Origin of the sequence: Enhydrobacter aerosaccus, from assembly GCF_900167455.1 — a bacterium.
GTDB lineage: Bacteria > Pseudomonadota > Alphaproteobacteria > Reyranellales > Reyranellaceae > Reyranella > Reyranella aerosaccus.
This window is the reverse complement of the sequence record NZ_FUWJ01000001.1, coordinates 737814-851713: the sequence shown is the minus strand read 5'-3', so window position 1 is coordinate 851713 and position 113900 is coordinate 737814. Positions and strand designations below refer to the sequence as shown.

General features: G+C 64.7%; 108 protein-coding genes, 1 tRNA gene, 1 other RNA gene and 2 riboswitches (2 of these 112 cut by a window edge). Of the genes, 59 read left to right on the top strand and 51 right to left on the bottom strand.

The genetic code is table 11. The features are described 5' to 3' along the window. Positions 1–478, bottom strand: partial view of an ABC transporter substrate-binding protein gene (locus tag B5D62_RS03965; RefSeq protein WP_085932493.1) — the 5' portion only. 1124 nt of this gene lie to the left of the window's left edge; only the first 478 of its 1602 coding nucleotides appear in the window; its start codon is at positions 476–478; the stop codon falls past the left edge of the window. Between the two features lie 178 nt (positions 479–656). On the opposite strand from B5D62_RS03965, the gene B5D62_RS03960 reads away from it, so the two are divergent. From B5D62_RS03960 to B5D62_RS03945, 4 genes are all read left to right on the top strand, one after another. Further along, positions 657–2321, top strand: a complete 1665-nt coding sequence (locus B5D62_RS03960) for a thiamine pyrophosphate-binding protein (protein WP_419188778.1) — start codon at positions 657–659, stop codon at positions 2319–2321. Between the two features lie 265 nt (positions 2322–2586). Further along, the gene (locus B5D62_RS03955; RefSeq protein ID WP_085932491.1) at positions 2587–5166 is read left to right on the top strand and encodes a plasma-membrane proton-efflux P-type ATPase; all 2580 of its coding nucleotides are present in this window, start codon (positions 2587–2589) and stop codon (positions 5164–5166) included. Positions 5167–5219: 53 nt separating this feature from the next. Continuing rightward, positions 5220–6050, top strand: a complete 831-nt coding sequence (locus B5D62_RS03950) for a polyphosphate kinase 2 family protein (RefSeq protein ID WP_085932490.1) — start codon at positions 5220–5222, stop codon at positions 6048–6050. A gap of 58 nt (positions 6051–6108) precedes the next feature. Continuing rightward, positions 6109–7338, top strand: a complete 1230-nt coding sequence (locus B5D62_RS03945) for an ArsB/NhaD family transporter (RefSeq protein ID WP_085932489.1) — start codon at positions 6109–6111, stop codon at positions 7336–7338. 40 nt (positions 7339–7378) lie between these two features. Here the strand turns inward: B5D62_RS03945 and B5D62_RS03940 are convergent, their stop codons facing one another. After that, entirely contained in the window at positions 7379–8230 is an 852-nt protein-coding gene (locus B5D62_RS03940) for an enoyl-CoA hydratase (RefSeq protein ID WP_085932488.1), read from the bottom strand. 31 nt (positions 8231–8261) lie between these two features. Between B5D62_RS03940 and B5D62_RS03935 the strand changes: the two genes are divergently transcribed. Beyond that, positions 8262–9152, top strand: coding sequence for an alpha/beta fold hydrolase (locus B5D62_RS03935; protein WP_085932487.1), 891 nt, complete (start codon positions 8262–8264; stop codon positions 9150–9152). Between the two features lie 63 nt (positions 9153–9215). Here B5D62_RS03935 and B5D62_RS03930 read toward each other — a convergent pair whose 3' ends face one another. Then, complete coding sequence (locus B5D62_RS03930; RefSeq protein WP_085933515.1) at positions 9216–9860, bottom strand: HD domain-containing protein; 645 nt, start codon at positions 9858–9860, stop codon at positions 9216–9218. 116 nt (positions 9861–9976) lie between these two features. On the opposite strand from B5D62_RS03930, the gene B5D62_RS03925 reads away from it, so the two are divergent. Together B5D62_RS03925 and B5D62_RS03920 are read left to right on the top strand one after the other, a co-directional pair. After that, positions 9977–10945, top strand: coding sequence for a GlxA family transcriptional regulator (locus B5D62_RS03925; RefSeq protein ID WP_085932486.1), 969 nt, complete (start codon positions 9977–9979; stop codon positions 10943–10945). 32 nt (positions 10946–10977) lie between these two features. Continuing rightward, positions 10978–11186: riboswitch (cobalamin riboswitch) on the top strand. Between the two features lie 82 nt (positions 11187–11268). Beyond that, a complete protein-coding gene (locus B5D62_RS03920) occupies positions 11269–12333 on the top strand; it encodes a HoxN/HupN/NixA family nickel/cobalt transporter (protein WP_085932485.1) in 1065 nt (354 codons plus the stop codon). Between the two features lie 141 nt (positions 12334–12474). Here the strand turns inward: B5D62_RS03920 and rpoH are convergent, their stop codons facing one another. Both rpoH and B5D62_RS03910 read right to left on the bottom strand, forming a co-directional pair. Continuing rightward, positions 12475–13425, bottom strand: a complete 951-nt coding sequence (gene rpoH, locus B5D62_RS03915; protein WP_085932484.1) for an RNA polymerase sigma factor RpoH — start codon at positions 13423–13425, stop codon at positions 12475–12477. A gap of 123 nt (positions 13426–13548) precedes the next feature. Next, a complete protein-coding gene (locus B5D62_RS03910) occupies positions 13549–14538 on the bottom strand; it encodes an RluA family pseudouridine synthase (RefSeq protein WP_139373712.1) in 990 nt (329 codons plus the stop codon). Positions 14539–14547: 9 nt separating this feature from the next. Here B5D62_RS03910 and B5D62_RS03905 point away from each other — a divergent pair, with 9 nt between their 5' ends. Genes B5D62_RS03905 through B5D62_RS03885 form a run of 5 tightly spaced genes read left to right on the top strand, consistent with a single transcriptional unit; the run spans position 14548 to position 19134 of the window. Beyond that, complete coding sequence (locus B5D62_RS03905; protein ID WP_139373711.1) at positions 14548–14883, top strand: DUF6476 family protein; 336 nt, start codon at positions 14548–14550, stop codon at positions 14881–14883. A 1-nt stretch (position 14884) separates the two neighbouring features. Then, entirely contained in the window at positions 14885–15277 is a 393-nt protein-coding gene (locus B5D62_RS03900) for a VOC family protein (RefSeq protein ID WP_085932481.1), read from the top strand. Continuing rightward, complete coding sequence (locus B5D62_RS03895; RefSeq protein WP_085932480.1) at positions 15274–16317, top strand: threonine aldolase family protein; 1044 nt, start codon at positions 15274–15276, stop codon at positions 16315–16317. Before B5D62_RS03900 ends, B5D62_RS03895 begins: the two co-directional genes overlap by 4 nt. Before the next feature lie 23 nt (positions 16318–16340). Then, positions 16341–18662 (top strand): molybdopterin-dependent oxidoreductase, encoded by a 2322-nt coding sequence (locus B5D62_RS03890; RefSeq protein WP_085932479.1) that lies wholly within the window; start codon positions 16341–16343, stop codon positions 18660–18662. A gap of 4 nt (positions 18663–18666) precedes the next feature. Beyond that, positions 18667–19134: a DUF3828 domain-containing protein gene (locus B5D62_RS03885; protein WP_170920773.1), complete on the top strand. Its 468-nt coding sequence runs from the start codon at positions 18667–18669 to the stop codon at positions 19132–19134. Here B5D62_RS03885 and B5D62_RS03880 read toward each other — a convergent pair. Continuing rightward, positions 19131–19934, bottom strand: a complete 804-nt coding sequence (locus tag B5D62_RS03880; RefSeq protein ID WP_231714712.1) for a class II aldolase/adducin family protein — start codon at positions 19932–19934, stop codon at positions 19131–19133. The genes B5D62_RS03885 and B5D62_RS03880 overlap by 4 nt on opposite strands. Before the next feature lie 76 nt (positions 19935–20010). Here B5D62_RS03880 and B5D62_RS03875 point away from each other — a divergent pair, with 76 nt between their 5' ends. Together B5D62_RS03875 and B5D62_RS03870 are read left to right on the top strand one after the other, a co-directional pair. Continuing rightward, positions 20011–21063, top strand: a complete 1053-nt coding sequence (locus tag B5D62_RS03875; RefSeq protein WP_085932477.1) for a methyltransferase — start codon at positions 20011–20013, stop codon at positions 21061–21063. 69 nt (positions 21064–21132) lie between these two features. Beyond that, positions 21133–21208: transfer RNA gene (locus B5D62_RS03870), tRNA-Glu, on the top strand. 9 nt (positions 21209–21217) lie between these two features. Here the strand turns inward: B5D62_RS03870 and B5D62_RS03865 are convergent. Further along, complete coding sequence (locus tag B5D62_RS03865; protein WP_170920772.1) at positions 21218–22021, bottom strand: GntR family transcriptional regulator; 804 nt, start codon at positions 22019–22021, stop codon at positions 21218–21220. Between the two features lie 78 nt (positions 22022–22099). Here B5D62_RS03865 and B5D62_RS03860 point away from each other — a divergent pair, with 78 nt between their 5' ends. Genes B5D62_RS03860 through B5D62_RS03835 form a run of 6 tightly spaced genes read left to right on the top strand, consistent with a single transcriptional unit; the run spans position 22100 to position 28441 of the window. Beyond that, a complete protein-coding gene (locus tag B5D62_RS03860; RefSeq protein WP_085932475.1) occupies positions 22100–22966 on the top strand; it encodes an isocitrate lyase/PEP mutase family protein in 867 nt (288 codons plus the stop codon). Positions 22967–22970: 4 nt separating this feature from the next. Then, on the top strand, positions 22971–24368 hold the full coding sequence (gene leuC / locus B5D62_RS03855; RefSeq protein WP_085932474.1) for a 3-isopropylmalate dehydratase large subunit: 1398 nt from the start codon (positions 22971–22973) through the stop codon (positions 24366–24368). 3 nt (positions 24369–24371) lie between these two features. Then, positions 24372–24977, top strand: coding sequence for a 3-isopropylmalate dehydratase small subunit (leuD, locus tag B5D62_RS03850; protein WP_085932473.1), 606 nt, complete (start codon positions 24372–24374; stop codon positions 24975–24977). Continuing rightward, a complete protein-coding gene (locus B5D62_RS03845) occupies positions 24974–26419 on the top strand; it encodes an MmgE/PrpD family protein (RefSeq protein WP_085932472.1) in 1446 nt (481 codons plus the stop codon). Before leuD ends, B5D62_RS03845 begins: the two co-directional genes overlap by 4 nt. A 53-nt stretch (positions 26420–26472) precedes the next feature. Continuing rightward, complete coding sequence (locus tag B5D62_RS03840) at positions 26473–27687, top strand: MFS transporter (protein WP_085932471.1); 1215 nt, start codon at positions 26473–26475, stop codon at positions 27685–27687. 19 nt (positions 27688–27706) lie between these two features. Beyond that, a complete protein-coding gene (locus B5D62_RS03835; protein WP_085932470.1) occupies positions 27707–28441 on the top strand; it encodes a Sua5/YciO/YrdC/YwlC family protein in 735 nt (244 codons plus the stop codon). A 135-nt stretch (positions 28442–28576) separates the two neighbouring features. Here B5D62_RS03835 and B5D62_RS03830 read toward each other — a convergent pair whose 3' ends face one another. Then, complete coding sequence (locus tag B5D62_RS03830; RefSeq protein WP_085932469.1) at positions 28577–29338, bottom strand: glucose 1-dehydrogenase; 762 nt, start codon at positions 29336–29338, stop codon at positions 28577–28579. A gap of 431 nt (positions 29339–29769) precedes the next feature. Then, positions 29770–30579 (bottom strand): IclR family transcriptional regulator, encoded by an 810-nt coding sequence (locus tag B5D62_RS03825; protein ID WP_085932468.1) that lies wholly within the window; start codon positions 30577–30579, stop codon positions 29770–29772. Between the two features lie 153 nt (positions 30580–30732). Between B5D62_RS03825 and B5D62_RS03820 the strand changes: the two genes are divergently transcribed. The 10 genes from B5D62_RS03820 to B5D62_RS03775 are packed head-to-tail and all read left to right on the top strand — an operon-like array spanning position 30733 to position 43259. Beyond that, positions 30733–32802 (top strand): hydantoinase/oxoprolinase family protein, encoded by a 2070-nt coding sequence (locus B5D62_RS03820; protein ID WP_085932467.1) that lies wholly within the window; start codon positions 30733–30735, stop codon positions 32800–32802. Further along, positions 32799–34451 carry a hydantoinase B/oxoprolinase family protein gene (locus B5D62_RS03815; RefSeq protein ID WP_085932466.1) on the top strand — a complete coding sequence of 551 codons (1653 nt, stop codon included), beginning with the start codon at positions 32799–32801 and terminating at the stop codon, positions 34449–34451. Before B5D62_RS03820 ends, B5D62_RS03815 begins: the two co-directional genes overlap by 4 nt. 33 nt (positions 34452–34484) lie before the next feature. Further along, a complete protein-coding gene (locus B5D62_RS03810) occupies positions 34485–36008 on the top strand; it encodes an ABC transporter substrate-binding protein (protein ID WP_085932465.1) in 1524 nt (507 codons plus the stop codon). 4 nt (positions 36009–36012) lie between these two features. Beyond that, positions 36013–36966 (top strand): ABC transporter permease, encoded by a 954-nt coding sequence (locus tag B5D62_RS03805; RefSeq protein ID WP_170920771.1) that lies wholly within the window; start codon positions 36013–36015, stop codon positions 36964–36966. Further along, positions 36966–38798, top strand: a complete 1833-nt coding sequence (locus B5D62_RS03800; RefSeq protein WP_085932464.1) for a dipeptide/oligopeptide/nickel ABC transporter permease/ATP-binding protein — start codon at positions 36966–36968, stop codon at positions 38796–38798. Before B5D62_RS03805 ends, B5D62_RS03800 begins: the two co-directional genes overlap by 1 nt. Next, entirely contained in the window at positions 38795–39778 is a 984-nt protein-coding gene (locus tag B5D62_RS03795) for an ABC transporter ATP-binding protein (protein ID WP_085932463.1), read from the top strand. The genes B5D62_RS03800 and B5D62_RS03795 overlap by 4 nt, the downstream gene beginning before the upstream one ends. Positions 39779–39827: 49 nt before the next feature. Next, a complete protein-coding gene (locus B5D62_RS03790; RefSeq protein WP_231714711.1) occupies positions 39828–40496 on the top strand; it encodes an SDR family NAD(P)-dependent oxidoreductase in 669 nt (222 codons plus the stop codon). Then, positions 40493–40768 (top strand): (2Fe-2S)-binding protein, encoded by a 276-nt coding sequence (locus tag B5D62_RS03785; protein ID WP_085932461.1) that lies wholly within the window; start codon positions 40493–40495, stop codon positions 40766–40768. Before B5D62_RS03790 ends, B5D62_RS03785 begins: the two co-directional genes overlap by 4 nt. Beyond that, complete coding sequence (locus B5D62_RS03780; protein WP_085932460.1) at positions 40765–42132, top strand: FAD/NAD(P)-dependent oxidoreductase; 1368 nt, start codon at positions 40765–40767, stop codon at positions 42130–42132. Before B5D62_RS03785 ends, B5D62_RS03780 begins: the two co-directional genes overlap by 4 nt. Next, positions 42129–43259 carry an NAD(P)/FAD-dependent oxidoreductase gene (locus tag B5D62_RS03775; protein ID WP_085932459.1) on the top strand — a complete coding sequence of 377 codons (1131 nt, stop codon included), beginning with the start codon at positions 42129–42131 and terminating at the stop codon, positions 43257–43259. Before B5D62_RS03780 ends, B5D62_RS03775 begins: the two co-directional genes overlap by 4 nt. 133 nt (positions 43260–43392) lie before the next feature. On the opposite strand, the gene B5D62_RS03770 is transcribed toward B5D62_RS03775, so the two are convergent. The 4 genes from B5D62_RS03770 to B5D62_RS03755 form a co-directional block, all read right to left on the bottom strand. Then, complete coding sequence (locus tag B5D62_RS03770) at positions 43393–43953, bottom strand: YdeI/OmpD-associated family protein (RefSeq protein ID WP_085932458.1); 561 nt, start codon at positions 43951–43953, stop codon at positions 43393–43395. A 617-nt stretch (positions 43954–44570) separates the two neighbouring features. Next, positions 44571–45971 carry an efflux transporter outer membrane subunit gene (locus tag B5D62_RS03765; protein WP_170920770.1) on the bottom strand — a complete coding sequence of 467 codons (1401 nt, stop codon included), beginning with the start codon at positions 45969–45971 and terminating at the stop codon, positions 44571–44573. A 23-nt stretch (positions 45972–45994) separates the two neighbouring features. Beyond that, positions 45995–47545: a DHA2 family efflux MFS transporter permease subunit gene (locus B5D62_RS03760; protein ID WP_085932456.1), complete on the bottom strand. Its 1551-nt coding sequence runs from the start codon at positions 47543–47545 to the stop codon at positions 45995–45997. A 3-nt stretch (positions 47546–47548) separates the two neighbouring features. After that, positions 47549–48550 (bottom strand): HlyD family secretion protein, encoded by a 1002-nt coding sequence (locus tag B5D62_RS03755; protein WP_218190932.1) that lies wholly within the window; start codon positions 48548–48550, stop codon positions 47549–47551. 159 nt (positions 48551–48709) lie between these two features. Between B5D62_RS03755 and B5D62_RS03750 the strand changes: the two genes are divergently transcribed. Next, positions 48710–49615, top strand: a complete 906-nt coding sequence (locus tag B5D62_RS03750) for a LysR substrate-binding domain-containing protein (RefSeq protein WP_085932454.1) — start codon at positions 48710–48712, stop codon at positions 49613–49615. Between the two features lie 354 nt (positions 49616–49969). Here B5D62_RS03750 and B5D62_RS03740 read toward each other — a convergent pair whose 3' ends face one another. The 7 genes from B5D62_RS03740 to B5D62_RS03710 all read right to left on the bottom strand — a co-directional run bounded on the left by B5D62_RS03740 (position 49970) and on the right by B5D62_RS03710 (position 56887). After that, positions 49970–50560 carry a class I SAM-dependent methyltransferase gene (locus tag B5D62_RS03740; protein ID WP_085932452.1) on the bottom strand — a complete coding sequence of 197 codons (591 nt, stop codon included), beginning with the start codon at positions 50558–50560 and terminating at the stop codon, positions 49970–49972. 23 nt (positions 50561–50583) lie between these two features. Next, positions 50584–51678 (bottom strand): malate/lactate/ureidoglycolate dehydrogenase, encoded by a 1095-nt coding sequence (locus B5D62_RS03735; RefSeq protein WP_085932451.1) that lies wholly within the window; start codon positions 51676–51678, stop codon positions 50584–50586. Between the two features lie 43 nt (positions 51679–51721). After that, the gene (locus tag B5D62_RS03730) at positions 51722–52486 is read right to left on the bottom strand and encodes an SDR family oxidoreductase (RefSeq protein WP_085933512.1); all 765 of its coding nucleotides are present in this window, start codon (positions 52484–52486) and stop codon (positions 51722–51724) included. 42 nt (positions 52487–52528) lie between these two features. After that, on the bottom strand, positions 52529–53629 hold the full coding sequence (locus tag B5D62_RS03725; protein WP_085932450.1) for an ABC transporter ATP-binding protein: 1101 nt from the start codon (positions 53627–53629) through the stop codon (positions 52529–52531). Positions 53630–53634: 5 nt separating this feature from the next. Continuing rightward, entirely contained in the window at positions 53635–54543 is a 909-nt protein-coding gene (locus B5D62_RS03720) for a carbohydrate ABC transporter permease (RefSeq protein WP_085932449.1), read from the bottom strand. Then, positions 54543–55472 (bottom strand): carbohydrate ABC transporter permease, encoded by a 930-nt coding sequence (locus B5D62_RS03715; RefSeq protein ID WP_085932448.1) that lies wholly within the window; start codon positions 55470–55472, stop codon positions 54543–54545. The genes B5D62_RS03720 and B5D62_RS03715 overlap by 1 nt, the downstream gene beginning before the upstream one ends. A gap of 74 nt (positions 55473–55546) precedes the next feature. Next, positions 55547–56887, bottom strand: a complete 1341-nt coding sequence (locus tag B5D62_RS03710; protein WP_085932447.1) for an ABC transporter substrate-binding protein — start codon at positions 56885–56887, stop codon at positions 55547–55549. Between the two features lie 234 nt (positions 56888–57121). Here B5D62_RS03710 and B5D62_RS03705 point away from each other — a divergent pair, with 234 nt between their 5' ends. After that, the gene (locus tag B5D62_RS03705; RefSeq protein WP_085933511.1) at positions 57122–58300 is read left to right on the top strand and encodes an aminotransferase; all 1179 of its coding nucleotides are present in this window, start codon (positions 57122–57124) and stop codon (positions 58298–58300) included. A 20-nt stretch (positions 58301–58320) separates the two neighbouring features. Further along, positions 58321–59193: an alpha/beta fold hydrolase gene (locus B5D62_RS03700; RefSeq protein WP_085932446.1), complete on the top strand. Its 873-nt coding sequence runs from the start codon at positions 58321–58323 to the stop codon at positions 59191–59193. Between the two features lie 18 nt (positions 59194–59211). Here the strand turns inward: B5D62_RS03700 and thiD are convergent, their stop codons facing one another. The 21 genes from thiD to B5D62_RS03595 form a co-directional block, all read right to left on the bottom strand. Next, positions 59212–60015 carry a bifunctional hydroxymethylpyrimidine kinase/phosphomethylpyrimidine kinase gene (thiD, locus tag B5D62_RS03695; RefSeq protein WP_085932445.1) on the bottom strand — a complete coding sequence of 268 codons (804 nt, stop codon included), beginning with the start codon at positions 60013–60015 and terminating at the stop codon, positions 59212–59214. A 24-nt stretch (positions 60016–60039) separates the two neighbouring features. After that, positions 60040–61389 carry a phosphoglucosamine mutase gene (glmM, locus tag B5D62_RS03690; protein ID WP_085932444.1) on the bottom strand — a complete coding sequence of 450 codons (1350 nt, stop codon included), beginning with the start codon at positions 61387–61389 and terminating at the stop codon, positions 60040–60042. Positions 61390–61400: 11 nt separating this feature from the next. Next, positions 61401–62174, bottom strand: a complete 774-nt coding sequence (gene folP, locus B5D62_RS03685; RefSeq protein ID WP_085932443.1) for a dihydropteroate synthase — start codon at positions 62172–62174, stop codon at positions 61401–61403. Between the two features lie 41 nt (positions 62175–62215). Continuing rightward, positions 62216–64171: an ATP-dependent zinc metalloprotease FtsH gene (ftsH, locus tag B5D62_RS03680; protein ID WP_085932442.1), complete on the bottom strand. Its 1956-nt coding sequence runs from the start codon at positions 64169–64171 to the stop codon at positions 62216–62218. Between the two features lie 12 nt (positions 64172–64183). Then, on the bottom strand, positions 64184–65245 hold the full coding sequence (tilS, locus tag B5D62_RS03675; protein ID WP_085932441.1) for a tRNA lysidine(34) synthetase TilS: 1062 nt from the start codon (positions 65243–65245) through the stop codon (positions 64184–64186). Between the two features lie 47 nt (positions 65246–65292). Beyond that, entirely contained in the window at positions 65293–66006 is a 714-nt protein-coding gene (ybgF, locus tag B5D62_RS03670; protein ID WP_170920769.1) for a tol-pal system protein YbgF, read from the bottom strand. Positions 66007–66120: 114 nt separating this feature from the next. Continuing rightward, positions 66121–66543 carry a peptidoglycan-associated lipoprotein Pal gene (pal, locus tag B5D62_RS03665; RefSeq protein WP_419188777.1) on the bottom strand — a complete coding sequence of 141 codons (423 nt, stop codon included), beginning with the start codon at positions 66541–66543 and terminating at the stop codon, positions 66121–66123. Positions 66544–66702: 159 nt separating this feature from the next. Next, entirely contained in the window at positions 66703–68007 is a 1305-nt protein-coding gene (tolB, locus tag B5D62_RS03660; protein ID WP_231714710.1) for a Tol-Pal system beta propeller repeat protein TolB, read from the bottom strand. A 50-nt stretch (positions 68008–68057) separates the two neighbouring features. Then, positions 68058–68978 carry a hypothetical protein gene (locus tag B5D62_RS03655; RefSeq protein WP_085932438.1) on the bottom strand — a complete coding sequence of 307 codons (921 nt, stop codon included), beginning with the start codon at positions 68976–68978 and terminating at the stop codon, positions 68058–68060. Positions 68979–69023: 45 nt separating this feature from the next. Next, positions 69024–69515 carry a protein TolR gene (gene tolR / locus B5D62_RS03650; protein ID WP_085932437.1) on the bottom strand — a complete coding sequence of 164 codons (492 nt, stop codon included), beginning with the start codon at positions 69513–69515 and terminating at the stop codon, positions 69024–69026. Next, on the bottom strand, positions 69515–70249 hold the full coding sequence (gene tolQ, locus B5D62_RS03645) for a protein TolQ (protein WP_085932436.1): 735 nt from the start codon (positions 70247–70249) through the stop codon (positions 69515–69517). Before tolQ ends, tolR begins: the two co-directional genes overlap by 1 nt. Before the next feature lie 26 nt (positions 70250–70275). After that, positions 70276–70752, bottom strand: a complete 477-nt coding sequence (gene ybgC, locus B5D62_RS03640) for a tol-pal system-associated acyl-CoA thioesterase (RefSeq protein WP_085932435.1) — start codon at positions 70750–70752, stop codon at positions 70276–70278. Further along, positions 70749–71807 carry a Holliday junction branch migration DNA helicase RuvB gene (ruvB, locus tag B5D62_RS03635; protein ID WP_085932434.1) on the bottom strand — a complete coding sequence of 353 codons (1059 nt, stop codon included), beginning with the start codon at positions 71805–71807 and terminating at the stop codon, positions 70749–70751. Before ruvB ends, ybgC begins: the two co-directional genes overlap by 4 nt. Continuing rightward, positions 71804–72418, bottom strand: a complete 615-nt coding sequence (ruvA, locus tag B5D62_RS03630) for a Holliday junction branch migration protein RuvA (protein ID WP_085932433.1) — start codon at positions 72416–72418, stop codon at positions 71804–71806. Before ruvA ends, ruvB begins: the two co-directional genes overlap by 4 nt. Next, positions 72415–72906 carry a crossover junction endodeoxyribonuclease RuvC gene (ruvC, locus tag B5D62_RS03625; RefSeq protein WP_085932432.1) on the bottom strand — a complete coding sequence of 164 codons (492 nt, stop codon included), beginning with the start codon at positions 72904–72906 and terminating at the stop codon, positions 72415–72417. The genes ruvA and ruvC overlap by 4 nt, the downstream gene beginning before the upstream one ends. An 11-nt stretch (positions 72907–72917) precedes the next feature. Further along, positions 72918–73676: a YebC/PmpR family DNA-binding transcriptional regulator gene (locus tag B5D62_RS03620; RefSeq protein WP_085932431.1), complete on the bottom strand. Its 759-nt coding sequence runs from the start codon at positions 73674–73676 to the stop codon at positions 72918–72920. 300 nt (positions 73677–73976) lie between these two features. Next, positions 73977–74783 (bottom strand): TIGR00282 family metallophosphoesterase, encoded by an 807-nt coding sequence (locus B5D62_RS03615; protein ID WP_085932430.1) that lies wholly within the window; start codon positions 74781–74783, stop codon positions 73977–73979. Between the two features lie 3 nt (positions 74784–74786). Next, positions 74787–75362 carry a 5-formyltetrahydrofolate cyclo-ligase gene (locus B5D62_RS03610; protein ID WP_085932429.1) on the bottom strand — a complete coding sequence of 192 codons (576 nt, stop codon included), beginning with the start codon at positions 75360–75362 and terminating at the stop codon, positions 74787–74789. 19 nt (positions 75363–75381) lie between these two features. Next, positions 75382–75540, bottom strand: a non-coding RNA gene (gene ssrS, locus B5D62_RS03605) — 6S RNA. Positions 75541–75596: 56 nt separating this feature from the next. After that, on the bottom strand, positions 75597–75929 hold the full coding sequence (locus tag B5D62_RS03600) for a cell division protein ZapA (protein WP_085932428.1): 333 nt from the start codon (positions 75927–75929) through the stop codon (positions 75597–75599). Between the two features lie 108 nt (positions 75930–76037). Further along, positions 76038–76271, bottom strand: a complete 234-nt coding sequence (locus B5D62_RS03595; RefSeq protein WP_085932427.1) for a hypothetical protein — start codon at positions 76269–76271, stop codon at positions 76038–76040. A 212-nt stretch (positions 76272–76483) separates the two neighbouring features. Between B5D62_RS03595 and tkt the strand changes: the two genes are divergently transcribed. Together tkt and gap are read left to right on the top strand one after the other, a co-directional pair. Beyond that, positions 76484–78472 (top strand): transketolase, encoded by a 1989-nt coding sequence (gene tkt / locus B5D62_RS03590; protein ID WP_085932426.1) that lies wholly within the window; start codon positions 76484–76486, stop codon positions 78470–78472. 9 nt (positions 78473–78481) lie between these two features. Further along, positions 78482–79489 carry a type I glyceraldehyde-3-phosphate dehydrogenase gene (gene gap, locus B5D62_RS03585; RefSeq protein WP_085932425.1) on the top strand — a complete coding sequence of 336 codons (1008 nt, stop codon included), beginning with the start codon at positions 78482–78484 and terminating at the stop codon, positions 79487–79489. Positions 79490–79681: 192 nt separating this feature from the next. On the opposite strand, the gene B5D62_RS03580 is transcribed toward gap, so the two are convergent. Beyond that, positions 79682–80902 (bottom strand): MFS transporter, encoded by a 1221-nt coding sequence (locus B5D62_RS03580; protein WP_085932424.1) that lies wholly within the window; start codon positions 80900–80902, stop codon positions 79682–79684. 176 nt (positions 80903–81078) lie between these two features. Continuing rightward, positions 81079–81139, top strand: a riboswitch (Fluoride riboswitch). A gap of 178 nt (positions 81140–81317) precedes the next feature. Between B5D62_RS03580 and crcB (B5D62_RS03575) the strand changes: the two genes are divergently transcribed. The 3 genes from crcB (B5D62_RS03575) to B5D62_RS03565 all read left to right on the top strand — a co-directional run bounded on the left by crcB (B5D62_RS03575) (position 81318) and on the right by B5D62_RS03565 (position 82532). Next, entirely contained in the window at positions 81318–81734 is a 417-nt protein-coding gene (crcB, locus tag B5D62_RS03575; protein WP_085932423.1) for a fluoride efflux transporter CrcB, read from the top strand. 77 nt (positions 81735–81811) lie between these two features. Next, positions 81812–82177 (top strand): fluoride efflux transporter CrcB, encoded by a 366-nt coding sequence (crcB, locus tag B5D62_RS03570; protein ID WP_231714709.1) that lies wholly within the window; start codon positions 81812–81814, stop codon positions 82175–82177. A 13-nt stretch (positions 82178–82190) separates the two neighbouring features. Next, a complete protein-coding gene (locus B5D62_RS03565; protein WP_085932421.1) occupies positions 82191–82532 on the top strand; it encodes a DUF190 domain-containing protein in 342 nt (113 codons plus the stop codon). A gap of 37 nt (positions 82533–82569) precedes the next feature. Here B5D62_RS03565 and B5D62_RS03560 read toward each other — a convergent pair whose 3' ends face one another. Together B5D62_RS03560 and B5D62_RS03555 are read right to left on the bottom strand one after the other, a co-directional pair. Further along, on the bottom strand, positions 82570–83307 hold the full coding sequence (locus tag B5D62_RS03560) for a GntR family transcriptional regulator (protein WP_085932420.1): 738 nt from the start codon (positions 83305–83307) through the stop codon (positions 82570–82572). Continuing rightward, positions 83288–84577, bottom strand: coding sequence for a Zn-dependent hydrolase (locus B5D62_RS03555; protein ID WP_085932419.1), 1290 nt, complete (start codon positions 84575–84577; stop codon positions 83288–83290). The genes B5D62_RS03560 and B5D62_RS03555 overlap by 20 nt, the downstream gene beginning before the upstream one ends. A gap of 90 nt (positions 84578–84667) precedes the next feature. Here B5D62_RS03555 and B5D62_RS03550 point away from each other — a divergent pair, with 90 nt between their 5' ends. The 8 genes from B5D62_RS03550 to B5D62_RS03515 all read left to right on the top strand — a co-directional run bounded on the left by B5D62_RS03550 (position 84668) and on the right by B5D62_RS03515 (position 91372). Beyond that, positions 84668–85597, top strand: a complete 930-nt coding sequence (locus B5D62_RS03550) for a polysaccharide deacetylase family protein (RefSeq protein WP_085932418.1) — start codon at positions 84668–84670, stop codon at positions 85595–85597. A 70-nt stretch (positions 85598–85667) separates the two neighbouring features. Further along, the gene (locus B5D62_RS03545; protein ID WP_218190931.1) at positions 85668–86786 is read left to right on the top strand and encodes an ABC transporter ATP-binding protein; all 1119 of its coding nucleotides are present in this window, start codon (positions 85668–85670) and stop codon (positions 86784–86786) included. Between the two features lie 19 nt (positions 86787–86805). Continuing rightward, positions 86806–87825: an extracellular solute-binding protein gene (locus B5D62_RS03540; protein WP_085932417.1), complete on the top strand. Its 1020-nt coding sequence runs from the start codon at positions 86806–86808 to the stop codon at positions 87823–87825. A gap of 46 nt (positions 87826–87871) precedes the next feature. Next, positions 87872–88744 (top strand): ABC transporter permease, encoded by an 873-nt coding sequence (locus B5D62_RS03535; protein WP_218190930.1) that lies wholly within the window; start codon positions 87872–87874, stop codon positions 88742–88744. Next, on the top strand, positions 88737–89558 hold the full coding sequence (locus tag B5D62_RS03530) for an ABC transporter permease (RefSeq protein ID WP_085932416.1): 822 nt from the start codon (positions 88737–88739) through the stop codon (positions 89556–89558). The genes B5D62_RS03535 and B5D62_RS03530 overlap by 8 nt, the downstream gene beginning before the upstream one ends. A 9-nt stretch (positions 89559–89567) precedes the next feature. Next, entirely contained in the window at positions 89568–90041 is a 474-nt protein-coding gene (locus B5D62_RS03525; RefSeq protein ID WP_170920768.1) for an ureidoglycolate lyase, read from the top strand. 78 nt (positions 90042–90119) lie between these two features. Beyond that, entirely contained in the window at positions 90120–90452 is a 333-nt protein-coding gene (locus B5D62_RS03520) for a hypothetical protein (protein WP_085932414.1), read from the top strand. Next, positions 90449–91372: an allantoinase PuuE gene (locus tag B5D62_RS03515; protein WP_085932413.1), complete on the top strand. Its 924-nt coding sequence runs from the start codon at positions 90449–90451 to the stop codon at positions 91370–91372. The genes B5D62_RS03520 and B5D62_RS03515 overlap by 4 nt, the downstream gene beginning before the upstream one ends. A 10-nt stretch (positions 91373–91382) precedes the next feature. Here the strand turns inward: B5D62_RS03515 and B5D62_RS03510 are convergent, their stop codons facing one another. Next, positions 91383–92717: an MFS transporter gene (locus B5D62_RS03510; protein ID WP_085933507.1), complete on the bottom strand. Its 1335-nt coding sequence runs from the start codon at positions 92715–92717 to the stop codon at positions 91383–91385. A 224-nt stretch (positions 92718–92941) separates the two neighbouring features. On the opposite strand from B5D62_RS03510, the gene B5D62_RS03505 reads away from it, so the two are divergent. The 5 genes from B5D62_RS03505 to B5D62_RS03485 all read left to right on the top strand — a co-directional run bounded on the left by B5D62_RS03505 (position 92942) and on the right by B5D62_RS03485 (position 97216). Next, on the top strand, positions 92942–93862 hold the full coding sequence (locus B5D62_RS03505; RefSeq protein ID WP_085932412.1) for a class I fructose-bisphosphate aldolase: 921 nt from the start codon (positions 92942–92944) through the stop codon (positions 93860–93862). 329 nt (positions 93863–94191) lie between these two features. Next, positions 94192–94692, top strand: coding sequence for a hypothetical protein (locus B5D62_RS03500; RefSeq protein ID WP_139373708.1), 501 nt, complete (start codon positions 94192–94194; stop codon positions 94690–94692). A gap of 376 nt (positions 94693–95068) precedes the next feature. Further along, positions 95069–95722, top strand: a complete 654-nt coding sequence (locus B5D62_RS03495; RefSeq protein WP_085932410.1) for a LysE family translocator — start codon at positions 95069–95071, stop codon at positions 95720–95722. A 46-nt stretch (positions 95723–95768) separates the two neighbouring features. Continuing rightward, complete coding sequence (locus B5D62_RS03490) at positions 95769–96572, top strand: substrate-binding periplasmic protein (protein WP_085932409.1); 804 nt, start codon at positions 95769–95771, stop codon at positions 96570–96572. Positions 96573–96625: 53 nt separating this feature from the next. After that, positions 96626–97216, top strand: a complete 591-nt coding sequence (locus B5D62_RS03485; protein ID WP_085932408.1) for a thiamine phosphate synthase — start codon at positions 96626–96628, stop codon at positions 97214–97216. On the opposite strand, the gene B5D62_RS03480 is transcribed toward B5D62_RS03485, so the two are convergent. Beyond that, positions 97197–98789, bottom strand: coding sequence for an ABC-F family ATP-binding cassette domain-containing protein (locus B5D62_RS03480; RefSeq protein WP_085932407.1), 1593 nt, complete (start codon positions 98787–98789; stop codon positions 97197–97199). The genes B5D62_RS03485 and B5D62_RS03480 overlap by 20 nt on opposite strands. A 140-nt stretch (positions 98790–98929) precedes the next feature. Here B5D62_RS03480 and B5D62_RS03475 point away from each other — a divergent pair, with 140 nt between their 5' ends. Beyond that, positions 98930–99337, top strand: coding sequence for a hypothetical protein (locus B5D62_RS03475; protein WP_231714708.1), 408 nt, complete (start codon positions 98930–98932; stop codon positions 99335–99337). 72 nt (positions 99338–99409) lie between these two features. On the opposite strand, the gene B5D62_RS03470 is transcribed toward B5D62_RS03475, so the two are convergent. Genes B5D62_RS03470 through epmA form a run of 3 tightly spaced genes read right to left on the bottom strand, consistent with a single transcriptional unit; the run spans position 99410 to position 101930 of the window. Continuing rightward, positions 99410–99850, bottom strand: a complete 441-nt coding sequence (locus B5D62_RS03470; protein WP_085933506.1) for a GNAT family N-acetyltransferase — start codon at positions 99848–99850, stop codon at positions 99410–99412. A gap of 35 nt (positions 99851–99885) precedes the next feature. Continuing rightward, a complete protein-coding gene (locus B5D62_RS03465) occupies positions 99886–100899 on the bottom strand; it encodes a hypothetical protein (protein WP_085932405.1) in 1014 nt (337 codons plus the stop codon). 32 nt (positions 100900–100931) lie between these two features. After that, positions 100932–101930 carry an EF-P lysine aminoacylase EpmA gene (epmA, locus tag B5D62_RS03460; RefSeq protein ID WP_231714707.1) on the bottom strand — a complete coding sequence of 333 codons (999 nt, stop codon included), beginning with the start codon at positions 101928–101930 and terminating at the stop codon, positions 100932–100934. Positions 101931–101974: 44 nt separating this feature from the next. On the opposite strand from epmA, the gene B5D62_RS03455 reads away from it, so the two are divergent. The 5 genes from B5D62_RS03455 to B5D62_RS03435 all read left to right on the top strand — a co-directional run bounded on the left by B5D62_RS03455 (position 101975) and on the right by B5D62_RS03435 (position 106862). Beyond that, the gene (locus B5D62_RS03455; protein ID WP_085932403.1) at positions 101975–102325 is read left to right on the top strand and encodes an MmcQ/YjbR family DNA-binding protein; all 351 of its coding nucleotides are present in this window, start codon (positions 101975–101977) and stop codon (positions 102323–102325) included. A 255-nt stretch (positions 102326–102580) separates the two neighbouring features. Further along, complete coding sequence (efp, locus tag B5D62_RS03450) at positions 102581–103150, top strand: elongation factor P (protein WP_085932402.1); 570 nt, start codon at positions 102581–102583, stop codon at positions 103148–103150. 73 nt (positions 103151–103223) lie between these two features. After that, complete coding sequence (locus B5D62_RS03445) at positions 103224–104069, top strand: inositol monophosphatase family protein (RefSeq protein ID WP_085932401.1); 846 nt, start codon at positions 103224–103226, stop codon at positions 104067–104069. Positions 104070–104351: 282 nt separating this feature from the next. Then, positions 104352–105737, top strand: coding sequence for a flagellar motor protein MotA (locus B5D62_RS03440; RefSeq protein ID WP_178097476.1), 1386 nt, complete (start codon positions 104352–104354; stop codon positions 105735–105737). Between the two features lie 3 nt (positions 105738–105740). Then, positions 105741–106862 carry a peptidoglycan -binding protein gene (locus B5D62_RS03435; RefSeq protein WP_085932400.1) on the top strand — a complete coding sequence of 374 codons (1122 nt, stop codon included), beginning with the start codon at positions 105741–105743 and terminating at the stop codon, positions 106860–106862. 21 nt (positions 106863–106883) lie between these two features. Here B5D62_RS03435 and B5D62_RS03430 read toward each other — a convergent pair whose 3' ends face one another. Beyond that, a complete protein-coding gene (locus B5D62_RS03430; RefSeq protein ID WP_085933505.1) occupies positions 106884–107876 on the bottom strand; it encodes an isopenicillin N synthase family dioxygenase in 993 nt (330 codons plus the stop codon). Positions 107877–107938: 62 nt separating this feature from the next. Next, the gene (locus B5D62_RS03425; RefSeq protein ID WP_085932399.1) at positions 107939–108370 is read right to left on the bottom strand and encodes a DUF1489 family protein; all 432 of its coding nucleotides are present in this window, start codon (positions 108368–108370) and stop codon (positions 107939–107941) included. Positions 108371–108497: 127 nt separating this feature from the next. Between B5D62_RS03425 and B5D62_RS03420 the strand changes: the two genes are divergently transcribed. Both B5D62_RS03420 and pbpC read left to right on the top strand, forming a co-directional pair. Then, on the top strand, positions 108498–113462 hold the full coding sequence (locus B5D62_RS03420) for an alpha-2-macroglobulin family protein (protein WP_170920767.1): 4965 nt from the start codon (positions 108498–108500) through the stop codon (positions 113460–113462). A 16-nt stretch (positions 113463–113478) separates the two neighbouring features. Continuing rightward, on the top strand, positions 113479–113900 hold the start of the coding sequence (gene pbpC, locus B5D62_RS03415) for a penicillin-binding protein 1C (protein ID WP_218190929.1). The gene runs 1609 nt beyond the window's last position; only the first 422 of its 2031 coding nucleotides appear in the window; it begins with the start codon at positions 113479–113481; the stop codon falls past the right edge of the window.

Here is a 113900-nt window from a genome sequence, read left to right as displayed (position 1 = left end):
TGGTGCTGATGGCGACGGTGTAGTCGTCGATCTTCTTGTAGCTCGCCACGATCGGAATACGCGACCGCATGATGCCCGAGGCATTGGCCTCGAACTGCGGGCTGTCCTTGTTGAAGATGCGCTCGAGATTCCAGATCACCGCATCGGCATTGAAGTCGACGCCGTCATGGAACTTCACGCCCTTGCGCAGATGAAAGATCCAGGTCTTCTTGTCATCCGGCGATTGCTCCCAGCTCTCCGCCAGCCCCGGCACCAGCTTGACCGGTCCGGTCGTGGTGAGATCGAAGGCAATGAGGCCCTCGAAGATCGGGAAACCCAGAAAGCGCATGCCCTCGAAGCCGTTGTTGGGCATGCCTGTCGTGGTCGGAATGTCCGACGCCGTCATGGCGATGCGCAGCGTGCTGTCGGCATAGGCTGCCGGCGCAGCGAGCATCGACGCCGCCATTACGGACAAGAGGGATAGACGGAAACGGCGCATGAAGATTTCCTGTTAAGGCCTCGACGACCGCCTCCATGCAAGAGGCGGGCCGATCTCTGCGCGGCTGGTTTTCGCATCGCGGCGAACCTGTCGCATTCGGGGTGGTGGACCCATTCCGGCAGGTCGCCCCGCGCGCTACCTTCCCGCCTCCAAGGAGGAAGCAATGCCCGATGCGCGCGTGACCAATACCATTACCGGCCGCGACGCCTTTCTGCGCGTCCTGAGCGACGAAGGCGTGGTCAAGATGTTCGGTAATCCCGGCACCACCGAGCTGCCGATCATGCACGCCCTCTCCTCGGCCCCGGAGATGGGCTACGTGCTGGCGCTGCAGGAGGCCATCGTCATCGCCATGGCCGACGGCTATGCCCGTGCCTCGGGCAAGCTGGTCTCCTGCAATGTCCATGTCGCGCCGGGCCTCGGCAATGCCATCGGCTCGATCTACACGTCCTTCATGTCGGGCACGCCGATGATCGTCACCGCGGGCCAGCAGGAGCAGGGTCACGGCCTGACCGAACCGCTGCTCTATGCCCCGCTCGTTCCGATCGCCCAGCCCGTGGTGAAATGGGCAACGGAGGTGAACCGCATCGAGGACCTGCCGCGCATCCTGCGCCGCGCCGCCAAGGTGGCGACCACGGCGCCGACCGGCCCGGTCTTCATCTCCCTGCCCGGCGACATCCTCAACAACGAGGCGGCCATCGATCTCGGCGCAGCGACTCGCGTCGATACGGCGGTGCGGCCCTCCGACGATGCGCTCGAACATCTGGCCAGGCGCCTGCTGACCGCGAAGAACCTCGTGATCGTCGCCGGCCCCGAGATCGCCTCGGCCGACGCCTTCGCCGAGGCGGCGGCGCTGGCGGAGACGCTGGGCGCGCCGGTGCTTCATCAGACGGTCGGCTACGGCGCGCACTTCCCGAGCGAACATCCGGCTTACATCGGCGCGCTCAATCGCGACCAGAAGCGCGTGCGTCAGATCCTGTCCGAATACGATCTCATGTTCTGCGTCGGCTCCGACGTCCTGAAAATGTCTGTGTGGAGCGAGGTCGAGCCGCTGCCGGAAACGACCAAGGTGGCCATGTTGGGGCTGCGCGACTGGGAGATGGGCAAGAATTTCCCGGCCGAGATGGCGCTGCGCGCCGATGTGAAGGAGACGCTGAAGGCATTGGTGCCGCTCCTGAAGAAGCTGGGCGGCGACGCCCTCGCCGCCAAAGCCAAGGCCAATCTCACGGCGTTGGCATCCAGGAACTGGAGCGCCCAGCGAGCCCAGCGCCTGAAGGCGCTGCCCAAGCCGGTTACGGGCGAGCCCTTGCCGGGCGAATGGGTCATGGCCGAGCTTACCGAGCGGCTGCCGAAGAACGCCATCATCGTCGAGGAAGGACTGACGACCGCCACAACGCTTCCGAACTACTTTGCCTACCGCGACCGCAACAGCTTCTTCGGCAATGTGAGTGGCGGCATCGGCTGGGGCATCGCGGCCGCTGTCGGCGTGGCGATCGCCGAGCCCAAGCGCCGCGTGGTGGCCGTGATCGGCGACGGCAGCGCCATGTATTCCATCCAGGCGCTGTGGAGCGCCGCCAACCTCAAGCTGCCGATGACCTTCCTCATCTGCAACAACGGCGGCTACCAGATCCTCAAGAACCGGCTGAAGCTCTTCCACGGTAACGATACGCCGATCGGCATGGATTTCGTCGATCCACCGATCGATGCGACCAAGATCGCACAGGGCTTCGGCGTCGCGGCCGAGCGCGTCGATACAGCGGAAGGCTTCTCCGCTGCGTTGCACAAGTCGCTGGCGACCAGCACGGGGCCGACACTGATCGAAGTCATGGTGAAAAAGGCGGGTTAGGGCCCGATCCATAGGCTCGCGGGGTCACGTTCCCTCTCGGCCACGTGCGTCCCGCATCTGCGAATGCGAGTCGCGCCATATCTCTCTCGCTTTACGTGCAGCGCTTCTGCTGTATCGTTGCACGTGCGACCTCGGGGGAGAGAACATGCGGATCGCCGGAACAACCAGCCGCAGCCACGTCGGCAACGGGCGCGGCTGCCACTCGTGCCATTGTGGCACTGCCATAATGGCCCCTGAGTCCTGCGGCAGAGGCAGGAGCTGATCCATGGCTGCCTCCTCCATTGCCGGCGACAAGACGAAAACATCCGATGCCGATCTCGAAAAGCTGCCGCTCCGCGACGTCCTGGCGAAACTCACGGTCGATCCGACGCAAGGCTTGACCGCCGCCGAGGCGCAGAAGCGACTGGACCATTACGGCCCCAATGCGCTGGCCGAGAAAACTGAGAGCTTCGCGCTCAAGCTCATCCGGCATTTCATGGGACCGATCGCCTACATGATCGAGGCGGCGGCGCTGGTCTCGGCAGTCATCGGCCATTGGGAGGATTTCGCCATCATCCTCGGGCTGCTCCTGTTCAACGTCGCGCTGGAGCTTTGGCAGGATCGCAAGGCCTCCAATGCCTTGGCCGCCCTGAAGAAGGGATTGGCGCCCGAGGCCACGGCCTTGCGAGACGGCAAATGGCAGACGATCGATGCGGCGGTCCTCGTGCCCGGCGACATCGTCAAGATCCGACTCGGCGTCATCGTGCCCGCCGATCTGCGCATGGTGAGTGGCGACTACGCCTCGATCGACCAAGCGGCGCTCACCGGCGAGTCGCTTCCTGTGGCCAAGAAGGTGGGTGATGCCGCCTACTCTGGCAGTGTCGTCAAGCAAGGCGAGATGGAAGCCGTCGTCATCGCCACCGGCTCCAGTACCTTCTTCGGCCGCACCGCCAAGCTGGTCGCCGGGGCTGGCGCGGTCAGCCATGCCCAGCAAGCGATGTTCCAGATCGGCAACTTCCTGATCGCCATCGCAGTGGTCCTGGCGGCCATCATGGTGGCTGTTAAAGTCTACCATGACATCGTGATCGCCGACACGTGGGGCCTCAAGGATGCATTGGGCATCCTGCAGTTCGTGCTCGTCCTGCTCGTGGCCTCGATCCCGGTGGCGATGCCGACCGTGTTCTCGATCACCATGGCGCTGGGGGCGTTGGCGCTGTCGCGCGAGAAGGCGATCGTGTCCAAACTGTCGGCGATCGAGGAGATGGCCGGAGTCTCCATTCTCTGCTCGGACAAGACCGGCACACTGACCAAGAATCAGCTCAAGCTCGGTGAGCCGATCCTGCTCGCGGCCGCAGATGCTCAGGACTGTATCCTTGCCGGCGCGTTGGCCTCACGCGCCGAGGACCGGGACGCGATCGATACGGCGGTCATCGACGCCCTCGCCGACCGAGACGCGCTGCAGCCCTGGAAACAGCTCAAGTTCGTGCCGTTCGATCCGGTCACGAAGCGAACCGAGGCGACCGTTGCCGACGCGTCTGGCCACAAGATCGTCGTCGCCAAGGGCGCGCCTCAGGCCATCGTCGATCTCGCCAGGCCGTCGAAGGACATTGCCGACAGGGTCACGCAGACCGTTGCCGCCCTGGCGGCCAAGGGGTCGCGGGCGCTGGGTGTTGCGCGCTCGACCGACGAGGGGCAGAGCTGGACCGTGCTCGGCATCCTGCCAATGTTCGATCCGCCGCGCGACGACTCCAAGGCAACGATCGAGCGCGCCAATGCCAAGGGTGTCAGCGTCAAGATGGTAACAGGCGACGACACCGCCATCGCCATTGAGACCGCTCGCCAGCTCGGCATGGGAACCAACATCATCCCTGCGGCCGACGCCTTCCCAAAGGACATGGATCCGAACAACGTCCCGCCGCAGATCGTCGATGCCATCGAGCGCGCCGATGGATTTGCCCGCGTCTTCCCGGAGCACAAGTACGCCATCGTCAAGGCTCTGCAGTCGCGCGGCCACATCGTTGCGATGACGGGCGACGGCGTGAACGATGCGCCGGCGCTGAAGCAGGCCGATTGCGGTACCGCCGTCTCGGGAGCGACCGATGCTGCGCGTGGCGCGGCGGCGTTGATCCTGACGGCACCGGGCCTGTCGGTCATCAACAGCGCCATCGACGAGGCACGGCGGATCTTCGCCCGCATCACCAGCTACACGATCTACCGCGTGACGCTGACCATGGACATCATGTTCCTGGTGGTGCTGTCCTCGATCTTCCTCGGCTTCCAGCCGCTCACGGCGGTGATGATCGTCGTCATGTCGCTGCTCGACGATCTGCCGATCATGGCCATCGCCTATGACAACACGCGCGTGAGCGAAAAGCCCATCCGCTGGAAGCTGCCCCGGCTGCTGGGCGTGTCGGCAACGCTCGGCTTCTTCTCGATCGTGCAGTCATTCGGATTGCTGCTGATCGGAATGGAAATCATCGGACACCCCGCACACGGCGCCGCGCTTGGCCTCGGCACCACGCATCAGCTTCAGACGGTCATGTTCCTGCAACTGGTCGCCGGTGGCCATCTGCTGCTGTTCGTCACGCGCACCGAGCGCTGGTTCTTCCTGCCGCCCTTCCCCGCGGCCACCCTGTTCTGGGCGATCGTTGCGACCCAGATCGTAGCCGTCGTGATGTGCGCTGCCGGATGGCTGGTCGAACCGATTTCGTGGCGTCTCATTGGCGCCATCTGGGCCTACAACATCGCCTGGCTGTTCGTCATGGGCGCGGCACGCCTGGCAACGGAACGGTTCGCGGACTATCGGACCGACCGTCACCTTGCCAGTACGCAGATGGTCAATCAGCCCCTGCGCACCGCCCCGTAACCGCAGCCAGACACAGGCGCCCCCTTCGGGGCCGCCATTCGGAGAGGAAAAATATGAGCTACGCCAAGGATCTGATCGTCCCGCCCGGCAAGAAGGTCAAGCTCAAGGACATCGACCCCGGCTACCACGGCACACACGAATCGAGCGACAAGGCCCTGCCCGATCTCCAGCACTACATGGAGAAGATCAAGGCCCTGCAATATACGATGTATGCCGAGCGCGGCCATTCGCTGCTGATCGTCCTGCAGGGTATCGATGCCGCCGGCAAGGACGGCGTCTGTCGCCACGTGATCGATGCCATGAACCCGCAGGGTTGTTCGGTCGTCGGCTTCAAGCAGCCGTCGGCCGAAGAACAAGCGCACGATTTCCTGTGGCGCATCCACCCGCACACGCCGGCTCGCGGCCGCACGGCGATCTTCAACCGCTCCCATTACGAGGACGTTCTGGTCGTGCGCGTGCACAAGCTCGCGCCGGAGCCTGTATGGTCGAAGCACTACGAGCAGATCAATGCCTTCGAATCGCTCCTGACCCACAACAACACGACGATCCTGAAGTTCTTTCTTTACATCTCCAAGGACGAGCAGCTGGCGCGCTTCAAGCAGCGTCTCGACGACCCGTCCCGGCAATGGAAGATCAGCGAGAGCGACTACACGGAACGCGCATACTGGGACGACTATATCTCGGCCTATGAGGACATGCTGGAGCGCTGCTCGACCGAGAAGGCGCCGTGGTACGTGATTCCGTCCAACCACAAATGGTTCCGCAATCTCGCCGTATCGCAGATCATGAGTGAGGCGATGGAGAAGATGGACATGAAGATGCCCAAGCCCACCGTCGACCTTGCCCATATCCGCAAGGCCTATCATAAGGCCGAGAAGGAATGAGACCCGCGTCGCATCCGCGACGTCGGGAACCGATTGAAGAATTGCGGAGCGTGGCCTCGTGTATGTGACGGTCATCATCTTCCTGCTCACCTACGCCGTCATGGCGGTTGGGCGGATTCCGGGCCTGCAGGTGGACCGAACTGGCGTCGCCCTGCTGGGCGCCATCGCCCTGCTGGTGTTCCAGAAGATCACACCCGACGCGGCCTGGGCCGCCGTCAGTTTCCCGACCATCTCGCTGCTGTTCGGGCTGATGATCGTGTCGGCGGCCTTCATGGTGTCCGGCTTCTACGACTGGGTCGCCGCACGCGCGACCTCGCTGTCGATCGGTCCGCGCGGGCTGCTGGCGGTCATGATCGCCACGTCGGCGGTGCTGTCCTCGATCCTGACCAACGACGTGGTCGTGGTCGCCATGGTGCCGGTGATCATCCAGCTCTGCATGGCGCGCCGCCTCAACCCCATCCCGTTCCTGCTGGGCTTCTGCTTCGCCTCCAACGCCGGCGCGGCCGGCACCATCATCGGCAGCCCGCAGAACATGATCATCGCCCAGGGCATGAACCTGTCCTTCACCGGGTTCATGATCGCGGCCCTCCTGCCCTCGCTCCTGTCCCTCGTGCCGATCTGGGGCGTGCTGAGCTTCCTCTACCGGAACCGCTGGACCCTGGTCGCGCCGGCGAAGCCATTACAGGCCTTGCCCGGGCCGCCGCCGCTCAACCGCCTCGAGGTCGCCAAGGCCACACTGGTCACCGTTCTCGTCATCGCGGCCTTCGTTCTTACCTCCTGGCCGCGCGGCGAGATCGCGCTCGCGGGTGCCGCGATCCTCCTGGTCAACCGCACCATCACTTCCGCCGACATGCTGAAGCATGTCGACGGCAACCTGTTCATTCTCCTGGGCGGCCTGTTCGTCGTGAATGCGGCGCTCGCGACAACGGGCTTGCCGCAGCAGATCATCACCGACCTGCATGCGCACGGCTTCGACTTCCAGCATCCCCTGACGCTTTATGTCAGCATCAGCGTGCTGAGCGACATCGTCGGCAACAATCCCGCGGCGCTGCTGCTGGTACCGTACGTGAAGGCCGGCAATCCTGAGGTATCTGGCGCGGCCATGGCGCTGGGGTCGGCCTTCGCCAGCAACGTCGTCGTGTTCGGGAGCCTGGCAGGCATCATCGTCGTGGAGGCCGCCGAAAAGCATGGCATGCCAATCTCCCTTGCCGAATTCTCCAAGGCCGGCATTCCCGTCACCCTGCTGACGATGCTCATCGGCGCCGCCTGGCTGCTGTTGCTCGTCTGACGATCCTTCGCCCGTCCGTGGCACGGGCGGCACGCCTCGATCAATCGGCCGCCGTCTCGTGCTTCTTGACTGCTGGCATCAGGCCGGCCGGATCCACGAGCTTGCCGTGGACGATCATGTTGTGAGCGTGCGCCAGATGGTGGAGCGCAAAAGCGGTCTGCATGGCATTGACCCGGCCTTGTGCGTCCTGCGCCGCGTTCACCGCCTGCTTCACCAGCCGCAGCGCGAAGAGCGGCTTCTGGGCGATCTTCTCGGCGAGAGCCAGGCCGAAGCGCTCGAGTTCGCTGCGGGGCACGACATGGTTCACCATCCCCAGCCGATGCGCCTCCTGCGCCGTGATCCAGTCGGCGGTGAACAGGAACTCCTTGGCCTTGCGCACGCCCATCTCCCAGGGATGGGCGAAGAACTCCGCGCCGCCGACTCCCATCGCCACCGTATGATCGAGGAAGGCGGCATCGTCGGCGCAGACGATCAGATCGCACGGCCACATCAGCATCAGGCCGCCCGCCATCACCTTGCCGTGCACCAATGCGATCGTGGGTTTGGGGATGTTGCGCCAACGCTCGCAGAAGCCGAGATAGATCTCCTGCTCGCGCGCATACTGCGCTTCCGCACCGGGCTCTCCGAACCCGCCCCAGGTGCCGACCGTATCGTGCCTGCGCATGTTGCCGTGGCCATCGACCTCGCGCAGGTCGTGCCCGGATGAGAAATGCGGACCGTTGGCCGACAGGACGATCACCTTGACCTGGTCGTCGTGGGCCGCACGATCGAAAGCCTCGTTGAGCGCATAAAGAAACGCCGTGTCCTGTGCATTGCGCGCCTCGGGGCGATTCAGCACGATGTGGGCGATGGCCGGCACCGGCGTGTCATAGAGGATGGGCTGGCTGGTCATGTTTCCTCCCGAAATTTCCCGGAGCTTAGCCATGCCCGCCGTGAAGCACACCTTCCTCGACACGCGCGGATTCACCACGCACGTCGCACAGGTGGGCGACGGACCGCCGCTGTTCCTGCTGCATGGCTGGCCGGAATTCTGGGCGACCTGGGAACCGATGCTTGCCCGCCTGGGAGATCGCTATCGGCTGATCGCGCCCGACTTTCGTGGCTTCGGTGAGAGCGGCAATCCCGACCCGGGTCGTTCCGACAAGGCCGGCCCCGATGTACTCGCGGACGACATCGCCGCCATCATGGACACTCTCGATATCGAACGTGCGGGTTTCGTCGGTCACGATGTCGGCGCCTTCGCCATGCAGCGTCTGGCGCTCAATCATCCGGGCAAGGTGGCGGGGCTGTTCTTCTTCAACTGCGCTACGCACGGCGTCGGCGCACGATGGCGCGAACCTGAACAGATCAACGAGATCTGGTACCAGACCTTTCACCAGATGCCCTTCGCGCCGGCGCTGGTCGGCGCCAACCGGGATGCCTGCCGTGCCTACTTCGGTCACTTCCTGCGGCACTGGTCCTATCGCAAGGACACTTTCGACGCCGTGCTGGAGCGCTGGATCGACAACTTCATGCGGCCGGGCAACCTGCAAGGCGGCTTCAACTGGTACATCTCCCAGAATGCCGCTCGCCTTGCCGTGATGGCTGGCGCCGCGCCCAAGCCGCCTACGATCAAGCATCCAACCCGCATCTTCTGGGGTCGTCATGACCCGGTGCTACGCAGCGCCTGGATCGATGTCGTCGGCGAATACTTCGAGGATGTGGAAGCCAGCATCGCCGAGGAGGCCGGCCACTTCGTTCATTACGAGACGCCGGATGCCGCCGCGGCCGAGATCGACCGCTTCTTCCGCCGCATCGGCTATGTCCGACCGTAGGGCTGCAAGGCGATGGCCTGGGCGTCGCCGCAGGGGCAGGAGCGACGCCCAGGCTCGCCGGCCTCAACCACGCCAGGCCGACATGCGAATGACGCTGCAGAAATTGGTGCGATGGAAGTGCGGCTCCTTGTCGGCAAGCACGTCGGCCTTGACGTTGCCGAACGTGGTTTCGGGCTTGTGCCTTATGCCGTCATGGAAGGCCTGAATGATGTCTTCCTTGAAATGCGGCGTGCGCGGATGGGCCCGGACGACAGCCTCACGCTGTGCCTCGCCGAAATCGTCGTAGGCGAGCCCCAGGACATCCATCTCGACGCCCGCCGTGACGAGGGCGACGACCGGATGCATGTGCTGCGGGATGCCCGGCGTCGTGTGCAGGGCGATCGCTGTCCACACCGTGTCGATGTCCTGCTGCGCGATGCCGTGACTGCGCAGGAAGTCGCGAGCAGCATTGGCGCCATCGACCTCGAAGCGCTCCGTCCTGCTGCTGTGCGATGGCATGAGACCGACATCGTGGAACATCGCACCGGCATAGAGCAGTTCGGGGTCGAAACCGATCGCCTCTCGCCGGCCGGTCAGCGCTGCGAAGTAGAACACGCGGCTCGAATGATGGAATAGCAGCGGCGTCTCGGTATCGCGCACGAACGCGGTGATCTCGCACGCCAGCCTGCTGTCGGGAACGCTCACCCCGTCGATAGCCAAGGTCGTCATGTCGGTCTCCTCGGATGAATGCGATCCAGAGATGATCCCGTCGCCATATGGCTTCAATTGACTGGATACGTCCATTTCGGCCATATTCCGTCCGATCGCGACACACCGAGCAACGCATGACCAAGCCCCGGACCGTGACGATCCTTGCCCTGCCCGGCGTGCAGCTCCTCGATGTCTCGGGCCCGTTGGACGTGTTCGCCCAGGCCAATGTCGAGGCCGCTGCGGAGCTCTATCGACTGCGTATCGTCACGCACGGTCCACGGGAGATCACAAGCTCATCCGGCCTGCGCCTGCTGGCCGATACGGTCATTGGCGACAAGGATGGCACGCCATCCCACACGCTGCTCGTGGCCGGTGGACCGACCGCGGCCGACCGGGTGCCGCCGCCCGCTTTGCTCGACTGGTTGCGGCAGCAGGCCCGGGCCGCGCGTCGCTACGGCTCGGTGTGCACTGGCGCCTTCGTCCTGGCAGCTGCGGGCTTGCTCGACGGCAAGCGCATCACCACGCACTGGAGTGGCGCTCAACGCCTGGCCGAACGCTATCCAGAGGTGCAGGTCGATGCGGACGCGATCCATGTCCGCGACGGCAAACTGCGCACGGCTGCGGGGGTCACGGCCGGGCTCGACCTGGCCCTGGCGCTGGTGGAGGAGGATTTCGGTCGCGAGCTGGCGATGAAAGTGGCCGCCCAGCTGGTGATGTTCTTCAAGCGGCCCGGCGGACAGCTTCAGTTCAGCCAGCGGGGCGATATCGCTCCCGCCGGTCGATCCATTCTCCAGGAAATCCAGCGCTGGGCTGCGGCTCATCCCGCCGCCGATCTGTCGGTCGGCAACCTGGCCAAGCGCGCTGGCCTGAGCAGCCGTCACTTTGCCCGCCTCTTCCTGCACGAGGTCGGCACGACGCCGGCCGCCTGGGTCGAAGAGGTGCGCATTGGCGCCGCACGGCGTCATCTCGAGACAGGGACCAAAACGCCCAAGCAGGTGGCCGGGTTATGCGGCTTCGCCAATGCCGACACGCTGCGCCGGACCTTCGCACGCCATGTCGGTGTGACGCCCGCCGAATACCGCAAGCGCTTTGCGTCCACGTGACGCCTGCTCTTGACCGTGCTACCGGCGCCCCCTACTCCTCGCTGATCGTCGGTCCTCCCGAACGGGAGGCGAAGAGGGAACGCCGTGGTGCCCGGGGCGAAAGCCAGGGGCCAATCGGCGGCTGTACCCGCAGCTGTAAGCGGCGAGCGCGTGTCCGGAGTGCCACTGGATCTCGATCCGGGAAGGCGGACACGGGCGACGACCCGCGAGCCAGAAGACCTGCCGATGAGAGCGTCGCTCTTCCGATGGACGGGACGATCCAGCGGAACGGTCAAACCGAGAGGTGACGCGCGTAGCGTGTGACTTTGCCGGGAGACCGTCCGATGCTGAGGCTTCTTCGCATTACCTTTGACGACCGGGCCAGCGGGCTGCGCCTGCCGCTGATCGGCCTCTACAGCCTGCTGATCGCCGCCAACCTAGGCGCGTGGATCTGGGCCTGGATAGTGTTCGGCCACCGGCCGTTGCTAATGAGCACGGCTCTGCTCGCCTACACGCTCGGGGTGCGGCACGCCGTTGATGCCGACCACATCGCCGCCATCGACAACGTCACCCGCAAGCTGATGCAGGAAGGCAAGCGGCCGGTGAGCATTGGCTTCTTCTTCGCCACCGGCCACTCGGCCGTGGTGGCGCTGGCGGCAGCCGCCATCGCCGGCACGACCACCCTGCTGACCGACCGCTTCGAGGCTTTCAAGAACGTGGGCAGCATCGTCGGCACGCTGATCTCGGCGCTGTTCCTGTTCGTGATCGCCTTCGCCAACATCGTCATCCTGCGCGGCATCTGGCGGACCTTCCGGCAGCTACGTGCCGGTGGTCACTACATCGACGAGGATTTCGACCTGCTGCTGAACAATCGCGGCCTGCTGGCGCGACTGTTCCGGCCAATGTTCCGGCTGGTCCATCGCAGCTGGCACATGTTCCCGCTCGGCTTCCTGTTCGGATTGGGATTCGGCACCGCAACGGAGGTCACCCTGCTCGGCCTCTCGGCGACCGAGGTGGCCAACGGCGTGTCGATCTGGGCCATCATGGTCTTCCCGGCGCTGTTCGCCGCCGGTATGTCGCTGATCGACACGACCGACGGCGTGCTGATGCTGGGCGCTTACAACTGGGCGTTCGTGAAGCCCATGCGCAAGCTCTACTACAACCTCACCATCACCTTCGTGTCGGTGGTCATCGCGCTGCTGATCGGCGGCATCGAGACGCTGGGCCTGCTCGCCGAGCAATTCGGCCTCTCGGGCTGGTTCTGGGAGGCGATCACGGCACTGAACGACAATTTCAACAATCTCGGCTTCCTGATCATCGCCGTGTTCATCCTCGCCTGGATCGGCTCTCTGATCGTCTACCGCTACCACGGCCTCGACGAAATCGAGGTCGAACGTTCGGCTTCCTAGAGAGATGTCGCGGACCATGAAATCTCATTGCTGGAATCTGGACAACAAAAGGCCCCGAGCCGAAAGCGCGGGGCCTTTGCATTCATCTCATACGGCGTTCGCACCTGCGCCGCGCCGATCGGCACGGCCCGCAGATGGTCCCTAACGCGTCCCAGCCTGCGCCTCGGCCTTGGAATGGGCTTCGGCCTTGCGTGACGACTCGGCGGCGGCCTCGACCACCATGTTCTTCATCGCCTTCTGCAGCTTGTCGAAGGCCCGCACCTCGATCTGGCGCACACGCTCGCGGCTGATGCCGTATTTAGCGGACAGGTCCTCGAGCGTCTGCGGCTCGTCCACCAGTCGGCGCTCGATGATGATGTGCCGCTCGCGGTCCGTAAGCTGCTTCAGCGCCAGCGCCAGCATGTGCTTGCGCTGGCCCAGCTCCTGGTTGTCGGCCAGCCGCGCCTCCTGGTTAGGAGAATCGTCGACCAGCCAGTCCTGCCACTCCATGTCGCCCTCGGCTTTCACCGCGGCGTTGAGCGAACTGTCCGGAGCCGCCAGGCGGCGGTTCATGTTCACCACCTCCTCCTCGGGAACGCCGAGGCGGGTGGCGATCTTGGATACCTGCTCGGGCGACAGGTCGCCCTCCTCGATGGCCTGCATCTGGCCCTTGAGCTTGCGCAGGTTGAAGAACAGCTTCTTCTGCGCGGCGGTGGTGCCCATCTTCACGAGCGACCAGCTGTGCAGGATGTATTCCTGGATCGAGGCACGAATCCACCACATGGCGTAGGTGGCCAGGCGGAAGCCGCGGTCCGGGTCGAACCGCTTGACCGCCTGCATCATGCCGACATTGCCCTCCGAGATCAGCTCGGCCACCGGCAGCCCATAGCCCCGGTAACCCATGGCGATCTTGGCCACGAGGCGCAAATGGCTGGTCACGAGCTTGTGCGCAGCCTGGGAATCACCATGTTCCCGCCAGCGCTTGGCGAGCATGAATTCTTCCTGCGGCTCCAGCAGGGGAAACTTGCGGATCTCCTGCAGATAGCGCGAAAGGTTACCCTCCGGCGACAAGGCCGACGGCAGGGCGGGAAGGTTTGCGGATACAGTACTCATTGGGGACTCCCCCTTTCTGCCTGAACGGGCGTTTAGCACTCTCGCCCGTCGACTGCTAAACCTGAGTCTATTAGTCGGATAGCGGTTGGGTCAACCCCTATTTCCGACTAATCCCCTCAACAATCAGTCCGGTAACTTAACGCCGTTCATTTCCGCGACCAGCTTCCGCATGTCTTGCGGCAATTCTGTGGCGAAGGTCATCTCCCGCCCGGTCCTCGGATGGCGGAATTCCAGGAGGGCGGCATGCAACGCCTGCCGTCCAAAGCTTTTCAACGATGCCGGCAGTGAGGTGTTCCGAGCACCGCTGCGGCTGCGGCCATAGACCGGATCGCCGACCACCGGGCAGCCGATATGGGAGAAATGCACCCTGACCTGATGGGTCCGGCCGGTATGCAGTTTGGCCGCTACCAGGCTCGCCCACGGCGCGAGCGGCGGCCCGAAGCTCTTCTCGACCCAATAGTCCGTGAGCGCCCGCTTGCCGCTGGTCCGGCGCACGGCCATGCGCTTGCGATCGACCGGATGACGCCCGATGGCGGCCTCGATTGTCCCCTGCCGCGGGCTGGGAACGCCCCAGACAAGGGCATGGTAGACCCGGGTCAGGTCATGGGCGGCGAACAGCTTGGAAAGAGCGTGGTGAGCGGCGTCGTTCTTGGCCACCACCATGACGCCGGACGTATCCTTGTCGAGACGGTGGACGATACCGGGCCGCCGCACGCCGCCGATCCCCGACAGACTCTCGCCGCAATGAGCCAGCAGCGCATTGACCAGGGTATTGTCCGGATTGCCCGGCGCGGGATGGACGACCAAGCCTGCCGGCTTGTCGAGCACCAGCAGGTCGTCGTCCTCGTAGAGGATATCGAGATCGCGCGCCTGAGGGAGCGGCTCGGCCGGTTCGGGCTCCGGAATGTCGACAATGAAACACTCGCCCGTTTTGACCTTGCGGGACGGCTCTTCTATCGTCCCGCCGCCCGCCAGCGCCACCCGGCGGCCTTCGATCAACGCCTTCACGCGGCTGCGCGTGAGGATCGGCAAAGCAGCCGCCAGCGCGCGGTCGAGCCGTTCGCCGGCGGCGGCAGCGTCGAAGGTCACGATGTGGCGACCGGTTTCGTCCATGGAGTTGTCTTGGCCCCCTCTGCTCAGGCCCATGCACCGCGTTGGCTGAAGGTGCTCGTGATCGTGATGGGCGCGGTGATCGTCACCGGGTTCATTGTCGTAACGGCCGAAACCATCCGGCGCATGTCTACCTCCGGCAGTTCGCAATCGCCAGCAGGCGGAGCACCCTTCGCCCAGCGGATCGCCCTGCCGTCGGGCGCCCAGGTCCTGTCCATGACCGCGGTCGGCGATCGACTGGTCGTCCATGTCGAGGGGCCGGACGGGCTGCCGACCGCCTATGTCATCGACCCCCGCACCGGCGCCCTGCTCGGCACCATTGCCTTCCCGCCCGGTGCGGCGCGCTAGCATGTTCGACCACCTTTCGATCACGGTGACCGACCTCGATCGGGCACAGCGGTTCTATGACGCCGTCCTGGCGCCATTGGGGGTCCCGCGGGTCAATCGGCGCGAACGGGCCATCGGCTATGGCGAACGAGCCGGTCGAGAGGGAGCGCCTTGTTACATCTCGGTCTATCTCAGCGACCACGTTGTCCCCGATAACCGCCACTGGTGCTTCCGCGCCCCGAGCCGGGCCGCCGTGCGCACTTTCCACGCCGCGGCGCTGGAGCATGGCGGCAGCGACGATGGGCCTCCTGGCCTGCGCGAAAGATACGGCCCCGACTACTACGCCGCCTTCGTCCGCGATCCGGACGGCAACCGTCTCGAGGCGCTGACGCGCCGTCCCGAGGAGCAAGAATGAACTTCCGCAGCGACAACGAAGCCGGCGCCCATCCCCTGATCCTCGAAGCGGTGCGACGGGCCTTCACCGCCGGTACGGCTCACTCCTATGGCGACGACGAATGGACCCACAAGGTCGAACGACGCCTGCGGGAGATCTTCGATCATCCAGGTCTGGTGGCCTATCCCGTCGCCACAGGAACCGCCGCTAACGTGCTGGCCCTTTCCTGCTGCACACCGCCCTGGGGCGCCATCTTTTGCCACCCCGCCTCGCATATTGCCGTCGACGAAGCCAATGCGCCGCAATTCTATACCTCTGGCTCACAGCTCGTTCATGTCGATGGCAAGGACGGCAAGATAGATCCGCGCCGTCTCGCCGACATGCTGGCGCAACCGGTCTATGGCGTGGTCCATCATCCCCAGCCGGCGGCCGTCAGCATCACACAGGCCACCGAATGCGGTACTGCCTATTCACCGGAGGAAATCGCCGGCCTCTCGACCTCGGCCCGCCGCCACGGGCTCAAGTTGCACATGGACGGTGCGCGCTTCGCCAACGCCCTTTCCTATATCGGCTGCGCACCCTCGGAACTGACCTGGCGGGCGGGCGTCGACGTCCTCAGCCTGGGCGCGACGAAGAACGGCGCCATGGCAGCCGAAGTCGTGGTGTTCTTCGACCGCGAACTGGCGCGCGAATTCGAGTTTCGGCGCAAGCGCGGCGGCCATCTGTTCTCCAAGATGCGCCTGCTCTCGGCCCAGCTCGACGCCTACTTCGCCGATGGACTGTGGCTGGCCAATGCCCGTCACGCCAATGCCATGGCTCGCCGCCTCGTGGCCGGACTGACGGCTTTGAAGGGCACGTCGCTGCTCTACCCGGTCCATGCCAACGAGATCTTCATCGCCTTGCCCGCGCATATCCACGATGCGCTGGAGGAAGCGGGAGCGCAGTATCATCCCTGGCCGTCGGACCGCCCGGGCGAGCGTGCCTTCCGGCTGGTGACGGCCTTTGACACCGACCCGACCATGGTCGATCGTTTTCTCTCCATCGCAAAGACAGCCGAATAATACTGCCGCATCAGGGTAAGGACATGACGCATCAGCGTACGCTCACCGCCGCTCACTGGGGTGTTTACGAGGTCGAGTACGACGAGCAAGGCAAGGCCTCGCGTCTGCACCCCTTCTCGCAAGACCCTGATCCATCGCCGATCGGGCTGCACATGCTGTCGGACGAGGTCGCCCGTCTGCGCGTCGGTCGTCCGGCGGTCCGCAAGAGCTGGCTCGAAAAAGGACCCGGTGCGGCGAGCGACAAGCGTGGCCAGGAACCCTTCGTGGAAGTGCCGTGGGACGAGGCGCTGGACCTGGTTGCGGCCGAGCTCAAACGCGTGCAGACGAGCTGGGGCAACGAGGCCGTCTTCGGCGGCTCCTATGGCTGGTCGAGCGCCGGCCGGTTCCATCACGCGCAAAGCCAAGTGAAGCGGTTCCTGAACTGCTATGGCGGCTTCGTGCGCCACCAGGATTCCTACAGCCTGGGTGCGGCGCGCGTGCTGATGCCGCACATCGTTGCCAGCATGGAAGAGCTGATGGCCATGCACACCAGCTGGGACGTGCTGGCCGAGCATTGCAAGCTGTTCGTCACCTTCGGCGGCGTGCCGCGCAAGAACGCCCAGATCAATGCCGGCGGCGCGACGCTGCATCACGTCAAGCGCGGGCTCTACGGCATGGCCGCGAAGGGCGTCCGCTTCGTCAATGTCACGCCGACCGCCGAGGATCTCGACAATGGCAGCGAGGTCGAATGGCTCGCTGTGCGGCCCAACACCGACACGGCCCTGATCCTGGCGCTATGCCACGTCCTTTATACCGAGAAGCTGTACGATCGCTCCTTCCTGGATCGCTGCACCGTCGGCTTCGAGAAATTCGTGCCCTATCTCGTCGGTGAGAGCGACGGCCAGCCCAAGACGCCGGCCTGGGCGGAACGCATCTGCGGCATCTCGGCTGCGCGGATCGCATCGCTCGCCCGCGAGATGGCGGCAACCCGCACCACGGTCAGCATCGGCTGGTCGCTGCAACGCAGCCACCATGGCGAGCAGCCGTTCTGGGCGCTGGTGACGCTGGCCTGCATGCTGGGCCAGATCGGCCTGCCAGGTGGCGGCTTTGGCGTCGGCTATGGTCCCGTGAATTTGATGGGCAGCGGATATCCCAAGTATTCCGGGCCGACTTTGCCGCAGGGAACCAACCCGGTGAAGAGTTTCATTCCCGTTGCACGCTTCACCGACATGCTGCTGCATCCAGGCGCCAGCTTCGACTACAACGGCGAACGCCACACCTATCCCGACATCCATCTTGTCTATTGGGCGGGTGGCAATCCCTATCATCACCACCAGGACCTCAACCGGCTGCGGCAGGCCTGGTCCAAGCCCGACACGATCATCTTCCACGAGCAATTCTGGACGCCGGCCGCCAAGATGGCCGATATCGTACTGCCCGCCACGACCAGCCTCGAAAGGGACGATATCGGCTATGGCAGCCGTGAGCCCTTCGTCATCGCCATGAAGAAAGCGCGCGAGCCGCTGGGCGAGGCACGCGACGATTACGACATCTTCCAGGCGCTGGCGCAGCGACTTGGCGTGGCCGAGGCACATTCGCAGGGCCACGCGTCGAGCGGCGATTGGCTGGAGCATCTCTACGAGGAAGCGCGCGTGAAATCGGCCAAGGCCGGCGTCACCCTGCCGCCGTTTGCGCAGTTCTGGGAGGCCGGACTGGCGGAGGCCAAGGGCGAGAAGCGCGATCCGGTCATGCTGGCTGCCTTCCGAACCGACCCGGCCAAGCATGCGCTGAAAACCCCATCGGGAAAGATCGAGATCTATTCGGAGCGCATCGCCTCCTTCGCCCTCGACGACTGCCCGCCGCACCCGACCTGGATGGAGCCGATCGAATGGCTGGGTTCCAGGACGGCCGAGCGCTATCCGCTGCACATGCTGTCGGATCAGCCCGCCGACAAGCTGCACAGCCAGCTCGACCACAGTCCCTATGCCAAGGCGACCAAGATCAAGGGGCGCCAACCGATCACGATCCACCCCGAGGACGCTGCGGCCCGTGGCATCGCGGACGGCGATATCCTGCGTGTCTACAACGACCGTGGCGCCTGCCTGGCGGCCGCGCGCCTGAGCGACCGTATCCGTCGCGGGGTCGTGCGCCTGTCGACCGGCGCCTGGTTCGATCCTGCCGACGCCGGCTCGAACAGGCCGCTGGAGAAGCACGGAAATCCCAATGCCCTCACGCTCGATGTCGGCGCCTCCAAGCTGAGCCAGGGCTGCATCGCGCAGACTTGCCTGGTCGAGGTCGAACGGTTCGATGGCCCGGCGCCGCCGGTAACGGCACATCAGCCACCCGCCTTCGATGTCCGACGCTGAATCAATGTCGGTATCGGCTCTCGTTCTCGGGCGGCGCCTGATGGTGACGCTCCTGCTCGTCGCGCCGCTGTCGGCGAACGCGCAGGGACAAACGCCGCAGGCCTTTCTGGAGGAGCTCTACCGGCCTTATCGCCAGAAGGATTTCAAAGGTCAGCCCTATTGGGAGACGAGCCGCTACTTCGCGCCAGACCTCGCCGCCGAGATCGACAAGGACATGGCGGCGGCGAGCAAACGCAACGAGGTGCCGCTGCTCGACGGCGATCCCTTCATCGATGCACAAGACTGGGAGATCACCGATCTCACCGTGGCGAGCTCGGTCGATGGTGGCAGCGCAAAGGGCGCCATCTCCTTCAAGAACGCTGGTCAGCCGAAGACGGTGACGGTGTTCCTGGTTCAGACGCCAAAGGGCTGGCGCATCGCCGATATCGTCAGCCCGAACGGATCGCTTCGAAAGCTCTACAAGTTGCCTTAGTGGCGCCAGCTCGGATCGGTCTTGTCGAGCTTGCGCACCAGCGCCGCGAATTCGAGGTCGCCGATGCCGACATCGGACTCCATCTCTGAGAAGCGGTCCATGTCCGCCCCCGACTTGGCGGCGAGATTGTCGCCCATGACATTGAGCGTGCCCGCCGCCGCGGCATCGATCTGGATCTGGCAGGCGCGCTCCAACCGATAGAGCCGCAGGAAGGCCTCGGGCACGGAGCGGCCGGTCGTCAGCAGGCCGTGATTGCGCAGCAGCATCGCCTGATGGTCGCCGAGATTCTTCAAGAGCCGCCCGCGCTCATCGAGATCGAGGCTGGGCCCTTCGTAATCGTGATAGGCCAGCTTGCCGTGGAAGGCGGTCGACACCATCGAGATCGGCAGCAGCCCATCCTTGAGCGCGCAGACCGCCATGCCGGCACGGGTATGGGTATGCATCACCACCTTGTGCCGCGCCGCGTGCGCCATATGGATGGCCGAATGGATGATGAAGCCGGCGTAATTTACCGGATAGGGGCTGGGCTCGACGATGTTCCCGTCGAGATCGATCTTCACCAGGTTCGAGGCCGTGACCTCGTCGTAGTTCAGGCCATAGGGATTGATCAGGAAGTGCGGGGCATCTCCCGGCACGCGCGCCGTCAGATGCCCGTAGATCAGTTCGGTCCAGCCGAAGTGATCAACAAGGCGGTAGGCGGCCGCGAGCTGGCGGCGCAGCACCGCCTCGCCTTGTTCGGACGGCAGAGAATAGACATCGATACCGGTGATCGGCAGATCCTGGGCGATAGGCATGTCCATGGCGGCGTTCCTCCCGGCGGAATCGGTGAATCCTAGGCTCTCGCGCTAGGATGCGGCAATCAAAGAGGAAACGCCAATGTCCGATGCTGCCCAAGCCCCCGCCTCTCTCACGATGACGGCCAAGTCTCGTCTCGACACGACACGCCTGCAGAAAATGGCGCAGGCCTATTGGGAGAGCGCGGCGCTGATGGCAGCGGTCGAACTCGAGGTCTTTACCGCCATCGCCCGCGGCCACGATACGACCGCAGCGGTCGCGAAGACGGTCGGGATCAGCGAGCGCAATGCCGAGCGCCTGTTGACGGCGCTGGTCGCCATGGCCTTGCTGACGCGCGAAAGCGCCAGCAAGGACAGCCGCTTCGCCAACGCGCCTGACGTGCAGCGCTTTCTGGTCAAGGACAGCGATCGGTATGCCGGCCCGTGGATCCTGTTCACAAAACCGCGTTGGGCCGCCTATGGCGAATTGAGCGAACGGCTGCGCAATCCGGTTGTGAAGAAGCTCGGCGCGTACGATCAATTCACGATCGAGGATGCCCGCCGCTATCACGCCGCCACCTACTCGATCGGGATGGGCGCCGCGCGGCTTTTCAGCCGCAGCGTCGATCTTTCCGGGCGCAAGCTGATGCTGGATCTGGGCGGCGGCTCGGGCGCCTATAGCATCGTCGCCACCCAGACCTTTCCCGGCCTGAAGGCGATTGTGCTCGACCTGCCGCCCGTCACCGTGGTGGCGAAAGAATATATCGAGGCCAACAAGGCCAGCGACCGGGTTACGACGCTGGCCGGAGACTTCACCGTCACCGACTTTCCGCAAGGAGTCGATGTCGTCGTCATGGCGAGCAACCTGCCGCAATACGAGCCGGCACTGATCCGCCTCGTGGTCGGCAAGGCCTTCGCCGCCCTGGTGCCCGGTGGCGAGATGCATCTCATCGGCGAGACCTTGAATGACGACCGGCGCGGCCCCCTATCGGCGGCGCTGTGGGGCCTGAATGAAGGGGTGTTCGGAAGTACTGGTCTCGCCCACACCGAGGCTGAAGTAAAAGGCTACCTCGAGGAGGCCGGCTTCCGCGGTGTGGCGGTCCATCCGTTTGTCCCCGGCGTCCTGTCCCGCGTCGCTGGCCGAAAACCGGCCTGACGGCTCCGGTCGCCGCAGTTGGGGTTGCGCCCCGCTCCCGCTTCGACTATCAACCCGGCTCCCGGCCTCGCTCCCTTCGTCTAGAGGCCTAGGACGCGGCCCTCTCAAGGCTGAAACACGGGTTCGAATCCCGTAGGGAGCGCCAATCGCCCAACTACCGTCGAGTGATCGAGGCGCCTTCAGCTGGGGCCCCGACGTGCCCAGCTCCGGAAATCTCCACGACCCGCCCGGCTGCCGAACGTGTCGAGCGAATCCGATAGCTGAAGCTATCCCACCGAAACGTCGCTAACAGGTGCTGGATCGGCCGGTCCCGGTCATCTCGCACCAGCCGCTCGACGATGAAGACCGGGTCGCCCGCCGACAGGCCGATCAGCGGCGCAACTTCTTTCGGACACGGCGCGGCACGCATGGCTTGCTCGGCGCCGGCGATCCTCACCCCGGCCCTCGCCAGCAATTCGAGCATGGTCGTTCCCGCCAAGGCCTCGCGGTCGAGCTTGGCGCCGATCCAGGCCGGCACATGGGCACGGGTATGCATGATCGGCTTGCCGTCCTTGCTGCGCAGCCGATCCACCTGCAGCACCGGCTCCCCCTCGCCGGCTTGCAGCGTCGCGCGCATCGGCGCGTCGACCAGCCGCCAGCTGGCGCTGAGCACCTTGGCCTCCGTCCCGCGCACGAGATCGAGCATGGCCGCGAGGTCTTCCTCGATCTCAGTCCGGATCCGCGAGACTAGCGGCTCGACCACCTTCGCCTGACGACCGCGGCCGCGTGTGATCAGCCCCTCGCGCTCCAGTTCGTCCAAAGCACGGCGGACAGTAATGCGGCTTACCCCGTGTGCTGCCTCGAGTTCCTTTTCACTGGGCAGCAGCGCACCGGCAGCTAGCCGCCCCTCCCGAATGGCTTCTCGAATGGCGGCATGTACCCGCGAATAAAGAGGAGCGGGATCGTCCGAAGTCGACATTGTGCACTCTTGGTATGCTATGTATTGACAACTTGATATACTATGTTTCATGCTCTTGGCATAAGGGAGGATAACACGATGAAGGCTGCGCATCGGCTCCGCACGAAGCTGAGCGAGGGAGGCTTGCTCACTGCCCCTGGCGCCTATGACGGCATCACGGCGCGCCTGTCCGCCCAGGCCGGTTTCGACGCCGTCTACATGACCGGCGCCGGCGTCTCGGCGGCGCACGGCTTCCCCGACTATGGCCTGCTAACACTGAGCGAGATGGCCGCGGCGGCCGGCATCCTGGCGCGCTCGGTCGACGTCCCCGTCATTGCCGATGCAGACACCGGTTACGGCAACGAGCTCAACGCGACCCGCACCGTGCGCGAGTACGAGATGCGCGGCATCGCCGCGATCCAGATCGAGGATCAGGTTGCACCTAAGCGCTGCGGGCACCTCGACGGCAAGGAGATCGTGCCGCGTGAGGAATTCGCGGCAAAGATCGCGGCGGCGGCGGCCGCGCGCTGCGATCACGCCTTCGTGCTCATCGCGCGAACCGATGCCCGCGCAATGGACGGTCTCGACGAAGCGGTCGTGCGAGTGAACATGGCGCTCGACGCCGGCGCCGACATCGCCTTCATCGAAGCGCCGCGAAGCGTCGATGAGATCGCCGCCATTCCGCGTTTCGTTCATGGCCCGTGCCTGCTCAATGTCGTCTCCGGCGGCAAGACGCCCGACATGCCGCTGAAGGCGATCGCAGAGATGGGGTACCGCATCGCCATTCTGCCGGGCCTGCTGCTGACCGCCGTCCTCGATGCCTGCGATGCCGCCCTCGCCGATCTGCGAAGCAGCGGCGCCGCGCCTGCCGGCGCTGCAGGCCGGACGATCGGCGAACGATTCCGCCGGCTCGGCGCGGAGGAATGGGACGCGCTACGGCGGCAAGCGCCCCGGGCGGCGGCGTAAGCCCATGCCCAGTACACTCTTCGACCGCCTCTGGGAGGCGCATGTCGTGGCCGAGCTCGGCGGCGGCTGGGCGCTCCTACACATCGATCGCCACCTGCTGCACGACCTGTCGGGGTCGGGCGGACTCGCCACGCTCGCCGAACGCGGGCTTCCGCTCAACCGCCCCGACCTCACCTTTGCCACGGCAGATCACGCCGTCAGCAGCGCGCCCGGCAGAACCGGAGAGACTTACGACCAGGGTGCGCCGCTCTACCGGGTACTGCGCGAGCAATCGCAGAAGGTTGGCATACCTTTCTTCGATATCGGCCAGCGCGGGCAGGGCATCGTCCACGTGATGGCCCCCGAACTTGGCATCACATTGCCGGGCACGACACTCGTCTGCGGCGACAGCCACACCTGCACCCATGGTGGGCTGGGCGCGCTTGCCTTCGGCATCGGTTCGTCCGAGCTCGTGCATGTGCTCGCAACCCAGACATTGCGCCAGAAGAAGCCGCGCCAGATGAGGATCGTCTATGAAGGCGCACTCAAGCCTGGCGTAACGGCGAAAGATCTTGCCTTGCACGTCATCGGTACGCTCGGTGCCGCCGCCGGCACGGGTCATGCGATCGAGCATGCCGGGCCCGGCATTGCAGCTCTGCCGATCGAGGCGCGGCTCACGCTCTGCAACATGTCTGTGGAGCTCGGCAGCAAGATCGCCCTCTGCGCGCCCGATCAGGCCACGGTCGACTATCTGCGCGGGAAGCCCTTTGCGCCGGCCGGCGCGGACTTCGATGCAGCGATCGCCGACTGGAGCGAGTTGCGCACCGACGACGGGGCACGCTTCGACCGGGAAGCGCTTTTCAACCTCGGCTGCGTGCCCCCCACGATCACCTGGGGCACCTCGCCCGAGCATGCCATCGCCATCGACGGCACGGCTCCGGATCCCTGCGCGGCGCCGGACGCCGCGCGCCGCGAGGCCTGGCAGGCGGCACTCGACTACATGGGGCTGACGCCGGGACAGAAGCTCTGCGGTACGCCAGTCGACTGGGTCTTCATCGGCTCCTGCGCGAATGCCCGGCTCACTGACCTGCGCGATGCGGCTCGGGTTGTCCGCGGTCGGCGCGTGGCAGCGGCCGTGAAGGCGTGGGTCGTCCCCGGTTCGGTCGAGGTCAAGGACGCTGCCGAAGCGGAAGGGCTCGACGAGATCTTCCGCGCCGCCGGCTTCGAATGGCGCGAGCCCGGCTGCTCGATGTGCGTCGCCGCCAATGGCGAGGTCGTGCCGCCCGGCCGTCGCGCCGTCAGCACCTCGAACCGCAACTTCGTCGGCCGCCAGGGGCCCGGCGCCCGCACCCATCTCGCGAGCCCGGCGAGCGCTGCCGCGGCCGCAATCGCCGGCGCCATCGCCGACATCCGGGAGATCTGAGCGATGGAGCCGTTCACGATTATCACCGGGCCGGCAGCGCCGTTGTTGCGGCGGGACATCGACACCGACGTGATCATCCGCATCGAGCGGCTGACCCAGTTGCCGCGCCGTGAACTCGGCCGCTATGCGCTCGAGGCGCTGCGTGGGCTGGACTTCGTTCTCGATCGGCCGCCGTTCCGTGGCGCGCCGATCCTGCTGGCGGGCGCCAATTTCGGCTGCGGATCGTCGCGCGAAGGTGCGGTCTGGGCCCTGCAGGAAACAGGCTTGCGCTCGATCATTGCGCCGTCGTTCGGCGACATCTTCTTCGCGAACTGCTTCCATAATGGCATGCTGCCGGTCGTCCTGCCGGAGGCGGCTGTGGCTTCGCTTGCGGCGCAGGCAGCCCACGGCGCGCCCGTCACCGTCGACCTGCGGCAATGCCGCGTGATCGCGCCCGACGGCGCCGCCCATCCGTTCGCCATCGATTCGCTCCGCCGCGAGCTTCTGCTGGAAGGCGTCGACGAGCTCGGCCTGACACTGCGGCGCTTGGCGGAGATCGCCGCTTGGCAGCAAGCCGATGCCGTGCGGCGCCCTTGGTGCGCGCCGAACAAGCAAGGACATGTGCGATGAACGCGCCTGGCTTCATCCAAGGCCGTCGGGACGCTACGGACCCTTCGGGACCGACCGGCCGGCTCGCGAGCTGGCTCGCCAGCTTTCGGCTCGAAGATGTCCCTGAGGCGGTCCGGCGTCGCGCCGCTTACCTCGTTCTCGATGGCATCGGCTGTGCGCTTGTCGGTGCGCGGCTACCATGGTCACGCCGCGCCGTCGCATCCGTCTGCCGGCTCGAGGGTAGCGGGCCGGCGTCGCTGATCGGTTGGAACCGAGGCGTGCCGGCGCCTGCGGCGGCGCTACTCAACGGAACCTTCATCCAGGGCTTCGAGCTCGACGACTTCCATCCCTTCGCGCCGCTGCACAGCGCCTCGTTGGTCCTGCCGGCCCTGCTCGCCTGTGCCCAGCTCCGCGGTCCAGTGACCGGGGCCACATTCCTCAAAGGAGCGATCGCCGGTTTCGAAGTCGGACCGCGGATTGGTCTGGCATTGCACGGCATCGAAATGCTCTCGCGCGGCTGGCATTCGGGCGCGGTGTTCGGCACGCATGCTGCAGCCGCCGCGGCAGGCACGCTGATCGGCCTCGATGCCGCCGCCTTCGAGGACGCGCTCGGCCTCGCTGGGACGCAGTCCGCTGGACTGATGGCCGCGCAGTTCGAAGCCATGTCCAAGCGTATGCATCACGGCTTCTCCGCCCGCGCCGGGCTTTACGCCGCCTGGCTGGCGGCCGACGGCTATACTGGGATCAAGCGTTCCTTCGAGCGGGACTATGGCGGATATCTCGCCACCTTCGGCGAAGGACACGCGCCCGAGGCAAGCGAAGTCGCCAAGGACCTCGGTGAGCGATGGGAGACGGAACGGATCGTCGTCAAGCCCTATGCCGCCATGGGCGGACTGCATTCGGCAATCGACACGATACGGGCGATGCGCGCGGAGCGACCGTTCCGGGTGGAGGATATCGCCAACATCGACGTCTGGGTCGGCAAGGCCGTCTTCCATCACGGCGCATTCCCCGTCGAACGGCCGCTCACATCCGTGGGCGCGCAGATGAGCCTTGCCTATGCGGTCGCGGTCGCCGTCCTCGATGACGCGGCGATGATCCACCAGTACACAGCCGAACGAATCGCCGCGGACGATGTGTGGGAGATGATTCCCAAGGTGCGTATGCACGAGGAAACCCGTTTCCAGGGGGCGCCGCACTTGAAGCTGCGCAGCCGGCTGCGCATCACCTTCACCGACGGGAGCGTGCGCGAGGCAGAGCGGAGCCTGCGCATGTCGGACGAGATTTCGAACGAGGAAATCGCCTCTAAGTTCAGGACGCTATGCGAGCCGGTCATTTCGGCCGACCGGCGCGACCGAATCGAGGCAGCAGTACTCGGCCTCGAGCGGGCCGGAGACATCTCGGATCTCTTTCCGTTGCTAGCAGAAGAGACGCGGCCGGCGCTGGGCGCACAGGCCGATTAAGGCGGCATCCAAGCCAGCCGACAAGAAAAACGGGCGCAAATCGGGAGACGGAAATGGCCGGACGATATCACGTAGTCTTCGCGGTATGGCTGCTTACGGTCGTGAACTACATGGAACGCGTGGTCATTGGCTTCGCCGGCCCGTCGATCATGCACTCCCTCCACATCGAGCCCAAGACCTTCGGCATCGTCCTGTCTTCCTTCGCGCTTGGCTATTTCCTGGCGCAGATCCCGGGCGGTCTGATCGCCGATCGCTGGGGCGCGCGGCGGGTGCTCATCATAGGGCCACTGTTCTGGGCGCTTTTCACGGGCATCACCGGTCTCGTCTCGACTGTGGGGGCCATCGTCGCCGTACGGCTGTGCTTCGGTCTCGCCGAAGGCCTGTCGAACGCCGCTACCTACAAGGCGATTGGCGACAACTTCGACGTCAAGGAGCGGGCAAAAGCGGCCGCCATCTGGGTGACGGCTTTTGCCGTGGCACCCGCCTTCACGGGGCCGCTCGTGGGCCTGCTGCTGGCCTCCTTCCCCTGGCAGTCCGTGTTCATCATGCTTGCGGTCCCGGCCATCCTCGTCGCGTTCGCGAACCGCGTGCTCCTTCCGGCCGCCTCTGTCACGCCGCGTGTTTCCATGGCAAAGGATACGGCATCGTTCCGCGAGCTGCTTCGCCTGCCATCACTCTGGCTGATCGGGTCGGCCTTCTCGTTGTGGAACATCGCCTTCTGGGGCTTCCTCGGCTGGATGCCGAGCTACCTCGCGCTCGAGCGGCACATCGACATCAAGGCCACCGGAATGCTCGGCGGAATCCCTTATGTGTTCGCGCTTGTCGGCCTCGTGCTGACCGGCTGGCTCGGCAGCGGGCCGTTGCACCGCCATCGGCCGCAGTTCCTGGCAGCACTCTATCTGCTTGCCTGCGCCTCGCTCTATTGCGCCTATGCGGCCGGGACGCTCGCAGGGTCACTTGCCGGTCTCTCGGCGGCGGCCCTATTCATCTATTCGGCGCTCAGCATGTATGGTGCGATCGTGCTCGACTTGGCGCCTGAGAAAGCGCGCGCCGCCTATTCCGGTATCGTGAGCGCCATCGGCCAGATCGGCAGCGTCGTCGCTCCCAGCGTCATCGGCTACCTGGTGACTGCGAGCGGCACGTTCGCGAGCGGCTTCATCTTCATGGTCAGCGCCCTCTGCATTGCCGCCCTGTGTGCGCTGGCGCTCGTGCCGCTTTCACCTGCCAGCAAGCCGCTTGGCGTCCCGGCGCCCAACTCGAGCATATGACCCCAGCAAGGAGGAAAGCATGACAGTTTTCGACATCGCCGGCGACGCACGGCGGGTCTTCGATGTTCTCAAGGCGGGCGGTATCGCCATTTTTCCCAACGATGCCGGCTACGCGATCATGGGCGGGTCGCCGCAGGCGCTGCAGAAGATCTTCGACACCAAGCGGCGCGGCAGCCACAAGCGCCATGCCATGCTGTGCAGCCTGGAAACGCAGCGCGAGATCCATGTCCTCGATAGTCGCTCACGCGACATCATCGACGCGATCACGGTGGACTACGACCTGCCGTTCGGAGCCGTCGCGCCCTACGCGACCGACCATCCGCTACTGCAGCGCGTCGCGCCGGAGCTCCTACAGGCCAGCACGGCGAACGGCACAATCGGCATGCTGCTCAATGCGGGGCGGCTCTATGCCGAGCTCTGCCGGCTGAGCCGCGAGGCGATGCAGCCGATCTTCGGATCGTCGGCAAACCTGAGCGGCACCGGTCCGAAATTCCGGATCGAGGACATCCAGCCTGAGATCAAGGCCATCGCCGACATCATCGTCGACTATGGCTTGCGCAAGTACCATCACTACAACCGCTCTGCCACCATCATCCGTTTCCCCCAGGTCGAGGTCATCCGGATCGGCTCCTGCTACGAGCTGATTTCGGATGCCTTGAAGCGCCATTTTCAAATCGGACTTCCTGCCGATCCCGGCCGCGACACGCTACCGTCCGGGCATCTACGCGAGTTCGAGCTCATGGCGACCACGTAGTGGAAACTACGGCCTTAACGACCACAATGTGTCATTCTGCTTGGCACTGAAGCGTTATCGCACTCTCGAACGATGGTTCGGTGCTAAGTTGAACTTGGCATGCCGGAGGCGACCGACGGCCGATCCGGCCCACGCTCATTTGCCGCCGGTGACGTCAAGGAACGTGCCGGTGATGAAGGACGCCTCGGCGCTTGCCAGCCACAGTATCGCCCGCGCGACCTCCTCCGGTTGACCGCCCCTCCCCATGGGAATCGAATCCTTAACGCGGTCTACCCGTCCCGGCTCTCCGCCGCTGGCATGCATCTCGGTGTAGATGTGCCCGGGGCGAATGCAGCAGACGCGAATCCCGTCCCGCGCAACCTCTTTCGCCAACCCGGTCGTGAATGTTTCGAGAGCGCCCTTCGACGCGGCGTAGTCCACATACTCATTCGGACTGCCGAGCCGGGCCGATGCTGACGAGATATTGATCACGACGCCGCCTTGCCCGTTGTGCCGATACGACATGCGCTTCACGGCCTGCTGGGCGCAGAGGATCGGCCCGATGGCATTGATCGCGAAGATGCGCTGCATCCGCTCGAACTCGAGATTCTCTATCCGGGATTGCTTTGCGATGATCGCCGCGTTGTTCACCAGCACGTCGATCCGGCCGAACTCCCGATCGATCTCGGCGAAGAGTTGAGCGACCTGTTTTGGATCGGCGCTGTCCGCACACACGGCCAGAGCCCGGCGCCCGGTCGCTTCGACATCGTCCACCACCGCACGCGCCGCAGACTCATTAGAGGCGAAGCTGATTGCGACATCATAGCCTCTAGCCGCTGCGAGCCGAGCGGTCGCTGCGCCTACGCCACGACTTCCACCCGTTATCAGAATGAGCGGCGTTCGAGAGACAGTATCCATCGGGTGAACCTTTCATGTAATGGTGAGATTTCGATCAGGCTGGGACTGACTGTTGCATGCGGCAGCTTTGGCCGGTCCAGGTGATGGTCACGCGCCCGCCATCGAGACGCGCAGATGGGGACGGAGCGTCAGCACCTATCAATGATTTCGAGTATCGTTCGTTTCTCTCACGGGTTCACATGCGCCGCCTCCCTCCCTTGAACGCTTTGCGCATCTTCGAGGTCGCTGCCCAGATGGGCAGCTATGCCGACGCCAGCGCCGAGCGCTAGCGACAGGGGCGGCACCACGGACTGTCTGATTCGACTCGAGATTGGCCTGAACCCGCCAGCAGGTTACGGCGCCAGGAATGCTCCGACTCAACTCACTTCGAGAATGGTGGAAATCCTTCCTGCCTCCATCAAGGACCGTACAGTCGGGGCTCAGCATTTTCACTAAGCCACTTCCATTGCCGCTGCCGGCCGTCTGAGTACCGGATCGAACGGGTTGAGCCGGGCGCCGATCGTTATGGCTTCACGCTTCAACAGGGAAGCGATCACCACCGACCGTTCGGGCGTCAGCCGGTCGATCGTGCTGCCGACGCTGAGGGCTGCCACGGCCCGACCGTCATGGTCGAGGATGGGAACACCCAAGCCGCTCATGCCGGGGATCAGGCCTTTTGCCCCGTCGCAATAGCCTGCGTTGCGCACCCGCGCGAGTTCGGCGCGCAGCGAGGCTTCATCGGCCCCGCCACTCTCACGCAATCGTGCCGAATTGTGGCGAATGACCTCGTCCTGCTCATCGTCCGGCAGAAACGCCAAGATCGCCGTGGCACCCTGCCCCAGCCCCAACGGCACGCGCCCGCCTATGTCGCCGGTAAAGGAGCGTATCGGCAACGGCCCAGCACTGCGATCGATGCAGACTGCATCGTAGCCGCTGCGCACCAGGAGAAAGAGCGTCTCGCCCAGGCTTGCCGTCAGACGTAGCAATACCGGCCGACAGATCTCGCGCAGTCCCATGGGGTTGCCAGCCTTGGCCGCCAGCAGAAAGAGGTCGATGCCCAATCCGTAGCGCTTGGTCATGGGATCGAAGGAGACGAGCTTCTCCTCCGTCATTGCGCGCAGCAGTCGATGCACGCTGGGACGAGGCATCCCCGCCAATTCGGCGATCGCGGTGAGCCGCGCACCGCGCGTTCCCTGTTCTGCCAAAAGATGCAGCAGGCGCACGACACGCGGCAGCAGCCCGTCCGGGTCTCTGGTCACCATGCTTCCATTTCCTCGCGATCTGAACTCTGTTCAGCCTGCATTGTTATCGCTGAATGATAAATTTTAGCGAAAAAGTTCTAAGGCAGAGATTTTGCTTGCCTCACCAGCCAGAGCAACACTGAATTCGTCACGGACTCTTCAAGGAGCTTCTGGATGTCGAAATGGCGCGTGGGCGTGGATTCCGGTGGGACGTTCACCGATGTCTGCCTGTTCGACGAAGAGCGGGGCCAGGTTGAAGTCTGGAAGGTCCCATCGACACCCGACGATCCGTCGCGCGGCATCGCGCAGGGCGTAGAGGAAGGCATGCGCCGTGTCGCCCCGGATGCGGGCGACCGCCCCGGGGCGCCCGTCGCCTATTTCGGCCACGGCACGACGGTCGCGACCAACGCGCTGATCCAGCATCGCGGTGTGAAGACGGGACTGGTCACCACCGACGGCTTTCGCGATCTGCTGGAGATCGGCCGGCAGAAGCGGCCGGATCTCTATGACATGCAGGCCGACAAGCCGCCGACGCTGGTGTCGCGCGACTTGCGACTCGAAGTGCCCGAACGCGTACGGCACACGGGCGACATCGACATCCCGCTCGACGAGACGAAGATGCGAGCCGCCGCCAGGGCGCTCGCCTCCGCCGGGGTGAAGGCCATCGCCGTGTCGTTTCTCTATGGCTTCATCCGTCCCGAGCATGAACGGCGCGCCGTCGAAATCCTGCGCGAGGAGATGCCGGATGCCTTCGTTTCCGCGGGCCATGAGATCGCCCCGGAGTTCCGCGAATTCGAGCGCCTCTCGACAGTGGTATTGAACGCCTATCTGGGCCCCGTCATGAAAAACTACATCCAGCGGCTCAGCCCCCGGCTGGAGGCGCTCGGCATGACGGCAACGCCGCATCTGACGCAATCGAACGGCGGCGTCATCGGCTTCGCGACAGCGGCCGAGATGCCGGTGCGCACCGTATTGTCGGGCCCGTCGACGGGTGTCGTCGGCGCCCAGGCAATCGGGATGCTGGCGGGCTTCGAAGACCTGATCACGTTCGACATGGGCGGCACGTCGACCGACGTCGCTCTCCTGCGGGGTGGACGGTGCAAGCTCGCAACCGAAGCGACCGTACACGGCTATCCGATCAAGGCGCCCATGCTTGACATCCACACCGTCGGAGCAGGCGGCGGCTCGATCGCCTATATCGATGCAGGCGGGCTCCTGAAGGTCGGGCCGCGCTCCTGCGGCGCCGATCCAGGCCCGGTCTGCTACGACCGCGGCAATTCCGAGCCTGCGACCACCGATGCCAACGTCGTGCTGCAGACGCTGAATCCGGAATATCTCCTGGGTGGACGGATGAAGATCCGCCAGGATCTTGCCAAGGCCGCGATCGGCCGCCTCGCTGACCGGCTGGGCCTAGGCGTGATGGAAACAGCGCAGGGAATCCTGTCGGTGGTCACAGCCAACATGGCGCGCGCCATCCGTGTCATTTCCATCCAGCGCGGCCACGATCCCCGCGACTACACACTGATGGCGTTCGGTGGCGCGGGTCCCCTGCATGCCGCACGGCTCGCCAAGGAACTCGACATGAAGCGCGTCCTGGTACCGCGCAATCCCGGCATCCTTTGCGCAATGGGGCTCTTGCTCACCGACCTGCGGGCCGACTTTGCCGCCACCAAGCTGATGCCTGCGACAGATGCCGCGGTGCCCGACGTTGCCCGGAGCTTCGCCACGCTCGCCGAGCGTGCGGAACAGTGGTTCGATCATGAGGAGATAGCTTCCGCCGCTCGACAACTCAATCGCACGGCCGACATGCGCTACCACGGTCAGAACTATGAGCTTGCCGTGCCGCTACCCGAGGGTCCGATCACGGCCGCCACCATTGAAGCCTTGACCAAGGGCTTTGCCGAGGCGCATCGCCTGCGCTACGGCTTCGTCGCCGAAGGCGAGCCGATCCAGATCGTGACACTTCGGCTGGAAGCCACGGGGCTCGTGCGCAAAGCCGAGTTGCGGGCGCATCCCGAGGCCGGACCCGATGCATCGGGCGCGATCATCGGACAACGGCCGGTCTGGTTGCCCGAAGCACGCGATTTCGTCTCCACGCCGATCTATGCGCGCGACGCACTGAAGCCCGGCAACCGCTTTTCGGGACCGGCCATCGTCGAACAGATGGATGCTACGACCGTCGTGCCACCCGGCACATCGGCACGCGTCGATGCCTACCTCAACCTGATCCTGGAGGCCCAATGAGCCAGGCCGTCAAAGTCGCATCGGCACCCAATCTCGATCCCATCACCGTCGAGGTGATCGGCGCCGCCATGGCTTCGATCGTCGAGGAGACTGGCGAAGCGCTGATCCGTGCTTCCTACTCCACCAATATCAAGGAGCGACGCGACTGCTCGACGGCACTATTCAACGCCAAGGGCGAGACGCTGTGCCAAGCCGAGCACATCCCCATCCATCTGGGCAGCTTCATCGGCCTGGTGCCGCACATCATGAAGCGCTTCCGAATCGAGGACATGCGGCCCGGCGATGCTTTCATCGGTAACGACGCCTACGAGGGCGGTGGCACCCATCTGCCCGACATCGTGCTGGCCGAGCCGATCTTCGTCGATGGCCGCATCGTCGCCTGGACGGTAAATCTCGCCCATCATGCCGACTTCGCTGACCGTGGCCATGCGCATATCTACCAGGAAGGGCTGCGCATCCCGCCGGTACGGCTCTATCGCGGGGGCGAGCTTCAGAAGGACGTCCTCGACCTGATCCTGCTCAACTGCCAGGTGCCGCGCGAGCGGCTCTCGGACTTGCGTGCGCAGATGGCGGCCAATCGCGTCGGCGTGCAGCGTTTCCAGGCGCTATGCGCCAAATACGGCATCACCACGGTGCTCGCCGCCGGAGAGGCACTGATGGACTACGCCGAACGCAAGATGCGCGCCGGCATTGCCGCCATGCCGGATGGCACGTGGCGCTTCGAGGACGTGTTCGACAACGAGGAAGTCGCCGAGACCTTGCCCCTCTCCGTCGAAGTGACCGTCAAGGGCGACAGCATGAGTCTGGCTTTCGACGCCCCCGACCAGTTGCGCGCCGGCATCAACATGACCTACACCGCGCTGCTGGCCACAGCCTACTACATCGTCAAGTCAGTGCTGGATCCCAGCATCCCGCCGAACGCTGGCCTTGCGCGTCCTCTCGCCATTACCGCGCGCGAAGGCAGCATCCTCAACTGCACGCATCCAGCGGCGGTGAATGGCCGCGTACAGACCTGCCAGCGCGTCTCCGACCTGATCCTCGGCGCGCTGGCGCAGGCCGTGCCGGACCGCGTAACGGCCTGCTCCAACTCCGCCTGTTCCGTGGCGTCGTTCATAGGGCAGCGGCCGGAGGATGGATCGTTGTGGGTCTATTTGGAGACCATGGGTGGCGGCAACGGCGCACGCGCCCATAAGGACGGCCTCGACGGCGTGCATGTGCACACGACGAATACCTCGAACCTGCCCGTCGAGGCCCTGGAGATAGAATATCCGCTGACCGTATTGCGCTACGAGCTGGTCGCGGACTCAGGCGGGATCGGCCAGTACCGCGGCGGCATGGGGCTGCGCCGGGTTTATCGTGCCGATCGCGACTGTCGCGTTCGTGTGGACGTCTCGCGCCAGCGCTCGCGCAGTTGGGGCTTGTTCGGCGGCGGGCCCGGCGCGCATGGCGGTATCGAGCCGGGCCCCGGCGTAACGTTCAACCGGGATACCGCCGTCTTGAAGGCAGGCCAGTGGTTCGCTGTCGTCACGCCCGGTGCCGGCGGCTTCGGGATGCCCGAAAAGCGCGAGCTCGATGCGGTGGCGCGCGATCTTGCCCAGGGCGCGATCAGCGCACAGGTCGCACGCGACGTCTATGGCTACCCTAAGTGACAAAGACCCGGTGATGCCAGGAGGACAGCATCCATGACCGCAGCCGCCCTCAACCGTCGCGCCCTGCTGGCAGCTTCCGCCACCCTGCCCTTCCTGCGCATCCCTGCGGTGCGAGCCGCAACGCCTGGCCTCCTGACGTTCGGCCTTTCGAGCTATCCTCCGACACTGCAGCCGTGGGCCAACGGCGGCACGGCCTCGTCGACCATCAAGCTCATGATCCACCGTGGGCTCACATCGTTCAGCCGGGACGGCAATCCGCAACCGGAGCTGGCCGAATCATGGTCGCGCGATGACGAGAAGACCTGGGTCTTCAAACTGCGCGACGCACGCTTCCATAACGGCGAGAAGGTGACGGCGGCCGACGTACAGTGGACGTTCGACCAGATCGCCGATGAAAAGTCGACGGCCTATTTCCGCGCCGAGATGCAGCGTATCGCCAAGGTCGAGGCACCTGACGCGCGCACGGTGCGCCTCGTCACCAAGCAGCCGCTGGTCACGGTGCCCAATTGGCTGGCCAACTTCCACATGCCGATCGTTTCGCGCAGTTCGCCGAAGGGGAGCCCCATCGGTGCGGGGCCATTCGTGCCGAAAGGCCAGGAGCGCGGTGTGTCGATCGATCTCGAGCGCTTCGACGCCTACTACAAGCCCGGACTCCCGAAATTGAAGGCGATCCGGGCGATCGCCTATGCCGACGAAAACCTTCGGCTAGCGGCCCTGCGCTCGGGCGATGTGGATCTCATCGAGTACGTGCCCTGGCAGGCAATGGATGCCATCGCCGGCGATCCGGCGCTCAAGCTCGACGCCGTCGACGGGCCGTTCATGTATCTCGTCTTCAACGGCAGCCGTCCTCCCTTCAACGACGCGCGCGTGCGACGGGCGGTGGCGCATGCCATCAAGCGCGAAGAGCTGGTGAAGGCCGCCTTCTTTGGTCGCGGCTCGCCCCTGGAGCACCTTCCCATCTCCGAATCGAGCAGCTTCTACAACGCCGATTTCAAGAACGGCTGGCATTACGATCCGGACCTCTCCAAGCGGCTGCTGGCCGAGGCCGGCCACGGTGGCGGCCTTTCCTGTTCACTCCTGTCGACTGCGCAATACGGCATGCACAAGGACAGCGCCGAGATCGTGCAGCAGCATCTCGCCGCCGTCGGCATCAACGCCACGTTGAACCTGCCCGACTGGGCGACACGCGTGAACCTCGGCAACCGAGGCCAATACGAGATCGGCATCATGGGCAATACGGCCGAGAGCAACGATCCTGACGGCCTCGCTGCCGTGCTCGACGGCAGCCTGGCAGCATCCTACGTGCGAAGCTTCGGCCTGAAGATCGACTCGATCATCGAACTGATGGAGGCTGGTCGTACAAGCTTCGACGAGGCAAAGCGGCGCACGATCTACCGCAATCTCGAACAGGTTGCGATCGACCAGGCGCCGATCGTCGGCCTGACCTGGCGCAGCCAGGGCTACGCGATGCGCAAGGACGTCGCGGGCTTCAGCAACTTCCCGGGTGCCCTCACTTTCTATTCCGGCGAAACCTTCGAGACCACCACCACGGCGTGATGGAATGTTGAGCTTCGCAGCGCGTCGTCTGGCGGTCGCGGCGCTTCTGGTCTGGGCAGTCGCCTCGCTGGTCTTTCTGGTGATCCACCTGATTCCTGGCGACCCAGCGGAGCTGTTGCTGGCACAGGGTGGCGTGGCGCCGGACCCCGACTCGGTCGCAGCATTGCGCGAGAAGCTCGGTCTCGATCAGCCTCTCTGGGTGCAGTATCGCGACCATCTGGCCAGCCTGCTGCACGCCGACTTCGGCCTATCGATGGTGGACGAACATCCGATCGGGGCGGAAATCGCGCTGCGCCTGCCGCGCACTCTTGAGCTCGTGGGCCTTGCCGGGCTGCTTGCCACCTTGATCGGCCTGCCCTTGGGCATCCTCGCCGCGCTCACCATCGGCCGCCTACCCGATCGCATCCTGTCGGCCGCTGCCGGGCTGGCCCTTTCCGTGCCGGTATTTGTGGTTGGCACGCTGGCCGTGCTCGTACTGGCGCAGCAACTGCACTGGGTGCCGGCCGGTGGCTACGTCCCTCTCGCCAAGGATCCGCTGCGTCACTTCATTCTCGTGCTGATGCCTGCCGCGACGATTGCGTTGGGTCTCGCCGCAGCCGTACTGCGCGTCACGCGCTCGGCAGTGCTCGAAGTGCTCGAGCGCGACCATGTGCGCGCGGCCCAGGCGCGCGGGTTGCCGCCGGTCACAATCGTGCGCCGTCACGTCCTGCGCAATGCCCTGATGCCCGTCGTGACAGTGCTGGCGCTGCATCTCGGATCGCTGTTGGGCGGCACGGTGCTGGTCGAGTTCGTATTCAACTATCCCGGCCTTTCCGGCTACCTCGTGCGCGCCGTCGAAGCGCGCGACTATCCCGAGGTGACGGCTATCGTCCTGGTGATCTCAGCCCTCTTCGTGTTGCTCAACCTCCTGATCGATCTCTGCTACGTCCTGATCGATCCGCGTGTGAGACACGGCTGATGCAGAAGCTGCTGATGCCCGGCCTGCTCCTGACAGTGATCGTCGCGGCCGCTCTGCTGGCACCGGTCCTGCCGCTGCCCGACCCTGTGCGGCAGGACGTCGGTGCGCGCCTCGCCGGCCCGTCGCTGGCGCACTGGGCGGGCCAGGACGAATATGGCCGCGACGTCCTCGCACGCCTGGTCTGGGGGGCACGGGTATCGCTTTCCGTCGCCTTCGCCGCCTCCTTCCTTGCCGCCATCGCCGGCATGTTCCTGGGTGTGCTGGGCGGTTACTTCCGAGGCCTCGTCGAGCTTGCCACCGTACGTGCCGCGGAAGTGGTGCTCTGCTTCCCGCCGCTCCTGCTCGCCCTGCTGGTCGTCACGCTTCTCGGTCCAGGCGCCGATACGCTGATCTTCTGCCTCGCCATCCTCTTCGCGCCCGGCTTCGCACGCGTGGCCTACGCCGAGACCCTTGCCACCCGCAACCTCGACTACGTAACGGCGCAGACATCGCTCGGGACACCGACGGTTCGGATCCTGATGCGCACGCTGCTGCCCAATATCGCCGCGCCGCTGATCGTGCAGTTCTCGCTTACCATTGCCGCCGCCTTGCTGCTGGAGAGCGGACTCTCCTTCCTTGGCCTTGGTGTCGTGCCGCCGGCACCTTCGTGGGGTCTGATGATTCGCAGTGCGCGCGCCACCATGGAGCAGGCACCGTTGCTGCTGGTCTGGCCGTGCTTGGCGCTGAGCGGCACGGTCCTCATCCTGAATCTCCTGTGCGACCGGCTACGAGATGTCCTCGACCCGCGCGGCAGCCGTGCGCGCCCGGGTTTCCTGCGCACACTCGCAGCACTGCCGTCAAAGCGTGCGACGTCGATGCCGACAGCCAGCGGACTTCTTTCCGTGCGAGGACTGACGCTCGAAGCGCCGGGCCCACACGGCCCCATCCCGGTGGTTCGCGGTGTCGAATTCGATGTGGCGCCCGGCGAGACCGTGGCAATCGTTGGCGAAAGCGGCTCCGGCAAGACCCTGACCGGCCTCGCGATCATGGGGTTGCTCCCGCCTGCAATAAGCGTCGTCTCCGGCGAAATCGTCCTGAGCAGCCGCAGCGGCCAGCAGCTCGATATCCTGCGGCTCCGCGAGCGCGAAATTCGCGCCCTGCGCGGCGGCGACATCGCGATGGTTTTCCAAGACCCGTCAAGCAGCCTGAATCCCCTGCACCGTACCGGCTCCCCAATAGCCGAGAGCCTGAGGGCGCACGGCAATCCCGGTCACCGCGTCACGGAGCTGCTCCGTCGGGTCGGGCTGCCCGATCCTTCCCGCGCGGCTCGCGCTTATCCGCACGAACTGTCCGGCGGTCAGCGCCAGCGCGTCATGATCGCAACCGCCATCGCCAACCATCCGCGGCTGCTGGTGGCCGATGAGCCCACGACGGCGCTCGACGTCACGGTCCAGGCGCAGATCCTCGATCTGCTGTCTGACCTGAAGCGCTCCGACCAGGGCATGGGGATGATCTTCGTCAGCCACAATCTTGCGGTGGTGTCCGAGATCGCCGACCGCGTCGTGGTGATGTACGCGGGACAGGTCGTCGAGCAGGGACCGGCCGCCGAGGTCTTCGCACATCCCCACCATCCCTACACCGCGGCGCTGATCGCGAGCACGCCCGAAGACGATATCGACCGTCTGGCCACGATCGCCGGAGCCGTGCCTCAACCCTGGGCTCTGCCCCAGGGCTGCTCGTTCGCCCCCCGCTGCGGACATGCGACACCCGGTTGCGAGAGTCAGGCGCCCGAACTGTTCAGGCATGGCGAGCGACGAGCCGCGCGCTGCTTGCGCTGGAGGGAGTTTGCATGACCGTCGGGGCGCCCCTCGTGCGTGCGGAGGGACTGAGCCGCAGCTTCACGCGCGGCGGTCGCCTTCTGGGGCGTGGCGTGCCCCTGCTGGCCGTCCAGAACATAGACTTCGCCATCAGGCGCGGGGAGGCTGTCGGCGTTGTCGGCGAGTCAGGCTGCGGCAAGAGCACCCTGGGACGCCTGCTGTTGCGGTTGCTGCCCCCCAGCAACGGTCGCGTGCTGTTCGAGGACGCCGATCTGGCAACCCTTTCCCACGCCAAGCTGCGGCGGCTGCGACGGCGTATGCAGATGGTGTTTCAGGATCCCTATGCCAGCCTCGACCCGCGCCGCAGCGTGGGGGCCCAGATTGCCGACGGCCTGACCGTCCACCGCCTCGTGGCGCCCAAAGATGCCGCCGATCGGGTCGCGGCTCTGCTGCGCCAGGTCCAGCTCGATCCCAGCTATGCGGCTCGCCTGCCGCACCAGTTCTCGGGCGGCCAGCGCCAGCGTGTGGCGATCGCCCGCGCGCTGGCGACTCAGCCGGACTTCGTTGTCGCCGACGAACCGGTGTCGGCACTCGATGTGTCGGTGCAGGCGCAGATCGTCAACCTGCTCGCCGACCTTCGAAGCGAACTCGGCCTTGCCCTCGTCTTCATCAGCCACGACCTTCATGTCGTGCGCCATCTCTGCGACCGCATCGTCGTCATGTATCTGGGGCGCATCGTCGAGCAAGGACCGGCGAGAGCAGTGTTCGACGCCCCGGCGCATCCCTACACCCGCGCCCTGTTGGCGGCGACGCCGTCCCTGCATCGCCGCGTTCGCACAGCGCCGCTCGCGGGCGAGCTTCCCAGTGCTTCCAAGCCGCCCTCCGGCTGCGTCTTCCGCACGCGCTGTCCGGACGCACGGCCGCGCTGCGCCGATGCAGTGCCACAACTGGAGCCGGCGTCCGGCGATGGGACTCGACAAGTCGCATGCTGGCGAAACGGCGAGCCCACCGCCTGAACGGCAGACTGGAGAAGTACCGATGCTATCGCCCCCTGGCAGAGTGGTCATGATTTCCGGTGCCACGCGCGGCATCGGCCGCGCGATCCTGCAGCGTCTGCTCGATGCCGGCTGCGCCGTGAGCGCGGGCGTGCGGGATCCGTCTCGCTTGCCTCGCCACCCTAATCTCACCGGTCATCCCTATGAGGCGACCCGAATTGGCAGCGCCGAAGCGTGGGTCGAGGCGACGGCGGCCGCCCATGGACGCATCGACGCCTTGGTGAATGCCGCCGGCATCAATCCGCGCGGTACCTTGCTCGAGCCCGATGAAACACCTTTCGACTCGATGTGGGAGGTCAATGCCAAGGGCCCGATGCGCGTCATCCGCAGCGCCTGGCCCTATCTCGTAGCCAGCGGAACAGGGCGCGTCATCAATATCGCCTCGCTGTCCGGCAAACGCGTGCGTAACGATAATCTCGGCTATGCGATGAGCAAGTTCGCGGTGATGGCGCTCACCCAGGAGGTGCGCCGCCTTGGCTTCGATCACGGCATCCGGGCAACGGCACTTTGCCCCGGCTTCGTCGATACCGACATGACGGCGCACGTTACGAAATGGCCGCGCGATCGCATGTCGCGACCCGCGGATATCGCCGTCCTTGCCGAGGTCGTCCTGCACTTGCCCAACACAGCCAGCGTGGCGGAGCTGCTGATCAACTGCCGTCACGAGGATACGCTATGAAACTGCTGCGGCTGCGCGACACCGATCGCCCACGCCTCGCTCTGACGCTCGACGGCAAGCCTATCGAAGCGCTCGACGGGGATACGCTCCTGACCGCCCTGCTGGCCGCCGATGCGGTCTTTCTGCGGCGAAGCGAATTCGGCGACGGCCCGCGGGCAGGGTTCTGCCTGATGGGCGCTTGCCAGGACTGCTGGGTCGAGGTCGAGGGAACCGGTCGCGTACGTGCGTGCGTCACCCTGGCCGTCGACGGTATGAAAGTGAGGCGCGGATGAAGATCGCCGTGGTTGGCGCAGGTCCTGCAGGCGTGCGCGCCGTCGAAGTTCTGGTTGCGGCGGGCCACCGCCCGATATGGATCGATGAAGCACCGGACGGCGGCGGACGCATTTACCAGCGGCCGCCCGCTGCCCTCCGTCGCAACGCCAGGGAGCTCTACGGTTTCGAGAGTACGAAGGCTGCGGCGTTGCACGGCTGTCTCGATCGCTTGAAACCGCTCGTCGACTGGCGGCCTGAAACGCTGGTCTGGCACATCCATCCCGGCCGCAAGACTCTCTACATGCTGAATGGCGGCATGCAGGCGACGGCGGCATACGATGCCGTTCTGCTCTGTACCGGTGCGATGGATCGCGTCATTCCCCTGCAAGGATGGACGCAGCCCGGCGTCACCACGCTGGGCGCCGCGCAAATCGCGGTCAAGGCGCAGGGCTGCGCCATAGGGCATCGCGTGGCATTGGTGGGAACGGGCCCGCTTCTCTGGCTTGTTGCCCACCAATACGCCAAGGCCGGGGCGCAGGTGGCAGTAGTGATCGATACCACATCCTTGGCCAGCCTGGCCGCGGCGGCGCCCGGGCTGCTGCGCGACAGCATCACGTTCGCCAAAGGCCTCTACTACATGGGCTCAGTCAAAGCGCGCGGCATCCCTACGGTACACGGAGCCATACCGCTTGCGATCGAGCATGACGAGACGGCCGTCACCGGCGTGCGGTTTCGTGATGCCCGGGGGCGCGAGCAACGGGTAGCATGCGACGCCGTGGGCATGGGCTGGGGCCTGAAGCCCGAGTCGCAGCTTGCGGACCTCGCCGGCATCCCATTCGACTTCGATCCGTTGCAGCACAACTGGCTGCCGGAACGCGACGCCACAGGCCGTACACCCGTAGCCAGCCATTATCTGGCCGGCGACGGAGCCAGTATCGGTGGTGCAGCCGTCGCCGAACTCGCGGGCGCGCGCGCAGCCTGGGCGATTCTACAGGACGCCGGCCGGGCTATCGATACTGCTGCCGTTCGGCGCCTCGATCGTGCGCTTGCGAGGCAACGCAAGATACGAGCCGCCCTGGAGCGGGCGTTTCCGTTTCCGGTGCGACTCGCGGCCGATCTCGCGGACGACATCATCCTTTGCAGGTGCGAGGGCTTGCGGGCGGGAGAACTGCGCGCTGCGGCAGTCTCCGATCTCAATCGGACCAAGGCGCTCACACGCACCGGCATGGGCCGCTGCCAGGGGCGCATCTGCGGTGTCGCGGCGAGCGAGGTGCTGGCGGCGGCGGTCAACCAGGAAACGGCGACGCTGGGCCGCCTGCGCGGCCAGCCGCCAGTCAAGCCCATGCCGGTCACTTCTCTGCCGGCACGGGAGCATGCAGCATGACGATCGAAAGCGACGTTCTGGTGCTGGGCGGGGGCGGCGCGGGCTGTTCGGCGGCGCTCCATCTCGCACGACGCGGCAGCAAGGTGACTCTCCTGGAGCGCGGCCTGGTCGGAAGCCAGGCGTCCGGCGTGAACTACGGCGGCGTGCGTCAGCAGGGGCGCCATCCAGCGGAGCTGCCCATCGCGCGGCGGTCACGCGAGATCTGGGGACGCCTCAAGGAACTGGTGGGCTGCGATGCCGAGTTCTCCATTACCGGCCATTTGAAGCTTGCACGCAATGCGGACGAGGAAGCAGATCTCATTGCCTACCTCGATACGGCGCGCGCCTACGATCTTCCGCTCCGCATGATCGGGCGCAACGCCATCCATCGAGAATATCCATGGCTCGGCCCTGACGTCGTGGCGGGATCTCTGGCTCCTGACGATGGATCGGCCAATCCACGCCTTCTCTCGCCCGCGCTCGCCCATGCCGCCCGTGCCGCAGGCGCGGCAGTCCACGAACAGACGGAAATCACGAGCTACGATCGCCTCAATGGGCGGTTCGTTCTGAAGGCGCGGAATGGTGCGGAGTTCCGTGCGCCGATCCTCGTCAATATGGCAGGGTATTGGGGCGGCGCAGTTGCCGCGGCGTTCGGGGAAGCCGTCCCGATCGAGCCGCTCAGTCCCAACATGCTGGTGACCGAGCCGACAACCTACTTCATCAAGCCCAATCTTGGCGTTGTCGGCGGCAACATCTATCTGAGGCAAATCCCGCGTGGCAATGTCATCGTTGGCGGCGGTCACGGTGAGTCCGATCCAGCCGTGCCATGGTCGCGTCCTTTGCCGGAAGTGACGCTACAGAACTTCAATTATGCTCTCCAACTCGTGCCTGCACTGGCGGGTCTGCATGTTATTCGTTCCTGGAGCGGGATCGATGGCCAGATGCCCGATCACATTCCCGTAATTGGGCCGAGCCGCACGACACCTGGCCTTTTCCATGCGTTCGGCTTCTCGGGACACGGCTTCCAGCTTGGCCCGGCAATTGGCGCCATCATGTCTGAACTGGTCCTCGACGGGCATTCAGATGTACCGCTTGAGGCATTCCAAATTGACCGATGGAACGTTCAACCAGCGGTGAGGGAAGCTTAGCGCCAGAGCGGTCGCCAGCCGTCCCGGTCCATGGCTTCCTCGGCGACGCCAATGAAAGGCTCTTCCCAGAGTCCTTCGAGGGGACCGAACGACGGTAGGTCCGGAACCGACCACCTAGCGCGATTTCACAATCTTATCGCCGCTCCAGCAATCCTCGTCCTTCGATGATCGCTGGCATAGCCTTTTCAATCCGCGTCGTCCGGGTCTGAGACCGCTTCGCGGCGGCGAAGTGAAACAGGTATCCCCTTTTCCGACCCGGCGTCAGCGCCTCGAACGCGCGCTTGAACTGCGGATCGTTGCGGAACTTCTCCTTGAGCTCCGCGGGCACGGGAAGCTCTCGGGACTTCGTTGTGACCTTTATTCCGGCCTTTGCTGCGGCCACGGCCTCGCGCACGTAAGCCCTGATCGTAGCCGCGTTCGCCGCAACCTCCTCGACGCTGGTGAACTTCATCACCCGCCCTGCCTGGACCTGCCCAAGCTGTACCAGAAGCTTCTTCGGGTCCTTCAGCAGCGCACCCTGAAAGAAGCCCAGCGCGCAGTATTCCTTGAAGCCCTGGATGATGACGACGTTTTTGCCATCCATCGTGTAGCAGGGCTTTCCCCACTTACGCTCCTCTCGTAAGTCGAACCCAGACAGAATGCTTTGCAGCAGGGCGATCTCGGCTCGCCATCGCTCTCGATACGCCATCTCCATGCTGCACCCTGACGCAAATCGATGTGAGGCTGACGGTCGTTCAAGATTTACCACCTCGGCAGGGCAAAGTCGTGGTCGCCTAAATGACCTGGGACTTCGTTGTTTAGGGCCGACCGATCTTGGCGGGTGCCGTCATCCGCTGGATATCAGGGACGTCCTCCGAGCCTCGTGCTGCGGCGGACTAGCAGCAATGGAGTTGCTGGGGCCTGCTCCACTCTGCGGGATGTCCGCTGTAGGCGTCAGGGCGCGCCGTAAGGCGTTACCGGCAGACCACCGTGGTTCTCGCGGTTGAGCGCGCCCCGGTCATGGGTGGCATAGCGACCATCCCAACCGGGTATATCCTTGCATGAGTCGCACTGCGCGCAGCCTCCGACCAGAAGGACCGCAAGCAGGATACCCATAACGCCTATCTGCTTCACCATGCCGACCTCGAAAAGCGCAGCCAATGCATGATGGGCAGCGCGGATTGACGAGCTTGATCCCAATCACGACGCATCAGGCAGGATAGATAATCCGTCGTTTCCGGCCTGCCAGTGCGACCGAGAGATAGATAACTCCATTGTGATCGTACAGCCGACGAACGCCTTCAGCTTCGGCACCCGCCATGCAAGTCCAGCTCATAAGCGTCCCGCGGCCAGCGGCGTTCCGCCAAGAGCCAGATAAAGCCGCGCCGTATCGACAAGCCGCTGCGCCCGTGCCCTCGACAGGCCGAGTTGCGCTTGCGCATATCGGCGTTGCGCGTCGATGACGTCGATGATTCCGGTATTGCCGATGGTGAAACTCCGCCGGGCGAGATCAAGCGCAGACGCCGCCGTTCTCGCCGCCTCCTCCTGAGCATGCAACTGATCGGCGTCATTGGTGAGCGCCTGCAGCCGGTCGGCCACCTCCCCGAAGGCGGTCAGCACGATCTGTTTGTAGGTTGCAAGGGCTGCATTGTAGCGCTGGATGCTCGCCCGACGTTCAGCGCTCAATTGGCCGCCGTCGAAAACCGGCTGTAGTAGCCCAGCCGCGACACTCCAAGCTGCGATGAACGGCCCCCCCAAAGCAAGCGACTGCGCCGTCATGCCTCCGGTCAGGGTAAGCTTGGGATAGAGATTGGCTGTCGCGACTCCAATGTCAGCACAGGCCGCATGGAGCTGCGCTTCCGCGGCAAGGATATCCGGTCGGCGGTGCGCGAGTTCGGATGGCAAGGCCGCTGGAATTTCCACCGGCAGAATGAAATCGCGGAGGGTGAAATCCGGCGGCGACCACTCCGCCGGTGTCTTCCCCACGAGGACAGCCAGGGCATGCCGGGCCACGGAGACCTGCTGATGCAGATCCGGCAGCAAGGTACGGTCGGTCGCGAGTTGGCTCTGAGCCGCCACCAGTTGGGTCTGCGTTCCCGACCCAACGCCCACAGCTGTTTCCACCAGATGCACATTCTGGTTGTCGCTGTCGATAATGCCCTGCACTGCCGCGATCTGCGCTTGGGACGCGGCCAGCGCGAAAGCCTGCGCGACGACATTGCCTTCCAGCGTGAGATGCGCTGCCTCGAGTTCCTGCCGACGATACTCGAACAGCGCCGCCTTCTCCTCCACCATCCGCCGGCCACCGCCGAACAGATCCGTCGGAAAGCTGGCACTGGGCCCGGCGGTATACGCCGTGAAGCTCGGGATGTTGAAATTGACCGGACCGAACAGCGCCGGGCCGTACTTGGTATTGGTGGCGTTGGCGCCCAGCGATAGTTGCGGCAGCAATGCGCCTGTGGCCTCCTTCACCAGCTCCTGCGCCTCGGCAACGCGCGCTCTGGCAGCCGCGACATCCTGATTGTCCGCCAGCGCGCGCGCGACAACCGAGTCGAGCTGCGAGGCGCCAAACTCCGACCACCAGCCGCCAGAACCGATTCTGTCGGCCACGAGCTTCTGATCGCTCGGCAACGGCGCATCGGTGCTGGCCGCATATGACACGTCCTTGGCGGCTTCCGGGTGCTTGAAATCAGGTCCCACCATGCAGGCACCCGCGAGTAGCGGCAGCGCCATCCCGAATAGAATCGATTTGTTCATCAGTCGAGAACCGCCGCATGGGCGCCAGCCTGCGGCTTTGCTCGCTTCAGCAGCAGGAGCAGAGGGATGGTCACCAAGGTCAGCGTCATCATCAATTTGAAATCATCGATATAGGCGATCATGGTCGCCTGGTTGTTGATCATGGCGTCGAGCGCCGCCACGCCCCTCGCGCTGCTGACATCGACATGAGCCGCGCGGGCCGCTGGGTTGGAAGCGACATTGTACGGGGTGATGTGAGTGCCCAGGGCAAGATGGAGACGCTGGACGTTCTGGGTCAGCAGAAAGGTTACAACCGAGATGCCGATGGAGCTGCCGATGTTGCGCATCAGGCTGAACAGGGCCGTTCCCTCGTTGCGCAACGCAACGGGTAATGTGGAGAAGGCGACCGTGGAGAGCGGAACATAGACCAAGCCGATTCCCAGCCCCTGCAACACCCCGGAAAAGACGATCGGCCAATAGTCCATTTGCAGCGAGAAATGGGTCATCCGCCACAGCGAATAGGCAGTCAACGCCAGACCAGCGGCGATGACGTGGCGAGCGTCAAGCAGGGACAGGAGTCTGCCGACGGCAAACATGCCGATCAGTGTGCCGAGGCCACGGGGAGCCGTCACCAGCCCGGTCAGCACGACCGGATAGCCGAGCTGATTCTGTAACATCGGCGGCAAGAGCGCGAGAGTCGCGAACAGCACGATGCCGACCAGAAAGATGAAGACATTGGACGCGAGGAAATTGCGATCCTTGAACAAGGCCGGGTCCACGAACGGATGATCGGTCGTGAACATGTGCACGATGAAGAGGTAGAAGCCGAGGCCAGACGCAGCGGCCTCGATCATGATTTCGGTCGATGAAAACCAGTCGAGGAGCTGACCGCGATCAAGCATCAGCTGCAACGCCGCGACACCCAGGCTGAGCGTGGCAAAGCCAAAGAAGTCGAACCCGCTGGACCGTGTCTGCCGGCTCTCGGGCAAGGTGAGCAAAAGGCCCACGAAGGCCAACACACCGATCGGCAGGTTGATGTAGAAGACCCAGCGCCAGCTGTAATTGTCGGTCAGCCAGCCTCCCAATGCCGGTCCCAGGATCGGCCCCATCGTGACACCTACTCCCCAGATCGACATCGCGCGGCCGTAGTTCCGCGGCGGATTGATATCGAACAACACCGCCTGCGACAGCGGAACCAAGGCAGCACCGCCAATGCCTTGCAGGAGGCGGAACAGCACGATTTGCGGCAGGGTCTCGGCAAGACCGCACAGAGCCGAGGCGATGGTGAAGATGACGATCGAGATCAGGAATACACGGCGCCGACCGAACGCATTGCTCAGCCATCCGGTCAGTGGAATCGTGATGGCGGCGGCGACGATGTAGGATGTCAAGACCCATCCCATCTCGTCTTGCGTCCCGGAGACTGCTCCCTGCATGTGCGGCAACGCAACATTGGCGATCGTCGAATCGAGCGCCTGCATGATCGTCGCCAGCATCACGGAGAGTGTGATGATGCCGTGGTATGGCACGGCCGCGAACTCCTCGGGACCGGCTCCGGCGCGATTGCTCATCGCCTACTTCCAGAGTTTCAACGAGCGCTGATGATGCGTGTCGACCTCCACAGTAACGCTCATGCCCGCCGCGAGCGGCACGTCGATATGGCTGCGATCGATCGACAGCCGTACCGGCAGACGCTGGACGACCTTCACCCAGTTACCTGAAGCGTTTTCCGGCGGCAGCAACGAGAAGCTCGAGCCAGTTCCGGGGCTGACACTCTGGACCTTGCCGACGAAGCTCTCGCCCGGATAGGCGTCGAGGTCGAAAGTCGCCATCTGTCCCGGACGCATGTAGGTGAGCTCCGTCTCCTTGAAATTCGCTTCGACCCACATGTCCTGATTCGAGACCAACGCAAACAGTGGCGTTGCCGCATTCACGTAGTCTCCGACCTGCAATTGCTCGACTCGCGTCACGACGCCGGCCATGGGTGCCGCGACGACTGTGTAGGAAAGGTCGAGACGGGCACGATCGAGGGCAGCCTGTGCCTGCTGAACCGACGGATGGCTATCGGCCGGCGCCGTCGGGTCGCCGTTGAGGTCGGCCAGCGCACTTGCCGTCTGCTGGCTGGCCGCCGTCAATTTCTGGCGAGCGGTCTCAAGATCATGAGTCGCCTGGTCAAGCTGGGCATGCGAGGAGATCCCCGAAGCGGCGAGCCTGGTCTGGCGATCGAATTCGCGCTGCTGATAGGCGACGGTGTCTTCGGCGGCCCGTTCATCGGCCCGATATCGACCATAAGCCGCTTTCAGCGCGGCGATCCTTAAACGTGCGGACGCCAATTGGGCCTCCGCATTCTCGACCGCGATCCTGAAGGGGCGATCATCCAGCTTGAACAGAAGCTGGCCCTTTTCAATCAGCTGATTGTCATGCACCGCAATTTCGGTCACACGCGCCGAGATGTTGGCACTTACTTCGACGCGCGCCGCCTGCACATAGGCATCGTCGGTCGAGGCATATCGGCCCCCCATCATGTACAGGCCCAGAGCGATCACTCCGGCCAGGACTGGGCCGCCAATCAGCAAAACCCTCCTGGCGCCGCGCCTTCTCGTTTTGAGAGCGGCGGAGGAAGTTTGAGTAACAGACATACGCGGGTACCTAGGAATGAGACTGAGAATCTAGCAACCTGGGCCGTCAGTGATTATGGCGTATAATTTTCATATATTGTTCGGTGAGGACGAATAATGCACAGAACTGAATTTTCCGAACTGAACGCCTTCGTCGCTGTCGCTGAGCGCCGGAATTTTGCCCGTGCTGCGCAGCATCTCGGTATTGTGCCCTCGACCATCAGCCAGACAATCCGCACACTCGAGGAACGATTGGGCGTAAGGCTGCTGAACCGCACGACACGCAGCGTTTCGTTGACCGACGCCGGAGAGCAACTTCTGGCGCGGATCAGGCCAGCCCTCATGGAGTTGCATACGGCAGTCGACGATCTCAGCCACGTGCGCAACGTTCCGTCAGGTACACTGCGCCTCAGTGTCTCCAACGTCGCCGCACAGATCGTGTTGGCGCCGATGATCAAGGATTTCCTTGCAACCTATCCGGCCATTGCGCTGGATATAGCCGCCGACGACAATCCCGCCGACATCGTCAACGGTCGTTTCGATGCCGGAATCCGCGTCGGGCGATTCATTGCCAAGGATATGCAGGCCGTACGCCTGAGCGAGCCCAGCCGTACCATCGTTGTAGCGGCACCGTCCTATCTGCAGCAGAGCGTTCCCCTCAAAACACCCGAGGACCTGCCTGCTCACAATTGCATTCGTTTGCGCAGTTCCGGCCACCTGCATCCCTGGCAGTTTGTCCGAGGAAAGAAGAAGCTGAATCTGCAGGTCAATGGATCACTGGTCATGAACAGCATGCATTTGGTGCTACGCGCAGCATTGGAGGGAATCGGCGTTGCCTATGTCCTCGAATCCTGCGTCGCGGCAGAGATCGCTTCGGGTCGTTTGGTGCCCCTGTTGAGCGATTGGTCAGCCGAGTATCACAGCTACTACCTGTACTATGCTGGTCGACGACAGCTTCCCGTACCTCTCGCGGCCTTCATCGCGTTCGTGCGTCAAGACCGAAAGGCCAGAAGGCTGGCCTGAGGGGCATGAGAAACGGAGCATATCTGCCTTCCGGTCCCGCCCGGAACAATCCGGCGCACCGCCTGTTAAGACAGGCAACCATTGGTGGATAGGAAAGTCGGCATGACATCCATGCGCCTCCTTCTTTCCGTTGCCGTCGTCCTTGTGGCCGCGGCTTGCGACCAGAGCCGACAGGATCAAGACCAGGGCAGTGCGGTCCAGTTGCCCGGCGAGCCGCCCACGACCACGAACGCCGCCCTGACGATACCGCCGGACGTCTGGGCCGCCCCGCCTCGCCGGGCTGAGACCGCGCAGGCTGCGACGTCAGATCGGTAATGTCCTGCTTGTCGGGACGCCGCGCAGCGTCCCCCCTCATCAGCCAGTGCGGCGCGCCACGATCCTTCGGATCAATTTTCCGGACGAAAGGCTGCCGCACTGCTCATCGTGGAGAAGTTCCGCCGATGCCAGTGGAGTCAGCGCGAGCGCCGGATCGAAGGCGGCGTAGAGTCGTCCGTGCTCGTCCCGTCGGTCAGATCCCTCGGTAACCCGCCAACTCAGATAAAGTGTGCCGCCTGGAACGAGGATGGCCAATAGTCGCCGAACAGCAAGGGATACGTCGCCTGGGGCGAGATGCATAATGACGGTCTCGCACAGGACATTGGTAAAGGTCTCGTCCGCGATCTCGACGAGAGCCGGCAGCATGGCACGGGAGAAACGAAGGTGCGGATATCGCCGTCGCGCCTCGGCCAGCAATCCTTCCGACGCATCGAACCCCTGAGCCGGGAAGCCGTTCGCATCGAGCCAGGCGGTGTCCCGTCCGGCGCCGCAACCGATGTCCGCGGTAATGCCGGGTCGGAAGTATTGCTGTACCAGGGCATGCAGATCGGTCGGCGCCGGCTGTGCCTCCCAGTCGGAAGCGAAGCTGGCCGCACCTCGATCGTAAGCAGCGAGTGTCGTCTTATCCATTCGATAGTCCTTGCGGGCGCCCGCTACAACGTCGCCTGCTGAATGCGTCGCTCATCGAGCGCAACCGAGCGTGCCGTTTCGACAATGGCAGCCCAGGTATCGTCTGGCAGCGGAACGCCTTCGGCCAGACGCTTTGCCCGCATGCGCGCCTCCGGCTCGCCGGGAATCAGGATCTCGCCCCCCGCGACCGCGGGCTTCGCCCCCTTCACAAAGGCCACATACTTCGCGATGTCCTGCGGAAAGAAACCAGCCGGATCGAACACCTTGGGATCGACATAGAAGGACAACATGCCGTTGGCGAAACGCCCGCGTTTGGGGTCGGTCGCGCCGGTGCCGGATAGGGATCCGCCCAACAGTTCGCACATAAAGGCAAGACCCGATCCTTTGTGGTCGCCGAAGGCGCGAATGGCCCCCGTTCCTTTGCTGTGATCCCGCGGTCCTGTGGGCGTGTAATCGCCATAGAGGAGATGTGGATCGCTGCCGAGCCGTCCATCGGACCCGATCAACGCGTCGTCCGGAACCTTCTTGCCGCCCTGGCTGGCCACCAGCACCTTGCCCTCGGCGACGACCGAGGTGGCGAAGTCGAGCACGAGTGGATCCTGTTCCGCGCGCGGAATGCCGACGCAATAGGGAGCCGTCGAGAAGCGGCGCTCGACGCCACCGTAGGGCGCTACCAACACGCTGCCCGAGGCATTGACGAAATGAACCGACACCAGCCCTTCCGCAGCCGCCATTTCCGCCCAGTCGCCGACGCGGCCGATATGGCCGGCATTGCGCAGCGTCACCGCGGAGAGGCCGTTCTTCGCGCACTTCCCGATCCCGATACGCACCGCCTGCGGCGTCACCGTCTGACCGAAGCCGTACTTGCCGTCGACCACGGCGATGACCGGCGTATCGACCAAAAGATCGACCGTCACGTCCGCCACCACCGTGCCGTTCTTCTTCTGGCTGACATAGCGCGGTACCCGCACGACACCGTGGCTGTCGTGCCCGGAGAGATTGGCGCTCACAAGATACCGGCCGATCCGCTCCCCTTCCTCCTTGGAGCATCCCGCGAAGGCAAAGATATCCGCGACGAAAGCCTCGAGCGCCTTCGCCTTGATTGTGACTGTACCCATTACCCTTGATCCTCTTGATGCAGCCGGTGGCGCCGGCACCCGGCTACGCCTTGCCGCGCTGCAGGTTGGCGACGTAACCGCGGTTCCAGGTTGGATTGATCATCACTTCATTGATGACGATATGCGGCGGCAGGCAGGCAATGTAGCGGATCAGATCGCCGACATCCTCCGACTGCGCCATGCGGGCACGGTCGGCCTTGCTTACTGGAACGGGACGCTTGTCGAGGATCGGCGTCGCGACTTCGCCCGGCAGCACGGCACAGGAACGAATGCCGTTGACGCACTCCTCCATGTTGAGCGTATGGCTCATCGCCACGACGCCGTGCTTGGCTGCCGAGTAGGCTGCACCGCTGAGGGGACCGGGCACCCGACCGGCCACCGACGACGTATGAATAAGGACGCCGTCCTTCTGCTTGCGCATCATCGGCAATACCGCCGCTGTGCAGTAGAAGGCACTCGAGAGGTTGCCCTGGATGACCTGATCGATACCCTCAGGCGTGAGCTTCGCGAACGAGCGATCGAGGATATTGAGGCCGGCATTGTTCACGAGGATGTCGCAACGGCCGAACTTCTTCTCGATATCGGCGGCAACGCGCTTGACGGCGGCTGCCTTCATCAGATCGGCCGGCTTCACCACCGCCTTTCCGCCTGCCGCCTTGATCGTCGCCGCCGTCTCCTCCAGAGGCTCCTTGCGACGCCCGGTCAGCACGACCGCCGCCCCTTCCTTCGCCAGCGCGATGGCTGCCGCCTGTCCGATTCCCGACCCCGCGCCGGTCACCCAGGCGACCTTGCCCGTCAACACCCCCATCGACATCTCCCTGATGCTTCTCCAATCAGCACAATCGGCCGATTAAAGCACCTTGCCGGTGGTGTCGTCGATGAGATGCATGTTGCTGAGGTCGGCGCGCAGCTTCATCGACTGGCCAGCGGCTGCGCCGGCATTCGGATTGACGCGGCCACAAATCTCGGCGCCATTGACGGTGAAGTAGACGAGCGTCTCCATGCCCATGGGCTCGACGACCTCGATCGTCATGTTGAAATCATGTTGATCCGGCTCGATGTGAGGACGGGTCTCCATGATGTGTTCCGGCCTCAGCCCCAGCATGAGGTTCGGACGCCCCACGAAAGCGGTGTAACGCGCCGTCCGTGATGCCGGCACTGGCATCGAGAGGCTATCGGTCAGGCGTAGCCGCAGGGCGCCGGCGGCCTGTTCGAGATGGCACGGGATGAAGTTCATCGCCGGTGACCCGATGAAGCCGGCGACGAACTTCGTCGTCGGGGAATGGTAGAGATCGTTAGGAGAGCCGACCTGCTCGATGAGGCCCGCGTTCATGACCACGACACGGTCGGCAAGCGTCATCGCCTCGACCTGATCATGCGTCACGTAAACGGTCGTCGTCCGCACTTTCTGGTGCACCTTCTTGATCTCGGTCCGCATCTGCACGCGCAACTTGGCGTCGAGGTTCGACAGCGGCTCGTCGAACAGGAACACCTTGGGGTCGCGCACGATGGCCCGACCCATGGCGACGCGTTGGCGCTGACCGCCCGACAGCTGCTTGGGCTTGCGGTCGAGGAGCTCGGTGATGTCCAGGATCTGGGCCGCCTGCTTCACCCGGCGGTCGATCTCGTCGCGCGGCGTCTTCTTGAGCTTCAGCCCGAACGACATGTTCTCATAGACGTTCATGTGCGGGTAGAGCGCATAATTCTGGAACACCATTGCGATGTCCCGATCCTTCGGCGGTACGTCGTTCACGACATCCCCGCCAATGACGATGTCGCCGCCGGAAATCTCCTCCAGCCCCGCGATCATGCGCAGCGTCGTGCTCTTGCCGCAGCCCGAGGGCCCCACGAGAACGATGAACTCCTTGTCAGCGATATCGAGATCGACTCCGCGGACCGCCAAGACCTCGTCGTACTTCTTGATGACCTTACGCAACGTGACTTGAGCCATGAAACCTACCCTTTAGTAGCGCCCGCGGTGAGACCCGCGATGTAGTAATCCATGAGGAAGGCATAGATAATGAGCGGCGGCGCCGCACCCAGTAACGCCCCTGTCATAATCTGCCCCCAATTGAACACGTCGCCCTTGATGAGCGTCGTCACGATCCCGACCGGCAACACGAGTTCGTTGGTCGAGGTCGTGAAGGCCATCGGATAGAGGAACTGTGCCCAAGACACCGTGAAGCTGAAGATCGTGGCTGCGATGATCCCGGGCAGCGCGACAGGAATGAAGATCTTGGTCAAAGTCTGCATCCAGCTCGCCCCGTCGATCAAGGCCGCCTCGTCGAGCTCCTTCGGGATCGAGGCGAAGTAGCCAATCATGATCCAGGTCGCGAACGGTACCGTAAGCGTCGGATAGATGATGATCAGCGTCCACCAGTGGTTCATCAGCTCGATGCCCGTCGTATCGCGCACGAAGGCGAACATCTTGAACAGCGGGATGAAGAGCAGCGTGTCGGGAATCAGGTAGGTCAGGAACACGCCGGTGGCGAGCGTGGCCGAGCCCCAGAACTTCATCCGTGCCAGGGCGAAGGCGGCGGTGACGCTGATCAGCATGGTGATCGTCACCACGCAGATCGAGACCAGCGCCGAGTTGCGGAAGAAGATGAGGAACTCGTTCTTGCCCAGCAGGGCGACGTAGTTCTCCAGAGTGGGACCGAAGACCCACCATGGATTCTGTGCCGCCGAGATCTCCGCGCTGCTCTTCAGCGAGGTGATCAGCATGTAGAACGGCGGCATCAGGAAGAAGATCGCGAACAGAGCGAGGAAGAAATAGGACCATCGCATTGCCCAGCGACGGTCGCGGCTGATGCTGCCATAGGCCCCGCGGCGGCCGGGAGTGCCCGCGACTGCGATGTCGGCCATCAGACTTCACTCCCCCGCTTGTTGATATCGCGCAGGATGACCGACGCGGCCACCGCCAGGATCGGCACCATGAACAACACCACGCACGAACCGAGGGGAATGTCGCCGCTCTCGATGCCGAGCTTGAAGCCCCAGGTGCCGAAGAGCTGTGTCGATGTCAGCGGGCCGCCGTTGGTCAGCACGCGCACGATGTCGAAGTTGGCGAAGGTGACGATCAGCGAGAACAGCGCCGTGATGGCAATGATGTTGCGCATCATGGGAAGGGTCACATACCAGATGCGCTGCCACCACGCAGCGCCATCGATCGCCGCCGCTTCATAGAGTTGCTCCGGTACAGACTTCAGCGCCGCCAGATACATGATCATGAAGAATGGGGCGCCCGCCCAGATATTGACGAGGATGACTGAAAACCGGGCCCACCCGGTCTCTCCGAGCCACGGCACGGGGCCGATGCCGAAATGCGCCAGGATCCAATTGAAGGCGCTGTAGGCCGGATCGAACAGCCACAGCCAGGCGAGCGTGCTCATCGCCGGCGGGATGACCCACGGCACCAGCAACATGCCGCGCCACTTGCGCTGCCCCTTGCTCGGAATGTTGTGCACGAAATGGGCGACCACGAAGCCGATGATCGCCTTGAAGATCACCGCCGTGATCGCAAACAGACACGACTGAAAGACGACATCCCAGAAGGTATCGCGTTTGAACAGGAACTGGAAATTGCCCAGGCCGACGAATTTGGTCATCGACTTGTTGAGCATCGCCAGCCAGATCGCGTAACAGGCCGGATAGAGAACGAGGATGCCGATCAACAGGATCAGCGGCAAAGCCATGAGGAATGCGATTGTCGACTTGCGCTGCATCAGCTTGTGCAGGCCCGTGCGACGGTCCCCTGCGAGGACGGCGGCATTGGGAGCGGCGATATCGGCCATGACGGCTCCGTACGGTTAGCCGAAGGATGATATGAAAAGGACGCCGTCCCGAGGGCGGCGTCCTTGATCAGCGGCTAGTTGCGCATGAATCCTTCAATTTCATTGGACGCCCAATCCAACGTCTTCTCCAATGGCTCACCCTTGAAGTAGCGCACCGCCATCTGGGTCTGAATGCCCTGATTGTAGATCTGCTCGGCGATCTTGTGCGGTGCCGGAGCGGCCGCCACCGACAGGGTCTGGTGATTATAAGGGTTGGGATAGTGGTACAGCGTGCCCTTGGGTGGTTCCGCCTCTGCCCAGACCTTGAAGGTGGTGAGCTTCTCGAACGACGGCAGATCGTAGCCGCCGCTGGCATTGGTCATCTGTTCCGCCGCCGATGCGCTCGACAGGTACATCAGCAGGCTCTTGGCTGCCGACTGGTTCTTGCTGAAATTCCAGATGCTCCAGAAGTACGGCAGGAACGGCGCGAACCGTCCCTTCGGACCAACCGGGAAGCCATGGGTCCAGCACTGTTCAGCCACCTTCGGCGCATCGCGCTTGGCCACCGCCCAGGCGCTGGGCGGATTCATGATCATGGCGCCCTGCCCCGATACCAGGAACTTGTTGTTGGACGCGTCGTCCCAGGCCGCGACGTCGGGCGGCAGGAACTGCATCAACTTCTTGTAGAAGTCGAGGGCCTGACGGACCTGGTCGTTCTTGAGGACGATCTCGCCCTTGGCATCGACCAGGACAGCCCCAAAGGCGTGGAAGAAGGCGCCGATCGAGTCGACATTGTCGGATGTCGTGCCGAGTCCGATGCCGAACGGATTGCCGCCCTTGTGACAGGCTTCCGCCGCCTTCATGAAGAGGTCGAGATTCCAGTCATCCGCCTTGGGTGGCGATCCGGCCGGGTACATGGCCTGGATGTCGATGTTGGCGTGCTTCTTCAGAAGGTCGATGCGCGAGCACGGCCCCTTGATCTGGCTGCCGACCGTGGCCGGAACCGCGACCCACTTGCCGTTGATCTTGCCGAGATATTCAACGGTGTCGTTGACCTTGCCATTGTCCTTGATGAGCTGGGTCATCAGGTCGTCGACCGGCACGAGTTGCTCAGCATAGCGTGCCGGCAGCCAGGTGTTGATGGCGAGAATGTCGTGGCCCGACTTGGCCTGCGATTCCGCGGCCGTGGTCAGGAGGAGCTTGTTGCCGTTGGAGGTGATGAAGTCGATCTGGACCTCGACCTTCTCCTTCTCGGCCCATTCCTTCACCAGCTTCTCGGTCGCACCGTTGGCGCCCGGTACCCAGTGATCCCAAAATCCGACGGAAAGCTTGCCTGCCGCGTAGGCGCCGCGCACGAACGGGGCTGCAACCATCACGGAAGACAGGGCGGCGGTGCCTCCCACGAATCGACGACGACTGACCTTCTTGAAACCCATGCCATTTCCTCCTGTACACCCGGCCAATGACCGGTCATTCGTGCGCGCACTATTGGCGAGCTTGGCTCTCAGACGGAACCTTGGCACAGATGCTATGCAGAAGGCGGGATGCAAGCAACGCATTTTCGAATGGAAAGTGGTTGTTGGCGTGGTTTGATAGCCAACAGCCCCACCCGTAATGGAGAAAATGATCGTGTCGAAAAATACTGTGGAATTGTGGTGGAGCCGGTCCTGATGCGCGATGTGCCTGCGACCAATCCGTGGCTTGCCGCCGTGGAGCCATCGCCCATCGGAGAGACAAAGCGGTGGGTTCAGGGCCGGGATTTTCCAGCCGATCGTCCCCTCATCGACCTCAGCCAGGCCGTCCCCGGATATCCGCCCGCGCTCGAATTGCGGCAGCATTTGGGGACATTGCTGCTCGATCCCAGCGTGCACGGATACACCCCGATCCTCGGCCTCCCCACGCTGCGCGACGCCTATGCCCGCCATCTCACCGAGTTTTACGGCGCCCCGATTACGCCGGGTGAAGTCGGCATCACCTCCGGTTGCAACCAGGCCTTCTGCCTCGCCCTGATGAGCATCGCCAAGGCGGGCGATCAGGTGATCCTGCCCCGGCCGCACTATTTCAATCACGACATGTGGATCCGTATGCAGGGGATCGAGCCGGTCTCGCTCGATTTTCGTCCCGAGTCGGGGGCGGTCCCTCACCCGGACGATGCCGCCAAGCTGATCGGTCCCCGGACGCGGGCGATCGTTCTCATCTCGCCGAACAATCCGACGGGCGCGGTCTATCCGGCCGAGACCATCCATCGCTTCTACGAGCTTGCGCGCCAGCACGGCATCGCCCTGCTACTGGACGAGACCTACAAGGATTTCCTGCCGGAAGGCACGCGGCCGCATGCGCTGTTCAGCGACCCCGGCTGGCGCGGCACGCTGGTCCATCTCTACAGCTTCTCCAAGGTGTTCGCCCTGACGGGCTATCGCGTTGGCGGCGTCACGGCCGGCGCACCGCTGATGGCCGAGATCGAGAAGGCAATGGATTGCGTCTCGATCTGTCCGCCTCGCCTGGGCCAGGAAGCCGCCCTCTACGGACTGCACAATTTGTTGCCCTGGGCGCGGAAAAATACCGAGGCGCTGAAAGTCCGCGCCGATCTCCTGGGCAGCGGACTGGCGCGTTCCAACCGTTGGCGGCTCGTGAGCCTGGGGGCGTACTTTGCCTATGTCGAACACCCCTTCAATGGGCAGCGCTCGACCGACGTGTCCAAGCGGCTCGCCGACGAAGAGAACCTGCTGACCATTCCCGGCGACATGTTCGGCGCCGGCCAGGAGCGCTTCGTCCGTCTCGCCTTCGCCAATGTGCCGGACGACAAGATCCCGACAGTGCTGGAACGGCTCGAGCGATTCGGAGCCTGATCGCGGACGAAGAGGAAGCAATGCCACAGGCAACGACATCGGATGGCGTGAAGCTCTATTACGAGGAGGTCGGCAGCGGAACACCGATCCTGTTCGTGCATGAATACAGTGGGGACTGGCGGAGCTGGGAGCCGCAGATGCGGTTCTTCGCCCGCAAGTACCGCTGCATCACCTACTCCTTCCGCGGCTATCCCGGCTCCGATGTACCCGACGATGGCTCGATGTACGGCCAGCAGCACGCCGTCGACGATGCGCGTCACGTACTCGATCACCTGAAGATCGACAGGGCGCATATCGTCGGCCTGTCACAGGGCGCCTTTGCCACGGCTCATTTCGGTCGCTGCTATCCCGACCGGGCCTTGTCGCTGACGCTTGCCGGCATCGGCTCCGGCGCCGGCCGCGAGGGCCACGAGCAGTTCAAGAAGGACGCCCAGGCGACGGCGGCCCTCATCCGCAAACGCGGCATGGCCCATTACGCCGAAAGCCTGAAGACCAACCCGACGCGCTCGCGCTTCAAGCTCAAGGATCCGCGCGGCTTCGCCGAGTTCGTGAAGCACCTCGCGGAGCATCCGGACGCCGGTGCGGCCAATACCATGGAGAACTATCAGGGCAAGCGGCCGTCTCTCTACGATTTCGACGCCGAGTGGAAGAAGCTGGCGCTGCCGGTCCTGATCATCTGCGGGGACGAGGACGAACCCTGCCTGCAACCCAGCCTCTATCTCAAGCACGTGCTGCCGAACGCCGGACTCGCCATGTTCGCCAAGACTGGGCACACGGTGAACATCGAGGAGCCGGATGCCTTCAACCGCGAGGTCTGGAATTTCCTCACCCTGGCGGAAGCCGGCAAGTGGATGCCGGCCGAGCCTATGGGCGCCGAGGCCAGCCGGATCTGACAGACCGTCGGCGGGCGGTCAGTTCCAGTCGGATTTCACCGTGACCGCATGGTTGAGTGGCCCGTGGCCGTGGCCGAAGCCCGGCGCGGTTTCGATTGCGCGTCGGACATAGGCCCGAGCGCGGGCCACCGCATCGTAGAGGCTCATCTTCTGCGCCATGCCAGCGGCGATCGCCGACGCCAGCGTGCAGCCCGTCCCATGCGTCGACCGGCTGACGATGCGGGCATCCTCGAAGCGCTCCACCCTCCCGTCCTGGAACAGCAAGTCCACGACCCGGTCGCCTTCCAGATGGCCGCCCTTCAAAAGCACAGCCCCCGGCCCCATCGCGCACAGCTTCTCGCCGGCGCGCATCATATCGGCCTCGATCCGGACGGGAAAACCGACCAGGACCTCGGCCTCAGGCAGATTCGGCGTCAGCAATGTCGTCATCGGCAGGAGAAGATCGCGCAGCGCCGCCTCGGCCTCGGGCTGCAACAAGCGATGCCCCCCCTTCGCGACCATGACCGGATCGACGACCAGCGGCACATTGTCTTCCAGCTTCCGAAAACCGGCGACAACGGTTCGAATCACCTCGGCGCTGTGCAGCATGCCGGTCTTCAGCGCGTCGGCGCCGATATCGGTCAACACCACCTCGATCTGCCTTGCGATGAAGGACGGATCGACCGGCACGACGCTGTGAACGCCAAGCGTGTTCTGAGCCGTAAGCGCGGTGATCGCGGTCGCGGCGAAGCCATCCATCGCCGTCACCGCCTTGATGTCGGCCTGGATTCCGGCACCGCCGCCGGAATCGGAGCCCGCCACGATCAGAACGCGGCCTTTCATGCCTCTTCCCTCATGCGGCGGCGATCACGCCGCCTGGCGTGGAATGGCTTCGACGATCTTGTCGACGACAGAGCGCACCAGATCGGAATCGTCCCCCTCCGCCATGATGCGAATGAGCGGCTCGGTACCGGATTTGCGGACCAGGAGCCGGCCACTCCCAGCCAACTGCTGCTCGGCTGCAGCGATGGCGGAGACCACGGACTGAGCCTTCAATGCCGCTACCGCATCGCCGACGCGGACGTTCTTGAGGAGCTGCGGCACCGGCTTGAAGGCCTGGAACGCTTCGCTCGCCGGCTTGCCGCTCTTGATGAGTGCCGCCAGCGCCTGCAACGCCGCCATCAGGCCGTCACCGGTGGTGGCATGATCGGTCATGATGATGTGGCCGGACTGTTCACCACCGAGATTGAACCCGTCCGCCCGCATGCGCTCCAGCACGTAGCGATCACCGACCTGGGTCCGGACCAGGGCCAGGCCCAGCGCCGACATGAATCGCTCGAGGCCAAGATTAGACATCACCGTGGCGACGACGCCATTACCGGCAAGCCGTCCATCCTTCTTCCATTGGCTGGCAATCGTTGCCATCAGCTGATCGCCGTCGATCAGGGAGCCCTTCTCGCAGACCAGTACGACACGGTCCGCATCGCCGTCGAGCGCGATGCCGATATCGGCGCCGTGCACGACTACCTGCTCCTGCAGCGCCGCGGGATGCGTCGATCCGCAGTTGCCGTTGATGTTGAAACCGTCGGGAGAGACGCCGAGCGGAATGACCTCCGCGCCCAGTTCCCACAGAACCGTGGGCGCCACCTTGTAAGCAGCACCGTTGGCGCAATCGACGACGATCTTGAGATCCGACAGATCCAGGCCGCGGGCTGCTGATGCTTTGACGGCCTCGATATAGCGGCCTTCGGAATCGTCCAGGCGCTTTGCTCGGCCGATCGCCGACGGACCGGCTAGCGGAATGGTCGAATGACGTTCGATCAGCTCTTCGATCTGGGCCTCGACCAGATCGGACAGCTTGAAACCGTCGGGCCCGAACAGCTTGATGCCATTGTCTTCGTAGGGATTGTGCGAGGCCGAGATCATGACCCCGAGATCCGCTCGCATGGAGCGGGTCAGGAATCCCACCGCGGGCGTCGGCAATGGCCCCAGGAGCAACACATCCATGCCGACCGACAGCAAGCCGGCGGTCAGCGCCTGCTCGAGCATGTAGCCCGACAATCGCGTGTCTTTGCCGATCACGACCCGGTGGCGATGATTGCCACGATTGAATATCCGCCCCGCCGCCATTCCGATGCGGAGGACAGTTTCGGCAGTCATCGGAGCGCTATTGGCCCGGCCCCGGACGCCATCAGTGCCAAAGAGGGATCGAGACATGATGCGGGAAGTTATCGCATCATTGCTGAAATTGCGAGCGCTTGCCGCGTTCCCGCCACGTCATGCACCCGCACGATGGCGGCGCCGCGCCGGGTCGCCTCGACAGCCAGCCAGATCGAGGCCGGATCGCGCATCCGTGGCTCCTTTACGTCCGTCAGGCGACCGATGAAGCCCTTGCGGGACGTGCCGATCAGGATCGGATAGAGGCCTGCCCCTGTTTTGCCGCCAGCGGCGATCAAGGCGAGGTTCTCGGCAGGGGTCTTCCCGAAGCCAATGCCGGGATCGAGCACGATGTTTTGCCGGACAACGCCGGCCGCTTCGCATGTGGCCGCGCGCTCGAGCAGGAATTGCCGGACCTGCGCGACGACGTCGGCATAGGCTGGCCCCTCGTACTTGTTCTCCGATTGTCCGCGTCGATGCATCAGCACGACGGCGGCCCCTCGTTCGACAACAAGCGGCAGCAGTTCCGGATCGTCACGCAGTGCCGAAACGTCGTTGACGATCCGCGCGCCGGCATCGAGGCACGCTCGGGCGACAACCGCGCGGCGCGTATCTACTGAGACAGTGACTCCTGCACCGGCGAGTCGCTCGACGACAGGCAGTACACGATGAAGCTCTTCCCGCTCGGGCACGGCCTCGGAGCCTGGGCGGGTCGATTCCCCGCCCACATCAATGATATCCGCGCCTTCAGATACGAAGCGCAGACCATCGTCGACCGCCTGCGCCGCATCGAAACGCTGGCCTCCGTCGGAGAAGGAATCCGGCGTCACATTGACGATCGCCATGATCCTCGGGCGATCGAGCGGGACGCCAGCAAAAGCTGGCGTCAAACGCCGGGCTGGGGCTCTGGATTGGCGCCGCCGGGCGATGCGCCGGTCGCCGGTCCACTGCTGGTCGGCACCGAGGCGCGCCGACGCCGATCAGGCCCGGAGCCGGCGCCGCCGGTATCGTCGCGGACGATCGGCTCGCCGCGCAGGATCTGGCCGATCTCCTCGTTGCTCAGCGTCTCGTACTCGAGCAGCGCCTTGGCGATCTTGTGCAGATCGTCATTGTGCTCGGTCAGGATCTTGCGGGCGTGCGTCTCGGCCTCCTCGATCAGGCGGCGAACCTCCTGATCGATCAACTGAGCCGTCGCCTCGGAAACGTTCTGGGTCTGCGTCACGGCATGCCCCAGGAACACTTCCTGCTCGTTGGCCTGATAACGAACGCGGCCGAGCTTGTCGGACATGCCGTAGGCCGTGATCATGCCACGCGCCATCTGGGTCGCCACCTGGATGTCGCTGGCGGCACCGGTCGTCACGTTCTCGGGGCCAAAGATCAGCTCCTCGGCCGTACGGCCTCCGAACAGAATCGCCAGCCTCGATTCGAGGAACAGCTTGGTATGGCTGAGGTGATCGCGCTCGGGCAGCTGCATCGTGACGCCGAGGGCACGGCCGCGCGGGATGATCGTCACCTTGTGCAGGGGGTCCGTCTTGGGCACGTGCAGCGCGACCAGCGCATGCCCCGCCTCGTGATAGGCGGTCAGCTTCTTCTCTTCGTCGGTCATGGCCATCGAGCGGCGCTCGGTGCCCATCAGGACCTTGTCCTTGGCGTACTCGAAATCCGACATGGTCACGAGACGCTTGCCCACGCGGGCTGCCCGTAGCGCCGCCTCGTTCACCAAATTGGCAAGATCGGCGCCCGAGAAGCCGGGCGTACCACGGGCCAGGACGCGCGGCTCGACGTCGGGAGCCAGCGGCACCTTGCGCATATGGACCTTCAGGATCTTCTCGCGACCGCCGATATCCGGGTTCGGCACCACGACCTGACGGTCGAACCGACCTGGGCGCAGGAGCGCCGGATCGAGCACGTCCGGCCGATTGGTGGCCGCGATCAGGATCACGCCTTCGTTGGACTCGAAGCCGTCCATCTCGACCAGGAGCTGATTGAGGGTCTGCTCGCGCTCGTCGTTGCCGCCGCCCAGGCCGGCGCCGCGATGGCGGCCGACGGCGTCGATTTCGTCGATGAAGACGATGCACGGCGCATTCTTCTTGGCCTGCTCGAACATGTCACGCACGCGGCTGGCGCCGACACCGACGAACATCTCGACGAAGTCCGAACCGGAGATGGTGAAGAACGGCACGTTCGCCTCGCCAGCAATGGCGCGGGCCAACAGCGTCTTACCCGTACCCGGCGGACCGACCAGGAGACAGCCCTTGGGAATCTTGCCGCCCAGGCGCTGGAACTTCTGCGGGTCCTTGAGGAAGTCGACGATTTCCTCGAGTTCGCCCTTCGCTTCGTCGATACCCGCGACATCCTCGAACGTCACCCGGCCATGCTTCTCCGTCAGCAGACGCGCCCGAGACTTGCCGAAGCCCATCGCCCGCCCGGTCCCGCTCTGCATCTGGCGCAGGAAGAAGATATAGACACCGACCAGGACCAGGACCGGCAGCCAGCTGACGAAGATGCTGCCCAGATTCACGCCCTCCTCCGGCGGCCCGGCATCGACGCGATCGACGTTCTTGATCAGCATCGGCATCAGCTGCTCGTCCGGCGGCGTGCTCGGCGCGTAGGTGGAGAACTTCTGCATGCCGTTGCGCGGCTCGCGGAAGGTACCGGTGATCGTGTTACCCGAGATGCGGACGTCCTGAACCTGCCGCTGGTCTACGGCGCGGACGAAGTCCGAATAGGAAATGGAATTGCCGGCCGCCCGGGTCGTCCCTCCCTGAAACACGCTGTAAAGCAGTGCCAGCAGCAGAACGATGACGATCCAAAGGGCAGCATTACGATTGAACGGGTTCACGGTTTCGATCCGTCACTGGAGTTTCATATCTAAATGGGGCCTATCCTGCGCGCCGCAAGCGAAAAATACCGCAGGGATTAGGGGTTTGCCCGTTGTCTGCATGTCATTCCTGCCACTTTCGGGTCGGACAATCCAGCGCAGCCGCAGTTCAGCGGGATCTCGTCGAAGCGCGAGCCTGCACCGAGATAGAGTGAAATCCTGGCTTTTTCCGGACTTGCCGCCTCCGGATCTCCCGCCGGTCACGGCCTCGGAAAGCCGCATCGCAGCGCGCTCCAGCCGTTCTCGCCGAGTTGGGTATTCCCGACCGCCGACGGCCTGAACAACGCGGCCCAACAGCCGGACGCCTTCCTGCCGCTCCAGGGCAGAAAAAGCCGTCTGGTCGACCGAAACGACGGCAGACGGACCAAGGACCAAGGTGTCCAAGGCGATTTCAGCCAACCGGCGTTCCCTCTCCATGCGGAGCGTCGCGAGTTCCGGATCGACTGGCGCCTGCGGCGCTCCCTGACGCAGGCGGGCCCGCTCAAACCTGGGGTCGCTGTTGGAAGGATCGTCAATCCAGCGCACGCCGCGTTCGACCAACGTGGCCGTCAGCCGTGACCGCGGAACAGACAGAAGAGGTCGTAACAGGCGCCCTTCCCGATACTCGACAACGGCAGCCATGCCGGCCAGACCGTCGCTGCCGCTGCCCCGGGCCGCGCGCATGGCCACTGTCTCTGCCTGATCGTCGGCCTGATGCGCGACGAGCAGATGGAGAATGCCGCGCTGGCGGCAGGCGCCGAAGAGCAGCCGATATCGGGCGACGCGCGCCGCCTCCTGGAGGCCTGTGGCCGGCTTTGGGCCAGACCAGGGAAGGATCTCCGTCTCGATGCCATGCCGAGCCAGGAGCTTCGCGGTACTGGCCGCTTCCGCTGCCGCCTCCGCGCGCAGCCCGTGATCGACGATGAGTGCCAAAGCGCGACCTTCCCGCGCCGCCGCCCATTCGTTCGCCAGAAGCACCAAGCTCAACGAATCACGGCCGCCAGAAACCCCGACCGCGACGAGCGGCTGCCGTTCGAACGGGCCGAACGGCAGCATCAGGGAAGAAAATTCCTCGCGTGAGAGCCCTTGCGGGGCAGGCCCACTCACCCGCAGCTGTCCCGCTGGCGCTCTTGATCGATGCGGCGCTTCTGGAGATCCGTTGCGTGCGGATAGTCCTGGGTAAAGCGGGCAAAGACCGCGCAGGCGTCACTCTTGCGGCCAAGTGTGGCAAGCGTGATGCCAAGCTTCAGCAGATTGTCCGGTCCCTTGGGGCTGTTCTTGTACACCTTGTAGCCTTCGGCGAAGGCCGTCATCGCGTTCTGGTAATCGCGGCGGGCGTAATAGGTCTCGCCCAGCCAGTACTGGGCGTTGCCCGCCAGGACATGCTTGGGATTGCGCTGCACAAAGGTCCGGAAGCCCTTCTCGGCACCGGCATAGTCGCCCTCCTGCAGCATCTTGAAGGCATCATGGTAGAGCTGGTCGCCAGACGCGGACGGGCCGGCGGCTGCGGCCTGCTGGCTCGGTGCGGGAGCCGAGGGCGCCGGTCCGGCCGCAGGCCCCGGCCGAGGCGCCCCACCGCGCCCCTTCTCGAGCTGGTCGATGCGGAAATCGTAGTCCGTCCGCATCTTCTCCATCTGCTGCTGGAGTTGCTGGTTCTGATACTGGAGCTGCTCGATCTGGCCCGTGAGCATGGTGAGCGACTGCTGCAGCTGGTTCAGCCGGTCATCGACATATACGGAGTTCCCGCGCTGCGCGGCCGCCGCCGAGGGCAGAGCGAACACCGCAAGCATCAGAAGCCGGGAATAGAGAGTCTTCATGGTATGCATTAGTTTCAGTTCAAACCCGGCCATTTTCAGGCAGGACCGGCGAGCCCACAAATAAAAACGCCGGTCGCTTTCGGACGACCGGCGTTTGAAGGACGGTAACCCGTCTTACTGCAGTGCGGTGATGGCTACGCGGTTCTGCGCCCACGCCGCCTCATCGGAACCCGGAACGATCGGACGCTCCTTGCCGTAGCTGATGGTCTGGATGCGAGCGGCCGGGATGCCCTGAGCAACCAGATACTGCTTCACGGAGTTGGCGCGGCGCTCGCCGAGGGCAAAGTTGTACTCGCGCGTGCCGCGCTCGTCACAATGCCCTTCGATGGTGATCTGGTAGTTGGTGTATTGCTTCAGCCAGGTCGCCTGCTTGTCCAGGGTGCCGCGGCCGTCGGAGCGAACGGTCGACATGTCGGTATCGAAGAACACACGGTCACCGATGTTCTGCTTGAAATCGGCGACGGACCCCGGGGTGACCGTCGTACTGGCCGGGACGGCAGCCTGCTCGTTGTTACTGCAGGCGGCCATGAAGATCATTGCCGCAACTGCAGCGAGTGCCTTGATCGTGCGCATCTAATCTTTACGCGTCGCTTGCACGCCGCGTTCCTCTCGGTTTCCTACAAAAATCCACCGCTCTCCCAGAATCGACGACCCGAGCGATGTACGCTCGGGCCGACTGCGCGATCATATCTCTCGCTATTGCGGAATCAAGGGCGACCAGGCGGGATCCGACGCATCGGTCGGCGTCGGGATCTGGCGCTGGAAGCGACCCGTGATGTCGATTTGTTGCAGATTGACGGAACCGCCACGCTGCTGCTGGAAGTAAGCGAGCACGCGACCGTTGGGAGCCCAGGTCGGACCCTCGACCAGGAAGCCACTGGTCAGCAGGCGCTCGCCGCTGCCATCCGGCCGCATGACGCCGATGCCGAAGGTACCGCCCATGATCTTGGTGAAGGCGATGAAGTCGCCGCGCGGCGACCAGACCGGCGTGGCATAGCGGCCGTCGCCGAAGCTGATGCGTCGCTCGCCGCCGCCATTGGCGCCCATGACGTAGAGCTGCTGCGTCCCGCCCCGGTCGGAGTTGAACACGATCTGGGTGCCGTCCGGCGAATAGGACGGAGATGTATCGATGCCCGGCGTATTGGTCAGTCGCCGCAGCGTCTGTCCACGCAGGTCCATCTCATAGAGATCCGTGTTGCCATCCCGCGACAGGCTCATGGCAACCTTCGTTCCATCGGGCGAGAAGCGCGGGGCGAAGCTCATGCCCGGGAAGTTCCCCAGGAGCTCGCGGCGACCCGAGTCGACATTCTGCAGATAGACCTTCGGCGGGGAATTGCCCTCGCTATAGGCCATGTACACGATCTCCTGCAGCGTCGGCGAGAAGCGCGGCGTCACGGCCAGCGTCCGACCGTCCGTGATGTAGCGGTTGTTGGCGCCGTCCTGGTCCATGATGGCAATGCGCTTGACGCGAGTGGTGACCGGCCCGGTCTCGGCGACATAGGCGATGCGGGTATCGAAATAGCCCTCCTCGCCCGTGACCCGCTTGTAGATCGCATCGGCGATGATGTGGCCGAGACGACGCCAGTTGTTGGGCTGGCTGGTAAAGGAAAGACCTGTTGCCTGCTGGCCGACCACGACATCCCAGAGCCGGAAGTCGACTTTGATGTTTCCGCCGATGCGGCTCATCTGGCCCACCACCAGGCCCTGGGCGCCGATGCTGCGCCAGTCAGGAAAGCGCGGCGCGGCGTTGGCATTGACGTTGCGCTCGATGAAGGAGCTCGGCGAGATCGACCGGAACAGGCCGCAATTCTGGAGGTCGTTGCGGATCACTTCGGCGATCTGCGCTCCCACGGCTTCCCCGCTGAAGTCGACGATGGCGATCGGCACCGGCTCGAAGCTCGGCTTCGTCATATCGATCGTGAGCTGGGCGTGCGCCGGCATCGCCAACGCGGCAAGCGCGGCGGCACACAGCATCGTCCGCAGATGTCTTCTAAGATGCATCATGTCGAACCTCATCATCATTGGGGGCAGCCTCTATAGCGCGACGCGCGTCAGTAGTCGCGGGGATCGAAGTTGAAATTAATATAACGCCAATCGCTGGCGTACTTTTCTGCCGGCAGCGGCCATGGTTGACAGCGCGGATTCATGATCGCGCGCCATGCATAGTCGGCGATGGCGCGAAAGGCAGGATCGCTATTGTAGCGGCCAGTGTCCTTCACTTCTGCACTTACCGGTGTGCCGTCAGGATTCATCTGTACGACGAAGGCCACGACAGGCGGATTCTTACCGCCACCGGGGGAAGCCCAGCACTTCCGAATCTTTTCCCTAACAGCCTCGAGCTCGCTGGCCGTAATGGTCGTCGAGAAGTTAGGCGCAACTGCAGCCTGCCTAGTGATCTCTTTCACGGGCTTAGGCTGCTGCTGAGGTGTCTTGATCGGCGGATTCTTGTCCTGGTTCTTCAGGATGCTGTCCACGATATTGTCGACGCTATCCTTCTTCGGCTGAGGCTTGGGTGCCGCAGTCGCCGGCTTTGGCTCGACCTTCTTCACCTCGGGCTTGGGGTCCGGTTTTGGATCAGGCGGCTTCTCGGTCTTCGGTGGCTCAGGCTCCTTGGGCTTGAGCGCGATCTTGTCCTCGACCGGCTTGGGCTGCTCTGCCTTAGGCACTTCTTTCGGCTTAGGCGGTTCAGGAACCACCTCGGCGACCTCTGGCTTGGGGGTCTCGGGCGCCGGTGGCGGCGCCTTGCTGGGGGGCGGCGGTGCCTTGGTCGCCTCCTCGGCAATCTTGGCATTCTTCGGCTGCTCGTCCTGCACGCCGATCTTGGGAGCCGCAGCTTTCTTCGCGACAGCTTCGAACTCCACCATCACCGGCTCCGGCTCAAGCGGAGGCGGGTTGAAGAGGTCGAAGTTCACGATCACCGCTCCAAGCGCGAGGACATGCACTGCCACCGACAGCAATGCCGGTGTCCGCATCTCGACGCTTTCCCTGGAACGACCAAACATCGGCGTGCCCTGCCACTACCGTCTCGGTGCGGGTTGACGGGCGGCCGGGCTGGCCGGAGCGGACTCCGCCTGCTCGCCGAGCAGTCCCAACTGGCGGAAACCCGAGTCGATCACGATACCCATCACCTGCATCATGCGACCGTAATTGATGCTCTTGTCGCCGCGGATGAAGACCCGCTGATCGGGTTTCTCGTCGTGTACCGCCTTCAGCTTGCTGGCGAGTTCGTCCGGCTCGTACTTCGTCTCGCCCAGGAAAATCTCGTCCTTGGCGTTGACGGAGACCACCAGCGGCTCGTCCTTCCCTCCCACCTGCTGGGCGGTCGTCTTGGGCAGGTCGACCGGAACGCCTACCTGCAGCAACGGCGCGGTGATCATGAAGATCACCAGCAGCACCAGCATCACGTCCACCATCGGCGTGACGTTGATGTCGGCAATGGGGGCGTAATGCCGCCGGCGGAAACGTCCACCGCCACCGCCACCGCCCGCCGAGGGAATGATGGCAGCCATCAGCCCTGCTCCTCGAGCTGGCGGGACAGGATGGTGATGAACTCACCGGCGAAGGCCTCGAGCTGCACGGCATAGCGCTGCACCTGGCCCGACAGGATATTGTAGGCACCAGCCGCGGGGATGGCGGCCACCAGGCCGATCGCGGTGGCGAACAGCGCTTCAGAAATGCCAGGAGCCACCACTGCCAGGGACGTGTTCTTCGACATGGCGATGTGGCCGAAGCTGTTCATGATGCCCCACACCGTGCCGAACAGGCCCACGAAGGTGGCATTGGCACCGACCGTGGCGAGGAAACCCAGCCGCTTCTCGATCGCTTCCATCTCGCGCTGGATGGTCACGCTCATCACCTGCTCGATGCGCTGACGCAGCCCCGCGCGCGCCGCCGCGCTAGCCGCGAGCCCCTTCGATACCGACCGGCGCCACTCGCGCATCGCGGCGGAGAACACGCTCGACATCGGATCGTCGGGTTTGGCGCCAACGCGATCGTAAAGATCCTCGAGCGAGACGCCGGACCAGAACGTATCCTCGAAGGTCTGGGCGCTGCGCTTGAGCGCGCGCAGTCGGATCATCTTCTCGAAGATGATCGCCCACGACCAGAATGAAGCCAGCAGCAAGGCAATCATGACTGCCTTCACCACCCAGTCGGCCTGCATGAACAGGCCGTACACCGACATGTCGATGGGAGGACTGCTGCCGCCAAGAGGGGTACTGGCGAGCTGCGCTATCTCTTCCATTGGTAATCTCCGTCCGTTCCTGAGCGTTATATCCGAATATGGCGTGAGCGGGGCGAGTATGGCCCCGCAACTGCTTGCAGTGCTTGACGAATTTGCTGTGGCAGCCGAACCGGCCGGCCCGTTTCACTGATGCACGCGACCGTCACGTCGGCCCGAACGAGCAGATCGGTGTCGCGATAGGCTTCCTGCACAACATCGAGCGATGCCCCGCGCAGTTCCTTGCAGCCGGTCACGATCTCGATGGCGTCGTCGAGGCGTGCGGGCTTCAGGTAATCGATGGCACAGCGACGCACGATCCAGTTCACACCCTTTTCGGCGCGAAGGGCGCTGTGTTCCTGTCCCAGGAACCGGAGCATCTCGGTGCGGCCGCGTTCGAGAAAGCGCAGCCAGTTTGCATAATAGACGATGCCGGCGGCGTCCGTGTCCTCGTAATAGACCCGTAACGGCAGAACGTGCCGTCCCGCCTCGATGCGACCCGAGCTCGGGAGAACGGGCCCGCTCACGCCTCGTCCGCCTGCCCGCCCGTCGCCAGCAGGTCGAGCTGTTGCTTCTGTTCCGTCGGCACGGCCAGGCCGAGATGCCTGTATCCGCCTTCCGACAGAAGCCGGCCCCGCGGCGTACGCATCAACAGGCCAAGCTGCATCAGATACGGCTCGATCACGTCCTCGATGACGTCGCGCTGCTCGGAAAGGGCCGCGGCCAACGTCTCGACGCCGACTGGCCCGCCTCCATAGTTGGTGGCGATGCAAGCCAGGTAACGACGGTCCATGGTGTCGAGACCGCGCTGGTCGATCTCGAGACGGGTCAGTGCGGCGTCGGCAGCCTTCGCATCGACGATCTTGCAGCCCGCCACCGCGGCGAAGTCCCGCACGCGCCGCAACAGGCGGTTGGCCACACGCGGCGTACCGCGCGAGCGCTTGGCAATCTCGGCCCCGCCGTCCATGGCCAGTTCCATCTTCAGGACGCGGGCCGCGCGATGCACGATCAGTTCGAGTTCGGCCGGCTCGTAGAAGACCATCCGCAGGGGAATGCCGAAGCGTTCCCGCAGCGGACGGGTCATCAGGCCGGATCGTGTGGTCGCGCCGACCAGCGTGAAGGGCGGAAGCTCGATGCGCACCGATCGGGCGGCCGGCCCCTCTCCGATCATCAGATCGAGCTGAAAGTCCTCCATCGCCGGATAGAGAATTTCCTCGACCGCCGGATTGAGACGATGAATCTCGTCGATGAACAGCACGTCGTGCGGCTGCAGGTTGGTAAGCTGCGCCGCGAGATCGCCAGCCTTCTGGATCACGGGGCCCGAGGTGGCACGAAATCCGACGCCCATCTCCTTCGCCACGATCTGGGCCAGCGTCGTCTTGCCGAGACCCGGCGGCCCGTGGAACAGCACGTGATCGAGCGCCTCCCGGCGGGCCTTGGCGGCGGTGATGAAGATCTTGAGGTTTTCGCGAACCTGCTTCTGCCCGACGAAGTCGTCCAGGACCTGGGGACGCAGCGCAAGTTCGGCCGCATCCTCCTCGGTCCGCTTGCCAGCCACCAGACGATCGGCCTCGACGCTCATCGTGCCAGTTCCTGCAGGCCGGCACGGATCACGGCATCGAGCGCGGCGTCACCGCCCAGGCGCTGGGTGACGCGCGCCACGGCTCCGAAGGCCTCGACCCGGCGATAGCCGAGATTGACCAGGGCCGACACTGCATCCTCGTTGACCGACCCTGCCGTGCCGGCGGAATTGGGCGTCGCGGTCGCCCGCGAAGACACCGGAGCGACGCCGAAAGCGGCGGCCTTGTCCTTGAGTTCCGTGGCCAGCCGGGCCGCGAGCTTGGGACCGACACCAGGAGCGCGACTCAGGCTGGAGCGATCCTGGCCCGCGATGGCGCGGGCAATGTCGTCCGGCGCCAAGGTCGACAGGATGGAAAGCGCCACGCGGGCTCCGACGCCCTGCACGGTCGTGAGAATCCGGAACCAGTCGCGCTCGGCCGTGTCGAGAAAGCCGTAAAGGGCGATGGCGTCCTCGCGCACGATGGTCTCGACCAGCAGCGTCGCAGGTCCGCCGGCGACCAGATCACGCAAGGTCCGGCTGGAGGCAGAGACCAGATAGCCGACGCCATTGACGTCGATGACGGCGCTGTCTTCCCCGACCGAATCGACGATGCCCTTGAGCTTGGCGATCACAGCGCTGCCTCCACCCGTTTGGCGGTGGCACGGTGATGAGCGTGGCAGATGGCGACAGCAAGAGCGTCGGCGGCATCCGCCGTCGCCTCGACACCCGGCAGCAGGCGCCCCACCATCATGGCGATTTGCCGCTTGTCCGCATGGCCGGCACCGGTCACCGACTTCTTCACGAGATTGGCGGCATACTCGAAGACTGGCAGACCCGCCTGCGCCGGCGCCAGCATCACCACGCCGCGCGCCTGGCCAAGCTTGAGCGTGGAGCCGGGATTGACGTTCACGAAAGTCTCCTCGACCGCCGCCTCAACCGGCTGATGACCCGCGACGATCGCGGCCACGCCCTCGAACAGTTCGCTGAGCCGTTCCGCGAGCGACCGTTCTCCCGCCACCTTGATCACGCCATGCGCCACATGGCGCAATCGATTGCCCTCGACATCGATCACGCCCCAGCCGGTCAGCCGCAGACCGGGATCGAGGCCGATCAGTTTCATGACCCGCCGCGTCAGGCCGCGAACTTCGCCAGAGCGTCGTCCGACAGCTCGAAATTGGCGTAGACGTTCTGCACGTCGTCGTTGTCCTCGAGCGCCTGGATCAGGTCCAGCAACGTCTGGGCCGCGTCGCCCTCGACCGGAGTCGTGGTCTTCGGGCGCCACATCAGCTTGGCGGAGGACGGCTGGCCGAGCGACTTCTCGAGTGCCTCGCGCACCGTGTTGAAGCTCTCCTGGGCGCAGTAGATTTCATGCGCCGCATCCTCGCCCTCGCCGCTGACGACATCGTCGGCGCCGGCCTCGATCGCCTTCTCCATCACCTCGTCGGCGGTTCCGACCTTGAGAGGAAAGCGGAACTCACCCATGCGATCGAACATGAAGGAGACGCTGTTCGACTCGCCGAGATTGCCACCGTGCTTGGCAAAGATCGACCGGATCTCACCGGCCGTGCGATTGCGGTTGTTGGTCAGAGCCTCGACGATCACCGCGACGCCACCCGGACCATAACCCTCGTACCGGACCTCGTCATAATTGGCGTCCGCCTCGTTGCCCGAGCCCCGCTTGATGGCGCGATCGATGGTGTCGCGCGTCATGTTGGCCTCGCGCGCCGCGATCATCGCGGCACGCAGGCGCGGATTGGCATTCGGGTCGGGAGAGCCGAGCCGGGCCGCGGTCGTGATTTCGCGGATCAGCTTGGTGAAGACTTTCGCCTTGGCCGCATCCTGCCGGCCCTTGCGATGCATGATGTTCTTGAATTGGGAATGGCCCGCCATGGCCCGAAACCAGATTAAGTGATGTGATGGGCCGCCTATACCACTTCTCGTGGGCTTTGGGAGTGTTAGAGACGCCCGAAACGGCCTGCGGCACAAAAAAAGGCGGGGGCCGAAGCCCCCGCTAAAAAACGTCGGAACCTAGATTCCGACGCCCCCTCTAACCTGAAGACAGTTCGCCAACGCGGCGAAAAACCGTTTAACATCAAAAGGATGCCGATTTTTCCCCAGACCGTCAACGGTCCTCTTCAGCCTACCCGTAATAGGTATAGTCGATGGTCGTGAGATACAAGATGCTGAAGATCACCCGGCTGGCGAGAGGCGGCCGCCGATCCGGATGGGCCGGATCGACCGGGCGCGGCCGGTCTTGTCGTCGGTTTCGACCAGGGCCGCGCACAAAGTCCCCTCTCCCTCGGCCGGCGACAACCGCTCGCCGGGGATCTTGCGGATGAAGCGCTGGACGGCGACGTCTTTCTTCATGCCAATGACCGAATCGTAGTCGCCGCACATGCCGACGTCGGTCTGATAGGCGGTACCGCCCGGCAGGATCCAGTGATCGGCGGTCGGAATATGGCTGTGCGTGCCCAGAACGGCAGAGGCACGGCCATCGCAATGGTGGCCCATGGACTGCTTCTCGCTGGTCGCCTCGCCATGAACGTCGACCAGGATGAACTGCGCGGACCGACCGAGGCTGTATTTGGCCAGTTCGGTATCGACCGCGCGGAACGGGTCGTCGATCGCATCCATGAACAGGCGGCACATGACGTTCATCACGACGATCTTGTGCCCGCGCGCCGTCTCGAAGACGTTGGAGCCCCAACCCGGCGTACCGGGCGGAAAGTTCACGGGACGCAGCAGGCGCTTGTCCTGAGCCAGATACGGAATGATGTCGCGCTGATCCCACACATGGTTGCCGGTGGTGATGCAGTCGACGCCGCCATTATGCAGCTCGGCGCAGATCTTGGCGGTGATGCCGAAGCCCGCCGCCGCGTTCTCGCCGTTGGCCACCACGAAATCCAGGCCGAGTTCGCGGCGCAGGCGCGGCACATTCTTGGTCACCGCGTCGCGCCCGGCCCGGCCGACAATGTCTCCACAAAACAAAACCTTCATATGTCAGACAAAGGCGCATGCGCGCCGATCGGTCAACAGCCAATCCAGCCGCTGGTCCTGCGGACCGTGCGGAACCTCCGCCACCAGCTGCGCATCGAAGCCGACGCCGATCGCCGTCACCGTGCTCTTCGCGCGCAGGGCCGCCAGCGTACGGTCGTAGAAGCCGCCGCCATAGCCCAACCGCCATCCCTCCTCGTCACAGGCGAGCAACGGCACCAGCAACACCTCCGGTTCGATCGCCTCCCGCTTCGCGGACGGATGCAAGGTCCCGAACACGCCGGCCTCGAGCGGATCGCCAGGCCGCCACGCCCGGAACAGAAGCCGCTGTCCCTTCCCTTGCACGACCGGCAAGGCGAGCTGGCAGCCCTGACCGGACAGTTCCATCAGCAATGGCCGGATGTCGATTTCCTCGCCGATCGGCCAGAAGCCCGAGACCACCGCAGGCGTCTCGACCAGCCGTTCGTGTCGGAACCGGGCCAGCAGGCCCTCGGCTGCCGTCCGGCGTTCCGCCTCCGGCAGCGCGGCACGCCAGGCCAACATGACGCTGCGCAAGGCGCGCTTGTCTTCAAGGAGAGTCATGGCAAGGGGAGCAAGGTGGGGCGGCTCCACGATGGGCCGTGGCCGCAAAAACCTCCAAGGCCTGCAAAAGCAGGTGGGCGCCGTGTGATCAAGGCCACAGCCAAGACCAGGAACAGCTCCCTGGAGATCTTTATTGGCCCCGGGGTTTTTAGGCGAACCACGCACCGCGCAGAATTCCGCCCCACAGCCAATCTAGGCATTCGGGGCGGCCGCTGCAATGCGGTGGCCAAAATCTCAGGCGGCGCCGCTAACCTTCTTCGACATCTTGTCGACGCGCGAGGTGATGAGTTCCTCGAGCGCCGTCGCCAACGTGTCGGCGCTGTCGCTGGCTGAAGCCCGCGCCGTCTCGGCCTGGCGAGCGATGCCGCGCGCCTCGCGGCTTTCGTCCGCCAGCAGCAACGCCGCGAACACCACCAGCTTGATCTCTGCAGCTCCCGGCATCTGCTTGCGCAGGTCGGTCACCTTCTCGTCGACATAAGCGGCAAGTTCCTGGACGCGTGCTTCCTCACCCTCGCCACAGGCGAGCTCGTAGGTCCGATTGGCGATGTTGATCGACACGAGGGGCATGTCGTTGCTCCTGTTTATTGCGCCGTATCCGGCGTCTAGAGGGGAACCGACTTTACCTTGGCTTGCGCAGCAAGGCGAAGCTTGTCTGTTGATAAAGTCGCGCCGCCGTCAGTTCTGATCGGCGGCGAGAAGCGAGCGGATATATTCCATCGCGCGTTCGAGCCGGCCCTCGACCTCGGTCGCGACCCTCTTCAGTTCCTCGTGCTGCTGCTCGAGCTTGCCGAGTCGGGCGGTGAGTTCGTCGGCGCGCGCCTTTTCTGCGCGCAGCCGCTCTTCGACCATCGACTCCAGCCGGCTGAGCGCATCGTTCACCCGATCCTTGGCAGTGCCTGCCTTGGACATTGCTCCCCCAGCGAATTGCAGCTGCTCGCCCAATGGCGTCTGCTCCATACGGCAAGGATAAGTGGTGTGCCTGTGAGCGGTCAACATCTGGTCGCTTAGGGCCGTTACCACGCCCAATATCTTGGCATCGCATAAGCTTTTGCGCATTGACGTCTCTGGGGGTGGCCGTCATCTTGCGCGCCGTTCGAAAAACCATATGGCGCACGCATAAAATGACCGCTCAACCCGCCGCCAATCGCGACATGGCAAATGCCATCAGGGCCCTGGCCATGGACGCCGTTCAGCAGGCGGACTCCGGCCATCCGGGCATGCCCATGGGCATGGCGGATGTCGCCACGGTCCTGTTCTCGAAATTCCTGAAGTTCGATCCGACCGACCCGCACTGGCCCGACCGCGATCGCTTCGTCCTGTCGGCCGGTCACGGCTCGATGCTGCTCTATTCCCTGCTCTATCTCACCGGCTACCCGGACATGACGCTGGACGAGCTCAAGCATTTCCGCCAGCTCGGCAGCCGCACCGCCGGCCATCCGGAATACGGCCATGCCAGCGGCATCGAGACGACGACCGGTCCGCTGGGCCAGGGCCTGGGCAATTCGGTCGGCTTCGCTTTCACCGAGCGGCTGCTGCGCCAGCGCTTCGGCGCCGACATCGTCGATCACTACACCTATGTCATCGCCGGCGACGGCTGCCTGATGGAAGGCGTGGGCCAGGAGGCGATCACGCTCGCCGGGCATCTTGGCCTCGGGCGCCTGATCGTGCTGTTCGACGACAACGGCATCTCGATCGACGGCCCGACCTCGCTCTCGACATCCGAGGATCACAAGAAGCGCTTCGCCGCCGCGGGTTGGCACGTGCAGTCGGTCGACGGCCACGATGCCGAGGCCGTGACGCGCGCCATCCGTAAGGCGCGGAACGTCACCGACAAGCCCTCGCTGATCGCCTGCAAGACCGTGATCGGCTTCGGCGCGCCCCATAAGCAGGGCACCGCAGCGGTCCATGGCGCGGCGCTCGGCAAGGACGAGGTCGCGGCGGCGCGCGAGGCGCTGGGCTGGACGGCGCCGCCGTTCGAGATTCCCGAGCCGATCTTCACCGCCTGGCGCAAGATCGGTACGCGCGGCAAGTCGGTGCGCCGCAAATGGCTGAAGCGCCATGCCGAAATGGGCGCCGAGGACCGCGCCGAGTTCGACCGCCGTCTCAAGGGTGATCTGCCGGCCGCGGTCAACGAGGCGGTGGTTGCCTTCAAGAACAAGATCGCGGCCGACAAGCCGTCCTGGGCCACGCGCAAGTCGAGCCAGGAAGTGCTCGAGGTGATCAACCCGGTGCTGCCCGACACGGTCGGCGGCTCGGCGGATCTGACCGGTTCGAACAACACCAAGACCGCGGGCCTGCATCCCGCAACCAAGGACGATCCGTCCGGTCGCTACGTCTATTATGGCATTCGCGAGCATGCGATGGCCGCGGCCATGAACGGCATGGCGCTGCATGGCGGCGTCATTCCCTATGGCGGCACCTTCATGGTGTTCACGGACTATTGCCGGCCGTCGATCCGCCTTTCGGCGCTGATGGGATTGCGCGTCATCTACGTGATGACTCACGATTCGATCGGGCTGGGCGAGGATGGTCCGACCCACCAGCCGGTGGAGCATCTGCCTGCCCTGCGCGCCATTCCGAACCTTCAGGTGCTGCGTCCGGCCGACGCGATCGAAACGGCGGAATGCTGGCAGTTGGCCCTCGAATCGAAGAAGACGCCCACGATCCTGATCCTCACCCGTCAGAACCTGCCGACCGTCCGCACGGCGGCCGAAAGCAATCTCTGCACCCGCGGCGCCTATCTCCTTGCCGGCGACGCCACCGCGCCGATTCGCCTGATTGCCTCGGGCTCGGAGGTACAGCTTGCCCTCGCGGCGCGCGATCTCCTCGCCCAGGACGGCCTCAATGCCGCCGTCGTATCGATGCCGTCGTGGGAACTTTTTGCCCAGCAGAGCGATAGCTATCGGCACGAAGTGATGGGCGGCGAGGGTACCATCCGCGTTGCCTGCGAAGCTGCCAGCGGCTTCGGCTGGGAGCGCTGGCTCGGCACCAAGGGGGCCTTCGTTGGCATGAAGGGCTTTGGCGCCTCGGCCAAGGCTTCCGATCTCTACAAGCATTTCGGCATCACGGCCGAAGCGATCGCCGCCGCGGCACGTCGCCTGGCGCAATAGGAGGAAGACATGGCAGTTCGGGTTGCAATCAACGGGTTCGGGCGTATCGGCCGCAACATCCTGCGGGCCATCATCGAATCGGGCCGCAAGGACATCGAAGTCGTCGCGATCAACGATCTCGGCCCTGTCGAGACCAACGCCCACCTGCTGCGCTTCGACTCCGTGCACGGCCGTTTCCCACACGATGTGAAGGTCGATGGCGACACGATCGATGTCGGCCGCGGCAAGATCAAGGTCACTGCGGAGCGCGATCCGTCCAAGCTGCCGCACAAGGAACTGGGCGTCGAGATCGCCCTGGAATGCACGGGCATCTTCACCAGCAAGGAGAAGGCCTCGGCCCACCTCGCCGCCGGCGCCAAGCGGGTGCTGGTGTCCGCCCCCGCCGACCATGCCGACCTCACCGTCGTCTACGGTGTGAACCACGACAAGCTCACCAAGGATCATCTCGTCGTCTCCAACGCCTCGTGCACGACCAACTGTCTGGCGCCGGTCGCCAAGGTGCTGAACGATGCGGTCGGCATCGACAAGGGGTTCATGACCACGATCCACGCCTACACCGGCGACCAGCCGACGCTGGACACGATGCACAAGGATCTCTACCGCGCCCGCGCCGCGGCGATGTCGATGATCCCGACCTCGACCGGGGCGGCGAAGGCCGTCGGCCTCGTCCTGCCGGAACTCAACGGTAAACTCGACGGCGTGTCGATCCGCGTGCCGACGCCGAACGTCTCGGTCATCGACTTCAAGTTCGTCGCCAAGAAGAAGACGGACAAGGACGAGATCAACAAGGCCGTGAAGCTCGCCGCCGCCAACCAGCTCAAGGGCATCCTCGGCTGGACCGATCAGCCCAACGTCTCGATCGACTTCAACCACGACAGCCACTCGTCGACCTTCCACATGGATCAGACCAAGGTCATGGACGGCACGCTGGTGCGCGTCATGAGCTGGTACGACAACGAGTGGGGCTTCTCCAACCGCATGGCCGACACGGCCGTGGCGATGGGCAAGCTGGGCTGAGGCATTTCCCGGGACCGCCGGGCCCCTCCCGTTAAATAAACGGGAAAAAAACGGGAGCGGGCCATTCAAGGCTCGGAACATCCAGGGCAGCGCGCGATCGGAATCCGGTCGCGCGTTTTTCTTTGCCTGTGTCGCAATGGAGTGCATGCCCGCAGCTTAAGTGCGGGCGGGTCCGATCCCCTATTCCGGTCGTCAATGGGCTGAGTCGGGCGAACGATCGGCCAGTCGGCCTCGAGCGGCAAACAGCCCCAGACCCGACACGACCGCGAACACAGCCCCGGTCAGGAACGTTCCCACCGGGCCGACGGCGTCCCAAAGCAAACCGGCAATCATGCTGGCCGCCAGCATCGCCAACCCGGTGACCAGATTGAAAACGCCATAGGCGGTGCCGCGCAGGTCCTGCGGAGCGGCATCGGCAACCAGGGCCGCCAGCACTCCTTGCGTAAAGGCCATGTGCAGGCCCCAAAGTACCGCACCAATGGCGATCCCCCAGGTGCTCGCCACGAATGCCAGCACGACATCGGCCGCGATCAGCGTGCAGATGCCGACGCCGAGCGGCATCACCCGTCCTGCCCGATCCGATACGGCGCCCGCAGGATAGGCCGCCAAGGTATAGGCAATGTTCATGACAACCATGACGGCGGGCACCAGCATAATGGGCAGGCCCACGCTTTGCGCCCTCAACACCAGGAAGGCTTCGCTGAAACGGGCCAGCGTGAAGACAACGGCGATGGCCGTGACCCACCAGAACGTGGTTCCGAGGCGCCTCAGTTCCGAAGGGCTGAGCGGGATCTTCATCGTACGGCGCGAGGCTGCAGGGGTCGCAGGCTCATGAACCGCAGTAACGATCAAAGCGAAGGCCAAAAAAGCGGGAACGACAGCAACCCAGAACACGGCGCGAAAATTGTCCGCCGTCAGCCACATCAGGGCGATCGCGAGAAGTGGTCCCGCAAACGCCCCGGCCGTATCGAGCGCCTGACGCAGGCCGAACGCCGCGCCGCGAATGTTCTCGGGCGAAATGTCGGCCACCAGGGCGTCACGCGGAGCGCCGCGAATGCCCTTCCCGACGCGATCGAGGAAGCGGGCGCCGACCAGCCACGCCACCGACGGCGCCAGCGGAAACAACGGCTTGGTGAGAGCGGCAAGGCCATAGCCCAGCGCGGCCAGGAGCTTGCGCTTGCCCAGCCAGTCGGAAAGCGCCCCGGAGAATATCTTGGTGATCGATGCCGTCGCCTCGGCCAGCCCCTCGATCAACCCGACCGTTGCCATGGAGGCCCCCAGCATCGTCACCAGATACACGGGCAGCAGCGCGTGGATCATCTCCGACGAGACATCCATCAACAGGGACACGAAACCCAGCGCCCACACTCCGCCGGGAATATCGCGGAGAGAGGCCGGCAACCGGGCCTTCATTGCTGCCTTTTGCGGAATGACGACGCGGGCCAAATCAACATCTCCACGCAAACGGAAAGCAGTATGCACCCAGCTCCGGCGCCACGCGAACAGCTCGGCGATCGAGTCCTGTCGCCACTCAGGAAGCGATCTTCGCAAGTCTTTTTGACGGACCTGCAGCGTCGCGGTAAATTTTCGAACCCGATGGGGATGGGGTCCCCCGACAACCGCCGCGAGGCTGATGACTCCTACCGTACACCTCGTAGCGGTGGGAGATGGCATGGCTGAAGTCTGGGCACGAACGACGATCGCGAGATGGCGCTTGGTTTGGCGCCGATTTCCGCAAGCTCACCGTGTCGACGCCACGGAAGTTCCAGCGCAGACGGGCTTGGCGCCTGAAAATCCGGCTGATAGAGCCTGAAGTCACGCAAGCACCATGTCCAATTTTACCGAATTTCTCGCGGGCAGTGCGCTCGTGGCAGTGGGGGCGACGCTCGGAACACCTGCCCGCTTTTTCGTTTCCGGTGTCATCGCGCGCCGCTTTGGCGAGACCATTCCATGGGGAACGCTGGTCGTGAACGTGAGCGGCTGCCTGGTCATGGGGTTGGTCGGCGCCATCGCCAGCCTCCAAGGGCTTTCCGCCGGTTCGGCTTTCTGGTTGCTGGCCGCTACCGGCTTCCTCGGCAGTTACACGACCGTATCGTCATTCGCGCTCCAGACACGCGGGCTGCTGCGCGATGGCGAGAACCGGCTGGCTTTGGGATACGTCACCCTGTCGCTGCTCCTGTGCCTGGGGGCCGTTGCCGCGGGATTTCGGCTCGCCATCTGGTCGCTGACGGGGCATCCGCAATGACGACGCAAGAACGCAACGTTCAGGCCGCCATGAGACGGAGAGCAGCTTTCGTCGATGGACTCACCCTGTATCTTGCCGTGATCGTGGGCGGCATTCTTGGCAGCCTGGCCCGCTGGATCGTGGCGTTGGTTCTCCCCGCGACGCTCGGCGGGCTACCATGGCCGACATTATTCGCAAACGTTACGGGATGCTTTGTCATCGGCTTCTTCGCCGCTTTGACTGGCCCGAGCGGGCGATTGTTCATCGGCCCCAAGAGCAGGCAGTTCGTCATGACCGGCATTTGCGGCGGATACACGACCTTCTCGGGCTTCAGCCTCGAAATGCTGCGCTTTGTGTCCGCCGGCGATGTACGCTCCGCGGCGATCTACCTGATCGTCTCCATTGTGGCATGGCTGTCCGCGGTTTGGGTCGGCGAAACACTGGCGGAGCGGATCAACAACTAAGAGGGGGCAACAGATGCAACTTCCCAAACAGGCCCAGTTGCTTCGCATCTTTATCGGCGAAAGCGACAAGCACGACGGCAAACCGCTGTACGAGGCGATTGTCCTGAAGGCCCGAGAAATGCACATGGCTGGCGCAACGGTGCTGCGAGGCGGGCTCGGCTTCGGCCATTCCAGCCACCTTCACACCTCCAAGATCCTGAGGTTGTCGGACGACCTGCCACTGATCGTCGAGATCATCGACAATCCGGACCGGATCGGCGAGTTCCTGCCAGTCCTCGATGGCATGATGAACAGTGGGCTCGTCACGCTGGAGAACGTTCAGGTGCTTCAGTACGGCACCGAGCCCGTGACCTGAGGGCGGCAGCGCGCCCGGCATCGGGTCTGATATGAGCCTAGGCGCGGGACCTGATCGGTGAAACATCCCGGAACGCCTCGTCCAGGCTGACCGTTTGCGCTGCTGGTCGCGTCGACTGCAGCGCCACCAGGCCGTGCAGATGCGCCAGCATGAGCTTGCTCGCCCGTTCCGGCTTGCCGTCGAGGATCGCTTGGACGATGTCGCCGTGCTCGTGCGGGCCGGCGCAGTCGTGCAGGCGCTGAGGGGCGGCGAGCGAGAAATGCATGGTCGAGCGCGTGAGCAGGCCGCGCAGCAGCTTAGTCAGTTCCTCGTTATCGCAGAGTTCGGCCAGCAGGATGTGAAACTCGCCTGAAAGGGCGAACAGCCGCCCGCGATCGTTTCGGCGATTAGCCGTGCGCTCTTCGGCGATATGCGCCTTCAGGCGCTGCATGACCTGTGAACCGGGTCGGTCGCTCAACCGCCGCACGATCGCCTCTTCCAGCATGGTGCGCACATCGTAGATGTCGCGCATCTCCTCGACCGACAAGGCCGGGACGAACGTTCCACGATTGGGCACCGCCGTCAGCCAGCCCTCGTGAACAAGGCGATGCAACGCCTTGCGCACGCGCTCCCGACTCACTTTCAGCACGCGGGCCAGCACGGGTTCCTGAAGCTTGGTTCCAGGCGACAGCCGCCCCATATGCATGACGCGCCGGATGGCACCGTAAACCGCCTCGTCGGCGGCAACATCGCCCTTGCGACCTCGTGCTGCCGGTTTACGCGGCCGCGGTGCCATCGAGATCCTCTACAGCGGCCACCAGCAGCTTGAGCCCCAGGGCGAAGTCGACGAGATCCATCGCCTCGTGCGGGTTGTGACTGCCATGGTCGTTGCGCACGAAGATCATCGCCGTCGGCACGCCGCAATTGCCGAACACCGCGGCATCGTGACCGGCGCCGCTGGCGATCGGCATTGCCGGGATGCTGAGGCCGCGGGCCAGCGCCTCCAGGCGCCGCCGCAAATCCGGATCGATGGGGCCCGGCAAGGCATTGGTAAAGGCGCCGAGATCGATGGACACGCCGCGCCGCGTGCCGATCGCGATCGCGATCGCGCGCAGCCGACGATCGATTTCCAGCAGCACCGCATTGTCCTCGCTGCGGATGTCCATCGTGAACCAGACCTCGCCCGGGATCTTGGTCATGGTATGGACGTCTGTGTCGGTATGGAAACGCCCCACGGTCGCAACGAGATCCCTGCCCGCCGTCTCCTCTTCACTCCAGAGCTGCTCAAGCCGATGCGCGAATTCCGCGCCGGCGAACACGGCGTCGCGTCGCGATTCGCGCGGTTCGGCACCGGCATGGCCGTAACGACCCGACACATGACAATCCCGATAACGCAGGTTCCCCCGGATACCGGTGACGATTCCGACCGGAAGCCCCTTCTGCATCAGGAGCGGCCCTTGCTCGATATGGAGTTCCAGGAAGCAGCGGATCGCACTTGCCTCCAGTTGCGGTTGACGCGCCCGGATGCGCTCCGGCTCGAATCCCGCCTCGGCCATGTGCTGCGCCAGCGTGCGGCCCGTGTCGGGCCGCCGACACCGATCGAGAGCTTCGGGCTCCAGCAGGCCGAAGGCGGCGCGGCTGCCGATATAGGGCGCCGAAAACCAGGACAGTTCCTCCGCTCGCACGCCCATCACCGTGATGTCCTGCCGAGGCTGCCGGCCGGACCGGCGCCAACGCGCCAGCATCGCCATGCCGGCGACGACGCCGGCCGCGCCATCGTAGTTGCCGCCTTCGGGCACCGAGTCGAGATGGGAACCGGTCATGATGGCCGGCCGCGACCGGTCCCGTCCCGGCAGCGTCAGATAAAGATTGCCGGCGGCGTCGATGCGTTCCTCGAGCCCCAGGTCCCGACCGATGCGTCGCATCAGATCGTGCGCCATCTGCTCGCCTTCGCCGTAGGAGGCGCGCGTCACCCCCAGACGGGTCCTGGAATGCTGGCGCAGATGATCGAACCACTGTCCGGCGAGCGCCACCTCCGCCGCCAGGTCGGTCGCGAGGTCAGCCATGTGGAGAACAACGAATGAGCATTTCTTGAGTCTTGGTAAAATAATGTGCACATTACGTCAAGTTATGTGCACATTTTTGGCCGGTGAGTGATGACCGATCTTCCCAACAGCCGTGACCTCGTAGGCTATGCCGATGCGCAGCCGGCCTGGAAGTTGCCGAACGGTGCGGCCCTTGCCGTGTCGCTGGTCATCAATTTCGAGGAAGGCGCCGAACTGGCCGTGAGCGACGGCGATCCCGCCAGTGAGCGGGTGTCGGAAATCGTCAGCGTGGTGCCGCCGGGCCGCTGGGATCAGGGCACCGAGCAGATCTTCGCCTACGGCATGCGGGCGGGCATCTGGCGCATGCTCGAGGCGCTGCGGCGCCACGATCGGAAGATCACCTTCTATATGTGCGGCCGCGCCGTCCAACGCGTGCCACAGATCGCACGTCGCATCGTCGATGCCGGCCACGAAGCGGCGTGTCATGGCTGGCTGTGGCGCCCCCATGCCGATTACGACACTCCCGAGGCCGAGCAGCATGACCTGCAACGGTGCGTCGATGTCATCGAGGCGGCGACGGGCCAGCAGCCGCAGGGCTTTTTCTGCCGTGGCAGCGAGAGCCCGTGGACGCGGCCATTGCTGCGTCGGCTCGGCTTTTCCTACACCAGCAACGGCTTCGACGATGACCTGCCCTACTGGGATGCGACAGAACCTGCCGATCCGCTTCTCGTCCTGCCCTATGCACTCGACAGCAACGACATGAAGTTCTTCCATCCCAATGGCTTCGTCGGCGCCGACGAGATGGTCGCTTATGTGCGCGACGCCATCGACGTACTGCTGGCCGAAGGTGAAGCCGGGCACCCGAAGCTTCTCAATATCGGCTTCCATCTGCGGATAGCCGGACGTCCTGGCCGTTTTGCTGCCTTCCAGCGCGTCCTCGCCTTGCTCGACAGCTATGGTGACCGGCTCTGGGTCGCCCGCCGCATCGACATTGCCCGTTCATGGCAGTCGCAGTTCCCGGCAGCGACGACAGGCCGATGACGGCAAACCGAAAGCAACGTGCATATCCTTGGCACGACGCTTGCGTTGCGGGCCTCAGGAGGCAAGCGGCTTGCAATCGACCCTGACCGACATCGCGACGGCAATGGCCGGTCCACCGCCCGGACGAACACTCGACGTCGAGGATCTGGCCGTCCGCTATGGTGCATCGCTTGCCGTCGATGGCGTCACCTTGGCCATCGAGCCAGGCGAGGTCGTGGCACTGCTGGGTCCTTCCGGTTGCGGCAAGACCACGTTGCTGCGGGTGATCGCCGGATTCGTGCGGCAGGCCTCCGGCCGTGTGCGTGTCGATGGCGCCGTGATCGATCACCTGCCGGCCAACCAACGCAACATCGGCATCGTCTTCCAGAACTACGCCCTCTTCCCGCATATGACGGTGGCGGAGAATGTAGCGTACGGCCTGCGGGCGCGCGGCATGCGCGGCAACGAAGTCAAGACTCGCGTCACGCGCGCCCTCGACACGGTCCAGCTTGGCACCTTCCTCGATCGCCTGCCGCGGCAGCTCTCCGGCGGTCAGCAGCAGCGCGTGGCCATCGCCCGCGCGCTCGCCGTCGAACCCTCCATCCTCCTGCTCGACGAACCGTTCGCCGCACTCGATCGCAACCTGCGCCTCGACATGCAGATCGAAGTGAAGCGCCTGCAGCGCACCCTTGGGCTCACCACCATCCTGGTGACGCACGACCAGGACGAGGCGATGAGCGTCTCCGACCGCATCGCCGTCATGAACAAGGGCAAGGTCGAGCAGTTCGACACGCCCGTCGCCGTCTACGATCGCCCCAAGACGCTGTTCGTGAACAGTTTCATCGGCACCACCAACCTGCTGTCCGGCAAGCTCGCGGTGCGCGAAGGGGACGAGGTCATCGTCTCGCTCGATGCCGGCGCCTTGCTGCGCTTGCCGGCTCCCGGCGATCTCTCGATCGGCGAGCCGGTCTTGCTGTCGGTCCGGCCCGAGCAGCTCACGCTCTGCAGCACGCCTCGTCCGGACAACTGGCGCGTCGAACCCGGCCTCAGCCTGCCGCTGGGGGGCCAACTCGTGCACGAGGTCCGGGCCGGCGACGGTGCGGTACTCAAGATCGTCGAGCCGCGCCGCGGCGTGTCCTCGGAACCGAATCGAATCTTCTGCGGCCTCGCTCCCGATGCCCGCCCCGCCTTGTTCCCGCGTGCCACCTGACAAACACGGAGATACGACGATGTTCACCCGCAGACGCGTGCTTGCCGGCGCCACGGCCCTGGGCGGCGCCGCTCTTCTTCCCACCATCGCCGCGGCCAAGGGCGGCCTCACGGCGGCGATCTATCCCGGTACGTGGGAAGACGCCTATCGCGCCATCGTGATCCCGGCGCTCAAGAAGACCTACGATGTCGATCTCGAATTGCAGCCGCTGTTCGCGGTCGACGAGGTCGCCAAGGCCAAGGCCGCGCGCGGCGCCCCGCCCTTCGACTGCTTCGTGCTCGATCCCGGCCCGCGCATCACCGCGATCGAGGCGGGCCTGTTCGAGAAGTTCGACGGCAAGAAGCTCAGCAACGCCTCGAAGGTTCCGTCCGCCTTCATCGACGAATGGGGCATCTGCGTCGGCGCGCAGGTCGTGGGCATCGCCTACAACCCGAAGAAGCTGCCCGCTCCCAAGGGCTGGAAGGACCTGCTGACCGATCCTTGGGTGTCGCGCCTCGGCATCACCGGCTTCCAGACCACCTTCGGTACCGTATCGCTGATCGAGATCGCCAAGCAGTTCGGGGGATCGGAGACCAACATCGATCCGGCCCTGGTCGAGCTGAAGAAGGTGCTGCCCAAGATCGCCGCGGTCGGCCAGCCGGCGGCGATGCCGGGCCTGTTCCAACAAGGCCAGTGCGACGTGATGTACACCAACACCCAGACCGTCGCGACGCTGAAGGGCAAGGGCGTCGATATCGAGTTCGTAAAACCGGAGTCGGGTGCGGTCGCCTTCTACACCACGCTGCATATCGCCAAGGGATCGGACGCGATCGATAACGCCTACAAGTATTTCGACACGGTGGTGAGCACGCCGGTCCAGGAAGCGCTGACCAAGCCGCCCTACAACTTCCTGCCCGCCAACAAGGACGTGCCGATCCCGCCCGACCTGCCGATGAAGAGCCTGGACGAGATGTCGACCTACGTCCTGCACGACTGGGCCAAGATCAACCCGCTGCGCGCCGGCTGGATCGAGAAGTTCAACAAGGAAATGGCGAAGTGACAGGCAGCGAGACCTCCTTTCGCGGTCAGGAAAGCTCCCTCCGCCGATGAAGACGGCGCTGGCCCTCCGCATGAAGGGCGCAGGATACCTGGGCGAGTGGCAGCTCGCGCTGCCGCTCACCTTGGCCTTTGCCTCGTTGTTCCTGGCACCGCTGCTGCTGCTGTTCGGCGTGAGCTTCTTCAACGACGACAAGCTCACCGAACCGGGGCTCGCGCAGTGGGGCAAGTTCTTCGGCGATCCGTTCAACTACAAGGTGATCGCCGATACCCTGCTGCTGGGGGTGAAGACCGTGGCGGCCACGGTCCTCGTCGGTTATCCGCTGGCGCTGGTCTTCATCGACCTGTCGGCCCGGCTGCAGCGGGTGCTGCTGTTCGTCATCGTCATGCCGCTGCTTCTGTCGGTCGTGGTGCGCACCTTTGCCTGGATCGTCGTGCTGGGCCACGAAGGGCTGATCAACACGCTGCTGCTCAGGCTCGGCCTCATCGGCGAGCCGCTGAAGCTGCTGCAGACCGAGCTCGGCCTCGTGATCTCGCTGACCCAGATCGAGATGCCGCTGATGCTCCTGCCGCTGATCAGCGTCATGTCGCGCCTTGAGCCCAACCTGCGCGATGCGGCGGCGGCGCTGGGCGCCTCGCGCTGGCGTACGCTCTTCACCGTGATCGTGCCGCTCAGCATGCCCGGCCTCGTCGCCGGCTGCCTGCTGGTGTTCGCCAGCTCCACCACCGCCTTCATCTCGCAGACCGTGATCGGCGGCGTCCGCCTGATCTACCTGCCGCTGGTGATCTGGCAGCAGTCGCTGGTGGTCTTCAACTGGCCGCTGGCTGCCGTCGCCTCGATGGCGCTGCTGGTCTCGATCCTCACGGTCGTGGCCGCCCTGTCCTATCTCGGCCGCCGCGCCAGCGGAGCGATCCATGGCTAGGCGGCGCAGCTTCGGCGACATCTCCTACGGCATTGTCATCGGCGGGCTGGCGCTGCTCGCGCTCGTCATCATCGTGACGCCGGTGGTCGTCGTGCTGCTGATGTCGTTCGGCGAAGGCCAGTCTCTGAAATTCCCGCCGACCGGCTTCACCTTCAGATGGTACGCCGAGCTGTTCGACGCCAGCCAATCGCGCCAGATCCACCGCGCCGCCGGCAACTCTCTGGAAGTCGCCGCCCTCTCGACGTTGTTCGGTGCTGTTCTGGGAGCGATGGGCGCGCTCGGCCTCGCCCGCAGCCGCAGCAGGATGGCGCGGGCGGCCGACAGTTTCTTCCTCTCGCCGTTGGTCCTGCCCGGGATCGCCTTCGGCCTGGCGGCGCTGATGTACTTCACCCTGGTCGGGCTGCGGCCCTCGCTCGGCCTGATCATCGCCGGCCACATGATCGTCACGGTGCCCTTCATCGTCCGCACCACCGCCGCCAGCCTGTCGCAACTCGATCCGGCACTGAACGATTCCTCGCAAAGCCTCGGCGCCTCATGGTTCTATACGCTACGCCGGGTCACGCTGCCGTTGATCGCGCCCGGCATCGCCGCCGGCGCCTTCCTCGCCTTCATGTCGTCGATCGACAACGTGCCGGTGTCGCTGTTCCTCTCGACCGCCCGCACCGACATGCTGCCGATCCGCATGTGGGGCATGATGGAGTCCTCGCTCGATGTGCGGATCGCCGCCATCTCCGGAGTCTTGATTGCGGCCGCCTTCCTGCTGATGCTGTTCATGGAATGGACGGTGGGCCTCACCCGCCGCATGCGTGAGTAGGAGCAAGTGTTGGACATCATTGCGCAGCCTTTGACCCAGGCGGAGTTCGCCCCGTTCGGTGACGTCATCGACGTGCCGGCCGAGCCCGGGCGCAAATATTACGAGGAGGCCCTCGGCAATCTGCGGCCCCAGGCCAGGCCCAGCCTGTCGGTCAGCCTTCGTCCGGAGACGCCCGACCGCCCTCTGCGCGCCGAGCTGCTGGAGCGGCACGAGTTCTCGTCCCAGACCTTCATGCCGCTCGATGTCGGGCGCTGGCTGGTGATCGTGGCCCCGCATGCCGCGACGGGCGGCCCGGATGTCGGCCAGGTCAAGGCCTTCATCGCCAACGGCCGCCAGGGAGTGACCTACAGGCCCAATACCTGGCATCACGGCCTGACCGTGCTCGACCGTCCGGGCCGTTTCGCCGTCTTCATGTGGCGCGACGGCAGCAAGGGCGACGAGGAGTTCGTGCCGGTCGAGCCCTTCACCGTTCGCATTCCGTGAATTCAGCCACGATCGATGACTGAACCAGCGCTTCGACTTCGCTTCGCTCCGCCTGGGGCCGCGGATAGTCTGAATGTCATGGGCTCGCCCCTCATCCTGATCCGGGACTGGCGCACCACCAAGGCGGCGCTCGAGAAGGCGCGTGCCGAGGGCACCTCGCCGACGCTGGTCACGCCTGAGGACGCGGCCGCCTTCTATGGCGCAGGCTATCTCGCCGCCTTGCAGGAACGGGCGCGGCGCGAATTCCCCGATATCGCCTTCAGGCTGGTCGTCGACTGCGGCGACGCGCCGGGCTGGGCGCTCGCCTGCCTGCGCGCCGGCGTGAAGGTGATCTCGATGGATCCTTTGAACGACAAGATCGCAGATATCGCCCGCCAGATGGGCGCCGAGCTGGTAAGGAGACCGACATGAGCTGGCAACCGACGCGCGACTTCCGCGGCTACGGCGCGACGACGCCCGATCCAAAATGGCCCGACGGCGCGCGCGTCGCCGTCAACTTCGTCATGAACTACGAGGAAGGCTCGGAGCCGTCGGTGCAGGATGGCGAAGGCTACACCGAGACCGGCCTCACCGAATCGACGACCTCCTCGATGGGGCTGAAGGGTCGCGATCTCGCCGGCGAGGGCATGTTCGAATATGGCAGCCGCGTCGGCTTCTGGCGCCTGATGCGTGCCTTCCAGGAACGCGGGCTGCCCATGACGGTGTTCGGCTGCGCGCTCGCCCTGGAGCGCAACCGGGATGCCGCAGAGGCGATCAAGCAAGCCAAGTTCGACGTCTGTTGCCACGGCTGGCGCTGGGTCAAGCACTTCGACCTCACCGAAGCCCAGGAGCGCGAGCATATCGCCAAGGCGGTGAAGTCCCTGGAACAGACCGTGGGCGAGCGCCCTGCCGGCTGGTATTGCCGCTATGGACCCAGCGTCAATACACGCCGGCTGCTGCTGGAGCATGGCGGCTTCACCTACGATTCGGATTACTACGGCGACGAGCTGCCGTTCTGGCAGACGGTCGAGGGCAAGCCACACCTGATCGTGCCCTACTCGCTCACCAACAACGACGGCAAGTATGCGGGCCAGATGTCGACCGCCGACCAGTGGTTCAGCTTCGTCAAGGACGCCTTCGATGTGCTCTATCGTGAAGGTGCGACGCAGCCCAAGATGATGTCGATCGGCATGCATATGCGCATCATCGGTCATCCCGCGCGCGCCGCCGGCCTGTGGCGCCTGCTCGATTACCTGCAGGCCCAGAAGGGCGTGTGGATCACCCGCCGCATCGACATCGCCAACCACTGGAAGGCGACACATCCCTATCCCGGCAAAGGGCTGAACGAATAGCCAGGGAGCGCTACGCCTTCGCCGCCGCCAGCTCGCGCGCTCGCGCCCGTCCGGCCACCATCCGGACCTTGCCCGGAGCGGCGCGCCAGATGGCGACGATCGAGACCAGGCACAGGCCGATCGAGAGCATGAAGGCGCCGGCGTAGCTGCCGGTCCAGTCGTGCACCACGCCGGCGACCAGCGGACCGGCGGCGCCGCCGGCGATCATCGATACCGCCACCAGGCCGAAGATGGCGCCGAAGGCCGGCCCCTCGAAGATCTCGACCACGATCGGGCCCATGACGGACGTCATGGCGTAGCCCAGCAGCCCCTGCGAGACGACCATGGCGTAGAGCAGCGGCTGAGACGGTCCGGCCGCGAGCGCCAGCAGCGCCGCATAGCAGAGCGCGAAGCCGATGCTGGTGATGGTCCAGACGATCTCGCGTCCGAGCCGGTCCGACAGCGCGCCCAGGAAAATCTGGCCCGGCACGCCGACCATGGCCACCAGCCCCAGAGCCCAGGCCGCCTTCATCGGGCTGAAGCCAACCTCGATGAGATACTTGGTCTGATGGACCTGTACGGCGTACCAGACGAAGCCGCCGCAGAAATAGCCGAGCACGATCCACCAGAACCGGCCGGTCCGAACGGCGCGCGCCACCGTCCAGTCGATCCCTGTCCAGGCCGGATCGGCGATGTTGGATATTCTGCGCGTCGCGCCGCTGCCGGAGGCGTCGTCGCCATCGGGATGCAGGCCGAGATCCTGCGGCCGCTTGGCGACGATCAGGTTGATCGGCAGCAGCACGACGAGCGTGAGGATGCCGAGTGTCCGGCACGACGTCCGCCACCCCTCGTACAGGATGATCGCCTGCAGCCACGGCAGGATCAGGATGGCGCCAACGCCGGCGCCGGCAAAGGCGACGCTGATGGCCAGCGCGCGACGGCGCACGAACCAGTTCGGCAGATATTGCGACTGCGCCGTGAAGGTCATGCAGTTGGCGCCGCCGCCGACCAGCACGCCGAGCGTCGCATAGAGCTGCCAGGGCGACTCGATCAACGTGGCCCCCAGCAGCCCCGCGGCCGTGATCACCACTCCGATCTCGATCACGAAGCGGGGCCCGCGGCGATCCATCAGGCGCCCGATCACCGGACTGATCACGGCCGAAATCAGGAAGCCGAAGGAGAACGCGCCCGCCGCCAGGCCGCGGTCCCAGCCGAACTCGTCGACGATCGGGGGAAACATCAGCGAGAAGGCCGTGCGGGCCGTCACCCCCAGCGCCACGGTGACGAAGGCCACCGCGACGATCACCCAGCCGTAGAAAAACGGCAGGCGCGCCGCCAGACGCGCCGAGGCAGGACTATTTTGCATCGAGACCGTTCCCATCCCATTCCACCGGGGAATGCACACATTTGTCACGCCGGCCATTTCGCCCGGCGCGTCGTCAATCTTTGCGGCCTTCTAGGTCGATCCTGCCGGCGCCGAAGGCAACGACGTCGGAGGTAGTTGACCGGCTCCGGGGCTTGAACGGACAGCCTGTCGCCGCTATCACCGGCGCCGATTTGTCCCGCAATGGACCAAATGGGAGCCCGGACGTGAAGATCACCCGCACCGTCAAGAAGATCCTCGACAACTACGAGAGCGATTGCCCCGGCACCAAGGCGAACCTCGCCCGCATGCTGATGCACGGCAAGCTGGGCGGCACGGGCAAGATGGTGATCCTTCCGGTCGATCAGGGCTTCGAGCACGGCCCGGCCCGCTCCTTCGCCCCCAATCCGGACGCCTACGATCCGCATTATCACTACCAGCTCGCGATCGATGCCGGCTTGAACGCCTATGCTGCCCCGCTCGGCATGCTGGAAGCCGGCGCCGACACCTTCGCCGGCGCCATCCCGACCATCCTCAAGCTCAATTCCGCCAACAGCCTGTCCACCAACAAGGACCAGGCCGTGACCGCGACGGTGCACGATGCGCTGCGACTCGGCTGCGCGGCGATCGGCTTCACGATCTATCCGGGCTCGGAAGACCAGTATGCGATGATGGAGGAGATCCGCGAGCTCGCCGAGGAGGCGAAGTCGGTCGGCCTCGCCGTCGTCATGTGGTCCTACCCGCGCGGCGGCAAGCTCGACAAGGCTGGCGAGACGGCGCTCGACGTCTGCGCCTATGCCGCCCATATGGCCGCCCTGCTTGGCGCCCACATCATCAAGGTGAAGCCGCCGACCAACGTGCTGTGGCAGGCCGAGGCCAAGGCCGCCTACGAGAAGGCCGGCGTCGACACCTCGACCCTCGCGGCGCGCATCAAGCATGTCATGCAGGCGACCTTCAACGGCCGTCGCATCGTCGTCTTCTCGGGCGGCGAGGCGAAGGACCTCGAAGGGCTGTTCACCGAGATCCGCGGCCTGCGCGACGGTGGCGCCAACGGCTCGATCATTGGCCGCAACACCTTCCAGCGCCCGCGCGAACAGGCGCTCGACATGCTCGAGAAGATCATCGGCATCTATCAGAACAAGATGTAGGGAAAGCATATTTATAGGCTTTGAAGCGGTCTTGGGTGACACTCTGGGCAATCATTGCCCCGGCTGATCGCCCCTCCCGACCGTCCCGCCAGCGTAATGAAGGGCTCGACTGAATGGTCGGGCCCTTTTCATTTGAGGGCTCGCTGGCCGTCCGCGTTGCGCGCCAAGCCGTGATTTCGACGAAGCAGCCGGCCGGCCGCCGCGAACTGTTCTTTGCCCTGTTCTCCAGAAGGTGGCGCCGCTGTGAGCGATCGCAGCCCTAATCGATCTACTCAGAATACTGTAGCATGGCCATGCACCCATGCCTTCGACGCATCAAGGATGACCCAATGACGACTGCCGGTAGTGATTCGACTGTCCAACCTTTTTACCGGCTGATCGCGGCCATTGTCACATTCTGCTCGCTAGGCGTCCTCTCAGGGTGCTCAAGTTCGATGAAGATCGGCCCCGAAGCGGTCGCCGGCCTTGCCCCCAGCGGCACGGTCGACATGAATGAGGTTCAGGTCGCCTATATTGGCAGCGGAGGAGGCGGCACTGGAACGCTGTTTTATCGCGGCAACACCTATACCTTTCAGATCGCCGGCTTGGGTGTCGGCGGAATCGGCGCGTCTACCATTGACGCGAAGGGCGAGGTCTACAAGCTCAATAACCTGTCGCAATTTCCGGGTGCCTATGCGCAAGGCCGCTACGGGTTTGCACTCGGCTCCACCAGCGGGGGTGATCTGTGGATGCAGAACGAGTCAGGCGTGATCATGCATTTGAAGGCAAAGCGTGAGGGTCTCATGCTCAGCCTCGGCGGGGATGCTGTAGTGATTTCTATGAACCGGTAAGGGTGCAATTAACGCAGCACTGTTGCCTATGCGAGGGCTGCGAACACGCCGTCCTCGCCTTGGCGTCGACTGGACACGGGACGGGAGAAGCGACGACAACCATCGTCGCGCCAACGGCAAACGTAGTCGCTCGTTCTATTTGTGCGCTCGGCGTTTTTCGGCATCTTTCTCGGCAACCCATGCCCTTATGGCCCTCTCGTTAAGGTCCAAACCTTCCCGAGCTGGGCAGCGCTCGGAATCCCCGCCCGGCTGACCGCGCCCACGGATGCCATCGCCAGCGCGGGCGACGGCAGTGCCGGCCCACCATTCCGCGTGACATTGCCGGCGCGAAATCCCTAGATGTCAGCAGGATGACAGTGCGCAAGGAGCCTCGATCGTGGAGTTCGTTCCCAATCTGCTGACGCTGGCCGGCATGCATATCCTGGTGGCGATGCTGCCGGGCCCGAACACCGTGGTGGTGGGTTGGTTGTCCGCAACGCGCTCCCGCTACGACGGGCTCCGGGCGGTTGCGGGGATCGTGCTGGCCACCCTGATCTGGGTCGTCCTGGCCCTGTGGGGCGTCGGCGCCGTTCTTGTCGAAGCAGGCTGGCTCTATCGCTCGCTGCGGCTCCTGGGTGCCATCTATCTGATCTATGTTGGTGTTCGGATGCTCCGGGCCGGATGGCAACGCAAGTCCGAGACTCCGACGATCGAACAGCCAAGGTTCTCCAGCCGGCGTCCGTTCGTGACAGGCCTCTTCACCACGCTCAGCAACCCCAAGTCGGCGGTGTTCTGGACCAGCGCTTTCCTGGTCGCCGTTCCGTCCCATGCTCCCACCTGGTTCTACGTCGCCGTCATCGCGGTCATCGCGGTTCAATCGGTCCTTTGGTATGGCGGGCTGGCGCTGTTTTTCTCCACGGGTTTCGCCCGTCTGCAATATGTGCGGCTCGCACGCCGACTCGATGTCCTGGCCGGCGGGATCATGATCCTCCTTGGGCTGAAGCTGGCCGACGAGGTGCGCCGCGAACTCATGGTCAGAGCGGTGTCGTGAACGAGTGATCGGAACGTGTAGTAGCATCCGAAGACAGGCCGAGGACATGACGCCAGGACATCCATCGCGCCGCTGGGCCGCGAAGATGGTCGGCAGCATCGCCCTATCTCCGCTTGCCTTTCTGTCGGCCTGCGCATCCAAGGCCGACCGCGGTCCGACCCTGTCACCGGGCACGCTTCGGATCGGCACCTACTTCGTGAACCCGCCCTTTGAATATGTATCCGACGGACAGCGGATCGGGTTCGAAGTCGATCTCATGAATGAAATTGCCCGGCGACTGTCCCTCAGCACGGTGTTCGTGGACACCCAATGGGAAACGATCCTGCAAGAGATGCAGGCCGGGAAATACGACTGCATCGTGGGAGGCATCACGATCACGCCGCAGCGCCGACAGCTTCTCGCCTGGTCGACGCCCTACATGACGACCACCCTCAGCCTGGTCGTGAACGAACGCCGCGCGGCCCGGCTCCAGAGCCTCGCGGATTTCAAACATGCATCCGTCGGCGTCCAGGCGGCGACCACGGACGAGGACATTGCCAAGGTGATGCTGGCCCGTGGTGAGATCGGCAGCATCAAGGTCTATCCGTTCGCCAGGATCGCCGATGCCATGGTCGACCTTGCCGCCGGCCGGATCGATGCGGTCATGAAGGTCTATCCGGTTGCCGCCTGGCTGGCGCGACAAACGCCGGGCCTGCATATCGCCGCCCAGGTGCCCGACGACCCACAGCCACTGGGCATCGGCGTCTCCCGGAACAATCCGACACTTCTCGCGGCCATCGACAAGGCACTGGCCGAAATGCAAACCGACGGCGCCTATGTTCGACTTGCCCGGAAGTGGGGCGTGCCTTAACCCTTTCCCGCCTTTCTCCTCCCCCCTCTCCTCGAACCGACTGACGCAACGACGTGCCTCCTGCAGAAACCTGCCGCCTCTACCTCGTGTCCCCGGATCGCATCGACCATCCGGCACTCTTCGCCGCCGACCTGCGCGCTGCCCTCGACGGTGGCGATGTCGCGGCCTTCCTGCTTCGCCTGAAGGATGCCGACGACGGCACGATCGCGCGCGCCGCCGATACGCTGCGTCCGGTTTGCCAGCAGCGCGACGTGGCTTTCGTGCTGGCCGACCGACCCGATCTCGCCGTGAAGCTCGATTGCGATGGAGTCGAAGTCGGCGTGGAAGCCTGCGCCGACGCACGCCGGATCGTCGGCCCCGATCGACAAGTCGGCGTCGTTTGCCCCTCCTCGCGCCACCTCGCCATGGAAGCGGCGGAAGCGGGAGCCGACTATGTCGCCTTCGCCGCCGCCGATCTCGACCTGATCGAATGGTGGAGCGGCTTGTTCGAGGTTCCCTGCGTGGCGACCGGCAACGTCACCATCGACACGGCCAGGCCGCTGATCGCCGCCGGCGCCGACTTTCTCGCCATCGGTAACGACGTGTGGGAGCACAAGGACGGACCACAGGCAGCGGTCCGGGCCTTCAACGCGCTGCTTTCGTAAGTTCGATCCGGCGCGAGATGCCGACGGAAGCAAGGAACGCCTCGTCGTGACTGACGACCAGTAAGGCACCGTCATAGGCGCGCAGGCCCGCCTCCACCGCTTCAATCGAGTCGAGGTCGAGGTGATTGGTGGGCTCGTCGAGGATCAGCAAAGGCGGCGGCGCCTTGCCTCCCAGGACACAGGCAAGACCGGCTCGCAGCATCTGACCTCCGCTAAGCCTGGAAACGATCTGCAGCGCCGCGTCGGCACGGAACATGAAGCGGGCCAATGCAGCGCGGCAGCCGTTCTCGTCGGAAGCGGGATTGAGTCGCAGGAAGTTGTCGCGGATGGAGGCCTGGCGATGGAGCAAGCTCACCTGCTGGTCGAGCAGCGCGAACGGTGTCTCGATACGCACTCGCCCGTTCCAAGGCTTCAATGCCCCGGTCACCACTGAAAGCAGCGTGGTCTTTCCTGTCCCGTTCGCCCCGGCGATGGCAACGCGCTCCGGCCCGACGATCGAGAATGTCATATCGCGCAAAATCGGCCGATCCGGTTCGTAGCCGACGGTGACACTGTCGACATGCAAGATCGTCTTGGCCGCCGGCAGGCCCGTAGATGCGAAGACGACCGATAAGGGCTGAAGCACTTCGATGCGCCGGCGCGCTGCCGCAACCTCCTCCAATGCCGTGGTGCGGCGGCGCTCGGCCAGCCGTGCCTGTTCGCCGCCCGTGTTCTCGCTATTACTTCTCAAGGTATTCATCTGGATTCGCGGCATGTCGCCTTTGGCGCGCTTCCGTTTGCCGGCGCTGTCCCGGCGCGCCTGGCGTTCTGCCGTATCCTGGGCGCGGCGTGCCAGCTCACCTGCACGGCGCTCGGCGTCGGCAAGATCGTGCTGCGCTGCTGCCAGTTCCGTTCCCTTGCGCGCGCGATAATGGCTCCAGTTGCCGCCATAGACGGTAGCGCCAAGCGTGGTCAGCTCCACGATCGTATCCATCGTCTCGAGAAGCGCGCGATCATGGCTGACAACGATCGCTCCGGAACGCCAGCCGGCCAGAAGCTCAATAACCGCTGCACGACCTTCACGGTCGAGATTGTTGGTGGGTTCATCGAGCAGGATGAAATCCGGTTCGTCGAAGACGAGCGCCGCCAAGCCGACGCGCGTGCGCTGCCCACCGGACAGACACGCCAAATCGGCCTCCGGCGGGACATCGAGGCCGAACCGCACTAGCGCAACCGTCATGCGCGTCTCGAGTGTCCAGTCCGCGCGTTCAAGCTCTTCCGCGGTCGCTTCGCCATGCTCGGTCCGACGCAGCAACGCCAAATCGTCCCGAACGCCAAACAGATCGGCAACGGTCCGCCCTGCTTCCACCTGAACGGCCTGGCGCAGCACGCTGGTTGTGCCGCTTACGGTGACTGAACCGACCTGTGGCGACAATTCACCCGACACGAGCTTGAGCAGAGTGCTCTTGCCCACACCGTTACGGCCGATCAGGCCGGTGCGGCGACTATCGAAACTGAGATCGAGATCGGAAAGGAGCGGCCAGCCGTCAGGCGTGGACCAGGTGATCCCTGAAAGAACGATCGAAGCGGACATGACGACGGATATCCCCAATGGCAAAGCAGACAGGTCTTGCTGTTGGGTGGAAATCCATCGCTCTCCGCATCCTTTCGAGTAGATCGACAGCAACAAGATAGGCTCGCGTGAGGTCCGGTTCAACGTCACGCTACGCTTGAATGGACGGCACGCGGCGATCAAACAGGGGCATTCGGGCGGAGAGTCGTGAAAGCGATATGAGACGAAAGTTGCTGAACCTGTCGGGCGTTACCAAGGTCGAACGGCATCAGGCCGTTACCGCTGCCTCCGAAGCCATCTCCGCCAGCGGCGGATGGATCATCGACCACACCTTGTTCTCGAACATCATGGCCACGATCCGCTTCGCTCTCCCCGTCGAGGAGCAGGAAGCGCTGAAAGAACGTCTGAAGGCTGGCGGAATAGGGCTGGAGGCCGATGCGTCGGGCGACTCGAAGCAGCAAGGCACCGACAGGTCGCTTCCTTCAGCCGAGATCGTAGGATCGCTGACCATAACCTTCATCCACAATGATCCCGACCTTCTGATCGAAGTTCCAGCCATTCCCGGTTGACGCCTCCAACTTCTCAGGGCGGGAATTCGCTCTCGATATCTGTGACGTATGTCCAGGAAGCCCACGAGAGACCTACAAAATGCGGAGGAGAACGCGTTCGCCGTTTGTCGTCGTCGCTCCCGTTTCGACAAATCCCCTCGACTGATAAAAATCGATCGGACCGCCGCAACCGAGAACAACGCTCGTCGTCAGTCGCCGATATCCGGTATCGCGGAGAAGATCGGTCAATTGAGCGATCGCCCGTTCCCCGTACCCTTTCCCCTGATGATTGCGGTCGATCATGAACCGCCAAAGATAGGCAGTTTCCGCTTCGTCAGCAGTCCTCCACATCACGAAGCCGACCGGGATTTCCTCTGCATATATCGCCCTGAAGATGGCGCGCGGCTCGAAGTAGGCCTGGGCAATGGATACGGCATTAGGAGCAACAAAGCGCTTCTGCTCCTGCGCGGTTTCCAGGGCGCAAATCGCTCGAACTGTCGCTGCAGTGACCTCGCGGAGGGTAACGACCGTCATCGCGTGAGCTTTCGCCTCCTCATTCCTGCCCGGCATCAGCGAACCGGGACCAGGATCAATTCGCCGGTTCCGCCCGGACCGGAGACGGGGGCGAATACGACTTTATAAGTATCGAAGATGGCCGCTCCACCGGGATTCACCCGCAGACCTCCCGAGATGTTGCGGCTGACGATCACTTTCCCGCCGAAGGGCGTCACGGTGGCGAAGCGCAGGATGCGCTGGCTGCCATAGCGGATCTCGAGCGTGCCGTCGCGGGTCGGCATGAAGCTCGGATCGTAGATGATGGCATTATGGCCACCGCCGGTATCGAAGACGGTCCCGAGCCGTTTGCGGACCGTACTGCCGCCGCGACTGAGGCTGACTTCGGTTCCCGCCACCTGCGCCTTGTTGTACCCCGGAATGAAACCGCCATTGCCGTTGGGCAGGCGCCGCCCGCTCGGGTCCATCGGCATGACGATCGCGCCGGGTGCCGTCCGCGCCGCCGCCAACAGGTCAGGCGTCAGGCCGAGGCTGAGGGTGCCGACATCGCCCCGCCGGCCAGCGATATCGATCACCCAGCCTGGCTCCAGACCGGCCGGCAGCGGGATCTGCGCCAGCACCGTAGCCAGCGATTCCTTGCCATAGAAGGAGGCGCCGAAATTGCCGTAGGTGCCGTTGCGCAGCGGCTCGCCCGCCGTCGGGTGGCCATTGATCGAGGCGATCGCGCCGATGTTGATGCTGCCGGTCGTGGCGAGGCGCTGGCCCTCGCGCGTGCCGAGAGCGATGCGCTCCCGGGCGACGTAATAGCGATAGCTGATACCGGAGGCGAAGGTCAGCGTGTTGGTCGGCGCGACGCCGGCGGCATCCAGCACGGTCATGAAGTAGGGAGCGCCGGTGTCGAACAGATAGGGCCGCAGCGGCCCGTCCCCGCGCGCCGCCCAGATGGTATGCCGGCTCGGTGAATAGGTATCGGCGTTGACGTAGATCGGCACGACGATCGATTGAGCCTGTGCTGCAGCCGGCGCCAGCAGCGCGAGTGCCAGCAGAAGGAAGCGACCGATCCGTCTCATCCACTGAACCACGAGCCTCGACCGCCTCGACTTCACCGCACTGGCAACCACAGCACGTCTTCGATGTGCGAGGCTCCGGTGACCAGCATCACGAGACGGTCGAAGCCCAGGGCGATACCGCTGCAATCGGGCAGGCCATGATCGAGCGCGGCGAGGAAATCGGGATCGACCGGCCAGCGCAGGCCGTACAGCCGCTCCTTCTCGTCCATGTCGGCCTGCAGCCGAGCGCGCTGGATCGCGGGATCGGTCAGTTCGCCGAAGGCGTTGGCGAGCTCGACACCGCAGACATAGAGCTCGAACCTTTCGGCAACACGCGGGTCTGATTGCTTGGCGCGCGCCAGCGCCGCCATGGAGATCGGGTATTCGCACAGGATCGTCGGCTGCCCCATGCCGAGCTTCCTCTCGATCCGGTCGAACATGACCCGGAAGAAGACGTCTTCCCAGGAATCGTCGGCATGCATGGCGATGCCCGACAGGCGCGACAGCTTGGCCGCATCACCGATGGTGGCGAACAGATCGACGCCGGCGTAGCGGTGAAAGGCCTCGGCGACCGTCAGCCGTTCTGGCGTCGCCTTCGGATCGCAGCTCTGCCCTTCCCACCGCAACTCGGGCACGCCGGTGAGCTTCAGCAAGGCGGCGCAATCCTCCATGATCGTCTCGTAGCCCGCCCCGGCACGATACCATTCGAGCATCGTGAATTCGGGATGATGCAGCGCCGATCCCTCGGCGTTACGGAAGACGCGGGCAAACTGGAAGATCCTGGGCAGGCCGCCGGCCAGCAGCTTCTTCATCGCGAACTCGGGCGAGCTGTGCAGCCAGCGCACCTGCTCCTCGGCGCCGTCGGGCGTCTCCCAGTCGGTCGCGAACCCCGCCAGATGCACCTCGGCCCCGGGAGCGACCTGCAGGATGGGCGTCTCCACTTCGAGGAAATCCTGCGCTAGGAACCAGTCGCGAATCGCGATCTGCAGGCGGCTGCGGGCCTGGAGGTGAGCCAGCCTGCGGCTGAGCTTGTCGGGACGCCACTCGTTCATGCCCGACCATCGCATGCGTGTGCGCCGACGTGTAGGGTGTCGCAATGACGCCGAAGCAGATCGACAGATTTTGCGCCACCTTGCCCGCCGTCACCCGAACGGTGCAGTGGGAAGGCGTCACCGTCTTCAAGGTCGGCGGCAAGATGTTCTGCCTCATCGCCCCGGAACGTCATTCCGTTGGTCGGCTGTGCTTCAAATGTCCGGAAGAGCACTACGAGGCGCTCAGCCGGTCCGAAGGCTTCCGTCCGGCGCCCTATCTCGCGCGCGCAAAGTGGGTGGCGCTGGACGATCCCCGCATCCTGAAACCGGCCGAGACCAAGGCCTATATCCGACGGGCCCACGCTGTCATCGCCGCCGCCCTGCCAAGGAAGAAGCGGATCGAACTGGGACTTTGATACTTCCTTGCCGCGGCGGCGGCGTTGGAGACCGGAATCGTCGTTGCCAGCGGCCTGGGCTTAGGATCAGGGCCATGCTGCCCCTCGACCGACCGTGCCGGATCGTTTTCCATTTTTCGGCCATTTATTTAATGGAATCGGCCCGTTGCGGGCCCCCTTGGGCTTTGTTACAAGCCGGCCGCCGGCCTCGTCCCGCGTCCAGCGGACGGGGCCGCATTCCATTTTCATCCGCCCACGGCAAGCTCCGGTAGTCCCATGAAAGTCCCCGTCAATTCCATCCGCGCCGGCAACGTCATCGACTACAATGGCAAGCTCTGGGTCGCGTCCAAGGTGCAGCACATCAGCCCCGGCAAGGGCGGCGCGTTCGTGGCCATCGAGGCCAAGGCGCTGCGCGAAGGCAACAAGCTGCAGGAACGCTTCCGCTCGGGCGAGATGATCGAGCAGGCCCATATCGACGAGCGCGAGTGCACGTACCTGTTCAAGGACGAAAACGGCTTCACCTTCATGGACAAGGAGAACTACGAGCAGCTCGTGGTGGGTAGCGACGTTCTCGATACCGACCAGTCGCGCTGGCTGCAGGACGGCATGGAAGTGCTCGTGTCATTGCACGAGGGCACTCCGGTCGGCGTCACCCTGCCCAAGAGCGTCGTGCTCGCGGTCGTCGAGGCCGACGCCGTCGTGAAGGGCCAGACCGCCTCCTCCTCCTACAAGCCGGCCATCGTCGAGGGCGGCATCCGTGTCATGGTGCCGCCGCATATCGGTGTCGGCACGCGTCTGGTGATCAACACCGAGGACGGCAGTTACATGGAACGCGCGAAGGATTGAGCCCGGTCGAATGGCCCTCCCCCCAGATCGTCCTCCCCGCGAACAACCCGTCGCCCGCGTCGGCCGCGCACCGATGACGGTCGGCCGCGACCGCCCCGGTCCGGCCGAACGCAAATCGCTTGCCCCCCGCTCGGCCACCATCACGGTGATGATCCGCGCCGTGTTCGCCGCCGCCAAGTCGCTCAAGCGCGATTTCGGCGAGGTCGAGCACCTGCAGGTGTCTGAGAAGGGACCGGGCGACTTCGTCAGCCGAGCCGACATCCAGGCCGAACGCACGCTGCGCCGCGAACTGGAGCGGACGCGGCCGGAGTATGGCTTTCTCGGCGAAGAAGGCGGAGAGACCAAGGGCGACGGCCGCAACCGCTGGATCGCCGATCCCCTCGACGGCACGACGAACTTCCTGCACGGCGTCCCGCATTTCGCGATCTCCCTCGGGTTGGAGCGCGACGGCGAGGTCATTGCCGGCGTCATCTATCAGCCGATTTCCGACGAGCTGTTCTGGGCCGAGAAAGGCAACGGCGCCTTCATCGACACGCCCAACGCGCGCTCGCGCCGGCTGCGCGTCTCCGGCCGCAAGGACCTGGCACGCGCCCTGGTGGCGACCGGCATTCCGAATATCGGCCGCGGCGGTGACCATCCTGCCTATTTGCGCAAGCTCGAAGCGGTGATGGCCAAGACCGCCGGCGTTCGTCGCTGGGGCTCGGCCGCCCTCGATCTCGCCTTCGTGGCCGCGGGCCGCTACGACGCCTACTTCGAGTACGGCCTCAAGCCCTGGGACGTCGCCGCCGGCATGCTGATGGTGCGCGAGGCGGGCGGCATGATGAACGACGCGGCCGGCAACGCCTACACGCTCACCAGCCCATCGTTGCTGGCGACCAATGCCGGGTTGCGCGACGCGATGGTCGAGACCCTCGCCTAGCCACGACGCGGCCCGCCAGGCTGCAGGCTCGGGGTCGGCAGATTGTGCCGGCCAGAAGGCACCCTTCGCCCCACTTCGGCCGCCGCGCGTTGTCATGTTGGTGCGGTTGAGCACGAGGCCGGCAACGGCTATGCTTTCTGAGGCGAAAAACCCCTTGAAAGGCAATCGGTTATGCCGAAGTCCTCGAACAAAGGCGGCATCCGGCACGCTTGCGATGGCCAGCGTTCCGACCATCCCGAGCTGGGGTCTTAGCCGTGCCCATTTCGCATGCCGGCCTCTGACATGAGCAATCCCTTCCCCTATCTCGTCCGGATGCTGCTGTTCCTCGTCGCGGTGGTGGGCCTTGCCTTCGCCCTGCGCGAGGACCTGATCCGGGTGTTCCTGCACACGCCCATGCTCGACGGCGTCATCGTCGCCGTGCTGTTGCTGGGTATCTTCTTCGTCTTCCGGCAAGTCGTCCTGCTCAGCCCCGAGGTGAAGTGGATCCGGCGGTACCAGCATCGCGAGGCCGACGCGGCGCCGCTGCCGACCGACTCGATCAACCTGCTGGCGCCGATGGCGGCCATGCTGGGCGAGCGGCAGGAGTTCCGCCTGTCGCCGACCACGGCGCGCGCCATGCTGGACGGCATCGCCACGCGCCTCGACGAACGTCGCGAACTGGCGCGCTACCTGATCGGCCTTCTGATCTTCCTCGGCCTGCTGGGCACGTTCTGGGGATTGCTGCAGACCATCGGCTCCGTCGCCGACGCCATCTCCGGCCTGCATGTGTCGGCGGGCGATCCGCTGCAGATGTTCTCGATGCTGCAATCAAGCATCGAGGGCCCGTTGAAGGGCATGGCGACCGCGTTCGGCGCGTCCTTGTTCGGCCTGTCGGGCTCACTAGTGCTGGGCTTCCTGGAACTGCAGGCCAGCCAGGCGCAGGGCCGCTTCCACACCGAGCTCGAGGAATGGCTGGCGCGGGCCACAAGCCTGTCGGGGCCGACATCCGCCAGCGAAGCACGCGCGAGCATTCCCGCCTATATCGAGGCCCTGCTCGAGCGTAACGCCGAAAGTGCGGATGGCTTGATCCGTGCCCTGCAGCGGGTCGAGGAAAGCCGGCAGTCGATGGTCTCGAGCTACGGCACGTTGGTCGAACGCCTGTCGTCGCTTGCGGACACCGTGCGCACGCAACAGACCTTGCTGGCGCGCTTCACCGAGCTCTCGATCGACCTGCGAGGAGCCGTCAACAAGCTGTCGGAGCGCACGAGCGCGGTCGAGGAGCAGTTGCCGCGCGCCCTGGAAGAAGGCGAGCGCCGCCAAGCGCGGGCGCTGGCCGAGTTGCAGGCCGCGGTCAGCCGATTGGTCGACCAGCCGGTGTCCGATCGCGATCTCGCGCAATCGAGGCGGATCGAGGAACGATTGGAACGCCAGGCCGACGAGGTTCGCGGTGCGTTGGCCAAGCTTGCCGAGCGACTGCCCGATATCGATCGCGACGCCGTGGCGGCGCACCAGCGCAACATCGAAGGCCATCTCGCCCGGCTGGTCGAGGAAGGCGCCCGTGATCGCGCGGCACTGGCCGACGAGCTACGCGGCGAGCTGCGCCTTCTGGCGCGGACGGTGGCCCTCACCCATCCGCCGGGCCAGCCGTTTGCGGCCATCCCGGGCGATCGCCGCGCCGGCGAGGACTGATCGATGGCGGCCATCTCCCGCCGTCGCTCTGGTGCCGCCGACTATACCTGGCCGGGCTATGTCGATGCGCTGACGACGCTCCTGATGGTGATGATCTTCCTCATCTCCGTCTTCAGCGTCGCGCAGTTCACGCTCTCGAATGCCGTTTCCAACCGCGACTCCGCGATCGATGCGCTGAACCGACAAGTGGGCACACTGGCCGACCAGCTTTCGTTCCAGAAGCGGTCGGCCGAGGCCCTGCAGCGCGATGTCGACAATCTCACCCTGCAGCTTGGCCAGCTGCGGGCCGAGCGCGACCGGCTCACCAACGACGTCGCGGCACAGCGTCAGGCCAACGCGGCGCTGCAGCAGTCGGCCAAGGCGGCCGAGGACAAGAACCTCGATCTCCAGAAGGAGTCCGAGCGCCAGAAGCTCGAAATGACCCGCCTCGCCGCCGCGCTGGCCGCCGCCAACGACGAAAAGGGCAAGCTGTTCTCCGACCTGAGTGACGAGCAAAAGCTGTCGGCCGAGCAGAAGGCCAACATCGTGCGGCTGGCGGCCGAGCTCGCCAGCGTGAAGGATGAGCTGGCGCGACTGAATGCGGCGCTCGATGCTGCCGACGCCAAAGCCAAGGACCAGCAGGCGCAGATCGTCGATCTCGGCCAGAAGCTCAATCGCGCGCTGGCCAGCAAGGTCGAGGAACTGGCGCGATATCGCTCAGAATTCTTCGGCAAGCTGCGCGAGGCACTGGCCGGCCAGCGCGACGTGCAGATCGTAGGCGACCGCTTCGTGTTCCAGTCCGAAGTGCTCTTCCCCTCCGGCTCGGCTCAGCTGCAGCCCGGCGGCGAGAAGCAACTGGCCAGCGTGGCGCAACGCCTGCTCGAGATCAGCGCCAAGATTCCCAAGGACATTCCCTGGGTGCTGCAGGTCGACGGCCACACCGACAAGAAGCCGATCAACACGACGGCCTTCCCCTCCAACTGGGAGCTGTCGGCGGCACGCGCCATCGCCGTCGTGAAGTTCCTGAACAAGCAGGGCATCCCATTCGACCATCTGGTCGCCGCGGGCTATGGCGAGTTCCAGCCCCTGTCGGCGACCGACACGGCGCGCAACCGGCGCATCGAGCTCAAGCTCACCAACCGCTGATCCCGCCCCGGCGATCGACCGTCAGTAGGTCGCGTAGTTGGCGTTGATGCGCCAGGTCAGATAATCCTCGGCGGTCATCGGCGCGTACTTCCTGCCTGGCCCCTCGATCACCGCATCGCGGTTAGCCTGGCAGAAGAATGCCAGGCTGTAGCGTGAGCCCTGGTACTCGTCCGGTCCTGGCGTCTTCACGCGGTGGAAGGTCGATTGCAGCTGGTCGTCGCTCCAACGCATCAGCATGTCGCCGATGTTGCAGGTGATGACGCCTTCGACCGGATCGACCGGCGTCCACAACCGCGCCTCGCGATCCTTGCCCGGACAGACCTGCAACCCGCCCTGGCCCGGCTGCTGGAACAGGAGCGTGAGGCAGTCGAAGTCCGTGTGGGCTCCAGCGCGCCACAGATCGAGACTTTGGCGCTGCGCCGGATCGATCGCGAAGTAATGCAGGAGACGCAGCGTGCTCTGGTAAGTGGGCGCCGCAGGATCGTGGGCGTGCGTGAAGAACGCGCTGGGAAAACCCAGCCGATCGGCAAAGCAGGAAAGGATCTTCATGCCGACCGCCCAGGCCTCCGCCTCGAAGGCCAGCATGGTCGTCCTGAAGGTCGGCAGGAGCTGCGGCGCCGGCCACAAGGCGAGCGGCTCCATGTGCGGCCGTGTGATCTGATACGACTCCTTCTGGTCGGCCGTACCGGTGGAGGGCCGCACCTGCGCCCGGCATTCCCAGCCGGCATTCAGCTTCTTGACCAGCGGGTGTCTGGCCTTCTCCGAGTCGGGCAGAGCGAAGAATGCCTCGGTCTCGGCAAAGGCGCGGCGGATGTGATCGATCGGGATTCCGTGGTTCACCACCTGGAAGAAGCCGATGTCGGTCGAAGCAGCCCACAGCGCCTCGGTGATCTCCGCCTTGCGACGGTCGAAGTCACCGAGATCGATTCGCGGGATCGGGCGGTCGTGGGTCTCCGTCCCCAAGGTGCCCATGTGGGCTTCCTTGCCGATCTCGTCCGCCGTCCTGGTGGTCATCATTCCCTCCGCGCAAGCCGTCATCGCTCCGTCAAGCAAGCCGCAGGCCAGCGTCTGCCCTCCTACAGCAGCCCGAGTCGCTTCAGTTCCGCTGCCATTTCCGGTGGCATGTCGCCGGAATCGCCTTCGGCCAGATCGGGCGGCGCGTTCTTCGGCTCCAGATAGCGCCAGCCCTGGAACGCCTTGCAGGCCTGAGGCGCGGTCGGGATCAGCGTCCGCTTGACTTTGATCCGACAGTATTTGTGGGCTTCTTCCTTGTCGAAGTCCTCGTCGAAGCCGACCAGTTCCTGACGGCAGCGGATGACGCCGCGCACGACCCAGTAGAGCGATCCGCCTGGCAGCAGCTCCTCGACGCGGCGCGGCGTGTTGCGCGTATATACCCAATGCGGCGAACGCGGTCCCTGCCGGCGCTGCTTCCTTCGCTCGCTCTGAAGTTTCTTCATATGGGCGAGCGAGTCGACGCCGACCGCGAGCTTGATCAGATGAAGCGTCATGCGCCTGATTAGCAGGCGTGTCGCCACGGCCACAGCGGGAGTTTATTCACAGCGGCCTTGCTCCCCTCTACAGTCTCTCCACATTTCGGTCGTAGAGTTCGAACGATACTCGCGGGGGAGGCTGTCCATGTCTCGATCGACGCTGGCCGCTTTGGTCGTGGCCCTCATGCTGGGCTCAGGCATTGCTGGCTACCTGGTCGGAAAACCTCACGAGTCGGTCGAACACATAGCGCCTCCGCCGCCGACAACGGCATCGACGCCGCCGAAGACACAGACGCCATCGGCGCCGCCGGCCTCAACCCAGGCGAACAGCAACGCCACCGCGCCTGTCGCCCTGCCGAAGCCGGCTGCAGCGCCAACCGATCCGTTCGCCTACAGACGGACTAGCATCGATGGTTCCCAGGCCGAAGGCGAGGCCTGCCTGTACTTCAACAAGTCCCTCGCCGGCGACGGCTCCGTCAAATACCAGGACTATGTGCGCATCGCGCCGGACGTGAAGACGGCGTTCCATGTCGTCGACGACAAGCTGTGCATCGGCGGCCTCGCCTATGGGCAGGACTATTCCGTGCGGCTGCTCGCGGGCCTCGCAAGCAAGGACGGGTCCAAGCTCGATGCCGACCAGACGGTCGATATCTCCCTCGGCGCGCGTCCGGCCGTCGTGTCGTTGCCGGGCAAGGGCTTCATCCTGCCGCGCAATGCCGCCGTCGGACTGCCGGTAACGACGGTCAACGTCGCCAAGGTCGGTATCGCCGTCTACCGCGTCAATGAACGCGGTCTCGATCGCTTCATCTCGGACTACAACGAATCGGAGTTCCCCGGCGGCAAGCCGCAGACCGAGTCCTGGTCCTTGCGCTCGTGGCTCAGCGGATACAATGGCAGCCTGCAATGGCGCGGCACTATGGAGGTGCGCAACGTCCTCAATCAGGCGTCGGTCACCGCCTTCCCGATTCGCGAAACCATCAAGGACTGGAAGCCCGGTGCCTATTTCGTCGTGGTCTGGAACGCCGCCAAACCGCCGGGCAAGGGCGACGACGAGGATGTCGAAATGCCCGACGGCGGCATGGCCGGCATGTGGGTGGTCGACACCGATATCGGCATCACCAGCTTCACGGGCCGCGATGGCCTGAACGTCTTCGCCCGTTCGCTGCAGGACGCCACGCCGCTCGCCGGCCTCGATGTCACGCTGCTGTCGCGCGGCAACGAGCCGCTCGGCAAGGCGATCACGGCGGCCGATGGGCGCGCCAGCTTCCCGGCCAGCCTTCTGCAGGGGCGCGGCGCCACCGAAGCGGTCGCCGTCATGGTCACCGATTCGGCCAAGCAGGAATTCTCGCGTCTCGAGCTCACCAAGTCGGCCTTCGATCTTTCCGATCGCGGCATCGACGGTCGTGCCCAACCCGGGCCGGTCGATGCCTTCCTCTATACCGAGCGCGGCGTCTACCGGCCCGGCGAGACTGTCCAGCTGATGGCCATGCTGCGCGACGATGCCGCCAACGCGCTCAAGGACCTGCCGGTAACCCTGACCGTGAAGCGACCGGATGGGACGGAGTTCACCAAGTACACGCTGGCACTCGGCGCTTCGGGGGCGCTGTATCAGCCGATCGCGCTGCCGAAGTCCTCACGCCGGGGCCGGTGGTCGGTCACGGCGAAGATCGACCCCAAGGCTCCCCCAGTCGGTCGCGTCGAATTCTCGGTCGAGGATTTCGTGCCGGAGAAGCTCAAGGTCGAGCTGACACCGGACGCGCCGATGCTGCGCACGAACAAGATGAACACGCTCGCGATCTCCGCCGACTTCCTCTACGGCGCGCCTGCCGCAGGCCTGACGGTGGAAAGCGATCTGCGCGTGACGGTGGATGAGCAGCCCTTCCCCGCCTTCGCCAGCTACACGTTCGGTCTCGAGAACGCGAAGGACAAGTTCAATGCCCCGCTGATCACGCTCAACCCGCCCGACACCGACAACGCCGGCAAGTCGAAGCTCGAATGGTCCGGCGAAAAGGTCCCGGACACGGCCCTGCCCCTCAAGGCCCAGATCGAGGTGCGTGTCTTCGAACCCGGCAACGGGCGGGCGACCAAGACGGACAAGACGCTGCCCCTGCGCACCCGGGACGCCTATATCGGCATCCGTCCGACCTTCGACGGCCGCTATGCCGCCGAGGGCGCCGATACCGACTTCGACCTGATCGCCGTGGACGCCGACGGCAAGCAGATCGCGCGGCCGTCGGTCGACTACAAGATCGAGCGCATCACCTATTCCTACCAATGGTACCTGAGTGATGGCCGCTGGCGTTGGCAGAGCGTGACCAACGACCGTATCGTCGCCGCCGATACGCTGGCCTTCAGTGCCGACAAGCCCACGCGCCTGTCCAAGCGCCTGACCTGGGGGCCCTACAAGCTGACCGTCACCGATCGCGACACCAAGGCCGCGACCAGCACGAGCTTCTATGTCGGCTGGTATGGCGGTGAAGGCAGCGAGGATGCACCCGACACGCTGAAGGTCGCCACCGACCGCAAGAACTACAAGTCGGGGGACACGGCGAAGGTTCGCCTGGAGCCGCCCTTCGCCGGCGATGCGCTGGTGGCGATCGCCACCGATCGCGTCCTCGAGACGTTCACGGTGAAAGTTGCGCCTGGTGGCACGACCGTCGACGTGCCGGTGAAGGCCGAATGGGGCGCGGGCGCCTACGCGCTCGTCACCGCCTGGCGGCCGTTGTCAGCGCCTGCCGACCGCACCCCCACGCGGGCCATCGGCGCGGTCTGGCTGGGCATCGACCCCGCGCCGCGTACCCTCGCCGTCCAGATGGCGGCGCCGGAGAAGGTCACGCCGCGCCAGAAGATCGAGGTTCCGATCCATGTCGCCAACGCCAGCGGGGCCGACGCCTTCGTCACGCTGGCGGCAGTGGATGAAGGCATCCTGCAGCTCACCCGCTATCGCACTCCCAACCCAGCCGACTTCTATTTCGGCAAGAGGCGGTTGGGCCTCGATGTGCGCGACGATTACGGTCGACTGCTGGATACGCGGGCCGACGATCTTGGCCGCATCCGCTCCGGCGGCGACACCGGCGACATAGGCGGTCTCGACGTCGTGCCGACCCGGACGGTCGCGCTGTTCAGCGGACCGGTGAAGCTCGACGACAAGGGTGAAGCCAAGATCGCCCTCGATATCCCCGATTTCGTCGGACAGCTCCGCTTGATGGCGGTCGCTTACGACAAGGACAAGGTGGGCTCCGGCGACGCCAAGCTGATCGTGCGCGACCCCGTGACCGCCGATCTGGTCCTGCCGCGTTTCCTGGCGCCGGGCGATCAGGGCCGCATGGCCCTGTCGCTGCACAACGTCGAAGGGGCCTCGGGCGACTACAAGGTCGCCGTCGAGGCGACCGGCGCCGTCTCCCTGCAGCAGTCAGTGGCGGAGACCCGCCATCTCGACGCCAACCAACGTGACCTCATGGCGTGGCCCCTGCGCGCCGGTGATGTCGGATTCGGCAAGGTCACTGTCGCTGTCTCGGGACCGAACGGCTTTTCGGTCCGCCACGAATGGGACATCCAGGTCCGCGCCGCCCAGACTCCGAGTGCCGTTGACACCGTGACGCGCCTCGACCCGTCGAAGGAGCTGACCGTCGACCGCGAAGTGACCTCCGGCTTCACCGCCGGCACGCCGGTGGTGAGCGTGGCGCTGTCGCGCGTGCCCGGCATCGACGTGGCCGCGCTGCTGCGCGCGCTCGACAAGTACCCCTATGGCTGCATCGAGCAGACTACCAGCCGCGCGCTGCCATTGCTTTACTACAACGACGTCGCGCTGCTGGGTTATGGCCCGGCCGATCCCAAGATCACCGATCGCGTGCAGGACGCGGTCTATCGCATCGCCGACATGCAGATGACCGACGGTTCCTTCGGCATGTGGGGGCCGTTCTCCACGCCGGCCGCGGAGTGGCTGCAGGCCTATGCGCTCGACTTCCTGGTCCGCGCCCGCGATCACCAGATGGCGGTGCCGGCGGCGTCGCTGCAGCGCGGCCTGACCTGGCTCAACCGCACGGTCGACAAGCTGTCGCCCAATGCGCAGGCCTATGGCTGGTACGTGCTGGCCAAAGCCGGCCTCGCCGATCCCGGTCGTGTGCGTTACTTCCAGGATACGCAAGGCAAGGACCTGCGCGGTGGGTTGGCCTGGGTACAGTTGGCGGCGGCCCTCAATCTCGTCGGCGAACCGGGTCGCGCCCGGCTCGCCTTCAGCATGGCGCAGAGCCACCTCGATGATCGCGATCCGCACGACTATTACGGCTCGGCCCTGCGCGACCGCGCGGCGTTGCTGGCGCTCGCGACCGAAGCGGCCGGCCGGGACGGGCTCGCCGCCGTCGTCGGTTCAGTGCGAGATCGGCTGACCGCGCGCGTCGAGGATACGACGACCCAGGAGCAAGCCTGGCTGGTGCTGGCGGCCAAGGCCGTCGGCGGCAGCGGCGAGCTGGCCTACTCGGTCGATGGCGAAGCCAAGCGCTCCTCCACCGATCCGGTCGTCATCAACCCGGACGCCGCGTCTCTCGCCAAGGGCGTTCATATCAAGAACGACAGCGACAAGCCGATCTGGCTGCAGGTCACGGCCCGCGGCGTGCCGAAGGATCCGCAACCCGCCGCGACCCAGGGGCTGAGCATCGAACGAACGTACTACACGCTCGACGGTCAGCCCGCCGACCTGTCGAAGCTCCGACAGAACGATCGCGTGGTCGTGTCGCTCTCGGGACGCGACATCGAGGGCGGCTATCACGAGGTGGCCCTGCTCGACCTGCTGCCGGCCGGACTCGAGATCGAGTCGGTGGTGAACGAGGATACGGCCAAGGCATTCCCGTTCCTGCCGGCGCTTGGCGCCACGCGCATCACAGAGGCTCGCGACGACCGCTTCTTCGCCGCTTTCAATCTCGGCACGCGTCCCTACAGCGTCTGGTGGGACGAGGAGGCACAGAACGGCTACACCTTCCACGTCGCCTATATCGCCCGCGCCGTGACCGCCGGCAGCTTTGCCCTACCGGCCGCTCAGGTGTCGGACATGTATGCGCCGCGCATTTATGGCCGCACGGACATGGGCCGCGTGACCATCGCTCCGCGATGAGGCAATGGGACCAACCGTGAAGCGACTCGTCGTCAGCGCGGCTCTTGCGATTGCCGTTCTGACGACGGTGGCCCTCGCGCTCGACCGGCTGTTTCCGCCTGATCTCTCCCGCTATCAGGCGCGCTCTACCGAGATCGTCGATGCCAATGGCCGCCTGTTGCGTGCCTTCACGACCACCGATGGCAAGTGGCGTCTGGGCACGACGATCGAGGATGTCGATCCGCTTTATCTTGCGCTGCTCAAGATCTACGAAGACCGGCGCTTCGATTCACACTGGGGCGTCGACCCGCTTGCAGCAACGCGTGCGGCAGGCCAATGGCTGTTCCGCGGCCACATCGTCTCGGGCGCCTCCACCCTGTCCATGCAGGCCGCCCGTCTCCTGGAGCCGCGCCGGCGCAGCCTCGTGAGCAAGATGATCCAGTCGGCACGCGCCCTGCA

Bases quoted from the DNA above. Each gene is read 5' to 3' on its own strand.
- B5D62_RS03955 (WP_085932491.1), top strand. From the start codon at position 2,587: ATGGCTGCCTCCTCCATTGCCGGCGACAAGACGAAAACATCCGATGCC.
- B5D62_RS03950 (WP_085932490.1), top strand. From the start codon at position 5,220: ATGAGCTACGCCAAGGATCTGATCGTCCCGCCCGGCAAGAAGGTCAAG.
- B5D62_RS03940 (WP_085932488.1), bottom strand. From the start codon at position 8,230: ATGACCAGCCAGCCCATCCTCTATGACACGCCGGTGCCGGCCATCGCC.
- B5D62_RS03935 (WP_085932487.1), top strand. From the start codon at position 8,262: ATGCCCGCCGTGAAGCACACCTTCCTCGACACGCGCGGATTCACCACG.
- B5D62_RS03930 (WP_085933515.1), bottom strand. From the start codon at position 9,860: ATGACGACCTTGGCTATCGACGGGGTGAGCGTTCCCGACAGCAGGCTG.
- B5D62_RS03925 (WP_085932486.1), top strand. From the start codon at position 9,977: ATGACCAAGCCCCGGACCGTGACGATCCTTGCCCTGCCCGGCGTGCAG.
- B5D62_RS03920 (WP_085932485.1), top strand. From the start codon at position 11,269: ATGCTGAGGCTTCTTCGCATTACCTTTGACGACCGGGCCAGCGGGCTG.
- rpoH (WP_085932484.1), bottom strand. From the start codon at position 13,425: ATGAGTACTGTATCCGCAAACCTTCCCGCCCTGCCGTCGGCCTTGTCG.
- B5D62_RS03910 (WP_139373712.1), bottom strand. From the start codon at position 14,538: ATGGACGAAACCGGTCGCCACATCGTGACCTTCGACGCTGCCGCCGCC.
- B5D62_RS03900 (WP_085932481.1), top strand. From the start codon at position 14,885: ATGTTCGACCACCTTTCGATCACGGTGACCGACCTCGATCGGGCACAG.
- B5D62_RS03895 (WP_085932480.1), top strand. From the start codon at position 15,274: ATGAACTTCCGCAGCGACAACGAAGCCGGCGCCCATCCCCTGATCCTC.
- B5D62_RS03890 (WP_085932479.1), top strand. From the start codon at position 16,341: ATGACGCATCAGCGTACGCTCACCGCCGCTCACTGGGGTGTTTACGAG.
- B5D62_RS03885 (WP_170920773.1), top strand. From the start codon at position 18,667: ATGTCGGTATCGGCTCTCGTTCTCGGGCGGCGCCTGATGGTGACGCTC.
- B5D62_RS03880 (WP_231714712.1), bottom strand. From the start codon at position 19,934: ATGGACATGCCTATCGCCCAGGATCTGCCGATCACCGGTATCGATGTC.
- B5D62_RS03875 (WP_085932477.1), top strand. From the start codon at position 20,011: ATGTCCGATGCTGCCCAAGCCCCCGCCTCTCTCACGATGACGGCCAAG.
- B5D62_RS03865 (WP_170920772.1), bottom strand. From the start codon at position 22,021: ATGTCGACTTCGGACGATCCCGCTCCTCTTTATTCGCGGGTACATGCC.
- B5D62_RS03860 (WP_085932475.1), top strand. From the start codon at position 22,100: ATGAAGGCTGCGCATCGGCTCCGCACGAAGCTGAGCGAGGGAGGCTTG.
- leuC (WP_085932474.1), top strand. From the start codon at position 22,971: ATGCCCAGTACACTCTTCGACCGCCTCTGGGAGGCGCATGTCGTGGCC.
- leuD (WP_085932473.1), top strand. From the start codon at position 24,372: ATGGAGCCGTTCACGATTATCACCGGGCCGGCAGCGCCGTTGTTGCGG.
- B5D62_RS03845 (WP_085932472.1), top strand. From the start codon at position 24,974: ATGAACGCGCCTGGCTTCATCCAAGGCCGTCGGGACGCTACGGACCCT.
- B5D62_RS03840 (WP_085932471.1), top strand. From the start codon at position 26,473: ATGGCCGGACGATATCACGTAGTCTTCGCGGTATGGCTGCTTACGGTC.
- B5D62_RS03835 (WP_085932470.1), top strand. From the start codon at position 27,707: ATGACAGTTTTCGACATCGCCGGCGACGCACGGCGGGTCTTCGATGTT.
- B5D62_RS03830 (WP_085932469.1), bottom strand. From the start codon at position 29,338: ATGGATACTGTCTCTCGAACGCCGCTCATTCTGATAACGGGTGGAAGT.
- B5D62_RS03825 (WP_085932468.1), bottom strand. From the start codon at position 30,579: ATGGTGACCAGAGACCCGGACGGGCTGCTGCCGCGTGTCGTGCGCCTG.
- B5D62_RS03820 (WP_085932467.1), top strand. From the start codon at position 30,733: ATGTCGAAATGGCGCGTGGGCGTGGATTCCGGTGGGACGTTCACCGAT.
- B5D62_RS03815 (WP_085932466.1), top strand. From the start codon at position 32,799: ATGAGCCAGGCCGTCAAAGTCGCATCGGCACCCAATCTCGATCCCATC.
- B5D62_RS03810 (WP_085932465.1), top strand. From the start codon at position 34,485: ATGACCGCAGCCGCCCTCAACCGTCGCGCCCTGCTGGCAGCTTCCGCC.
- B5D62_RS03805 (WP_170920771.1), top strand. From the start codon at position 36,013: ATGTTGAGCTTCGCAGCGCGTCGTCTGGCGGTCGCGGCGCTTCTGGTC.
- B5D62_RS03800 (WP_085932464.1), top strand. From the start codon at position 36,966: ATGCAGAAGCTGCTGATGCCCGGCCTGCTCCTGACAGTGATCGTCGCG.
- B5D62_RS03795 (WP_085932463.1), top strand. From the start codon at position 38,795: ATGACCGTCGGGGCGCCCCTCGTGCGTGCGGAGGGACTGAGCCGCAGC.
- B5D62_RS03790 (WP_231714711.1), top strand. From the start codon at position 39,828: ATGATTTCCGGTGCCACGCGCGGCATCGGCCGCGCGATCCTGCAGCGT.
- B5D62_RS03785 (WP_085932461.1), top strand. From the start codon at position 40,493: ATGAAACTGCTGCGGCTGCGCGACACCGATCGCCCACGCCTCGCTCTG.
- B5D62_RS03780 (WP_085932460.1), top strand. From the start codon at position 40,765: ATGAAGATCGCCGTGGTTGGCGCAGGTCCTGCAGGCGTGCGCGCCGTC.
- B5D62_RS03775 (WP_085932459.1), top strand. From the start codon at position 42,129: ATGACGATCGAAAGCGACGTTCTGGTGCTGGGCGGGGGCGGCGCGGGC.
- B5D62_RS03770 (WP_085932458.1), bottom strand. From the start codon at position 43,953: ATGGAGATGGCGTATCGAGAGCGATGGCGAGCCGAGATCGCCCTGCTG.
- B5D62_RS03765 (WP_170920770.1), bottom strand. From the start codon at position 45,971: ATGGCGCTGCCGCTACTCGCGGGTGCCTGCATGGTGGGACCTGATTTC.
- B5D62_RS03760 (WP_085932456.1), bottom strand. From the start codon at position 47,545: ATGAGCAATCGCGCCGGAGCCGGTCCCGAGGAGTTCGCGGCCGTGCCA.
- B5D62_RS03750 (WP_085932454.1), top strand. From the start codon at position 48,710: ATGCACAGAACTGAATTTTCCGAACTGAACGCCTTCGTCGCTGTCGCT.
- B5D62_RS03740 (WP_085932452.1), bottom strand. From the start codon at position 50,560: ATGGATAAGACGACACTCGCTGCTTACGATCGAGGTGCGGCCAGCTTC.
- B5D62_RS03735 (WP_085932451.1), bottom strand. From the start codon at position 51,678: ATGGGTACAGTCACAATCAAGGCGAAGGCGCTCGAGGCTTTCGTCGCG.
- B5D62_RS03730 (WP_085933512.1), bottom strand. From the start codon at position 52,486: ATGGGGGTGTTGACGGGCAAGGTCGCCTGGGTGACCGGCGCGGGGTCG.
- B5D62_RS03725 (WP_085932450.1), bottom strand. From the start codon at position 53,629: ATGGCTCAAGTCACGTTGCGTAAGGTCATCAAGAAGTACGACGAGGTC.
- B5D62_RS03720 (WP_085932449.1), bottom strand. From the start codon at position 54,543: ATGGCCGACATCGCAGTCGCGGGCACTCCCGGCCGCCGCGGGGCCTAT.
- B5D62_RS03715 (WP_085932448.1), bottom strand. From the start codon at position 55,472: ATGGCCGATATCGCCGCTCCCAATGCCGCCGTCCTCGCAGGGGACCGT.
- B5D62_RS03710 (WP_085932447.1), bottom strand. From the start codon at position 56,887: ATGGGTTTCAAGAAGGTCAGTCGTCGTCGATTCGTGGGAGGCACCGCC.
- B5D62_RS03705 (WP_085933511.1), top strand. From the start codon at position 57,122: ATGCGCGATGTGCCTGCGACCAATCCGTGGCTTGCCGCCGTGGAGCCA.
- B5D62_RS03700 (WP_085932446.1), top strand. From the start codon at position 58,321: ATGCCACAGGCAACGACATCGGATGGCGTGAAGCTCTATTACGAGGAG.
- thiD (WP_085932445.1), bottom strand. From the start codon at position 60,015: ATGAAAGGCCGCGTTCTGATCGTGGCGGGCTCCGATTCCGGCGGCGGT.
- glmM (WP_085932444.1), bottom strand. From the start codon at position 61,389: ATGTCTCGATCCCTCTTTGGCACTGATGGCGTCCGGGGCCGGGCCAAT.
- folP (WP_085932443.1), bottom strand. From the start codon at position 62,174: ATGGCGATCGTCAATGTGACGCCGGATTCCTTCTCCGACGGAGGCCAG.
- tilS (WP_085932441.1), bottom strand. From the start codon at position 65,245: ATGCTGCCGTTCGGCCCGTTCGAACGGCAGCCGCTCGTCGCGGTCGGG.
- ybgF (WP_170920769.1), bottom strand. From the start codon at position 66,006: ATGAAGACTCTCTATTCCCGGCTTCTGATGCTTGCGGTGTTCGCTCTG.
- pal (WP_419188777.1), bottom strand. From the start codon at position 66,543: ATGATCTTCATGGCCGCCTGCAGTAACAACGAGCAGGCTGCCGTCCCG.
- tolB (WP_231714710.1), bottom strand. From the start codon at position 68,007: ATGCATCTTAGAAGACATCTGCGGACGATGCTGTGTGCCGCCGCGCTT.
- B5D62_RS03655 (WP_085932438.1), bottom strand. From the start codon at position 68,978: ATGCGGACACCGGCATTGCTGTCGGTGGCAGTGCATGTCCTCGCGCTT.
- tolR (WP_085932437.1), bottom strand. From the start codon at position 69,515: ATGGCTGCCATCATTCCCTCGGCGGGCGGTGGCGGTGGCGGTGGACGT.
- tolQ (WP_085932436.1), bottom strand. From the start codon at position 70,249: ATGGAAGAGATAGCGCAGCTCGCCAGTACCCCTCTTGGCGGCAGCAGT.
- ruvB (WP_085932434.1), bottom strand. From the start codon at position 71,807: ATGAGCGTCGAGGCCGATCGTCTGGTGGCTGGCAAGCGGACCGAGGAG.
- ruvC (WP_085932432.1), bottom strand. From the start codon at position 72,906: ATGAAACTGATCGGCCTCGATCCCGGTCTGCGGCTGACCGGCTGGGGC.
- B5D62_RS03620 (WP_085932431.1), bottom strand. From the start codon at position 73,676: ATGGCGGGCCATTCCCAATTCAAGAACATCATGCATCGCAAGGGCCGG.
- B5D62_RS03615 (WP_085932430.1), bottom strand. From the start codon at position 74,783: ATGAAGGTTTTGTTTTGTGGAGACATTGTCGGCCGGGCCGGGCGCGAC.
- B5D62_RS03610 (WP_085932429.1), bottom strand. From the start codon at position 75,362: ATGACTCTCCTTGAAGACAAGCGCGCCTTGCGCAGCGTCATGTTGGCC.
- B5D62_RS03600 (WP_085932428.1), bottom strand. From the start codon at position 75,929: ATGCCCCTCGTGTCGATCAACATCGCCAATCGGACCTACGAGCTCGCC.
- B5D62_RS03595 (WP_085932427.1), bottom strand. From the start codon at position 76,271: ATGTCCAAGGCAGGCACTGCCAAGGATCGGGTGAACGATGCGCTCAGC.
- tkt (WP_085932426.1), top strand. From the start codon at position 76,484: ATGACCGCTCAACCCGCCGCCAATCGCGACATGGCAAATGCCATCAGG.
- gap (WP_085932425.1), top strand. From the start codon at position 78,482: ATGGCAGTTCGGGTTGCAATCAACGGGTTCGGGCGTATCGGCCGCAAC.
- B5D62_RS03580 (WP_085932424.1), bottom strand. From the start codon at position 80,902: ATGAAGGCCCGGTTGCCGGCCTCTCTCCGCGATATTCCCGGCGGAGTG.
- crcB (WP_085932423.1), top strand. From the start codon at position 81,318: ATGTCCAATTTTACCGAATTTCTCGCGGGCAGTGCGCTCGTGGCAGTG.
- B5D62_RS03565 (WP_085932421.1), top strand. From the start codon at position 82,191: ATGCAACTTCCCAAACAGGCCCAGTTGCTTCGCATCTTTATCGGCGAA.
- B5D62_RS03560 (WP_085932420.1), bottom strand. From the start codon at position 83,307: ATGGCACCGCGGCCGCGTAAACCGGCAGCACGAGGTCGCAAGGGCGAT.
- B5D62_RS03555 (WP_085932419.1), bottom strand. From the start codon at position 84,577: ATGGCTGACCTCGCGACCGACCTGGCGGCGGAGGTGGCGCTCGCCGGA.
- B5D62_RS03550 (WP_085932418.1), top strand. From the start codon at position 84,668: ATGACCGATCTTCCCAACAGCCGTGACCTCGTAGGCTATGCCGATGCG.
- B5D62_RS03540 (WP_085932417.1), top strand. From the start codon at position 86,806: ATGTTCACCCGCAGACGCGTGCTTGCCGGCGCCACGGCCCTGGGCGGC.
- B5D62_RS03535 (WP_218190930.1), top strand. From the start codon at position 87,872: ATGAAGACGGCGCTGGCCCTCCGCATGAAGGGCGCAGGATACCTGGGC.
- B5D62_RS03530 (WP_085932416.1), top strand. From the start codon at position 88,737: ATGGCTAGGCGGCGCAGCTTCGGCGACATCTCCTACGGCATTGTCATC.
- B5D62_RS03520 (WP_085932414.1), top strand. From the start codon at position 90,120: ATGGGCTCGCCCCTCATCCTGATCCGGGACTGGCGCACCACCAAGGCG.
- B5D62_RS03515 (WP_085932413.1), top strand. From the start codon at position 90,449: ATGAGCTGGCAACCGACGCGCGACTTCCGCGGCTACGGCGCGACGACG.
- B5D62_RS03510 (WP_085933507.1), bottom strand. From the start codon at position 92,717: ATGCAAAATAGTCCTGCCTCGGCGCGTCTGGCGGCGCGCCTGCCGTTT.
- B5D62_RS03500 (WP_139373708.1), top strand. From the start codon at position 94,192: ATGACGACTGCCGGTAGTGATTCGACTGTCCAACCTTTTTACCGGCTG.
- B5D62_RS03490 (WP_085932409.1), top strand. From the start codon at position 95,769: ATGACGCCAGGACATCCATCGCGCCGCTGGGCCGCGAAGATGGTCGGC.
- B5D62_RS03480 (WP_085932407.1), bottom strand. From the start codon at position 98,789: ATGTCCGCTTCGATCGTTCTTTCAGGGATCACCTGGTCCACGCCTGAC.
- B5D62_RS03475 (WP_231714708.1), top strand. From the start codon at position 98,930: ATGGACGGCACGCGGCGATCAAACAGGGGCATTCGGGCGGAGAGTCGT.
- B5D62_RS03470 (WP_085933506.1), bottom strand. From the start codon at position 99,850: ATGACGGTCGTTACCCTCCGCGAGGTCACTGCAGCGACAGTTCGAGCG.
- B5D62_RS03465 (WP_085932405.1), bottom strand. From the start codon at position 100,899: ATGAGACGGATCGGTCGCTTCCTTCTGCTGGCACTCGCGCTGCTGGCG.
- epmA (WP_231714707.1), bottom strand. From the start codon at position 101,930: ATGAACGAGTGGCGTCCCGACAAGCTCAGCCGCAGGCTGGCTCACCTC.
- B5D62_RS03455 (WP_085932403.1), top strand. From the start codon at position 101,975: ATGACGCCGAAGCAGATCGACAGATTTTGCGCCACCTTGCCCGCCGTC.
- efp (WP_085932402.1), top strand. From the start codon at position 102,581: ATGAAAGTCCCCGTCAATTCCATCCGCGCCGGCAACGTCATCGACTAC.
- B5D62_RS03445 (WP_085932401.1), top strand. From the start codon at position 103,224: ATGACGGTCGGCCGCGACCGCCCCGGTCCGGCCGAACGCAAATCGCTT.
- B5D62_RS03440 (WP_178097476.1), top strand. From the start codon at position 104,352: ATGAGCAATCCCTTCCCCTATCTCGTCCGGATGCTGCTGTTCCTCGTC.
- B5D62_RS03435 (WP_085932400.1), top strand. From the start codon at position 105,741: ATGGCGGCCATCTCCCGCCGTCGCTCTGGTGCCGCCGACTATACCTGG.
- B5D62_RS03430 (WP_085933505.1), bottom strand. From the start codon at position 107,876: ATGACCACCAGGACGGCGGACGAGATCGGCAAGGAAGCCCACATGGGC.
- B5D62_RS03425 (WP_085932399.1), bottom strand. From the start codon at position 108,370: ATGACGCTTCATCTGATCAAGCTCGCGGTCGGCGTCGACTCGCTCGCC.
- B5D62_RS03420 (WP_170920767.1), top strand. From the start codon at position 108,498: ATGTCTCGATCGACGCTGGCCGCTTTGGTCGTGGCCCTCATGCTGGGC.